95 protein-coding genes, 1 tRNA gene and 5 pseudogenes (2 of these 101 running past the window's edge) are annotated in these 115,343 nt (G+C 61.9%); 55 read left to right on the top strand and 46 right to left on the bottom strand.

Annotation, left to right across the window (positions count from 1 at the left end):
- The 4 genes in view from RWJ89_RS26135 to RWJ89_RS26120 are tightly spaced (at most 9 nt apart) and all read right to left on the bottom strand, a layout consistent with a single transcriptional unit that may run on beyond the window.
- Nucleotides 1-1,751 carry the 5' portion of a phosphoketolase family protein gene (locus RWJ89_RS26135; RefSeq protein WP_316031681.1) on the bottom strand. Its footprint begins 634 nt before the window's first position, so the window shows 1,751 of its 2,385 coding nt (coding positions 1-1,751); its start codon is at nucleotides 1,749-1,751; its stop codon lies beyond the left edge, outside the window.
- Nucleotides 1,752-1,760: 9 nt separating this feature from the next.
- Complete coding sequence (locus tag RWJ89_RS26130; RefSeq protein WP_316031680.1) at nucleotides 1,761-2,933, bottom strand: acetate/propionate family kinase; 1,173 nt, start codon at nucleotides 2,931-2,933, stop codon at nucleotides 1,761-1,763.
- Nucleotides 2,926-3,279 carry a hypothetical protein gene (locus tag RWJ89_RS26125; RefSeq protein ID WP_316031679.1) on the bottom strand — a complete coding sequence of 118 codons (354 nt, stop codon included), beginning with the start codon at nucleotides 3,277-3,279 and terminating at the stop codon, nucleotides 2,926-2,928. Before RWJ89_RS26125 ends, RWJ89_RS26130 begins: the two co-directional genes overlap by 8 nt.
- Nucleotides 3,260-4,894 carry an MBL fold metallo-hydrolase gene (locus RWJ89_RS26120; protein WP_168283132.1) on the bottom strand — a complete coding sequence of 545 codons (1,635 nt, stop codon included), beginning with the start codon at nucleotides 4,892-4,894 and terminating at the stop codon, nucleotides 3,260-3,262. The genes RWJ89_RS26125 and RWJ89_RS26120 overlap by 20 nt, the downstream gene beginning before the upstream one ends.
- 141 nt (nucleotides 4,895-5,035) lie before the next feature.
- Here RWJ89_RS26120 and RWJ89_RS26115 point away from each other — a divergent pair, with 141 nt between their 5' ends.
- Nucleotides 5,036-5,284 (top strand): BON domain-containing protein, encoded by a 249-nt coding sequence (locus tag RWJ89_RS26115; protein ID WP_312887281.1) that lies wholly within the window; start codon nucleotides 5,036-5,038, stop codon nucleotides 5,282-5,284.
- Between the two features lie 250 nt (nucleotides 5,285-5,534).
- Here RWJ89_RS26115 and RWJ89_RS26110 read toward each other — a convergent pair whose 3' ends face one another.
- The gene (locus tag RWJ89_RS26110) at nucleotides 5,535-5,801 is read right to left on the bottom strand and encodes a hypothetical protein (RefSeq protein WP_410056116.1); all 267 of its coding nucleotides are present in this window, start codon (nucleotides 5,799-5,801) and stop codon (nucleotides 5,535-5,537) included.
- Nucleotides 5,798-6,544 (bottom strand): DUF2092 domain-containing protein, encoded by a 747-nt coding sequence (locus RWJ89_RS26105; protein ID WP_168283131.1) that lies wholly within the window; start codon nucleotides 6,542-6,544, stop codon nucleotides 5,798-5,800. Before RWJ89_RS26105 ends, RWJ89_RS26110 begins: the two co-directional genes overlap by 4 nt.
- Before the next feature lie 15 nt (nucleotides 6,545-6,559).
- Here RWJ89_RS26105 and RWJ89_RS26100 point away from each other — a divergent pair.
- The 3 genes and pseudogenes from RWJ89_RS26100 to RWJ89_RS26090 all read left to right on the top strand — a co-directional run.
- Nucleotides 6,560-7,015: pseudogene (locus RWJ89_RS26100) on the top strand (DUF3604 domain-containing protein); the annotation flags it as partial.
- Entirely contained in the window at nucleotides 7,012-7,941 is a 930-nt protein-coding gene (locus tag RWJ89_RS26095; RefSeq protein ID WP_316029341.1) for a peptidylprolyl isomerase, read from the top strand. The pseudogene RWJ89_RS26100 and the gene RWJ89_RS26095, both read left to right, overlap by 4 nt.
- The gene (locus tag RWJ89_RS26090) at nucleotides 7,938-8,933 is read left to right on the top strand and encodes a HupE/UreJ family protein (protein WP_221999732.1); all 996 of its coding nucleotides are present in this window, start codon (nucleotides 7,938-7,940) and stop codon (nucleotides 8,931-8,933) included. The genes RWJ89_RS26095 and RWJ89_RS26090 overlap by 4 nt, the downstream gene beginning before the upstream one ends.
- A 217-nt stretch (nucleotides 8,934-9,150) precedes the next feature.
- Here RWJ89_RS26090 and RWJ89_RS26085 read toward each other — a convergent pair.
- A pseudogene (locus tag RWJ89_RS26085) lies at nucleotides 9,151-9,516 on the bottom strand (alcohol dehydrogenase); the annotation flags it as partial.
- A gap of 124 nt (nucleotides 9,517-9,640) precedes the next feature.
- Here RWJ89_RS26085 and RWJ89_RS26080 point away from each other — a divergent pair.
- Together RWJ89_RS26080 and RWJ89_RS26075 are read left to right on the top strand one after the other, a co-directional pair.
- Complete coding sequence (locus tag RWJ89_RS26080) at nucleotides 9,641-9,934, top strand: hypothetical protein (RefSeq protein ID WP_131664379.1); 294 nt, start codon at nucleotides 9,641-9,643, stop codon at nucleotides 9,932-9,934.
- A 75-nt stretch (nucleotides 9,935-10,009) separates the two neighbouring features.
- Complete coding sequence (locus RWJ89_RS26075; protein ID WP_245503881.1) at nucleotides 10,010-10,153, top strand: hypothetical protein; 144 nt, start codon at nucleotides 10,010-10,012, stop codon at nucleotides 10,151-10,153.
- Nucleotides 10,154-10,163: 10 nt separating this feature from the next.
- Here RWJ89_RS26075 and RWJ89_RS26070 read toward each other — a convergent pair whose 3' ends face one another.
- Nucleotides 10,164-10,535 carry a hypothetical protein gene (locus tag RWJ89_RS26070; protein WP_131664380.1) on the bottom strand — a complete coding sequence of 124 codons (372 nt, stop codon included), beginning with the start codon at nucleotides 10,533-10,535 and terminating at the stop codon, nucleotides 10,164-10,166.
- Between the two features lie 46 nt (nucleotides 10,536-10,581).
- Nucleotides 10,582-11,039, bottom strand: a pseudogene (locus RWJ89_RS26065) (pyridoxamine 5'-phosphate oxidase family protein).
- Nucleotides 11,040-11,167: 128 nt separating this feature from the next.
- Between RWJ89_RS26065 and RWJ89_RS26060 the strand changes: the two are divergent.
- Nucleotides 11,168-11,989, top strand: coding sequence for a universal stress protein (locus tag RWJ89_RS26060; protein WP_221999733.1), 822 nt, complete (start codon nucleotides 11,168-11,170; stop codon nucleotides 11,987-11,989).
- Here RWJ89_RS26060 and RWJ89_RS26055 read toward each other — a convergent pair.
- On the bottom strand, nucleotides 11,986-13,848 hold the full coding sequence (locus RWJ89_RS26055; protein ID WP_316031678.1) for a heavy metal translocating P-type ATPase: 1,863 nt from the start codon (nucleotides 13,846-13,848) through the stop codon (nucleotides 11,986-11,988). The two genes, RWJ89_RS26060 and RWJ89_RS26055, sit on opposite strands and share 4 nt — an antisense overlap.
- Before the next feature lie 28 nt (nucleotides 13,849-13,876).
- Nucleotides 13,877-14,200: a TraR/DksA family transcriptional regulator gene (locus RWJ89_RS26050; RefSeq protein WP_316031677.1), complete on the bottom strand. Its 324-nt coding sequence runs from the start codon at nucleotides 14,198-14,200 to the stop codon at nucleotides 13,877-13,879.
- A 238-nt stretch (nucleotides 14,201-14,438) separates the two neighbouring features.
- On the opposite strand from RWJ89_RS26050, the gene RWJ89_RS26045 reads away from it, so the two are divergent.
- Both RWJ89_RS26045 and RWJ89_RS26040 read left to right on the top strand, forming a co-directional pair.
- On the top strand, nucleotides 14,439-17,120 hold the full coding sequence (locus tag RWJ89_RS26045) for a cation-translocating P-type ATPase (protein WP_316029354.1): 2,682 nt from the start codon (nucleotides 14,439-14,441) through the stop codon (nucleotides 17,118-17,120).
- Between the two features lie 66 nt (nucleotides 17,121-17,186).
- The gene (locus tag RWJ89_RS26040; protein WP_316031676.1) at nucleotides 17,187-18,020 is read left to right on the top strand and encodes a universal stress protein; all 834 of its coding nucleotides are present in this window, start codon (nucleotides 17,187-17,189) and stop codon (nucleotides 18,018-18,020) included.
- Nucleotides 18,021-18,209: 189 nt separating this feature from the next.
- Here RWJ89_RS26040 and RWJ89_RS26035 read toward each other — a convergent pair whose 3' ends face one another.
- On the bottom strand, nucleotides 18,210-18,419 hold the full coding sequence (locus RWJ89_RS26035; protein WP_131664385.1) for a hypothetical protein: 210 nt from the start codon (nucleotides 18,417-18,419) through the stop codon (nucleotides 18,210-18,212).
- 194 nt (nucleotides 18,420-18,613) lie between these two features.
- A complete protein-coding gene (locus RWJ89_RS26030) occupies nucleotides 18,614-18,844 on the bottom strand; it encodes a hypothetical protein (RefSeq protein ID WP_316031675.1) in 231 nt (76 codons plus the stop codon).
- 125 nt (nucleotides 18,845-18,969) lie between these two features.
- Between RWJ89_RS26030 and RWJ89_RS26025 the strand changes: the two genes are divergently transcribed.
- Entirely contained in the window at nucleotides 18,970-19,323 is a 354-nt protein-coding gene (locus RWJ89_RS26025; protein WP_131664387.1) for a YbaN family protein, read from the top strand.
- Nucleotides 19,324-20,405: 1,082 nt separating this feature from the next.
- Here RWJ89_RS26025 and RWJ89_RS26020 read toward each other — a convergent pair.
- Nucleotides 20,406-20,621 carry a hypothetical protein gene (locus RWJ89_RS26020; RefSeq protein WP_131664388.1) on the bottom strand — a complete coding sequence of 72 codons (216 nt, stop codon included), beginning with the start codon at nucleotides 20,619-20,621 and terminating at the stop codon, nucleotides 20,406-20,408.
- A 116-nt stretch (nucleotides 20,622-20,737) separates the two neighbouring features.
- On the opposite strand from RWJ89_RS26020, the gene RWJ89_RS26015 reads away from it, so the two are divergent.
- A complete protein-coding gene (locus RWJ89_RS26015; protein WP_316031674.1) occupies nucleotides 20,738-21,298 on the top strand; it encodes a threonine transporter RhtB in 561 nt (186 codons plus the stop codon).
- Between the two features lie 299 nt (nucleotides 21,299-21,597).
- Here RWJ89_RS26015 and RWJ89_RS26010 read toward each other — a convergent pair whose 3' ends face one another.
- Nucleotides 21,598-23,442 (bottom strand): DUF882 domain-containing protein, encoded by a 1,845-nt coding sequence (locus RWJ89_RS26010; RefSeq protein WP_221999737.1) that lies wholly within the window; start codon nucleotides 23,440-23,442, stop codon nucleotides 21,598-21,600.
- A 178-nt stretch (nucleotides 23,443-23,620) separates the two neighbouring features.
- Nucleotides 23,621-25,168 carry a sigma-54-dependent transcriptional regulator gene (locus RWJ89_RS26005; protein ID WP_316031673.1) on the bottom strand — a complete coding sequence of 516 codons (1,548 nt, stop codon included), beginning with the start codon at nucleotides 25,166-25,168 and terminating at the stop codon, nucleotides 23,621-23,623.
- Nucleotides 25,169-25,478: 310 nt separating this feature from the next.
- On the opposite strand from RWJ89_RS26005, the gene RWJ89_RS26000 reads away from it, so the two are divergent.
- The 12 genes and pseudogenes from RWJ89_RS26000 to RWJ89_RS25940 all read left to right on the top strand — a co-directional run bounded on the left by RWJ89_RS26000 (nucleotide 25,479) and on the right by RWJ89_RS25940 (nucleotide 37,673).
- Nucleotides 25,479-27,332 carry a M3 family oligoendopeptidase gene (locus tag RWJ89_RS26000; RefSeq protein WP_316031672.1) on the top strand — a complete coding sequence of 618 codons (1,854 nt, stop codon included), beginning with the start codon at nucleotides 25,479-25,481 and terminating at the stop codon, nucleotides 27,330-27,332.
- A 356-nt stretch (nucleotides 27,333-27,688) separates the two neighbouring features.
- Entirely contained in the window at nucleotides 27,689-28,843 is a 1,155-nt protein-coding gene (locus RWJ89_RS25990) for an aminodeoxychorismate synthase component I (protein ID WP_316031671.1), read from the top strand.
- Nucleotides 28,840-29,469, top strand: coding sequence for an aminotransferase class IV family protein (locus RWJ89_RS25985; protein WP_316031670.1), 630 nt, complete (start codon nucleotides 28,840-28,842; stop codon nucleotides 29,467-29,469). The genes RWJ89_RS25990 and RWJ89_RS25985 overlap by 4 nt, the downstream gene beginning before the upstream one ends.
- 2 nt (nucleotides 29,470-29,471) lie before the next feature.
- Nucleotides 29,472-29,756 (top strand): YciI family protein, encoded by a 285-nt coding sequence (locus tag RWJ89_RS25980; RefSeq protein WP_316031669.1) that lies wholly within the window; start codon nucleotides 29,472-29,474, stop codon nucleotides 29,754-29,756.
- A gap of 17 nt (nucleotides 29,757-29,773) precedes the next feature.
- Entirely contained in the window at nucleotides 29,774-30,139 is a 366-nt protein-coding gene (locus RWJ89_RS25975) for a nuclear transport factor 2 family protein (protein WP_011653484.1), read from the top strand.
- A gap of 196 nt (nucleotides 30,140-30,335) precedes the next feature.
- Nucleotides 30,336-31,787: a homospermidine synthase gene (locus RWJ89_RS25970; protein WP_094087431.1), complete on the top strand. Its 1,452-nt coding sequence runs from the start codon at nucleotides 30,336-30,338 to the stop codon at nucleotides 31,785-31,787.
- Between the two features lie 171 nt (nucleotides 31,788-31,958).
- On the top strand, nucleotides 31,959-32,327 hold the full coding sequence (omp10, locus tag RWJ89_RS25965; RefSeq protein WP_017962069.1) for an outer membrane lipoprotein Omp10: 369 nt from the start codon (nucleotides 31,959-31,961) through the stop codon (nucleotides 32,325-32,327).
- A gap of 27 nt (nucleotides 32,328-32,354) precedes the next feature.
- Nucleotides 32,355-32,674 (top strand): annotated as a pseudogene (locus tag RWJ89_RS25960) (hypothetical protein).
- A 174-nt stretch (nucleotides 32,675-32,848) separates the two neighbouring features.
- On the top strand, nucleotides 32,849-34,831 hold the full coding sequence (locus RWJ89_RS25955; RefSeq protein WP_168322427.1) for a bifunctional metallophosphatase/5'-nucleotidase: 1,983 nt from the start codon (nucleotides 32,849-32,851) through the stop codon (nucleotides 34,829-34,831).
- 124 nt (nucleotides 34,832-34,955) lie between these two features.
- Nucleotides 34,956-35,990, top strand: a complete 1,035-nt coding sequence (gene hemH, locus RWJ89_RS25950) for a ferrochelatase (protein ID WP_316031668.1) — start codon at nucleotides 34,956-34,958, stop codon at nucleotides 35,988-35,990.
- A gap of 183 nt (nucleotides 35,991-36,173) precedes the next feature.
- The gene (locus tag RWJ89_RS25945) at nucleotides 36,174-37,214 is read left to right on the top strand and encodes an SPFH domain-containing protein (RefSeq protein WP_221946889.1); all 1,041 of its coding nucleotides are present in this window, start codon (nucleotides 36,174-36,176) and stop codon (nucleotides 37,212-37,214) included.
- Nucleotides 37,215-37,217: 3 nt separating this feature from the next.
- Nucleotides 37,218-37,673, top strand: a complete 456-nt coding sequence (locus RWJ89_RS25940) for an NfeD family protein (protein WP_003542867.1) — start codon at nucleotides 37,218-37,220, stop codon at nucleotides 37,671-37,673.
- A 14-nt stretch (nucleotides 37,674-37,687) separates the two neighbouring features.
- On the opposite strand, the gene RWJ89_RS25935 is transcribed toward RWJ89_RS25940, so the two are convergent.
- Nucleotides 37,688-38,683, bottom strand: a complete 996-nt coding sequence (locus tag RWJ89_RS25935) for a KpsF/GutQ family sugar-phosphate isomerase (protein ID WP_316031667.1) — start codon at nucleotides 38,681-38,683, stop codon at nucleotides 37,688-37,690.
- A gap of 176 nt (nucleotides 38,684-38,859) precedes the next feature.
- On the opposite strand from RWJ89_RS25935, the gene RWJ89_RS25930 reads away from it, so the two are divergent.
- Entirely contained in the window at nucleotides 38,860-40,401 is a 1,542-nt protein-coding gene (locus RWJ89_RS25930; RefSeq protein WP_316031666.1) for an outer membrane beta-barrel protein, read from the top strand.
- 69 nt (nucleotides 40,402-40,470) lie between these two features.
- Here the strand turns inward: RWJ89_RS25930 and galU are convergent, their stop codons facing one another.
- Nucleotides 40,471-41,358: a UTP--glucose-1-phosphate uridylyltransferase GalU gene (gene galU / locus RWJ89_RS25925; protein ID WP_003542870.1), complete on the bottom strand. Its 888-nt coding sequence runs from the start codon at nucleotides 41,356-41,358 to the stop codon at nucleotides 40,471-40,473.
- 204 nt (nucleotides 41,359-41,562) lie between these two features.
- Here galU and RWJ89_RS25920 point away from each other — a divergent pair, with 204 nt between their 5' ends.
- On the top strand, nucleotides 41,563-42,786 hold the full coding sequence (locus tag RWJ89_RS25920) for a lytic murein transglycosylase (RefSeq protein ID WP_221946886.1): 1,224 nt from the start codon (nucleotides 41,563-41,565) through the stop codon (nucleotides 42,784-42,786).
- Between the two features lie 92 nt (nucleotides 42,787-42,878).
- Complete coding sequence (locus RWJ89_RS25915) at nucleotides 42,879-44,117, top strand: SGNH/GDSL hydrolase family protein (protein ID WP_316031688.1); 1,239 nt, start codon at nucleotides 42,879-42,881, stop codon at nucleotides 44,115-44,117.
- A gap of 129 nt (nucleotides 44,118-44,246) precedes the next feature.
- Here the strand turns inward: RWJ89_RS25915 and RWJ89_RS25910 are convergent, their stop codons facing one another.
- Nucleotides 44,247-45,701 carry a glutamate synthase subunit beta gene (locus RWJ89_RS25910; protein ID WP_168322422.1) on the bottom strand — a complete coding sequence of 485 codons (1,455 nt, stop codon included), beginning with the start codon at nucleotides 45,699-45,701 and terminating at the stop codon, nucleotides 44,247-44,249.
- 226 nt (nucleotides 45,702-45,927) lie between these two features.
- Complete coding sequence (gene gltB / locus RWJ89_RS25905) at nucleotides 45,928-50,652, bottom strand: glutamate synthase large subunit (protein WP_316031665.1); 4,725 nt, start codon at nucleotides 50,650-50,652, stop codon at nucleotides 45,928-45,930.
- A gap of 539 nt (nucleotides 50,653-51,191) precedes the next feature.
- Between gltB and RWJ89_RS25900 the strand changes: the two genes are divergently transcribed.
- Nucleotides 51,192-52,244, top strand: a complete 1,053-nt coding sequence (locus RWJ89_RS25900) for a threonine aldolase family protein (RefSeq protein ID WP_316031664.1) — start codon at nucleotides 51,192-51,194, stop codon at nucleotides 52,242-52,244.
- Nucleotides 52,245-52,300: 56 nt separating this feature from the next.
- On the opposite strand, the gene RWJ89_RS25895 is transcribed toward RWJ89_RS25900, so the two are convergent.
- Nucleotides 52,301-53,155 (bottom strand): LysR substrate-binding domain-containing protein, encoded by an 855-nt coding sequence (locus RWJ89_RS25895; protein ID WP_316031663.1) that lies wholly within the window; start codon nucleotides 53,153-53,155, stop codon nucleotides 52,301-52,303.
- A 45-nt stretch (nucleotides 53,156-53,200) separates the two neighbouring features.
- Between RWJ89_RS25895 and RWJ89_RS25890 the strand changes: the two are divergent.
- Nucleotides 53,201-54,249, top strand: a pseudogene (locus tag RWJ89_RS25890) (bile acid:sodium symporter family protein).
- Between the two features lie 61 nt (nucleotides 54,250-54,310).
- Here RWJ89_RS25890 and RWJ89_RS25885 read toward each other — a convergent pair.
- Nucleotides 54,311-54,781 carry an Hsp20 family protein gene (locus tag RWJ89_RS25885; protein WP_003542878.1) on the bottom strand — a complete coding sequence of 157 codons (471 nt, stop codon included), beginning with the start codon at nucleotides 54,779-54,781 and terminating at the stop codon, nucleotides 54,311-54,313.
- Nucleotides 54,782-55,183: 402 nt separating this feature from the next.
- Between RWJ89_RS25885 and RWJ89_RS25880 the strand changes: the two genes are divergently transcribed.
- Complete coding sequence (locus RWJ89_RS25880) at nucleotides 55,184-56,158, top strand: alpha/beta fold hydrolase (protein WP_131664407.1); 975 nt, start codon at nucleotides 55,184-55,186, stop codon at nucleotides 56,156-56,158.
- An 87-nt stretch (nucleotides 56,159-56,245) separates the two neighbouring features.
- Here the strand turns inward: RWJ89_RS25880 and hisN are convergent, their stop codons facing one another.
- Complete coding sequence (gene hisN, locus RWJ89_RS25875; RefSeq protein ID WP_221946881.1) at nucleotides 56,246-57,019, bottom strand: histidinol-phosphatase; 774 nt, start codon at nucleotides 57,017-57,019, stop codon at nucleotides 56,246-56,248.
- A 271-nt stretch (nucleotides 57,020-57,290) separates the two neighbouring features.
- Complete coding sequence (locus tag RWJ89_RS25870; RefSeq protein ID WP_221999750.1) at nucleotides 57,291-58,172, bottom strand: N-formylglutamate amidohydrolase; 882 nt, start codon at nucleotides 58,170-58,172, stop codon at nucleotides 57,291-57,293.
- Nucleotides 58,173-58,358: 186 nt separating this feature from the next.
- Between RWJ89_RS25870 and cpdR1 the strand changes: the two genes are divergently transcribed.
- From cpdR1 to RWJ89_RS25850, 4 genes are all read left to right on the top strand, one after another.
- A complete protein-coding gene (gene cpdR1 / locus RWJ89_RS25865; protein ID WP_003542883.1) occupies nucleotides 58,359-58,721 on the top strand; it encodes a response regulator CpdR1 in 363 nt (120 codons plus the stop codon).
- A gap of 83 nt (nucleotides 58,722-58,804) precedes the next feature.
- Nucleotides 58,805-58,879: transfer RNA gene (locus RWJ89_RS25860), tRNA-Val, on the top strand.
- Between the two features lie 166 nt (nucleotides 58,880-59,045).
- Nucleotides 59,046-59,240, top strand: coding sequence for a hypothetical protein (locus RWJ89_RS25855; RefSeq protein ID WP_316031661.1), 195 nt, complete (start codon nucleotides 59,046-59,048; stop codon nucleotides 59,238-59,240).
- A gap of 621 nt (nucleotides 59,241-59,861) precedes the next feature.
- Nucleotides 59,862-60,356 (top strand): hypothetical protein, encoded by a 495-nt coding sequence (locus RWJ89_RS25850; RefSeq protein ID WP_316031660.1) that lies wholly within the window; start codon nucleotides 59,862-59,864, stop codon nucleotides 60,354-60,356.
- A 6-nt stretch (nucleotides 60,357-60,362) separates the two neighbouring features.
- Here the strand turns inward: RWJ89_RS25850 and RWJ89_RS25845 are convergent, their stop codons facing one another.
- Nucleotides 60,363-61,076 (bottom strand): hypothetical protein, encoded by a 714-nt coding sequence (locus RWJ89_RS25845; protein WP_316031659.1) that lies wholly within the window; start codon nucleotides 61,074-61,076, stop codon nucleotides 60,363-60,365.
- Nucleotides 61,077-61,308: 232 nt separating this feature from the next.
- Here RWJ89_RS25845 and RWJ89_RS25840 point away from each other — a divergent pair, with 232 nt between their 5' ends.
- Nucleotides 61,309-61,821 carry an MgtC/SapB family protein gene (locus RWJ89_RS25840; RefSeq protein ID WP_168256379.1) on the top strand — a complete coding sequence of 171 codons (513 nt, stop codon included), beginning with the start codon at nucleotides 61,309-61,311 and terminating at the stop codon, nucleotides 61,819-61,821.
- Nucleotides 61,822-61,877: 56 nt separating this feature from the next.
- Here RWJ89_RS25840 and RWJ89_RS25835 read toward each other — a convergent pair whose 3' ends face one another.
- Nucleotides 61,878-62,066, bottom strand: a complete 189-nt coding sequence (locus tag RWJ89_RS25835) for a hypothetical protein (RefSeq protein WP_163882589.1) — start codon at nucleotides 62,064-62,066, stop codon at nucleotides 61,878-61,880.
- Nucleotides 62,067-62,123: 57 nt separating this feature from the next.
- Nucleotides 62,124-62,354, bottom strand: coding sequence for a hypothetical protein (locus tag RWJ89_RS25830; RefSeq protein WP_017962093.1), 231 nt, complete (start codon nucleotides 62,352-62,354; stop codon nucleotides 62,124-62,126).
- A gap of 353 nt (nucleotides 62,355-62,707) precedes the next feature.
- On the opposite strand from RWJ89_RS25830, the gene RWJ89_RS25825 reads away from it, so the two are divergent.
- The gene (locus RWJ89_RS25825) at nucleotides 62,708-63,799 is read left to right on the top strand and encodes a DUF475 domain-containing protein (RefSeq protein ID WP_221946878.1); all 1,092 of its coding nucleotides are present in this window, start codon (nucleotides 62,708-62,710) and stop codon (nucleotides 63,797-63,799) included.
- Nucleotides 63,800-63,898: 99 nt separating this feature from the next.
- On the opposite strand, the gene RWJ89_RS25820 is transcribed toward RWJ89_RS25825, so the two are convergent.
- From RWJ89_RS25820 to RWJ89_RS25795, 6 genes are all read right to left on the bottom strand, one after another.
- Complete coding sequence (locus RWJ89_RS25820; RefSeq protein WP_316031658.1) at nucleotides 63,899-64,069, bottom strand: hypothetical protein; 171 nt, start codon at nucleotides 64,067-64,069, stop codon at nucleotides 63,899-63,901.
- A gap of 261 nt (nucleotides 64,070-64,330) precedes the next feature.
- The gene (locus tag RWJ89_RS25815; RefSeq protein WP_027667767.1) at nucleotides 64,331-65,848 is read right to left on the bottom strand and encodes a tripartite tricarboxylate transporter permease; all 1,518 of its coding nucleotides are present in this window, start codon (nucleotides 65,846-65,848) and stop codon (nucleotides 64,331-64,333) included.
- An 88-nt stretch (nucleotides 65,849-65,936) separates the two neighbouring features.
- Nucleotides 65,937-66,428: a tripartite tricarboxylate transporter TctB family protein gene (locus tag RWJ89_RS25810; protein ID WP_168283102.1), complete on the bottom strand. Its 492-nt coding sequence runs from the start codon at nucleotides 66,426-66,428 to the stop codon at nucleotides 65,937-65,939.
- Nucleotides 66,425-67,369: a Bug family tripartite tricarboxylate transporter substrate binding protein gene (locus tag RWJ89_RS25805; protein WP_168283101.1), complete on the bottom strand. Its 945-nt coding sequence runs from the start codon at nucleotides 67,367-67,369 to the stop codon at nucleotides 66,425-66,427. The genes RWJ89_RS25810 and RWJ89_RS25805 overlap by 4 nt, the downstream gene beginning before the upstream one ends.
- Nucleotides 67,370-67,733: 364 nt before the next feature.
- Complete coding sequence (locus RWJ89_RS25800) at nucleotides 67,734-68,780, bottom strand: ABC transporter substrate-binding protein (RefSeq protein WP_132612326.1); 1,047 nt, start codon at nucleotides 68,778-68,780, stop codon at nucleotides 67,734-67,736.
- 63 nt (nucleotides 68,781-68,843) lie between these two features.
- On the bottom strand, nucleotides 68,844-69,713 hold the full coding sequence (locus tag RWJ89_RS25795) for an ornithine carbamoyltransferase (protein ID WP_316031657.1): 870 nt from the start codon (nucleotides 69,711-69,713) through the stop codon (nucleotides 68,844-68,846).
- A 433-nt stretch (nucleotides 69,714-70,146) separates the two neighbouring features.
- Between RWJ89_RS25795 and RWJ89_RS25790 the strand changes: the two genes are divergently transcribed.
- From RWJ89_RS25790 to RWJ89_RS25725, 14 genes are all read left to right on the top strand, one after another.
- Complete coding sequence (locus RWJ89_RS25790) at nucleotides 70,147-72,015, top strand: adenylate/guanylate cyclase domain-containing protein (protein WP_020051634.1); 1,869 nt, start codon at nucleotides 70,147-70,149, stop codon at nucleotides 72,013-72,015.
- Nucleotides 72,016-72,210: 195 nt separating this feature from the next.
- Entirely contained in the window at nucleotides 72,211-72,888 is a 678-nt protein-coding gene (locus RWJ89_RS25785) for a response regulator (protein ID WP_003542898.1), read from the top strand.
- The gene (locus RWJ89_RS25780; protein WP_168283098.1) at nucleotides 72,885-74,267 is read left to right on the top strand and encodes a sensor histidine kinase; all 1,383 of its coding nucleotides are present in this window, start codon (nucleotides 72,885-72,887) and stop codon (nucleotides 74,265-74,267) included. Before RWJ89_RS25785 ends, RWJ89_RS25780 begins: the two co-directional genes overlap by 4 nt.
- A gap of 103 nt (nucleotides 74,268-74,370) precedes the next feature.
- Nucleotides 74,371-77,697, top strand: a complete 3,327-nt coding sequence (locus RWJ89_RS25775; protein WP_221999756.1) for a transglutaminase family protein — start codon at nucleotides 74,371-74,373, stop codon at nucleotides 77,695-77,697.
- Between the two features lie 27 nt (nucleotides 77,698-77,724).
- A complete protein-coding gene (locus tag RWJ89_RS25770; protein WP_168271026.1) occupies nucleotides 77,725-80,142 on the top strand; it encodes a circularly permuted type 2 ATP-grasp protein in 2,418 nt (805 codons plus the stop codon).
- A complete protein-coding gene (locus RWJ89_RS25765) occupies nucleotides 80,139-81,026 on the top strand; it encodes a transglutaminase family protein (RefSeq protein WP_168283095.1) in 888 nt (295 codons plus the stop codon). The genes RWJ89_RS25770 and RWJ89_RS25765 overlap by 4 nt, the downstream gene beginning before the upstream one ends.
- Before the next feature lie 114 nt (nucleotides 81,027-81,140).
- Complete coding sequence (locus tag RWJ89_RS25760) at nucleotides 81,141-82,340, top strand: vWA domain-containing protein (protein ID WP_221999757.1); 1,200 nt, start codon at nucleotides 81,141-81,143, stop codon at nucleotides 82,338-82,340.
- A 276-nt stretch (nucleotides 82,341-82,616) separates the two neighbouring features.
- Nucleotides 82,617-85,079 carry a glycogen/starch/alpha-glucan phosphorylase gene (locus tag RWJ89_RS25755; RefSeq protein WP_020051640.1) on the top strand — a complete coding sequence of 821 codons (2,463 nt, stop codon included), beginning with the start codon at nucleotides 82,617-82,619 and terminating at the stop codon, nucleotides 85,077-85,079.
- The gene (gene glgB, locus RWJ89_RS25750) at nucleotides 85,076-87,283 is read left to right on the top strand and encodes a 1,4-alpha-glucan branching protein GlgB (protein ID WP_168256384.1); all 2,208 of its coding nucleotides are present in this window, start codon (nucleotides 85,076-85,078) and stop codon (nucleotides 87,281-87,283) included. Before RWJ89_RS25755 ends, glgB begins: the two co-directional genes overlap by 4 nt.
- A 19-nt stretch (nucleotides 87,284-87,302) precedes the next feature.
- Entirely contained in the window at nucleotides 87,303-88,565 is a 1,263-nt protein-coding gene (gene glgC, locus RWJ89_RS25745) for a glucose-1-phosphate adenylyltransferase (RefSeq protein ID WP_027667781.1), read from the top strand.
- Between the two features lie 3 nt (nucleotides 88,566-88,568).
- Nucleotides 88,569-90,011 carry a glycogen synthase GlgA gene (gene glgA / locus RWJ89_RS25740; RefSeq protein ID WP_077979489.1) on the top strand — a complete coding sequence of 481 codons (1,443 nt, stop codon included), beginning with the start codon at nucleotides 88,569-88,571 and terminating at the stop codon, nucleotides 90,009-90,011.
- A 6-nt stretch (nucleotides 90,012-90,017) separates the two neighbouring features.
- Complete coding sequence (locus RWJ89_RS25735; protein WP_221999761.1) at nucleotides 90,018-91,649, top strand: alpha-D-glucose phosphate-specific phosphoglucomutase; 1,632 nt, start codon at nucleotides 90,018-90,020, stop codon at nucleotides 91,647-91,649.
- A 13-nt stretch (nucleotides 91,650-91,662) separates the two neighbouring features.
- Nucleotides 91,663-93,639, top strand: coding sequence for a glycogen debranching protein GlgX (gene glgX, locus RWJ89_RS25730; RefSeq protein ID WP_221999762.1), 1,977 nt, complete (start codon nucleotides 91,663-91,665; stop codon nucleotides 93,637-93,639).
- A gap of 90 nt (nucleotides 93,640-93,729) precedes the next feature.
- The gene (locus tag RWJ89_RS25725; RefSeq protein ID WP_027667785.1) at nucleotides 93,730-94,218 is read left to right on the top strand and encodes a MaoC family dehydratase; all 489 of its coding nucleotides are present in this window, start codon (nucleotides 93,730-93,732) and stop codon (nucleotides 94,216-94,218) included.
- 15 nt (nucleotides 94,219-94,233) lie between these two features.
- Here RWJ89_RS25725 and RWJ89_RS25720 read toward each other — a convergent pair whose 3' ends face one another.
- The 6 genes from RWJ89_RS25720 to RWJ89_RS25695 are packed head-to-tail and all read right to left on the bottom strand — an operon-like array spanning nucleotide 94,234 to nucleotide 100,215.
- Nucleotides 94,234-94,632, bottom strand: coding sequence for a VOC family protein (locus RWJ89_RS25720; RefSeq protein ID WP_316031656.1), 399 nt, complete (start codon nucleotides 94,630-94,632; stop codon nucleotides 94,234-94,236).
- Between the two features lie 43 nt (nucleotides 94,633-94,675).
- Nucleotides 94,676-95,224, bottom strand: a complete 549-nt coding sequence (locus RWJ89_RS25715; RefSeq protein ID WP_077979485.1) for a sarcosine oxidase subunit gamma — start codon at nucleotides 95,222-95,224, stop codon at nucleotides 94,676-94,678.
- Nucleotides 95,217-98,210: a sarcosine oxidase subunit alpha gene (locus RWJ89_RS25710; RefSeq protein ID WP_132612346.1), complete on the bottom strand. Its 2,994-nt coding sequence runs from the start codon at nucleotides 98,208-98,210 to the stop codon at nucleotides 95,217-95,219. The genes RWJ89_RS25715 and RWJ89_RS25710 overlap by 8 nt, the downstream gene beginning before the upstream one ends.
- Nucleotides 98,207-98,548 (bottom strand): sarcosine oxidase subunit delta, encoded by a 342-nt coding sequence (locus RWJ89_RS25705; protein ID WP_017962117.1) that lies wholly within the window; start codon nucleotides 98,546-98,548, stop codon nucleotides 98,207-98,209. Before RWJ89_RS25705 ends, RWJ89_RS25710 begins: the two co-directional genes overlap by 4 nt.
- Nucleotides 98,549-98,560: 12 nt before the next feature.
- Nucleotides 98,561-98,962 (bottom strand): hypothetical protein, encoded by a 402-nt coding sequence (locus tag RWJ89_RS25700; protein WP_017962118.1) that lies wholly within the window; start codon nucleotides 98,960-98,962, stop codon nucleotides 98,561-98,563.
- Nucleotides 98,962-100,215 carry a sarcosine oxidase subunit beta family protein gene (locus tag RWJ89_RS25695; protein ID WP_017962119.1) on the bottom strand — a complete coding sequence of 418 codons (1,254 nt, stop codon included), beginning with the start codon at nucleotides 100,213-100,215 and terminating at the stop codon, nucleotides 98,962-98,964. Before RWJ89_RS25695 ends, RWJ89_RS25700 begins: the two co-directional genes overlap by 1 nt.
- 253 nt (nucleotides 100,216-100,468) lie before the next feature.
- Between RWJ89_RS25695 and RWJ89_RS25690 the strand changes: the two genes are divergently transcribed.
- Nucleotides 100,469-101,491, top strand: a complete 1,023-nt coding sequence (locus RWJ89_RS25690) for a FecR family protein (protein WP_017962120.1) — start codon at nucleotides 100,469-100,471, stop codon at nucleotides 101,489-101,491.
- A 6-nt stretch (nucleotides 101,492-101,497) separates the two neighbouring features.
- On the opposite strand, the gene RWJ89_RS25685 is transcribed toward RWJ89_RS25690, so the two are convergent.
- The gene (locus RWJ89_RS25685; RefSeq protein ID WP_168258652.1) at nucleotides 101,498-103,669 is read right to left on the bottom strand and encodes a CHASE2 domain-containing protein; all 2,172 of its coding nucleotides are present in this window, start codon (nucleotides 103,667-103,669) and stop codon (nucleotides 101,498-101,500) included.
- Between the two features lie 357 nt (nucleotides 103,670-104,026).
- On the opposite strand from RWJ89_RS25685, the gene RWJ89_RS25680 reads away from it, so the two are divergent.
- The 5 genes from RWJ89_RS25680 (at nucleotide 104,027) to RWJ89_RS25660 (ending at nucleotide 109,513) form a co-directional block, all read left to right on the top strand.
- Complete coding sequence (locus tag RWJ89_RS25680; RefSeq protein ID WP_246621628.1) at nucleotides 104,027-105,556, top strand: adenylate/guanylate cyclase domain-containing protein; 1,530 nt, start codon at nucleotides 104,027-104,029, stop codon at nucleotides 105,554-105,556.
- Between the two features lie 176 nt (nucleotides 105,557-105,732).
- A complete protein-coding gene (gene rpsU / locus RWJ89_RS25675) occupies nucleotides 105,733-105,948 on the top strand; it encodes a 30S ribosomal protein S21 (RefSeq protein WP_003542939.1) in 216 nt (71 codons plus the stop codon).
- A gap of 135 nt (nucleotides 105,949-106,083) precedes the next feature.
- Nucleotides 106,084-106,953, top strand: coding sequence for a tetratricopeptide repeat protein (locus tag RWJ89_RS25670; protein ID WP_168271041.1), 870 nt, complete (start codon nucleotides 106,084-106,086; stop codon nucleotides 106,951-106,953).
- A gap of 310 nt (nucleotides 106,954-107,263) precedes the next feature.
- Entirely contained in the window at nucleotides 107,264-108,916 is a 1,653-nt protein-coding gene (locus tag RWJ89_RS25665) for a sensor histidine kinase (RefSeq protein ID WP_131629316.1), read from the top strand.
- A gap of 114 nt (nucleotides 108,917-109,030) precedes the next feature.
- Complete coding sequence (locus RWJ89_RS25660) at nucleotides 109,031-109,513, top strand: DUF992 domain-containing protein (RefSeq protein ID WP_131644626.1); 483 nt, start codon at nucleotides 109,031-109,033, stop codon at nucleotides 109,511-109,513.
- Nucleotides 109,514-109,595: 82 nt separating this feature from the next.
- Here RWJ89_RS25660 and RWJ89_RS25655 read toward each other — a convergent pair whose 3' ends face one another.
- The 6 genes from RWJ89_RS25655 to RWJ89_RS25630 form a co-directional block, all read right to left on the bottom strand.
- Complete coding sequence (locus tag RWJ89_RS25655; protein WP_017962127.1) at nucleotides 109,596-110,990, bottom strand: NAD(P)(+) transhydrogenase (Re/Si-specific) subunit beta; 1,395 nt, start codon at nucleotides 110,988-110,990, stop codon at nucleotides 109,596-109,598.
- A gap of 7 nt (nucleotides 110,991-110,997) precedes the next feature.
- Nucleotides 110,998-111,396 (bottom strand): proton-translocating transhydrogenase family protein, encoded by a 399-nt coding sequence (locus RWJ89_RS25650; protein WP_003542949.1) that lies wholly within the window; start codon nucleotides 111,394-111,396, stop codon nucleotides 110,998-111,000.
- Nucleotides 111,396-112,544, bottom strand: a complete 1,149-nt coding sequence (locus RWJ89_RS25645; RefSeq protein ID WP_131641701.1) for a Re/Si-specific NAD(P)(+) transhydrogenase subunit alpha — start codon at nucleotides 112,542-112,544, stop codon at nucleotides 111,396-111,398. The genes RWJ89_RS25650 and RWJ89_RS25645 overlap by 1 nt, the downstream gene beginning before the upstream one ends.
- Before the next feature lie 155 nt (nucleotides 112,545-112,699).
- Nucleotides 112,700-112,924 (bottom strand): aa3-type cytochrome c oxidase subunit IV, encoded by a 225-nt coding sequence (locus RWJ89_RS25640; RefSeq protein ID WP_017962129.1) that lies wholly within the window; start codon nucleotides 112,922-112,924, stop codon nucleotides 112,700-112,702.
- A gap of 266 nt (nucleotides 112,925-113,190) precedes the next feature.
- Entirely contained in the window at nucleotides 113,191-113,943 is a 753-nt protein-coding gene (locus RWJ89_RS25635; RefSeq protein ID WP_017962130.1) for an N-acyl amino acid synthase FeeM domain-containing protein, read from the bottom strand.
- A gap of 147 nt (nucleotides 113,944-114,090) precedes the next feature.
- On the bottom strand, nucleotides 114,091-115,343 hold the 3' portion of the coding sequence (locus tag RWJ89_RS25630) for a putative bifunctional diguanylate cyclase/phosphodiesterase (RefSeq protein WP_072640546.1). Its footprint extends 1,051 nt past the window's final position; 1,253 of the gene's 2,304 nt are visible here — the last part of the coding sequence; its start codon lies beyond the right edge, outside the window; the stop codon is at nucleotides 114,091-114,093.

Below are 115,343 nucleotides of genomic sequence, written 5' to 3'. Positions count from 1 at the left end.
ATCACATTGATACGGTCGTAAGTCCTCAGGCAGTGATCGCCGACCCACAGGAGCGTGTTGGCGTCTGGCGGTAGATAGATGCGGACGACGTCTGCCTTCTTGTTGGCGACCAGATCGACGAAGCCGGGGTCCTGATGCGAGAAGCCGTTGTGGTCCTGTCGCCAGACATGCGACGTCAGGAGGTAGTTCAGCGACGACACCGGCTCCCGCCAATCCAATCCGCGCGAAACCTTGAGCCACTTGGCATGCTGGTTGAACATCGAGTCGATGATGTGGATGAAGGCCTCGTAGCATGAGAAAAGGCCGTGGCGGCCGGTAAGGAGATATCCCTCCAGCCAGCCCTGGCAGAGATGTTCGCTGAGAACCTCCATGACCCGTCCGTCTCTGCCAAGATGGACGTCGTACTCTTCGATCTCTTGCATCCAGACACGGTCCGTCTGCTCGAAGACGGCACCCAGCCGGTTCGACTCGGTCTCGTCCGGCCCGAAGATCCGGAAGTTTTTGGCCTCGGCATTGAGCCGCATGACGTCCCGCAGATACCGTCCTAAAATCTCTGTCGACTGGACCTGGGAAGCGCCACGAACGTCGATCGCGACCGCGTGGTCGCGAATGTTTGGTAGCTGCAGCTCCCGGCGCATCCGTCCACCGTTTGCATACGGCGTCGCTCCCATACGCTTCTCGCCACTCGGCGCCAGTGCCCGCAGTTCCGGCCGGAGACGGCCGTCGGCGTCAAACAAGTCCTCTGGGCGGTAGCTCCGCATCCATTCCTCCAGAATCTGTCGGTGCGCCTCGTCGCCCCTGCAGTTTGCGACAGGCACCTGGTGGGCGCGCCAGAAACCCTCCACTTTCTTGCCGTCGACCTCCTTCGGCCCGGTCCACCCCTTAGGGCTGCGAAGCACGATCATCGGCCACCGCGGCACGCCGGCCGCTGGCGACCCGTTCCTCGCCGACGCCTGCAGGGATTCGATGATGTCGAAGGCCCGGTCGAATGCGGCCGCCATCTGCCGGTGCATGTCCGCCGGCTCGTGGCCCTCGACGAAGATCGGCTCATATCCATATCCCACGAACAGGCTGCGGAGATCCTCATCGCTTGTCCGCGAAAGGATCGTCGGATTGGCGATCTTATAGCCATTGAGATGCAGGATCGGCAGCACCGCGCCGTCGCGGGCAGGATTGAGAAACTTCGTCGAATGCCAGGCAGCCGCAAGCGGGCCAGTCTCCGCTTCGCCGTCGCCGACCACGCAGGCTACCACAAGGCCCGGGTTGTCGAACGCGGCGCCGAAGGCGTGGACCAGCGCATATCCGAGTTCGCCGCCTTCGTGGATCGAACCGGGGGTCTCCGGGGCGACGTGGCTGGGTATCCCTCCGGGAAAGGAAAACTGCCTGAACAGCTTGCGCATGCCGTCGGCGTCCTGCGAGATGTCCGGATAGACCTCGCTATATGTGCCTTCGAGGTAGGTGTTCGCGACCATTCCCGGTCCGCCGTGACCAGGCCCGCAGACATAAAGGACATCCCCGTCACGAGCCTTGATGACGCGGTTGAGATGGGCGTAGATGAAGTTGAGGCCGGGCGTCGTTCCCCAATGTCCGAGAAGCCGGGGTTTGATATGTTCCGGCCGAAGCGGCTCGCGCAGAAGCGGATTGTCCATGAGGTAGATCTGGCCGATGGACAGATAGTTGGCGGCCCGCCAGTAGCGGTCGATGAGATCGAGCTCGCGCTCGGTGGGGTGTGGGCTTCTACGTTCAGACATGTTGTATCCTCAAAGCTTGTGGCGGCTGATAACTTCGATCGCTTCGTCGGCGATCACCTGTTCCTCGTCGGTCGGAATGACGAGGGCGACGATTTCGCTTTCCCTCGCGCTGATCACGGTCGCGTTCATCTTGTTAGCAGGCTCGCTCAACGAGAGACCCAGCCAACCCAGATGGTGGGCGACGCCACCCCGTATCTCCGGCTGATGCTCGCCTATGCCGGCAGTAAAGACGATGGCGTCGACCCCGCCAAGAGAGACGGCAAGCCTTCCGATCTCGCCGGCGATCCTGAAGCAGAAGAGGTCGAGGGCTTCCCTGGATGCCGGATGGAAGTCCTCCAGCAGGACGCGGACGTCGCCGCTTTTCCCGGAGACGCCGAACAGCCCGCAACGGTGATAGAGGAAATCCTCGAGACGATCCGCGTCGTGGAATTTATTGCGCAGAAGGTGGACGACGGCGCCCGGATCGAGCGAGCCCGGCCGGGTCGACATCGGAACTCCGTCCAGCGGCGAGAAGCCCATGCTGGCGTCTATGCTCACGCCGTCGACCATTCCGCAAAGGCTCGCGCCGCTTCCAAGATGCGCACAGATGATACGGCCGGCGGCCAGGTCTGGATCGTGTTTCCTAAGCTCGCCGGCGACGTACTTATAGGAAAGTCCGTGGAAGCCGTATCTGCGAATCCCGGCATCGTGCAGCTCTCTTGGAATGGCGAGCCGTGCGGCAAGACTACTCTGCGACGAATGGAACGCGGTATCGAAGGACGCCGTCTGCGGTATGTCCGGATATGCGCTCCGCACTGCGCGGACGATCGCAAGCGCCGGAGGGAGGTGCACCGGCGCGAGATGCGTCAGATCCTCCATTCTGAGGACGACCTCGGGCTCCAGCAGAACGGGGCCATCGAAGACCCGTCCGCCGTGGACGATGCGATGGCCGGCCACCACGGGGTCGAACCCTCTGCGGACGATGCAATCGACGACCTGCGAAACCAGCCGCGCGTCGATCGCTCTGCTGGACGGAAGCTCGACAGCCTCGTCACCGCCAGAAAATCGGAAGGTGAACCTCGGCTGCTCCCCGAGCGTGGCAATGCCGCCACCCAGCCGGAGCGCCCGACCGTCCTTCAGCCTGAAGACGCCGACCTTGAGACTGGAGGACCCGGCGTTGAAAGTGACGGCAACCCTATCCATGGCCCAAAACTCTGGAGCGTGCAGTCCCAGCAGGCTTCGCAGCCACCTTCGTTGCAGCCTGCCTGGCTGCCTCCTTGCTTGCCTCTTCGAAGAACTCGCATGCGTACTCGAGGACGGACGTCTCGTCTTCCGACGACAGACCGAACGGCGCGCACTGCTCCTTCATGGCCCGCAGGACCTTCTTCTTTAATGCGGCGACCGCAAAGGCATTCTTGGAAGCGAGAACCTCCCGCAGGCAGGTTATAGCGACCACTTCCAGGACGATAAGCTTGCCTTGCACCTCTCCTTGGGTCGGTATGGCGAAGCGTTCTCCGCCGCGCTTGCAGTCACGATCCATGATTAACATTGGCGTCTCTCCTCCCTTCGACCGCCGGAACATCGTCCGGGTCCAGTGCGCGTCGCAGCCTGCGTAGCACGACCGCTCGGCCCTTCTCGTCGGCGACGGATTTCAGACGATCGGACAGGTCCAGAACGAACCGCTGATAGTCGTTGTTCCAATCAGGCCTGCCGGGCACGACCGACTTGAGACGTGCGTGCGTCCTGTCTTCGATGAGGCGTGCACCCGCCGGTGAAAGCTCGTAGGCTTCGTCCAGCGACGAGCAGACGACCTTTGCGGAAACCGGCTTCGGGAGCCGAGCGGACATCGCTTCACGAGCGCTCTCCTCTCCATGGACGAGGAAGATTGCCTTGCGGATCGGTTCCCGCTCGGCAATCCACGCATCCAGTTCGCTTGCATCCGCATGTCCGCTATAGGCGTCGAGCGTGGCCATCCTGGCACCGACGTGAATCTCCTCGCCCTGGATGCGGACGTCGGTCGCGCCCTCCTGCAGGATGCGGCCGAGCGTCCCCGCCGCCTGGAAGCCGACGAACAACACGGTGCACTCCCGCCGCCAGAGCCAGTTCTTCAGGCGGTGGCGGATCCGCCCCGCCTCGCACATTCCGCTTGCCGCGATGACGATGTGAAAGCCCCGGACGAGATCGAGCGCCTTCGACTGCTCGGCGGTCTCGGTGAAACGGACGTTCGGCGCGTTGAGCGCGCGAAGGAACGCCTTGCCGTGACTGAGGTCGGCCACATGCTTCTTGAATGCCTCGGTCGCTCGCGACGCGAGCGGCGAGTCTATCATGATGGGGCACCGCGGCACCTCTCCTTCGTCCATGAGGGCGACGAGATCGGTCAGCACCTCCTGCGTCCTCTCTACGGCGAAGGAGGGAATGAGAAGAACTCCGCCGGTGCTGCTCGAGCTCGCCACCACTTCGCGCAGCCGGTCCCGTCGATCGTTCAGTGCGTACTCTTCCCGTTCTCGGTCTCCGTATGTGCTTTCGCAGATGAGGTAATCGATCCCGGAAGGCGCCCGAGGGAGATTTTCGAACAATTTGTTGCTCGCGCCGACGTCGCCGGAGAACAAAATTCTTGTCGCCCCGTCCGCGCCGGGCACCTCGACTTCGATCGATGCGGAACCCATCAGGTGTCCAGCATTCCAGTAACGGAACCTTACGCCGCCAACAGTCTCCCGCCACTCGCCGTACTCGACAGCAATGAACTGCGGCAGCATGCTGCGGGCGTCGTCGGCAGTATAGATGGGCTCCACCGTCTCTCGCGCCCGTCTGCGATTCCTTCGATTGAGCTGTCGGACCTCCGACTCCTGGATGTGACCCGAATCCTGCAGCATGATCGTGCATAGGTCGATCGTTGCTGCTGTTGCAAAGATTGGCCCGCCATATCCCGCCTTCGCGAGCTTCGGAAGCAGGCCGGAGTGGTCGATGTGCGCGTGTGTGAGCAGCACCGCGTCGATCCGCGCTGGCTCGAACGGAAAGGGCTTGTAGTTGAGCTCCTTCTCTGACTTCGATCCCTGAAATATTCCGCAGTCGATCAAAATGCGTGTGCCACCGGCCTCTAAAAGGAAACATGATCCGGTGACCGAGCCCGCGGCACCGTAGAAGTGAAGGATCGGATTGGCCATGACAACTCCTATCTGTTGTCAGGGACTTTAAGGCACCCCGGACGACCGCACGTTGACGAAGGTCAAAGACATGTTCGGCGCTCGCCTGACGTTCAGTTCCAGAAAGCTGCCGCCGAGCATGCCGTCAGGAAGCTCGGTGGCGTGGTCGGCATCCTCAATCTGCTGACGATACGGCCGTGCCCGACGGTGCCGGACGTCCGCCGTCGGATTGAAGAAGCGCTGAAACGGAGCGCCGAAGTCGACGCCGGCGGCATCTCGGTGAAGGTTCAGGACGACAAGGTCGTTCTCGAAGGCGGCGTGTGCGCCTGGCACGAGCGCGGCGTCGCCGAACGGACGGCCTGGTCTGTTCCAGGCGTGACCGCCGTCGAGAACCACATCCGCATCAACTGAAAAAGAGGGAGCGGTCGCCCCTCCCTCTCTCCGCGCCCACCGCACGCCACCCCCTCGGCGTAGCGGAGGGTTGACCGTCAGGCTGCCTTGACCGTGATCTTCTTGTCGTTCTTCTGCCGCTCGGGCGTCTTCGGCAGCTTGCGGACGGCTTCCGGCCGCTCAGCTTGTCGTGGAAGTTGCGACAAGCCGCATGAAGGTTGATGGCCTCTTCGCGCGCGAGCAGTTCCTGTTCTATCAGCGTCACAGGCCTTCACGGACATCTATAATAGACCCGCCCGTAGGCATCGACGACCTGAACGCAGCCCGAAGCATAGACCGCGCCGGCTGTAGCTCCCACAGCAACGGCCCGGCGCGTCGTCCGCCGCGCCACTCCGGCGTAGCTCACTGGCGTTAACGGGCGGCCGACGCGAGCCTGGGCTTCAGAAATAAATGAACCAACGCCGCCGGTAAGACCGTCGCCCACCAGGAGCATTGTGGTGATACCTGCCCAAGCGATAAGTTTTTTGCGGCTGGTCATTCGCTGGCTCCTTCTGGAATGTCATCGATGTGGGGCATCGCCTTCGCATCCACCCGCTTGCTGTCGCTCGGCGGCGCGAATGAGAAATCATCCTTCACCTCTCCGCTCCAGGAATTGATGATCAGCGTATATTGCGGCGCGGCGGCCACGGCCTTGGAGGTGATCACGTATTTGCAGGGAATTGGTTCCGCCCCCGTGCGCACCCACAACTGCCAGTCCGTATCCGCGTTGCGAAAGGCCAGGTGCTCACACTCCACGCCACCAATCACGCCTGTGCCGATATGCTTGGCATCGACAACGCCGGCATTGAGCGCATCGTAGACGTTCGACAACAGCAGGTCAGCACCAGGCAACGCGTGCCCATCCGATTCAAGCTTTACAATAAGTTCATCGATCGTCCCAGGAGCGTCGATCTGGGCGAATGATTTGGCGTCTTTCGAATGAATGGTCACCTGCTTACCGTCGAAAATCATTTCGACGTCGGCGAACCCGCCGGTGCGGGCTGCATGTACTTTGTTCGGGCGACTGACGGCAACCTGACCTGAGCTCGCGAACTGAATCTTCTGCAGATCAGGTGTCACAACTTCAATATCTGTATTGAAGGTTGCGGAGAAGGTCTGCTGTTTGGTCAAGTAATCCGACATGGATTTGAGAATGGCGCGAGCATCATCCTCCGCATGCGCAATCGGCGCAAAGGCTGCCAAGGCGAGTATCGCCACGGCGCAGGGACGTCCAATTTTCATGTTTCCTCCCTCGGATTGGGCGGCGACCTGACCGCAGCGCCGGAGGGCAAGGCACCGTCGTTCCTCGTCGCCGCGCTGCGAGACCCGATCGGAGCCAATCTCGACCGCTATCAGATAATCAAGGGCTGGCTCGACGACAAAGGCGAGACGCATGAGCAAATATACGACGTCGCTTGGGGCGGGGACCGCAAACCGGGCGCCGACGGCAAGGTGCCATCGGTCGGCAGCACCGTCGACATCGAGAACGCGAACTGGACCAACACGATCGGTGCGCCGGAACTGATCGCCGTGTGGAAGGACCCCGGCTTCGATCCGAAGCAGAAGGCCTTTTACTACGGATGCGTCATCGAGATACCAACGCCGCGGTGGACCGCCTATGATGCCAAACGGTTCGGCAACAAGCCGCTCGAGGGTACGCGGATGACCGTCAGCGAACGCGCCTATACCTCGCCGATCTGGTACACGCCGTGATAACGGTGCCGGCGGTTGAATCGTCCGCTGCACCGTCGGGGCCGTCATCCGGTGAACGCGTGAGCACGATCTTGTTGAAACGCGTGTTGATGGAACCACTGGTCCACTTCATGGCTCTGGCGCTGCTGATCTTCGCAGGCTACGGGCTCTTGGGCCCTGATACGGACGACAAGCCGGACACCATCGTCGTCACGACGCCGAAGATCGAGCAGATGGCGACCGTGTTCACAAAGACCTGGCAGCGCCCGCCGACAGCCGAGGAATTGAAGGGTCTGATCGACGATCATGTGAAGGAAGAAATTCTGGTACGCCAGGCGCTGGAGCTTGGGCTCGACAGGGACGACACTGTCGTTCGTCGCCGCTTGCGCCAGAAGATGGAATTCCTGAACGCGGCCGACGCCGAAACGCTGACAGCGACCGATGCGGAGCTCGATGCCTATCTGAAAGCCAATGCAGCCACGTTCGAGATCGATCCGATGCTGGCCTTCCAGCAGGTGTTCCTCAACCCTCAGCGGCGCGGCGACACGATCGCACAGGACGCGGCTTCCGTCCTCGAAGCGCTGCTGACCAACCCGGCCACGGACCGCGCCCTTTTTGGCGACCCCACGCTGCTTCCGCCCGACCTGCCGCTTTCGAGCAAGACATCGATCGGTCAAACCTTCGGCGCCGAATTCGTGGAAGAACTCGACAAGGCCCCGCTGGGCCAGTGGACGGGTCCCGTCGCCAGCGGTTACGGGTTGCATCTGATCCGGGTGTCTGAGCGCCTGCCCGGCCGAGTGCCGGCGCTCGACGTGGTGCGCGACGTCGTTGCGCGAGAGTGGACGAACGCCAAGCGCAAGGAACTTGAAGACCAGCGATTCGCCGAACTGCTCAAGCGCTATGTGGTGAGCATCGAAAGCCCGGCTGGTGCGGAAACCGGCCCATGACGCGGCTTGGCGCCCTGCTGGCAGTGCTCATCCCGGTGTTCCTGGCCACGTCCGGCATGGCCCATGAGATCAGGCCGGCCTATCTCGACATGCGCGAAACCGCGCCGCACGAGTTCGCCGTCGTCTGGAAGGTGCCGGCGCAGGGCGACATGCGTCTCGGCCTCTATGCAAGTCTGCCGAAGCCGTGCATCGAGAAAGCCGAACCGGTGAGGTTGATCGTGAACGGAGCTTATCTGGAGCGAAGGACCGTCGCCTGTGCAGGGGGATTGAGGGGCGGCGAGATCGGCATCAACGGCCTCAAGTCGACCATGACCGAAGCGCTCGTCCGCATTGAATACACGAACGGCGATACGGAGGTTGTGCGCCTCATGCCGGACGCGCCCTCTTTCACCGCAGCAGGCGCACAGACCAGCCTCGAGGTCGCTCAGACCTATTTTCTGCTGGGCGTCGACCACATACTCTCGGGCCTCGATCACCTGCTCGTCGTGCTTGCGCTCATGCTACTAATTCGAGGCCGCTGGATGCTGGTCAAGACGATCACTGCCTTTACGATCGCCCACAGCATCACGCTGGCTGGAGCGTCGCTCGGATATTTCAGCCTGCCGCAGAAACCGGTGGAAGCGACGATCGCCCTCAGCATCGCATTTGTCGCAAACGAACTGATCAAGACGAAGCCGGGCGAAAGGCGGCTCTCCGAGAGCTATCCCTGGGTCGTGGCCTTCGCGTTCGGGCTGCTGCACGGCTTCGGGTTCGCCGGCGCCCTGAAGGAAATCGGCTTGCCGCAATCCGATGTGCCGCTGAGCCTCCTGACATTCAACCTGGGTGTCGAAGCTGGACAGTTGATCTTGGTTGCCATGGCGCTGGTTCTGGTTAGGGCGGCAAACGCGCTGATCGCGATGCCACCCGCGCCGGCGCGCCAGATCGGCGCCTACATGATCGGCACGGCCGCGATGTTGTGGCTCATTCCCCGCATCGCCAGCTTGGCGGCGTGAGCGGCGAGATCCACTGAAGGTCTGCTTCTCGCTCTGTTCGCGACAAACGGAGCTAGAAGTAGAAGGTGCGCCTTGGTCAAGCCGTGCCGTCAGGCAGGTCAGATGGCTTCAACGCATCGACAACGGCGCTTGGGCGAGCAGGCGCCGGACGTTTGACGGAGAAGCTTCCGTTTTGCCCCGAACGATCCGCTTTGATCCTCGTCGACGAGGACGGCGGCTATGGCACGATGATCGCTGCGCCGCTGATGCGGCCTGCGCGCAGGTCGCCGAGGGCCTCGTTTGCATGTTCAAGCGCGTAGACCCTTGTGACGCATCTGACCCCTACCGCCTTCGCGATCGAGAAGAATTCCGGCCCGTCGTTCCACGTCAGGTTCGCCACCGAGACCACCCGCCGCTCACCCCAGAGCAGGCGGTAGGGCATGCTCGGGATGTCTGACATGTGGATGCCGCCGCAGACCACCGTTCCGCCCTTCCGCACCACGTCGAGCGCCATCGGCACGAGCTCGCCGGCCGGCGCGAAGATGATGGCGGCGTCGAGCGGCACCGGCGGCCTTTCACCGGAGAACCCGGCCCAGGCGGCGCCACCGCCTTCCTGCTCGACTTGATTCCGGTCAAACATCCGGATTGATGCTCGTCAAAGACGGAATGCCGTAGGTCCGATAACCTCCCTGGACACAGCGCCACGACCTCATCCAAAGGAGACGGACATGCGCGAACAGACCTGTAAGACAGCAACGACCGCAGCCACATCGGTTCCGCCGGTCGAGCGAACCTCCGCCGACCTGGTTCTCGAACGTCGGGACGAGGATCGTTGGGAGGTGACGGCGGCGACGCCGCGAGGCCAGGCGTGGGCGAGAGATCATTTCTGCTGCGCGCTTCGGCAATCCTTCAGTGGCACCATGTGTCTCGACATCATGAGTGCCGATCGGCTGCTCAAGGAAGCCCATGTCGATGGACTGACCACCGAGTTCGTCAGCCTGTCTGGAAAGGACATATACTGACACGTTCTACTGACATGTTTTACCGACATGTTCGCCACAATTGTCTGCGCCATCGGCCGAGGATCCCGGCAACGCATGCTCCAGCTCGTCGAAACGGCCCGCGCGCAGCTCGCGCCCAACGGAAGCCTCCACCTCGTTCACGCGGTAGAGGGCCTCCCTTCGTCGGCCTCGCCGGACGATTGGGCGGTCGAGGTGATGGCCGCCGCCGAGACCCGGTAAGCCGCGCGCTTCACACGACCCTCTTCGCCTCAGCCTCCCTGACCTGACTGGCGGCGACGTCACGATACAGTTCGGCGGCGTGCGACAACAGTCGTGATCCGGTCTCGCAAAGCCTCGACACCTCCGTAGGATATTCCTCCAGCTCGGTTTCGACGAAGTCCGAAAGAACCTCGACCGCATCGCCGTTTTCGATACTGCAGGCAAGTCGAGTCAGAAATTCAAAGCATCGAAGCCCTCGCCGAGCGGCGGACGCCGTCAAATCCGTGGTGATCGTGGCCGACGCGACGAAGATCTGCTCTTGAATCAGAGCCCCCGGGCGAAAAACCAGCGCGAGGTTGGACGTGAAAGTGGCGCGTGGATAGAGGCTGGTGAGATATGGCATGTGGTGCTCCGTTTATGGGATAAGGGTTCAGGGCGAGCATCGACTCTCATTCCGTCCTGACGGCGCTCCGTCCTGATACGGCGGTGACGGCAATGCCGTAGAAGACGTGCGGAGAGCCTTCGAGCACCGGGGGTTCCTGCAGCGTCATGGCGCCGATCTCCCACCAGTCAGGATTCTTTTGAAGAAGTGACCAGGCATGCAACCTCTCGCTTCGCCGCGCGTCGCTGTCCGGAAACTCCTCGAACCGCCCTTCGACGACGACGCTCGCCCAGCCGCCGACGGCGGGACGCTGCTCGACGTAAAGCAGACCCTGTCGTTCCCCCGCATCCAGTCGAGCTTCTTGCCGGGCATGGTGAAGCTATAGGCAACGCCGCTGGAAAATGCGAAATAGATCGCCGCCACGTAAGGCTGGCCATTCTTGCAGCAGGCGAGATGACCGAAGTGCGCGCTCTCAAGAATGCGGTAGCACTGGTCCGGGGTCAGTTCCGTCAGCTTCATCGTCATGGTCACGCACTCCGCTCGTATCGAAGGCACGATCATAAGAGTTTTCTGAGTACCCGGCCTTGATCAAGCGCAATGCAAACTTCTCCGCAGGATGCATCATGACCACTGTTTAACCTCAGGAGGCCAGCATGAAGCCGCAGTTCCATCTTCCGTTGTCGACCTATCCCGATGCGAGCTCCTTCACCATAATCGACAACGCAATCGACCTCGCTCGCCAGAACGACGCCGATCTCGTCGCGAGCATCCCGGAAGTCCGGATCCCCCAGATCCATCAGCCCTTCCCCACATTTATCGATGTCGACACATGGCGGGGACAAGCAGAGCGGTATAGCCGGGACAGCGGTGCTTCGCTGCGGGAACACGTCACCGACGCTGTCTCGGAAACTGGCTTCGAGGTGCGAATCCACGGATTCGAGGTCACGGAACCGTTCGTCTATGAACGCTTTTCGGAAATTGCCAGGTGCCACGACCTGTCTATTGTCGAGGCCTCGGAACTCTCCCGCCAGCTTTCCGGGACGCTGCTGTTCGGGAGCGGCCGTCCACTCGTCCTATTTCCTGCCACCAGCGTCTGCTCTCATGTGAACACGATCGCCGTTGCCTGGGACGGCAGCGCCACCGCGGCACGTGCCCTTTCCTGCGCCCGCATCTTTATCGAGCGTGCGACCAAGGTGCAGGTCATCTCGATCACCGACGACAAGGAAATCGACGAGGCGAACCGCGCGCTGCTGATCTCTTGTCTGAAACACGCGGGATTGGAAGTGGAAGACGTATCGATCCAGGCAGGCGGCGAGACCGCGACCGCCGCCATCCAATCGGCCGCGCTGGAACGAAAGGCGGACCTCCTGATTGCGGGCGGATTTGGCCATTCGCGGCTTCGTGAATTCATCCTCGGCGGCGTCACTCGGGAACTGCTCGTCAAAGCCGAGCTGCCGGTGCTTCTTGCCCATTAGAGGGCGCGAAGGGCGTTGAGAATGACCGCCACGTCGATGGCCTCCTGAAGCAATGCGCCGCCGACTGGCGGAAGGTAGCCCGCTCCCGCGAACCCCATCGCGAGGAGCGAGAGACCTATGCCGGCATAGATGCTCTGAAGCGCGATCTTGCGTGAACGACGCGCGATGCCGATCGCCGTTGTTATCCTGGTGAGGTCGTCCCGGACGAGCACGATATCCGCAGCCTCCGCGGCCGCGGCAAGGTTCTCGACGCCGACCGCGACTCCGACGTCGGCTGCCGCCAGCGCTGGCGCGTCGTTCACGCCGTCGCCGACCATCAGCACCCTTCCGTGGACGCGTTCCTTTTCGATGACTGCGACTTTGTCTGCGGGAGCGAGCCTCGCCGAGACGTCGTCCAAGCCCAGCGAGCGAGCTAGGGCTGTCGCGATCGGCAGCTCGTCGCCGGAAGCCAGGACTATTCGAGTGATCCCTACTGCTCTGAGCTGGGTGACGAGTTGGACAGCGTCTTTGCGAAGCCGGTCTTCGAGCGTGATCGTGCCAGCCGGCGTGCCGTCAAACAGTACCTTCACGCGCATCGCGCTGCTTGAACCGTTCGATCCCGAGCGCAGCGCCTCTCCGAAATAGGTGTCTCCTCCGACGCCGACACGCACGCCATCGACTATTCCGGAGATTCCGGATCCCGCGGTCTCGGTCACCTGCGATGGACGGCTCAGTACCAACCCACGTCTATGCGCCTCGTCCACCAGCGCGCGTCCGACCACATGGCCCGACGCCTGGTCCAGCGAGGCGGCCAGCCGCAGGATCCTGTCGGGATGCTCCGGGCCCTCGATGTGACCGACTTCCGGCTGCCCCGCGGTGAGCGTCCCCGTCTTGTCGAACACCGCTACGGTGGCCTGGGCGAGTGCCTCGAGGGGCCCCGCGCCCTTCACCAGAACGCCCTCCTTGGCGGCCTTTGAAGTGCCGGCCGCAAGTGCGACGGGTACGGCCAATATCAACGGACAGGGCGTGGCGACAACCAGCACGGCTACGATCCTTGACAGGTCTCCGGACATGAATGCCGAGACTCCTGCGATCGCTACCGTCGCGAACAGGAACCACACCGAGAACCGGTCGGCCAGGCGCATCAGCTTCGCCTTGGAGCGCCTCGATGCTTCCATGAGCCTGACTATACCGGCATAGGTGCTGTCCTCGGCGCGGCTTAAAACGCGGATCTCGATCGCATCGCCCTCGTTCGTAGCGCCGCTCGAAATCTTGCCACCCCTGGCGATGCGCACTGGGAAAGGCTCTCCGGTCAGCACCGCCTGGTCGATCGTCGCGGCTTCGCCGACGAGCGCCCCGTCGGCCGGTACGACGTCGCCCTTGCGTATCAGGAGCACGTCGCCGACTGCGACCTTCTTGATCGGAATTTCTTCGAAACCGGCTCCGGCAAGCCGCAGGGCCGTCCGCGGAACTTGCGCCAGCAAAGCCGACATCCCCTCATCGGCGCGACGATGTGCGTATGCCTCCAGAAACTGACCGCCGGAATACATGAGACCGACGATCGCTCCGGCAAGATATTCGCCGAACCACAAGGAGGATCCCATGGCCAGGGCCGCGATCAGATCCAGGCCGTATTCCTGCTTCCGCAGCTTCTTGGCGATCTCAATGCAAAGAGACAGCAGAATCAGGCTGGTGCAGCCTACAAGGATTAAACGATATCCAAGCCCGTGACCCGCGAGATAGAGGGCGAGTGCGGCTGAAAGAGCAAGGAGCGACGACAGCACCAGAAGGCCCGACCGGGAGCCCGCCGTCCTCAGTCGCGACACCCCGTCCTGAGGCCACGTCCACCTATCAGCCCACCAAGCCGCCGCTGTAGCCACCTCTCACCCTCCCATCAATCCGGAAGCCTCAGCGAAACGATTTTGCGCAATCGATGCAGAACGGCGTATAGGGAACCGCAGTCAGCCGCTCCTTGCCGATCGGATGGTGGCATTTGGCGCATTGTCCGTATGTGCCGTCGTTCAGCCTGCCGATCGCCGCGTCGATGGCCGCGATCTGGTCACGCCTCTCGGCTTGCATCTCGCGAAGAACTTCGTCGTTCTCAACCTGGGTCGCGCGCTCCTCGCTGTCCTTCTCGAGCGCGACGCAGAGATCCGCATCGATCGCTTCGAGACGACGGACAAGGTCATCCTTCATCGTCTGCAACACCGTCTGTACCGAGCTTTTATTCATTGTAGTCGCCTTTCAATCTTGCCCGATCAATCTCAGTCCACACGCGATGCCGTCAGAATACCGATCCAAACGCACCGCCATCAAAACGCAGTGGCCGCATATGCCGCTGCCCACAAATCGTCTGCAGCATATCTCAATGCGATCGGAGCTCCTTGATCCCGGTCAATGCCGCCTGCGCGGGCGCACATAGGCTGTCGAGCGAGCTTTCAATGAAATCGTTGCGACAAGCCCGGAGCCCATCATGAATCTCACGGCGCAGACACCCGCCCCGACAACGCCAGCCGTGATCGGACTGACGAGCGTCGAGGCCGAGGAACGCCTTGCCGAGCTCGGACCAAACACGCTGCCCGAGCCTCAGCCTCCATCGCCGCTGAAGGTCTTCCTCGTTCAATTTCGCAACCCCATCATCTACATCCTTTTGCTGGCGTCAGCGCTCTCGTTTGCAACCGGCAGGATCGAAGACGCCCTGTTCATCTTCGTCGTGCTTCTGATCAATGCCGCCATCGGCACCTACCAGGAGTATTCTGCGGATCGAGCGGCAGCCGCCCTTCGCAAGCTTGAGCAGCCGTTGACCAGGGTCATCCGGGACGGCGCGGCTTGCAGGATCGAGGCCAAGAGGCTGGTCGTCGGCGATCTCGTTCTTCTGGAATCCGGCGACAGAATCCCTGCCGATCTGACGCTTGTCGATGCAAGTGACCTCCGGTGCGACGAGTCGCTTCTGACCGGCGAGTCGATGCCTGTCGCCAAAGGGCGCACCGTCGAAGGATCGTCGGATGAAACCCGCAGTTCCATGCTGCTGCTCGCGGGTTCCCTGGTGACGCGCGGCCGAGCCAAAGGCGTCGTGACCGCTACGGGTACCGCGACCATGCTTGGCGGCATCGCCGCCGAGTTGGGAAGAGCTAGTTCGTCGCAGCCCCCGCTTGTCGCCCGTCTGGCGAAATTCACGAACGCGCTCGCTCTTTTCGTAGGATTGGCAGCATTGGTGCTGGTCGTCGCGGGCTTCATGCGAGGCCTCCCTCTGCACGATCTGGTCATGATGTCCGTAGGTCTGGCGGTGAGCGCTGTTCCTGAAGGGCTTCCGATCGCCATCTCCATCGCGCTTGCCGTCAGCATGCGGCGGATGGCCGCCCGCAACGTCATCGTCCGAAGCATGCCGGCCGTTGAGGCCCTGGGTTCGACCACGATGATCGCCACGGACAAGACGGGTACCTTGACCAGCAACGTGCAGACGGTGACCGAAATTCGCCTGCCGGACGGCACGGACATCGCCCTCGACGTGCATGCCGATCTCGACAGGTGCGAGATCAGGGCGAGCTGCCTGGACAGCGACCTGGTCCGCGAGAGGGCGCGCAGGCTGCTACGCGCGGCACTGCTTGCAAACGAAGGAAGCCTCGTTCGCCGGGACGATCTCTGGCTCGCTGCCGGCGATACGGTCGACGTGGCACTTCTTGCAGCAGGGCGAAAGGCGGGGCTGGGACAGGAAGAGCTGAACGACCGATACCCGTTGGCGGCAAGAATCGCCTACGAGCCCGAGCACAAATACGCGGCATCCTTCCACCACGGCAGCGATCGGATCCATGTCTTCGTCAAGGGGGCGTCGGAGGTGCTCATCGAGATGGCGGATCGGATGGACGTCGCGGGCAGCGCTGTCGAGATCGACCGCGCTTCGCTTTTGGCGCAGAAGGAAGAAATGGCCGCTCGGGGGCTCAGGGTGCTCGCGTTCGCCGAAGGGGAAGTCGGCGCGACGCTCGACGGAAGCCTCGGACACGGTCACCTTGTCGATCTCGTGTTCCTGGGGCTGGCCGGACTGCAGGACCCGGTTCGACCGGAAGTGCGGCAGGCTATGAAAGACTGCCGCGCGGCCGGCGTGGACGTCGTGATGGTGACCGGGGACGACCCGCGGACTGCTGCCGCGATTGCCAGAGATGCCGGCCTGGGTTTTCTTGCCAGCCAGGTCGTTTCGGGCCACGACATTGATGAAGCTGCGCGAGCGGGCGACCAACGGCTGGACGAGATTACGAGAGAGGCCCGCATCTACGCTCGCGTGCAGCCGGCGCAGAAATCTGCGATCGTCGCATCCCTGATCCGCAATGGCCACATCGTCGCCGTCACCGGAGACGGCGTGAACGACGGTCCGGCGTTGAAGAAGGCGCATGTCGGGGTCGCAATGGGGCTCAGAGGAACCGAGGTGGCGAAGGAAAGCGCCGATCTCGTCATCACGGACGACAACTTTGCATCCATCGTCGCGGGGATCGCAGAAGGCCGGGCAGCCTATCGCAACATCCGCAAGGTGGTGCTGATGTCGGTGGCAACGGGCGCCGCCGAGGTCCTGCTCTTCATGCTCGCGCTGCCATTCGGCCTGCCCATGCCGCTCCTCCCTGTTCAGCTCTTATGGCTCAATCTCGTGACAAACGGCATCCAGGACGTCGCCCTTGCAGGGGGAAGGCCGGAAGGAGACGAGCTGGCGGGGCCGCCACGTTCTCCGCTCGAGCCTCTCCTCGACCGGCTGATGATCCGTCGCGTCGTTCAATCGACGCTTGTCATCGGCGCGGGTGCCTTCCTGGCCTTTCAGTGGATGCTCGCGCACGGGTATGGCGTTCCCGAAGCCCGCAACATAACGCTTCTGATCTTCGTGATGTTCGAGAACGTCCAGACGCTGGCAAGCTCCTCCGAGAAAAGATCGATATTCTCCGTCGACATCCTCCGAAACCGGTTCCTACTCCTTAGCGTGCTCGCCGCCCAGACGATCCACATCTCGGCGATGTACGTGCCGTGGCTCAGCAGAACGCTCGGCCTTTCGCCCATCACGCCTCTCGAATGGGGCCTCAGCATGCTTGTGGCGAGCTCCCTCGTTTTCGCGACCGAAGCCGACAAGCTCGTCTGCCGGCGATGGCGCGGTCGTTCACCCCGTGTTGCTTGATGAAGATCAAAGACTTCGTCACGGGCGTCGATATCCTTACGCTATTCAACAAGAGAGGTGATCGAAATGCCCATTCGCACGGTATTGAGCATCCTGAGTTCCAAATATTTCGACGAAGACCTGAAGGCCGCCGCCGAGTTTTGCGGAGCCTCAGGAGCACATCTCAGCGCGGTCGTGATCTGCATGGGAGCGTCGCCAATGATGGGAGAATACAACTCCCTCTCGACCGTCTGGCTGGAAGAACGCCAGCGCGAAATCGAGGAACTCGTCAAAAAAGCCGAAGAGATCAAGGCATACCTGTCGCGCACCGACCTGTCCTACGACGTGCAGGACGTCTATACGGAATATGCTTTTGCGCAGGAGGACATTGCAGAACGGACGCTCTATGCCGACGTCGTTCTCGTCGGCCGCCAAGCGTGCAAGGATGAGGAACTCCAGAAGCGGGTCATGAATGGCGCTCTGTTCCAGACGCCGACGCCGGTCATCATCAACCGCGGACGGCGGCCGCTCTCTTCCACTTCCAAATCGATCGTACTGGCATGGGATTCGAGCGACGAGGCGTCGCGTGCCGCAAGGCAGGCCCTCGACCTGCTGAAGACGGCCGACTGCGTCTACGTGACGATGATCGACCCGGTCTCACGAGAGCGGGTGAATGGAGAGGAGCCGGGCGCCGACATCGCGAGCTTCCTCTCCCGGCACGGGGTCAAGGTTCAGGTGGATCGCGTGGCCAGCGGCGGAAACACGGCCGACGAGATCCTGAGGCAGCATGCGACGGACGTGAATGCCGATCTGATCGTCATGGGTGCGTACAATCACCCTCGTTGGCAGCAGACGCTCTTCGGAGGCGTGACGCGCAACATGATCGAGCAAAGCAGCATGCCAATATTCATGGCCCACTGAAGGGATGAACCCGGCGGCACACGTGCGTCCCGCCGGGCCGCTCAGGGCGACGCTGTTTTCGAGCGTGGTCAGCGAAATAGGCGACCGCCGGCGTATCCGCCGCAGAGGAGCGACGTCAACTCTTTCACGCGGCGTCCGCCGTCGCACGCGCAGTCTCGAAAAATCTGGCGAGCACCGCCTCTTCGGGCGTCAGAAACGTGTTCTTTGGAGCAGACCAGCCTTGTCGACGGCCGCCTTCACTGCCGACACTACTTCCTGATCGAGCCGCTCGACAAGCAGCGCGGGATCGACTTCATCTGAAGTCAGCGCGCCCTTCTGTATCTGCGCTTTCGTGGTGGCGACGCCGGGCTCTCGTGGCGCTGCGCTCTGTAGATCGTCCGTTGAGATGCGGTATTGCAAGCCGCCTCGGCATCCAGCCGGCCTGTTTTTCCTTGCCCGCGCCAGCCAGTCCGAACATCACTAATCTCATCAACGCAGTCCTTTGATGCAGATCGTTCTTTGGCTTTTCGTGGCCGCGAGGCGGCGCTTCATCAAGCCCTAGTGCAAGCGCGACCGTTCCAGCTTCCACGCGGTGACGTCGCTGGCACAGACGCTTAACCGAGAGTGGGGGAACCTTCGCCACTCAGGATTTTCGACGTCGCTATTTCGCAGATCGCGCCGAGGCTCTGCTGAAGCCGGGTCTCGTCGGCCCGAGGCGGGTTGGCCATCTCGCAGAGCGCGGCGCGATCGACTACAATCACACGATGGGCGCCTGCATGTTCCATCACCACGACGCCCGCCTCGCCGGATGATTTCAGAAACGCGGTAACGAACCTCGGCAGCATCGCACTCTCCATGTCGTGCAGTTGATGGAGAGCATGTTAGACGTCTGCGCAAATCCGTCTTTGAGGGATGTCAAAGAACCGAACGCTCTCCAAGTCTATAGTCGTTGAAAATCTTGGAGATGAAGATGCGTACCCTGATGATGACGATCGCCTGGGCCTCGGTCGCCGCTGCAATCGTCGGCATTTTCCTGCCTCTGCTTCCGACGACGCCATTTCTGCTGCTGTCGGCGGGAATATTCGCCCGCACCTCGCCAAGGTTCGAGTCCTGGCTTCTGGATCATCCATGGCTCGGCGCTTCGGTAAGGGCATGGCGCGAGCGCGGGGCAATCAGATCAAGGGCGAAGGCTATGGCGGCGCTGACCATCGGGGCCAGCTTCCTGCTGCTCGTCTGGCTTGATCCCGGCCCCTTGCCACTCGCAGTCGTCGCTATGATCCTCAGCGCCTGTGTCGCATTCATCGTCACCCGTCCGTCGGCGTGAGCTCTCTTGAAGAACCTCAACAAAGAACCGTGTCAATACAAAAGAAATCAAGACCATTCGTCGAGATCAAAAAAATCCCGGCGACGGAGGCTGCAGTGCGTCTCGACCCTTCCGTCGTCACCGCGTCAATTGGCGACCGTCCGCAAGTGCAGCTGTTGATCGTGACGCCGGACGTTGACGCAAGTCAATGAGCTGTGTGACCTCAGGCGGGCAAATAGCGCTGACACCCGCGTCGAAGGTAAGGAGACACGAGATGATGCCAGTGGTCGTTCATGCTGCTCTTGACGAACGCGAGCGGTCGGGAAGAATTGAATTCCGTCGTGACGGGCGAGCGGGTATGGTAATCGTCTCACGGCGAGCGCTTTTGACAGTCGCGTCACCCCCGAGGGCCACGGAGACCAGGCTCATTCAATACGCGGCCATCTTCTGCGAAATCGCAGTCGCCCGCTCCAGGATCATCGACGGCAACCGGGACATCTTTCTGGTTACGGCGAACGATGTCATGAACTGGGTCCGGGGTTGGCGGCATGCGGAGTCGGTTATGTTGCACCGACACCCAGCCAAAGCGGCGACGCCGAAAGCACAAGTCTTTTCGCCACGTCTCGTTTGGGACGCAGGCAAAGCGGTGTAGAGGCTGTTGCTACCTGCATTGAAAGCGTCCGCGGGCCTGCTGCTTGCAGAGGCCTCGAAGCGAACCATCGTCGCAACGTCTTCTGTTGGCGAGGATGAGCTTCAACAGCTCCCATTCCGTTACGGCGGTTCGTTTAAACCACGGTTCCGTCGCGATTTCTTCATGAATTCGGCCAACTAGAACAGCTTCATCCGGTTCCAGATTGAGCACTGAAATTGTCCTTTCGGTATTTATCGGTGAAACTGCAGCCCGGTGTGAACCTCGTGGATGCACGACAGCTCCTTAGTCGATGTGAGCCGTCGTTGCGTGGAAATGGGTGGCCCGTCCTCTCCTGTCAGGGCGGGCCAGCGCTCGGACTTGCCATGGTCATAGGGGGACTCGCCCGAGGTAGCCGATCATCGCTCCCTCGACGGATGGACGTCTTTGATGCAGGTCAACCACGCGTAAGCTTTCAATCGTCATTCTGGAAAAGAGCCGTCGCCAGGTAGCCCCCGCCGATCGTGCTCGCGAAAAGGTAGATGAACAGGCCCTGCGCCAGCCATCGCTCCGAAACGGGCGAGGGAAACATTTCCGAGAGACCATTGATCCACACAATGGCGCCCGCGATGCCGCCTATCGCGAATCCGATGGCGAGACGAGTGAGCATGAAAGAGATCAGCGGCGGCATTCGAACCTCCATCCCGATCCGGGGAAACGAGCTCGAAGACAAGCGGTTCCGAACATGATCTGAATCAATTACACGCTCCGAGGAGAGTGCGAGGTAGCGGCACGAAGGAGACAACCGTGGAACATCTTGCGTTCGCTTCCGTATCATTCGCCTTGCTCGTGCTTCCCGGACCCACGAATGCTATGCTCGCTCTCTCAGCCACTGAGCTGCGCACGGTCCGCGCACCTCTTCGTGTCGGAACGGTCGTCATGGGATATCTTGCAACCATCGTCGGCGTCGCCAATATCGCCGGCCCGCTTCTCCAGGATCACGTGGCGGTCGAGCGGATCATCAAGCTGGCCTCCGCTTTCTGGGTGCTTTATCTGGGGTTCCGCCTTTGGGCCCCCGTGCAGTCTTCGGAAAAGTCTCTGATCGGAAACGTTCGCCTGCTGGTTACCACGCTGCTTAATCCAAAAGGCGTTGTTCTTGGCCTGACGATGATCCAGCCGTCCCAGAACTTGTCGCCCTCTGCAGCGATCGCAACGATTGCCGCCGTCGTGACCGTGACGTCCTCCCTATGGCTTCTCGCCGGTCGCCTTCTCCTCGCTGGCAGTCGTCGAACCGCTGTTGCTCGCAAAGGCGGTTCTGCAATCCTGTGGCTCTTCTCCGCCCTGTTGGCCAGCAGCGCCCTATCCTGAGGACCGACGGGATGCGGGCTCCGCAGGTTTCAATCTCTCACTAGAAGCAAGTTGCGTTATGTCAATGATCGCTTTTTAAAGGCATGCTAATGTCGCCGTCATCGGTCGCAAGGAATACCATGATCGGAGATGATGGAGGACTTGCGGACTACCTGTCCGCACTCGCAAATGCGCAATTATGCAGCAGCTGCGACCAGATGCCGATTGTTGGGTGACCTTAAATCTCAGGGCGGATCGAAATAAAAAGAAAAACCGCCGGATCGCTCCGGCGGTTTTCGACTTTTCCTCGATTGGCAGGCTCAGTTCGTGTTGAACTTGCGCACTTCCATGAAGTTCACAGCCGTGCCGCTGAAGCGGGCCGGGTCGACCGAAGCGGTCTTGACGTTGAAGCCCTCGGCATAGACGGCGATCGGCTGGGCACGCATCGTCTGGCTGACGAACCGCGGCGCCTTGACCTGCTTGGAGGCCATTTCGAGGCGGGCATTGGTGAGCGCCCACTGCGAGATCATCTTTTCCGTCAGCTTCGGTTCGGTGCGCACCGTTGTACGGCTGGCACCCGCTGCGGCGGCTTCCTTATGCGTCGGGCGACCACCCTTGGCAGGAAGCCCCTGCGCCACGGCGCTTTCGACAGCCGGTTCGTCGAAGCCGTCGCCAAAGCTTGCCGATTTGGTCATCGGCGCCAATGCGGCGAGTTCGAGCGGCGGCTTTGCGGCAGGCGCCTTTTGCGTCATCGCGGCTTTGATCGCCTGCTCGACCGTCTGCGGCGGCGCATTCGACGCGACCTGGCTTTCCTCTTCGTTTCGCTGCTGGTCGAGCGCATCGGCAAGGGCAGGAGACAGCGCGTCCTGATCGGCTTCGTCGGCCTCTGCTTCCGGATCGGCATCGGCCGCGGCAAGAAGGTTCTCGGCAACCGCGGGGCGTTCGATCGGCGTCGGAACCGGCAGCGCATTCGCGCCCGTCAGCATGGGATCGGCCAATGCAACCTCGGCATCGCCAGGCGCGCGGCGCTGGCCGAGAAGCGAGGGAACCGGAATGCTGTAGGCGCTGAGATCGGCGAATTGCTGCGGCTGGGCCTGATCGGCCGGAAGGGCCGCCGCAAGAGCCTGTTGTGCGGCATTACCCGAAGGCGGGGCGACGAGCGCGCTCGCCACTTCGCTGCCCGTCGGCTGGTTGCTGAATGCCGGGCGAACCTGCGGCACCGGCGCGTTCAGATCGGCGACTTCGGTCTGCTGCGGCTCGGCAGGAGCGGGCTCGGCCTTCGGCGGCGTCGCCTTGGCGACGGCGACAGGCGTGGAATCGTCCGACTCGTCTTCCTGCTCGTCCGCTCCGCCGCCAAAGAGCGCGGCAAACAGCGTCTTGTGCTTCGGCGCCGATTCGGAAGCGCTGGCGATCTGGATCTGCGGGCCGCTGCCGCGGCGCTTATAGTCGGCCATCGCTTGCTGGTAGCCCGGCAATGGCTTGCCATCGGCCGGAATATGGATGGTGTTGCCGTTGGGGAAAAGCCTGACGAGTTCGTCGCGGCTCATGCGCGGCCAGGCGCGAACGCCGCCGACATCCATATGCACGAAGGGCGAGCCCGATTTCGGATAGAAGCCGACGCCGCCGACCTGCATCTTCATGCCGATGGCGCGCAGCGTCGCCAGTTTGACGTCGGGAATGAAGAAATCCATCGCCTTGCCGAGCATATGCTGGCTCTTTTCGGCGACGCCGGATTTGCGCGAGCGGCCACGCAGCATCTCGTTGGTCCCCGGCGAACGGAAACCGCAGACGACGTTGATGTAATCCCTCGAACCGCTCTGGCGATAGACTTCCCAGATCAGGTCGAACAGGCGCGGGTCCATCTTCGTCGGCTGGTTCTTGCGCCAGTCGCGCAGGAAGCGGTTCAGCTGCTCCAGACCCTTGGGGTCGAACTTGCCGTTCCGCTTGTAGGTGATGACGGCTTTTTCGCCGGTATGAATGAAATAAAGCTTGAGGCTGCGGGTGTCGCCCGCTGCCTGCGAAGGCGTACCAACGAATACCGGTGAGGAAACCGCGAGCGCAAGAAGGGCGGCCGCTACCGTCCTTATTGCCTTTCCGCAAATGTCGGCGCACAAAGAACGCCAGCTCAAGCGCGAAGGCTTGGAATTTCCATTCAGATTCGGCAACTCGATCCCCGTCAGACAGACAATGTCCCGTACTGTCTCAGATGACTGTCAAATGCGGTCACACGATGGCAAAAATGCCACACATGATCAACCTTTTCTTTACATAGTGAACGCGCCACTAACAAGTGGTTTATGACTAGTAACAAAACGTGGTTGCCTTAATCTTAATGAAAAGCGCTTAAGCCGCATCTTTCTGGGGATTGTCAGGATCTATGCCGTAGTCCTTGAGCTTGCGATAAAGTGTGGATCGGCCGATGCCGAGCTTGCGCGCCACTTGACTCATCTGCCCGCGGTAGAATTTGAGCGCGAATCGGATGAGCTCCTCCTCGACATCGGCAAGCCTACGCACGTCTCCGGCAGGATTGACGCTGGCGATGGCGTTTTCCGGGGCCTCGGACAGCCGGTGGTGGTGCATCTCGCCTGAGATCGACGCCCTGAAGTCCTCGCCATAGCCGCTGTCGGGATCGAGGCCGGTATTGTCGGCAACGAGCGCCAGGTGATCCACCACGTCATATTCCGGAAGCTGGGCGGCGATCTGCGGGAAATCCGCTTCGGTCAACTCCGGCCCTTCGGCCAAGACGACCGCGCGGAAGATCGCGTTTTCGAGCTGGCGGATGTTGCCCGGCCAGTCATAGGCCGTCAGCAAAGCCAGCGTGCCGGCATTCACCGTCATGCGGCGGCCGTTCTTCTGCTCGCTGGAGAAGCGGTCAGCAAAGACGCGCACCAGATGCGGAATGTCTTCCTTACGTTTGCGCAGCGCCGGAATGGTGATCGGGAAGACGTTGAGGCGATAATAGAGATCCTCGCGGAAATGGCCGTTCTTGACCTCCTCGATCAGATCCTTGTTGGTTGCCGAGATCAGTCGGACATTGACCTTGTGCGCGGTGCGCGCACCGACGGTCTCGATCTCGCCCTGCTGCACGGCACGCAGAAGCTTCACCTGCACCTCAAGCGGCAGGTCACCGATCTCGTCGAGAAAGATGGTGCCGCCATCGGCTTCCATGAATTTGCCGATATGGCGCTCGGTCGCGCCGGTAAACGCGCCCTTCTCGTGACCGAAGAGAATGCTTTCGACCAGATTATGCGGGATCGCCCCGCAATTGACCGTGACGAAGGGCTTGTTCGAGCGGTCGCCGCCGGACTGGATGGCGCGCGCCACCAGCTCCTTGCCGACGCCGGATTCGCCTTCGAGCACGACGGGAATGTTGGACTGAGCCGCCCGCTGGGCGAGATCGATGACACGGAGCATCGCCGGGCTTGCCGAGACGATGTCGTCGAAACCGACCGAGCCTGAGCGCGACCGGCGTCCGGCCCGCGCCTTCACTTCGCGCTGGTCGAGCTTCATCGCGTTCGAGATGGAAGTGGCGATGCGTTCGGGCGAGACCGGCTTGACGACGAAATCGAAGGCGCCGGCGCGCATCGCCTGCACCACCGTTTCGATGCCGCCCTGCCCCGTCTGCACGATGACGGGGATCTGCGTGCCGAATTCGTGAAGCGCATCGAGGAATTCGAGGCCGGTCATCTCCGGCATCATCAAGTCGAGCACGATGACGTTGAAAAGGCCGCTGTCGCGTTTGACCATTTCCAGGCCGATGCGGCCGTTTTCCGCCTGGTGCACGACATGGCCGTGACGCTCGATTGCGTTCTTGAGCAGGCGGCGCTGCACGGGGTCGTCTTCGACCACGAGGATCTGCCCTGCTCCCTTGAGCTCATTGTAACCGGTCATTGTCGCCTCACTTCATGCGAAACCATAAAGCGCACTCTGACAGCAAGGCTTGAACATCCAGTTTTGAGAAACAATTGCATTTTAACGATTGCCACGCGTCGTTTTCGTGCCGAAGCGAGGCCTTTCATGCGCCGAAATCCCCTTGATGCCGGGCCTTCCCGCGCTTACAGCGCCGCCGTCTTTTCAGACGCGCAAAGGACGCTGTAACACTTTGAACCTACGCATCGTGCTTTCCGAAAATCGATTCCGATTTTCGGGCCGATGCGGTAGACAATCAGACCTGTTATGAAAGTGGAGAGGAATTGCGCCCATGAAAATCAAGCTCCCGCATGCCGGCCTTCTTTTATCGGCAGCAGCGCCAGCCGGAGCCGCCGACCCGGCGCTCGGCGAGCTGCCGGTCTGGAAGCTGCAGGATCTTTATCCCTCCGCCACCTCCACCGCCTTCGTCGCCGACATGGAAAAGGCCGGCAAGGCAGCGATCGCCTTTGAAGAAAAGTGGAAGGGCACACTCACTGAGGCGGCGGCGAAGACCGGCGCTGAGGGCATCGGCGCGGCGCTGAAGGAATATGAGGCGCTAGACGACATCATCGGCCGTCTCGGCTCCTTCGCCGGCCTCACTTATTTCTCCGACACCACCAATCCGACAAACGGCAAGCTCTACGGCGACGTACAGACCAAGATCACCGAATTTTCCGGCCATCTCCTGTTCTTTGCGCTGGAACTGAACCGCATCGACGACGCGGTGCTCGACGCCTGCATGGCGAATGATCCCGCCGCCGGACATTATCGCCCTTGGCTGCTCGACCTCCGGAAGGACAAGCCCTATCAGCTCGACGACAAGCTGGAACAGCTATTCCTCGAGAAGTCGATGACATCGGCCGCCGCCTTCAACCGCCTCTTCGACGAAACCATGGCGGAACTTCGCTACGACATCGATGGCGAGAAAGTGCCGCTCGAAGTCGCGCTGAACAAGCTGCAGGAAAAGGATCCGGAAGTGCGCCGCAAGGCAGCCATGGCGCTCGCCGAAACCTTCAAGGCGAATATCCGCACCTTCACGCTGATCACCAACACGCTTGCCAAGGATAAGGAGATCGCCGACCGCTGGCGCGGCTTCGAAGACATCGCCGACAGCCGCCACCTGGCAAACCGCGTCGAGCGCGAGGTCGTCGATGCGCTGGCCGCAGCCGTCCGCGAAGCCTATCCCCGCCTTTCGCATCGCTATTACAAGATGAAGGCGAAATGGCTCGGCATGGAGCAGATGAATTTCTGGGACCGCAACGCGCCGCTTCCGGAAACCTCCACCGCCATCATCTCCTGGCCGGAGGCGAAGGACACGGTGCTTTCGGCCTATGGCAATTTTGCCCCCGAAATGGCTAATATCGCCAGGCGGTTCTTCGACGAACAGTGGATCGATGCTCCGGTTCGTGCCGGCAAGGCGCCCGGCGCCTTCGCCCATCCGACGGTTCCCTCCGCCCATCCCTATGTGCTCGTCAATTATATGGGCAAGCCGCGCGATGTGATGACCCTTGCCCATGAACTCGGGCACGGCGTGCATCAGGTTCTCGCCGGCGCACAAGGGGCGCTGATGTGCCAGACGCCGCTGACGCTTGCCGAAACCGCTTCCGTCTTCGGCGAGATGCTGACCTTCCGCGCCCTTCTGCAAAAGACCACCGATACGCGCGAACGTAAGGCGATGCTCGCCCAGAAGGTCGAGGACATGATCAACACGGTCGTGCGCCAGATCGCCTTCTACGAATTCGAGCGCAAGCTGCACACCGCCCGCAAGGCCGGCGAACTCACAGCTGACGACATCGGGGAGCTCTGGCTCTCCGTCCAGTCGGAGAGCCTTGGGCCGGCGATCAGCATTTCCGAGGGATACGAGACCTATTGGGCCTACATCCCACACTTCATCCACTCGCCCTTCTATGTCTACGCCTATGCCTTCGGCGATTGCCTGGTGAATTCGCTCTATGCCGTCTACCAGAAGGCCGAGAAGGGCTTCCAGGAGAAGTATTTCGAACTGCTGAGGGCCGGCGGCACCAAGCATCACTCGGAACTGCTGAAGCCTTTCGGCCTCGACGCCACCGATCCGTCGTTCTGGAGCCAGGGCCTGGCGATGATCGAAGGGCTGATCGACGAACTGGAAGCGTTGGATAGGGGCTGACGCCCCGGCCATGACTTGAAAGAACGAACGCTATGATGGGACCGTTGTTACGCTTGATACATTGACCGCATTCTGCAATGTCCACGAGGACCCATGACGGCAGCCCACTCTCCCTCATTCTTGTGCTCGTCACAGGAATCCAGCGCGCCCAAGTCCTTGGGCGCCGGAGACTGTTTATCTGTCGGACATGAGTCATTCACCGCGCCGACGCGAGGTGGCTGGATTCCTGTGACGAGCACAGGAATGAGGGAGGTGGGTGTTACTGCGGTCTCGGCCTACCGCAGCAAAACCACGAGTTTCGCATCGCCCGGCATCGCAGACGCGACCGTCGGATAACCAAGCAATATGCCGCAACCATGTCTGACCCCTACATTCTCTTCCGCGACGACACATCAGGACAGGTGATGCTTTTCGCCGAGCCGGCAGAGATCATCGTTGCCAGGACGCGCGCCGAGTTCTTTACAGGCCTTGCCCGGATGGAGCAGGCCAAGGCCGCAGGCAAATGGCTTGCCGGCTACATGACCTATGAGGCCGGATACCTCTTCGAGGAAAAGCTTGCCCCCTTCGCCGGGGAACATCGCGAAACCCCGCTCATCTGTTTCGGCGTGTTCGACACTCCGCAGGCCGATACGCATCCGCTTGCCCAACCAAAACAGCGCCTCGAAAACGAGGAATTCCTCACCGCTCCGAAAGCTGCCTGGAATTTCCCCATATATAAAGAGCGCTTCGACCGTCTCCACCAGCACCTGCGGCTTGGCGACGCCTATCAGGCAAACCTCACCATGCCGGTCGAGGCTCGCTGGAACGGCGATCCCCGCGCCGCCTTCTGGTCGCTGATCGAACGCCAGCCGGTCAAATACGGCGCGCTGGTCGATCTCGGCGGCCCGATCATCCTTTCGCGTTCGCCCGAACTTTTCTTCCGCACCGACGAAAAGGGCTGGATCGAGACCCATCCGATGAAAGGCACGGCAAAACGCGGCGCTACCGCCGCCGAGGATGCCGAAATCATCGAAGCCATGCGCCGCGATATCAAGACGCAGGCGGAAAACCGCATGATCGTCGATCTCCTGCGCAACGATATCTCCCGCATCACCGAAGTCGGCACGCTCGACGTCCCGAAGCTCTTCGACATCGAGACCTATCCAACCGTCCACCAGATGGTGAGCCATGTCCAGGCAAGGCTCCGCCCCGATCTTTCGATCCGCGACATCTTCTCCGCGCTCTTTCCCTGCGGTTCGATCACCGGCGCGCCGAAGATGCGGGCAATGGAAATCCTCCATGCGCTCGAGGATGTCCCGCGCGACGCCTATTGCGGCGCGATCGGCATGATCTCGCCCACCGGCGCCATGCGTTTTTCCGTCGCCATCCGCACGATCACGCTTTTTAACGGCGGTAGGGCCGTCTTCAATGTCGGCGGCGGCATCGTCTTCGATTCGACCGCCGAGGCCGAATATGAGGAATGCCTGCTCAAGGCCCGCTTCGCTGTCGGCGACCAATGGATTGCGCGATGATCGATTTTTCGCTGATCGAGACGCTGCGCTGGCAGCCCGGCGAGGGCTTCATCCGGCTGCGGCTGCATCTCGCCCGGCTTTCCCGCTCCGCCCGTCGCCTTGGCTTCCCGCAACCGATCGAGGCGGCGGCCAAGCTCGACGAAGCCGTTGCAGGTGCTGCCGGTCCGCGGCGCATCCGCCTGACCTTCGACGCGCAAGGCCACATCGAAGTGACGAGCGCCGCTTTCGTGCCGCTCGCGCCCGATACCATCTGGACCGTCCGCCTCGCCGAGACCCGCCTGAATTCCGCCGACAGGCTGCTGCGCGTCAAGACCACGCGCCGTGCCGTCTACGAGGCTGCACGCGCCGAATATAGGCCTGATGAGGCCGATGAGGTCATGCTTTTGAACGAACGTGGCGAAGTCTGCGAGGGCACCATCACCTCGATCTTCCTGGACGACGGAACCGGCATCCTGCGCACCCCGCCGATTTCCTGCGGCCTGCTCGCCGGCGTGCTGCGCACCGAACTCATCTGCCGGCGACAGGCCCGCGTCGGCCGTATCACGCTTGCCGATCTCGATGCCGGCACGCTTTATATCGGCAATTCGCTGCGCGGTCTTATCCTCGCAAACCTCGTCAGGAGCTGACCATGTTCATTCTCTCGCTCACCTATGTGAAACCCAACGATGAAGCCGACAGGCACATGGAGCCGCACATGGCCTGGGTGAAGGAGGGTTATGCCAAGGGCTGGTTCCTCGCCTCAGGCCGTAAGGTACCGCGCACCGGCGGCGTCATCCTCGCAATCGGCGATCGCACCGCAATCGAGACCTATGTCGCCGCCGATCCCTTCATCATCCATGGCGTTGCCGAATACGATATCGCCGAGCTTGCCGTAACGACTGCGGTCGAAGGACTGGAAATCCTGAAGCGCTGAATTAGCAGGAGCCGATCATGGATGATCTCGCAGCCCATCTGAAAGAGCTCGAAGAAAAACTCTTCGACCCGTCCGTTCGCGCCTCGCGGGAGATGCTGACGACGCTGCTCTCGCGCGATTTCCGTGAAATCGGCAGTTCCGGACGGCTCTATACCTTCGACGTCATTGTGCCCAGTCTTTTGGCCGAACAACGGACGGGAACGTCCCGCGGCGAGCATTTCGAAACCCAAAGACTTGCGGAGCACATCGCGCTCGTCACCTACCGCGCCATTTACACAGACACCGACGGAAGCGAAAGGCGGACGCTGCGCAGTTCCATCTGGCGGCTGGAAGAGGATGGGCACTGGCGCATGCTCTTCCACCAGGGCACCGTCATCGGTTAATCCAATCCATCGGGCTGCCGATCCCCAGGATGGCTTCGCCGGCCTCTATCGCCGCTCGATATTTGGCCTTTCCCCCTCAACGCTCTTTATTGTGACGCCGTTTTATGGTTAGAGCCGGTCACCTCGCACTCTCTGCGGCAATTTCAAAACAATTCTTCGGGCTGAACGCCTTCGTCCTCTTCCACAGGAGAAAAGAATGACGGAACAGAACTATCCGGTATATGCCGAAATTACCGGTCCGATCGTGATGATCGGCTTTGGCTCCATTGGTCGCGGCACCCTGCCTCTGATCGAGCGCCATTTCAAATTCGACAAGAGCCGGATGGTCGTCATCGACCCTCGTGAAGAACCCTCCGACATGGAGATCCTGAAGAAGCACGGCGTTCGCCACATCAAGGAATATGTCACCAAGGACAATTACAAGGAACTGCTGAAGCCGCTGCTGACGGAAGGCGAGGGCCAGGGTTTCTGCGTCAACCTTTCGGTCGACACCTCCTCGCTCGACATCATCAAGCTCTGCCGCAAGCTCGACGTTCCCTATATCGACACCGTCGTCGAGCCTTGGCTCGGCTTCTATTTCGACAAGAGCATGAGCAATGCCGACCGCACCAACTATGCGCTACGCGAAACCATGCGCAAGGAAAAGGCGAAGAATCCGGGCGGCGCCACCGCCGTCTCCACATGCGGCGCCAATCCCGGCATGGTCTCCTGGTTCGTCAAGCAGGCGCTCGTCAACCTCGCCAACGACATCGGCCTCAAGTTCGAGGAACCGGACCAGCACGATCGCGAAGGCTGGGCAAAGCTGATGAAGAAGCTCGGCGTCAAGGGCGTCCACATCGCCGAGCGCGACACCCAGCGCACCAAGCACCCGAAGCCGCTCAACGTCTTCTGGAACACCTGGTCCGTCGAAGGCTTCATCTCTGAAGGCCTGCAGCCGGCCGAACTCGGCTGGGGCACACATGAAGAATGGATGCCGAAGAACGCCAAGAAGCACAAGAAGGGCAACAAGGCGGCAATCTACCTGGAACAGCCGGGCGCCAACACCCGCGTGCGCACCTGGTGCCCGACGCCTGGTCCGCAATATGGCTTCCTCGTCACCCACAACGAGTCGATCTCGATCGCCGACTTTTTCACGGTCCGCGACAAGGACGGCGAAGTGACCTTCCGCCCCACCTGCCACTATGCCTACCACCCGGCCAACGACGCCGTTCTCTCGCTGCATGAGATGTTCGGCAATGGCGGCACGCCGCAGCCGGTCCATCACGTTCTCGACGAGGACGAGCTGGAGGACGGCATCGACGAACTCGGCGTCCTGCTCTACGGCCATGAGAAGAATGCCTATTGGTATGGCTCACGCCTGTCGCTGGAAGAAACCCGCCGCATCGCGCCCTACCAGAACGCCACCGGCCTGCAGGTCACATCCGCCGTCCTCGCCGGCATGGTCTGGGCGCTGGAAAACCCGAATGCCGGCATCGTCGAAGCCGACGAGATCGATTACAAGCGCTGCCTCGAAGTGCAGATGCCTTATCTCGGCCCGGTCGAAGGCCACTACACCGACTGGACCCCGCTCGACGGCCGTCCGGGCCTCTTCCCGGAGGATATCGACACCAAGGATCCGTGGCAGTTCAGGAACATTCTCGTTCGCTGAGATCGCCTGCACGGCTTTGACAATGCCCGCCGCAAGGCGGGCATTTTTGTAACGCCGGCTGTATAATTGCTGCCCGCCACCCCTCCAAGGCTTGCCTTCGTGCCGGGCGCGCGCCATGTTTTGCCCGAACTTGGCGGCTGTCCGCCGCGCCGATTCGCCGGGAGAAGCCTTATGAAAATCAGAACTGGTCTTGTTCTTGTCGGTGCAGCGGCCGCTCTTGCCGCCTGCGTTTCATCGGAGCCGCGTCGTTTGCCGGTTGCAACCTCGCCCGCCGCCACCGGTGTCGAAGGCAACTGGAGCGATCCGAACGGCATCGTTTCCACCTTCCAGGGCGGTAGTTTCACCACCCGCACGACCGACAGCAACCAGCTTCTTGCCTCGGGCACCTATATCAACACCTCACCGACCCTGGTGGAGATCAACATGACCTCGCTGGTGCGCAAGACCCAGTCCAAGGTCAATTGCGCGCTCGTCAACCCGAGCCAGCTCAATTGCACCTCCGATTCCGGCGCACAGTTCACGCTTTCCCGCCGCGGCTGAAAGATGCGGCGATAGGCCAGGCATACCATGCGTGCCTTCGCGTCTTATCTCGTCCTGCTGCTCGCCATGCCGCTTGCGGCACTTGCGGTCGTTTCGCCGGCCAATGAATATCGCGCCCAGGGCATCGCCGCTCACGATTGCGACGATCCGCTGCAGGTACTGATGTCAGCCGTGCTAGCAGTCCTGATCTATGGTGCAGGCGCGCTCCTTGCCTATGGGCCGGCCGGCGCTTTCATCGCCTCGTTTCCCTTCTCTGCTTGATCAGCGCGCTCGCCACGGTTCCGAATATTGCGGAGGCCGTGCACGAACTCTATCGAAACACCGCCGACGGCGAATGCCTGGGATAGGAACCCGGCTTTTTTACCCTGTCCCCTTGGAAACCGTCCCGCCTGGCCCAGCTTTCTCTTGCGGTCGTGCATCGTCTGATGGAACATCCGCAGGCCGGGAAACCGCCCCGGCGCATAATGAAAGGGATCGGCGAGGGATCAGGGGGATCTTTCGCCTCAATCAGGAGAACAGGGATGACGAAGTCTTTCAGCTTCGGTCTTTTGACCGCGTCCATGCTGGCGCTGAGCACGGGCGCCGCCTTTGCGGATTACGAACTCAATATTCTTCATATCAACGATTTCCATTCGCGCATCGAATCGATCAACAAGTTCGACTCCACCTGCTCGGCCGAAGAGGAAGGCAAGAAGGAATGCTTCGGGGGTGCTGCCCGCCTGAAGATCGCGATCGATCAGCGCCGCCAGGCGCTATCCGGCAAGAACGTCCTCCTCTTGAATGCCGGCGACAATTTCCAGGGCTCGCTCTTCTACACGACCTACAAGGGAGCAGCCGAAGCCGAGTTCCTGAACCTGATGAAATTCGACGCCATGACCGTCGGCAATCATGAATTCGACGACAGCGAGGACGGGCTTGCTACCTTCCTCGACAAGGTGCAGTTCCCTGTCGTGACGGCGAACGTCAAGGCGACGACCGCCTCCAAGCTCGGCGACCGCATCAAGCCGTCGCTGGTGCTCGATGTCGCCGGCCAGAAGATCGGTATCGTCGGCGCCGTCACCAATGATACGGCAGAGCTTTCCTCCCCCGGCCCGAACGTTACGATTGAAGATGACGTTCAGACCATCACAGCGGCCGTTCAGAATCTGAAGGGCCAGGGTGTCAACAAGATCATCGCGCTCACCCATGTCGGTTACCCCCGCGATCTCGCCCTGATCGCCAAGATCCCGGATGTCGACATCGTCGTCGGCGGCCATTCCCACAGCCTGCTCTCGAATACCGATCCGAAGGCTGAAGGCCCCTACCCGACGATGGTCGACAATCCCGGCGGCTACAAGGTGCCGGTCGTCCAGGCTGCCTCCTACAGCAAGTATCTCGGCGATCTCGTCGTCAATTTCGACGATAGCGGCGTGGTCAAGGATGCCAAGGGCGATCCGATCCTGATCGATTCCACCTTCACGCCCGATCCTGCCGTCATTGCCCGCATTGCCGAACTGGCAAAGCCGATCGAGGAACTGCGCAAGAAGGTGATCGGCTCTTCCGAAAGCCCGATCGAAGGCGACCGCAAGGTCTGCCGCGTCAAGGAATGCTCGATGGGCAATCTGGTGGCCGACGCCATACTCGACCGCACCAAGAACCAGGGCGTCACCATCGCCGTTCAGAACGGCGGCGGCCTGCGTGCTTCAATCGACGGCGGCGAGGTCACCCAGGGCGAGGTCATCACCGTCCTGCCTTTTCAGAACACGCTCGCTACGTTTGAGACGACTGGCGCAGATGTCGTCAAAGCGCTGGAAAACGGCGTCAGCCAGATCGACCAGGGTGCCGGGCGGTTCCCGCAGGTCGCCGGGCTGAAATTCTCCTTCGACCAGTCGAAGCCTGTCGGCAGCCGCGTCAGCGATGTCCAGGTGAAGGAAGGCGACAATTTCGCTCCGATCGACCCTGCCAAGACCTACAAAGTCGCCACCAACAACTTCATGCGGGCCGGCGGCGATGGCTATTCGATCTTTAAGGAAGGCAAGAACGCCTATGATTACGGTCCGGACCTTGCCGACGTGACCGCCGAATATGTCGCCGCGCATTCGCCCTACAAGCCCTATACGGATGGCCGCGTCACCGAACTGGCGCAGGCAGCGCCTGCTCCCTCCGCTTCCGAGCCGGCGCCTGCCGCACCGGCTGCTCCTGCTCCATCCACCGAGCCGGCTCCCGCACCCGCTGCACCGGCCCCAGCAGCACCGGCCCCCGCGCCGGCGGCACCTGCAGAACCGGCTCCTGCTGCACCAGCACCAGCAGCACCCGCACCCACGGCGGAACCGGCACCGGCAGCCTCCACACCTGCCGCGACGACGCCTTCGACGCACGTCATCGCCGCGGGCGACACCTTCTGGGATCTCGCCGTGACCTTCTATGGCGACGGCACGCTGTGGCGGAAGCTTTCGGATGCCAATGGCAAGCCGAACCCGCGTCACCTGACGGTCGGCAAGGAGATCGAGGTCCCCGCCAAGTAAGACGATTTGTCTCGATGCCACTGGCCGGTCCGGGGTTTCCCGGGCCGGCTTTTCTTTCTATAGGGTGAACCACGGTCTCCAGGCTGCGTATGAGCCGATGGGACAAAAGAGCGTTGGGGCCAGAATGACAGCAGATATCTCACTCCGCCCAGCCGACCATCCGACCGTCAAATTTGGTAAGGTCGGTGTGCTGCTGGTCAATCTCGGCACGCCTGACGGCACCGATTATACCTCGATGCGCCGCTACCTCAGGGAATTCCTGACCGATCGCCGCGTCATCGAATGGTCGCCCTGGAAATGGTATCCGATCCTCTTCGGCATCGTGCTCAACACCCGCCCGCAGAAGGTCGGCAAGGCCTATGAGCTGATCTGGAACAAAGAGAGGAACGAAAGTTATCTGCGCACCTACACCCGCAATCAGTCGGAACTGATGGCTGAGCGGCTGCAGGATCTTGATAACGTCAAGGTCGATTGGGCGATGCGCTACGGCACACCGTCGATCGCCTCGCGCATCGACGCGTTGAAAGAAGAAGGCTGCGACCGTATCGTGCTCTTCCCGCTCTATCCGCAATATGCGGCGGCGACGACCGCCACCGTCAACGACAAGGCCTTCCAGAAGCTGCTCTCGATGCGCTGGCAGCCGGCGCTGCGCACCGTTCCCGATTACCACGACGACGAGACCTATATCGAGGCGCTCGCCACGTCCGTCGAAAGGCATCTTTCGACCCTCGACTGGAAGCCCGAGATGCTGCTGGCCTCCTTCCACGGCATACCGATGTCCTATTTCAAGCAGGGCGATCCCTATTACTGTCAATGCCAGAAGACCGGCCGGCTGCTGCGCGAGCGGCTCAGGCTCACCAAAGAAAACTTCATGGTCACCTTCCAGTCCCGCTTCGGGCCGGAGGAATGGCTGCAGCCCTATACCGACAAGACCGTGGAGAAGCTTGCCAGGGACGGCGTCAAGCGCATCGCCGTCATCAATCCCGGCTTCGTCTCCGACTGTCTCGAGACGCTGGAGGAGATCGCCGAACAGGCCGCCCATTCCTTCCACGAGAATGGCGGCGAGAAGTTCGCGCATATTCCCTGCCTAAACGACGGCGAGGACGGCATGAAAGTGCTGGAAAAGGTCGTCCGCCGCGAATTGCAGGGCTGGGTCTGAGAAACTTTTTCAGCAAGCGGCGCCGCGCGGATAGCTGGCGAAGGCCCGAATAACTCAACCGAGATGAAACCTCCCTCTCATGCGGATGTGTGGCATCCGTGTGGCATTTCTTCCTCGCAAAGAACATGCTACCCCACCACATCAGTTGGGCAGGCGCGCACGCGCCGATAGGAGGAATTCTTCATGCTGTTCGGCGGCTTCGACATCGTCGTGATCGTGCTGGTCATCTTCGTCATCCTGGTGCTCTTTGCCGGGATCAAGACCGTGCCGCAGGGCTACCGCTATACGATCGAGCGCTTCGGACGTTATACCCGCACGCTGGAGCCGGGCCTCAACCTCATCACCCCTTTCATCGAGCGCGTCGGCGCCAAGTTGAACGTGATGGAGCAGGTGCTGAACGTGCCGACCCAGGAAGTAATCACCAAGGATAATGCCTCGGTTTCGGCCGATGCCGTTTCCTTCTATCAGGTGCTGAACGCCGCCCAGGCTGCCTATCAGGTCTCCAACCTCGAAAACGCCATCCTCAATCTCACCATGACCAACATCCGCTCGGTCATGGGTTCGATGGATCTGGATGAACTGCTCTCCAACCGCGATGCGATCAACGACCGGTTGCTGCGCGTCGTCGACGAGGCCGTGCATCCCTGGGGCATCAAGGTCACCCGCGTCGAAATCAAGGATATCCAACCGCCGCGTGACCTCGTCGATGCGATGGCCCGTCAGATGAAGGCCGAGCGCGAGAAACGCGCCCAGGTGCTGGAAGCCGAAGGCTCGCGCAATGCGCAAATCCTCAGAGCCGAAGGCGCCAAGCAATCCGCCATTCTCCAAGCCGAAGGCCAGCGCGAAGCCGCCTTCCGCAATGCTGAAGCCCGCGAACGCCTGGCCGAGGCCGAAGCCAAGGCGACGAAGATGGTCTCTGAAGCGATTGCCGCCGGCGACATTCAGGCGATCAACTATTTCGTCGCCCAGAAATACACCGAGGCGCTCACCTCGATCGGTTCGGCGCCCAATTCCAAGGTCGTGATGATGCCGATGGAAGCCTCTTCCATCCTGAGCTCGCTCGCTGGTATCGGCGCCATTGCCCGCGAGGTCTTCGGCGATGCCGGCAACAGCCCGTCGACGCCGCTGCCGGTACCGCCGCGTCCGCGCCCCACACCGGCGCGCTCGACGCCTCCGATCAATCCGTCGACCCCCAATCCTTTCAATCCCGAGCAGGAGCGCTAAGCCATGCTGGCGAAGATCGTCGCCGAACTCGGTCCGTGGAGCTGGTGGGTCGCGGGCCTCGTGCTGCTCGCCGCGGAAATGATCGTTCCCGGCTTCTTCCTGGTCTGGATCGGCCTTGCCGCCTTGATCGTCGGCGCGCTGTCGCTGCTCTTCTGGGACAGCGCCTTCTGGGTCTGGGAGTTACAGGCGATCCTTTTTGCGCTTCTCGCCGTTGCCACGACCTTCGCCGGCCGCCGGCTGACGCTGCGCAACGCCACAACCGACGAGCCCTTCCTCAATCAGCGCGGCGCCAGCCTCGTCGGCCGCACAGCGACGCTGCACGAACCGATCCGTGAGGGCCGCGGCCGAATCCGACTCGACGATACGCTATGGCAGGTGATGGGACCTGACCTGCCCGTGGGAACGCAGGTGAAGGTGGTTTCGAGCAACGGCCGCGACCTGACGGTGGAACCCGTCTGATCAAACGAGCCTGATCAGGCGACGCCGATCCGCAGCAGGTCGTGGAAATGCACCAGCCCGACCGGCCGGCGGTCGTCGTCGATGACGATCAGCGCGCCGATGTGATGCTGGTTGAGCAGCGCCAGGGCGGCGGTCGCCAGCACTGTCGGCCTCACCGTCTTCGGCGTCCGCGTCATGATGTCGTCGACGGCAAGTTCAGAGAGATTGCGCGTCAGGTTGCGCGCCATGTCGCCTTCGGTGACGATGCCGCAGAGCCGCCCATCCTCATCAAGCACGCCGACGCAGCCGAAGTGCTTGCGCGACAGCACCGTGATCGCCTCCGGCATCGGTGTACCCTTGGCAACGAGCGGCAGCCGCTCGCCGGTGTGCATGACGTCGGCGACATGCATCAGGCTCGCGCCCAGCCTGCCGCCGGGGTGGAAGACGTGGAAATCCGTGGCGGTAAAGCCGCGCGCCTCCAAAAGCGCCACCGCCAGCGCGTCGCCGATTGCAAGCTGCATCAGCGTCGAGGTCGTCGGCGCCAGCCCATTGGGGCAGGCCTCCTGTTCGTTCGGCATCAGAAGGACAATATCGGCGGCAGCCGCGAGCGAGGAACCTTCGCTGCAGGTGATCGCGATCAGCGGAATGGAGAAGCGCCGCGTGAAGGAAATGATGCTCTTGAGCTCGGCGCTCTCGCCGCCTTTGGAAATCGCCAGCACGACGTCGTCGCGCGCGATCATCCCGAGATCGCCGTGATTGGCCTCCGCCGCATGTACGAAAAAGGCGGGCGTCCCGGTTGACGCGAATGTCGCCGCGAGCTTGGCGCCGATATGCCCGCTCTTGCCGACGCCGGTGACGATAACGCGGCCGGAGATGTCGCCGATGACTTCGACGGCCCGTGTGAAAGGACCGGCCAATCCATTGTCAAAAGCCTGTTCGAGCGCTTCAAGACCGCGTCTTTCGGTCTCTATCGTGCGTTTTGCCGATTCGAGCACGCTGTTTTCAACGAGGTTGATCGCTCTTCTGTTCATGAAATTGCGTTAGACCTTTTCACTTTCCAAGTCCACCCCACACGATTTCCGACCCGCACTCTTTCCGATCCCCCACTCTTTCCGAATTGTGAACAGCGCCCGCCGCCGGCAACGAATGGTTAACCACAAGGCTTTACCTTTGGGTAAGAACCGAAAGCATGTCAGGCGCGAATTGCATGGGCCAGCCAAAACAGACGAGCAGTGTGACGCCGCTCCGCGCCATGAGCTGTGCCGTCTCTTTTGCCGTGCTCGGTGGCCTGTTTCTCAGCCAGCCGGCAGCCTTCGCGCAGTCCGCCTCGCCGCAGCCGGCAAACAGCCGCTCCGCCGCCTCTCAGGATAACCGCGCCGCCAACAATGCCGCATCCGCCGCCGGTTTCGATGACGAGACCGGCGATACCGCCACGCCTGCGGCAAACGGCACGGCTGCGAATGCGGAGGATGCCCAGCAGCGGCCCGCCATACCGGATGCGCAAGCCGGCGACGACATTACCGGTTCCATCCTCGACGAAGAGATACGCCGGCTGAACACCCGTGAAGCGTCGGTCGACGAGGCGCTGCCGCGCCGCAGGGCTGCCGAAAGCGCCTCGACGGCAGAAACGCCGGGAATTCCGATCGGCACTTTTGTGCTCCGCCCGAGCGTCACCCAGAGCATCAACACCGAGACCACCAAGGACGGCAATACCAGGCAGCGGCGCGCCTTTCTCGAAACGGATGCGGCAGCGACACTGACTTCCGACTGGGGTCGGCACCAGCTGACCGTTACCTCGGAAGGCGCCTGGCAGAGGAATATCAGCGGCGAGGGCGAGGAGCAGCCTTCCTTTAAAGTCAACGGCGATCTCAGGCTGGATCTTCCCGACGATACGACCGCGCGCCTGACCGCTGGCTATAATTTCTACCGTGAGGATACGGACGATCCCGACGCCATCGCCGACGCCGCACAGCAGTCGGACGTGCAGGAATTTTCGGCCGGCGCCTCCGTCCAACGCGATTTTGGCATCCTGCGCGGCACGACGGCACTTGCGCTGACACGCTCGATCTATTCGGACGCTAAACTTTCGAACGGCACGACCGTCTCCCTCAGCGACCGCAATCAGACGACGGGCACGTTGCGTGGCCGTGTCGGCTACGAACTGTCCCCCGCGCTCATCCCCTTCATCGAGGCCAACATCGGCCGCACGGTCTATGACGAAACGCAAGATTCCGCCGGTTACGAGCGTTCCGGCCATAGCTATGGCGCCAAGGCAGGCGTCGAGGTCGATCTCGGCGAAAAGCTGAAGGGTGAAGTCGGTGTCGGCTACGAGATGGCGGATTTCGAAGACAGCCGCCTGTCCTCGATCGATACCGCCACGCTTGATGCGAGCCTGCTCTGGTCGCCGATCCGCGGCACCGATGTCAATCTCGACCTGCAGACAAGCATCCAGCCCTCGACCACGGCAGGCGAAAGCGGCTACGTCTCGCACGCGCTGACGACGACAGTCACCCACCAGCTGCGCGACAACCTGGTCGGGACGATGATCGGCGGGGTCATATGGCGCGATTATCCCACGGACAGCACCATCAACGACGAGCTCGTCTATACCGCCGCGACCGGCCTGACCTGGAACATCAACCGCTATCTCGATCTCACCAGCACGCTCGGCTACGAGCTGACGACGCGCAAGGAAGGCACCGATTCGCAGCAATGGCGCGCCGGCGTCGGTCTCAAGCTGAAACGCTAAGAATGTCGGAAAATAGAGCGCCGCGCATCCGTTAGGACACGCGGCGCTCTATCGCGTTGAATCTACGACTTATTTCAGGCCGGCCAGCAGTTCCCTGAAGCCGCCTTCGACGGAGGGGCGGATATCGGCGCGTTCGAGGGCGAAGGCGACGTTCGCCAGGATGAAGCCGTCCTTGGCGCCGCAGTCGTAAGTCGCGCCGCGGAAGTGGTAACCGGCGAAATCCTGTTCCTTCAGCAGCTTCAGCATGCCGTCGGTGAGCTGGATCTCGTTTCCGGCGCCGCGCTCCTGGGTTTCGAGGATCTTGAAGATCTCAGGCTGCAGGATATAGCGGCCGTTGATGAAGAAGTTGGACGGTGCTGTTCCCTTGGCGGGCTTTTCCACCATGCCGGTGATGCGGAAGCCGTCGCCGATCGCCTCGCCGACGCCGACGATGCCGTATTTATGCGCCTGGTCCGGCGCGCATTCCTCGACGGCGATGATATTGCCGCCGCTCTGGGCATAGAGGTCGATCATGCCCTTCATGCAGCCCTTGTCGCCCTTCATGATCATATCGGGCAGCAGCAGTGCGAAGGGTTCGTCGCCGACGATCTCGCGGGCGCACCATACGGCGTGGCCGAGGCCGAGAGGCTCCTGCTGGCGAGTGAAGCTCACCGTGCCGGCCTTCGGCAATTGCTGGGCGAGAAGGGTAATCTCCGCCTTCTTGGCGCGTTCGCGCAGCGTCTGTTCCAGCTCGAAATGGATGTCGAAATAATCTTCGATGACGTGCTTGTTGCGTCCGGTGACGAAGACGAGATGTTCGATCCCGGCTTCGATCGCCTCATCGACGACATATTGAATGATTGGCTTGTCGACGACGGTCAACATTTCCTTCGGAACAGCCTTTGTCGCCGGCAGGAATCGCGTTCCCAACCCGGCAACCGGAAATACTGCTTTACGAACTTTGTTGTGTTGAGCCACACCCGGCCTCCTGCTTCGATCATATCGCTTTGGAAATAGAGCTTTTTAGCTTTAACTAGTATAGAATTGCTACTGTTTTGCAAATGGTGACCGCAGCGGGCCGCCATGGTAAAGAATTTGTTGACTCCGTTCCTGTAGTCTCGGGTGTGGGCGGACGTGATGCCCCGCTGCACCAGAAACTAAAGATGACGGATACGACTGTCGATGACCCAGAATCACAAAAACTCCCTTCGTGGTCTTGCTCTCGCCCTCGTTGTCGCCGTCCAGGTGACACTGGTCCCCGACAACGCGCAAGCTGATTCCCGCTTCCAGAAATGGATCGCGGATTTTTACCAGACTGCCGCTCAGAGTGGCATCAGTAAGGCAACCTATCAAAAGGCCTTTTCCGGGGTGAGCGAGCCCGATCCGACCGTGCTCGAAAAGGCGACCTACCAGCCGGAATTCACCTCGAAGATTTGGGACTATGTCGATAGTCGCGTCAATCCCTATACGGTCAAGATCGGCCGCGAGATGGCCGCCAAGCACGCAAGAACGCTCGCTGCGATCGAGCAGCGCTTCGGCGTCGACAAGACCATACTGCTGGCCATCTGGTCGATGGAATCGAATTACGGCGCGGTCCTCGACAAGGACGACCGGCTGCACTACGTGCCGCGCGCCCTGGCAACGCTTGCCTATGCCGATCCGAGCCGTGCCAAATTCGCCAAGAAACAGCTGGTCGCCGCGCTGAAGATCCTGCAGAACGGCGATGTGCCGGCACGCGAGATGACCGGCTCCTGGGCCGGCGCCATGGGCCACACCCAGTTCATTCCGACAAGCTACCTGCTTTATGCCATCGATGCCGACGGCAACGGCCATCGCGATATCTGGAACTCGATCCCCGACGCGCTGGCGACCTCGGCCAATCTCCTGATGAAGAACGGCTGGGATACCGGCAAGACCTGGGGCTACGAGGTCGTCGTTCCCGCTGCAGTCGCCAAGCAGGCCGGCAAGACCCATACATTGGCCCAATGGGCAGCCCTCGGCCTGACACGCCCGAACGGCAAGGCCTTCCGCGAGAGCGCTACCAAAGCCGTGTTGAAAATGCCGGCCGGGCCCAGTGGCCCGGGCTTCCTGATGACCGCCAACTTCTTCACCATCAAGAACTACAATGCCTCGGATAGCTACGCGCTTGCCGTCGGCCTGCTGGCCGACCAGATCGCCGGCTACGGCGGCATGCAGCAGCGCTGGCCGCGCCCGAACGGCGCACTCGACATCACTGAGAAATTCGAGTTGCAGACGCGTCTCAAGACGCTCGGCTATTACAGTGGCGAGGTCGACGGCAATTTCGGCTCAGGTTCGAAGGCGGCGATATCAGCCGTGCAGTCGCGCATCGGCATGCAGCCCGACGGCGAGCCCTCCTTGCCGCTTCTGAACGCGCTGCGCCGCTAGAACACGACACCGAAAAGTAAGCGCTGATTGGAAGCGGCGGAACCGTGACCTACATAAAGCGGGAGTGGACGCTGGCCTGCCCTGCGTGCAAGATGCCGGCAGATGCGGAACTGCCTATGACGAAGAAAACTGATCGGACCCGTAAAATCCGTTGGCTCGTGCTCGCCTTGGCGGCGGCTTCGCTATGCCTTGGCGTCTCTGCGCCCGTGCATGTCGCCGAAGCCCAGGAGCAGCGCTATCAGCGTAGGTCGATCTTCGATTTCTTCCTTGGCCGGCGCTATCTCGACGACGGCCCGCAAGCCCCTGACGTTCAGCAGCCGAGACGCCAGCAGCGCAAACGCCCGCCGGCGCAGAAAGCCATCGTCAATACCCGTACTGCACCGCCGGTCCGCGCTCCCGTTGAGGAGGAGCCGGCCGTCCAGAAGCTTGGCGACGCCCGAAAGATCCTGATCGTCGGCGATTTCCTGGCCAGCGGCCTCGGCGACGGCCTCACCGCCGCCTTCGAGACCTCGCCGGGTGTCGTCGTCGAAGCCCGCGGCAACGTCTCATCGGGTCTTGTCCGCGACGATTATTACGACTGGCCGGAACAGCTGCCGAAGATGATCGACGAGCTGAAGCCGGCAATGGTCGTCGTCATGATCGGCGCCAACGATCGCCAGCAGATGGTGACCGACACCGCCAAGGAAAAATTCCGCACCGATGGCTGGTTCAGCGAATACCGCCGCCGCGTGCTTTCCTTCGGCAAGGAGGTCACCGACCGCAAGATCCCGCTGCTCTGGGTCGGTCTTCCCGCCTTCGAATCCGATCAGATGAGGGCCGATGCCGTCCAGATGAACCAGCTCTACCGCAACCAGGTCGAAAGCATCGGTGGTGAATTCGTCGATATCTGGGATGGTTTCGTCGACGAAAACGGCAACTTCATCGTCACCGGTTCGGATGTGAACGGCCAGCAGGTGCGCCTGCGCACCTCCGATGGCATCAACCTGACCCAAGCCGGCCGACGCAAGCTCGCCTTCTATGTGGAAAAACCGGCGCGGCGTCTTCTCGGTACGCAGGCAAGTCCCGATCTGGTCCGCCTCGACTCCAGCAATCTGCCCGGCCTCGGCCTTCCCGCCAATCCGGTCGAACATACCGTGCCGATCAGCCTCTCCGATCCCAATCTCGACGGCGGTGGCGAGCTGCTCGGCGCCAGGCCGCCGCCTGTGGCTTTGACGCGGTCGCCGCGCGACCTCCTCGTCGAGCAGGGCGAAATGACGGCGGCGCCTCCCGGCCGCGTCGATGATTACCGCCTGCCGGTGGCAAAAGCGCCGGCCGAAGTCTCGGTCAAGTGAAAAGACCGCGCGAGGCTGCTCGCCGCTTCGAGGACGTCGCTCCCGCGTCCTGTCAAACACACGGCGCTATAAAAAACTCCGCCAGAGGGGCGGAGTTCATGTCTTCGGAAAAGTATCGGCGGCAGACGGTCAGTTCGGCAGGACGGTCGAGCCCATCAATTCCTCGTCGATGGCGCGCGCCGCCTGGCGGCCTTCACGGATCGCCCAGACCACCAGCGATTGACCGCGGCGCACGTCGCCGGCCGTCCAGAACTTGTCGACCGAAGTCTTGTAGTCGCGGTCGTTGGCGACAACGTTGGTCGAACCGCGCTTGTCGGTGTTGAGCGTCAGCTTGCCCTCGAGCTCCTTCAGTACGCTGCCGGTGAACGGCCCGCGGAAGCCGATGGCGATGAAGGCGAGATCGGCCCGGATGACGAATTCCGTGCCTGGAACCGGCCGCCGGCGTTCGTCGACCTCGCAGCACTTGACGCCGGTCAGCACACCGTCTTCGCCGACGAATTCAAGTGTCGCCACCTGAAATTCGCGCACAACACCCTCGGCCTGTGAGGAGGAGGTTCGCATCTTCGTCGCCCAGAAGGGCCAGACGGCAAGCTTGTCTTCCTTCTCCGGCGGCTGCGGCCGGATGTCGAGCTGGGTGACCTTGACGGCTCCCTGGCGGAACGCCGTGCCGACGCAGTCCGAAGCCGTATCGCCGCCGCCGACGACGACGATATGTTTGGCGCCGGCAAGGATCGGGTCCGACGGCCAGCCGACGCTGTCGATGTTCTCGCGCCCGACGCGGCGGTTCTGCTGCACGAGATAGGGCATCGCATCATGCACGCCCGCAAGGTCGGTGCCCGGAATGCCCGCCTCGCGCGGCGTCTCGGAGCCGCCGCAGTAAAGCACGGCGTCGTGATCGGCGAGCAGCTGCTCGACTTTGACGTCGACGCCGACATTGACGCCGCAATGGAAGGTGACGCCCTCGCCCTTCATCTGCTCGACGCGGCGGTCGATGAAGTTCTTCTCCATTTTGAAATCGGGAATGCCGTAACGCAGCAGTCCGCCCGGCTTGGTCTCGCGCTCATAGAGATGCACTTCGTGACCGGCGCGGCCGAGCTGCTGGGCGGCCGCCATGCCGGCAGGCCCGGAGCCGATGACGGCGACCTTCTTGCCGGTATGGACCGTGGCCGGCTGCGGCCGGATGAAGCCGAGCTCATAGGCCTTGTCGGCAATCGCCTGTTCGACCGTCTTGATGGCAACAGGTGCATCTTCGAGGTTCAGCGTGCAGGCTTCCTCGCAGGGTGCGGGGCAGACGCGGCCGGTGAACTCGGGGAAATTGTTAGTCGAATGCAGGTTCTGAATCGCCGCTTCCCAGTTATTGTTGTAAACGAGGTCGTTCCAATCGGGAATCTGGTTGTGAACAGGGCAGCCGGTCGGGCCGTGGCAATAGGGGATGCCACAATCCATGCAGCGCGCGGCCTGTTTCTGCACTTCCGGGTCCGACATCGGGATCGTGAACTCGCGGAAATGACGGATACGATCCGACGCCGGCTGGTACTTCGCCACCTGCCGGTCGATTTCCAGAAACCCTGTTACCTTACCCATATCTTCGTCCCTTACCCTCATGACCGCCTCACCGCAGCCAATCTGTCTATCGTCAGTCCCGGTACCCGGGGCAAGTTGCTTGTCTTGACCGTCATTGGACCATATCCCCTGAAAGACATCCGGGCGATCTGGACAGCTTTCGCCGTCGGTATGATCGTCACGGGTCATCGAGATATTTTCGTCATCCGTCACCTGCAGTCGTCAGGTGACGGATGTCCGGTGCAATTCATTCCGCGGCGATACCCATCCGGCTGCGCTCCATTTCCTCGAGCGCACGCCGGTATTCGACCGGCATGACCTTGCGGAATTTCGGGCGGTAATCGGCCCAGTTGTCGAGGATCTCAGTGGCGCGCGCCGAGCCCGTATAATGCAGATGGTTGGAGATCAGCTGGTAAAGGCGCTCCTCGTCATGGCGCGTCATGTCGCCGGAGACGTCGACGCGCCCCTTGTGCATGAGATCACCGCCGTGATGATGCAGCTTCTCCAGCATATCATCCTCCTCGGGCACCGGCTCAAGCTCCACCATTGCCATGTTGCAGCGGCTGGCGAAATCACCGGTTTCATCGAGCACGTAGGCGACACCGCCGGACATGCCGGCCGCGAAGTTGCGGCCCGTGGCGCCGAGCACGACGACGACGCCGCCGGTCATATATTCGCAGCCATGGTCGCCGACACCCTCGACGATGGCAATCGCGCCCGAATTGCGCACGGCGAAACGTTCGCCCGCCACACCACGGAAGTAGCATTCGCCCTCCGTCGCACCATAAAGCACGGTGTTGCCGACGATGATCGAGTCCTCGGCCACGATCCTCGAATTCTCCGGCGGCCGGATGATGATCTTGCCGCCCGAAAGGCCCTTGCCGACATAGTCGTTACCGTCGCCGATCAGGTTGAAGGTGACGCCGCGCGCCAGGAAGGCGCCGAAGCTCTGCCCCGCCGTGCCGCGAAGCGTCACATTGATCGTGTCTTCCTTCAGCCCGCGATGGCGGAAGCGCTTGGCGACCTCGCCGGAAAGCATCGCTCCCACCGAACGGTCGACGTTCTTGATGCCGACCTCGAAGGCGACGGGCGTCTTGGCCGTCAGTGCCGGCTGAGCCTGCTCGATCAGCACGCGGTCGAGAATGTCGTCGATCGGGTGCTTCTGCCGGCTCGTCCAGAAGGTCTCTTCCTTGGGAGCGTCGACCTTGTGGAAGATGCGGCTGAAGTCGAGGCCCTTCGCCTTCCAGTGGTTCAGCATCTCGTCCTTCTCCAGCAGCTCCGAAGCGCCGATGATCTCGTCGAGCCGGGTGAAGCCCAGTGAGGCGAGGATTTCGCGCACTTCGTTGGCGACGAAGAAGAAGTAGTTGATGACGTGCTCCGGCGCGCCCTTGAAGCGCTTGCGCAGCACCGGATCCTGAGTCGCCACGCCCACCGGACAGGTGTTGAGATGGCACTTGCGCATCATGATGCAGCCGGCGGCAATCAGCGGCGCGGTGGCAAAGCCGAACTCGTCGGCTCCAAGCAGCGCTCCGATGATAACGTCGCGGCCGGTCTTCAGGCCGCCATCCACCTGCAGGGCGACGCGCGAACGCAATCCGTTCAGCACCAGCGTCTGCTGGGTCTCGGCAAGGCCGATTTCCCAGGGGCTGCCGGCATGTTTGAGCGAGGTCAGCGGCGACGCACCCGTGCCGCCGTCGAAGCCGGCGACCGTAATATGGTCCGCGCGCGCCTTGGCGACGCCGGCAGCGACCGTGCCAACGCCGACTTCCGAGACCAGCTTGACCGAAACATCGGCAGTCGGGTTGACGTTCTTCAGATCGTAGATCAGCTGCGCCAGATCTTCGATCGAATAGATGTCGTGGTGCGGCGGTGGCGAGATCAAGCCGACGCCCGGTGTCGAGTGGCGGGTCTTGGCAACCGTCGCGTCAACCTTGTGACCCGGCAGCTGGCCGCCTTCGCCAGGCTTGGCGCCCTGCGCCACCTTGATCTGCAACACGTCGGCATTGACGAGATATTCGGTGGTCACCCCGAAGCGGCCCGAGGCGATCTGCTTGATCGCCGAACGTTCCGGGTTCATCGAACCATTGGCCAGCGGTATATAACGGTCGGATTCTTCGCCGCCCTCGCCGGTGTTCGACTTGCCGCCGATCCGGTTCATGGCGATCGCCAGCGTCGTATGCGCCTCCCTGGAAATCGAGCCGAAGGACATCGCCCCCGTCGAGAAACGCTTGACGATATCGGCCGCCGGCTCGACCTCGTCGATCGATACCGGCTTGCGGCCGAGCGCCTCGGCGCTCTTCATCTTGAAGAGCCCGCGGATCGTGTTCATGCGCAGCGCCGAATTGTTCACCATATCGGCGAATTCGCGGTAGCGGTCTTCGGCATTGCCGCGCACGGCATGCTGAAGGGCGGCAACCGCATCCGGCGTCCAGGCATGGCTTTCGCCGCGCATGCGGTAGGCATATTCGCCGCCGATGTCGAGTGTCGTGGCAAGAAGCGGATCCGTGCCGAAGGCCGCGTTATGGCGGGCGACGGTTTCTGCGGCGATCGCCTCGAGGCCGACGCCTTCGATCATCGTCGCGGTTCCGAAGAAATACTTGTCGATCAGTTCCGACTGCAGGCCAATCGCATCGAAGATCTGCGCGCCGCAATAGGACTGGTAGGTCGAGATGCCCATCTTCGACATGACCTTGAGGATGCCTTTGCCGACCGCCTTGATGTAGCGGTAGACGATTTCGGAAGCATCCACTTCCTTCGGGAATTCGCCCTTGGCATGCATGTCGAGCAGCGTGTCGAAGGCGAGATAGGGGTTGATCGCCTCGGCGCCATAGCCGGCGAGCAAGCAGAAATGATGGACTTCGCGCGGCTCTCCGGTCTCGACGACGAGACCGACCGAGGTGCGCAGCCCCTTGCGGATCAGGTGATGGTGCACGGCTGCCGTCGCCAGCAGTGCCGGAATGGCGATCCGGTCCGGCCCGATCTGGCGGTCGGAGAGCACGATGATGTTGTAGCCGCCCTTGACGGCCGCTTCCGCGCGCTCGCAGAGCCGGTCGAGCATCTCGGGCATGCCTTCGGCGCCACGCTCGATATCATAGGTGAAATCGAGCGTCTTGGTGTCGAAACGGTCTTCCGTATGGCCGATCGAGCGGATCTTCTCGAGATCGCCATTGGTTAGGATCGGCTGACGAACCTCGAGCCGCTTGGCGTTCGCCGCCCCCTCATGATCGAGAATGTTCGGCCGCGGCCCGATGAAGGAAACCAGGCTCATGACCAGTTCCTCGCGGATCGGGTCGATCGGCGGATTGGTCACCTGCGCGAAGTTCTGCTTGAAATAGGTGTAGAGCAGCTTCGGCTTTTCCGACATCGCCGAGATCGGCGTATCCGTGCCCATCGAGCCGATCGCTTCCTGACCCGTCGTCGCCATCGGCGACATCAGGATGCGTGTATCCTCGAGCGTGTAGCCGAAAGCCTGCTGGCGGTCGAGCAGCGACACGTCACGGCGCAGTGCCCGCGGCTCCACCGGCTTCAGGTCTTCGAGGATGAGCTGGGTGCGGTTGAGCCAGCTGCGATAGGGATGGGCTGTCGCAAGCTGCGACTTCACCTCGTCGTCGGAGATGATGCGGCCTTCTTCCATATCGATCAGCAGCATCTTGCCCGGCTGCAGGCGCCACTTCTGGATGATCTTTTCCTCCGGAACCGGCAGCACGCCGGCTTCGGACGCCATGATGACGCGGTCGTCATCGGTGACGAGGTAGCGCGCCGGCCGCAGTCCGTTGCGGTCGAGCGTCGCGCCGATCTGCTTGCCGTCGGTGAAGGCGACAGCAGCCGGCCCGTCCCAGGGCTCCATCAGTGCCGCATGATATTCGTAGAAAGCCTTGCGTTCGGCCGCCATCGACTGGTTGCCGGCCCAGGCTTCCGGGATCAGCATCATTACCGCATGCGCCAGCGAATAACCGCCGCGCACCAGGAATTCGAGCGCATTGTCGAAACAGGCCGTGTCCGACTGCCCCTCGTAGGAGATCGGCCAGAGCTTGGAGATGTCCTCGCCGAACAGCGGCGAGGAGACCGACGCCTGGCGCGCCGCCATCCAGTTGACGTTGCCGCGCAGCGTATTGATCTCGCCGTTATGGGCGACCATGCGGTAAGGATGCGCAAGCTTCCACGACGGGAAGGTGTTGGTCGAGAAGCGCTGGTGCACCAGGGCGACCGCGCTTTCGAAACGCGGATCCGACAGGTCCTTGTAATAGACGCCGACCTGATAGGCCAGGAACATGCCCTTGTAGACCACCGTCGTCGACGACAGCGACACCGGATAGAAATTGCTCTCCTCGCCGTCGAACTCGTCATAGATACGGTTGGAGATCACCTTGCGCAGCGTGAACAGCCGGCGCTCGAACTCGTCGTTGTTTTCGGCATCCTCGCCGGCGCCGATGAAGACCTGCACATGATGCGGCTCGGTTGCAGCAATAGCCGGCGCCTTGGAGAGCGAGGAATTGTCGACGGGCACGTCGCGAAAGCCGATGAAGACCTGACCTTCCTCGGTGATGACGTCCTTGATCACTTTCTTGAAGTGCTCGATCTGCTTTTCATCGCGCGGCATGAAGATATGGCCGACGCCATATTCGCCGACCGGCGGCAGGGTGATACCCTGCTCGGCCATCTCCTCGCGGAAGAAACGGTCGGGGATCTGCACCAGGATGCCGGCGCCGTCACCCATCAGCGGATCGGCGCCGACGGCACCGCGATGCGTCAGGTTCTCGAGGATGAACAGGCCATCCTTGACGATCTGGTGCGACTTATCACCCTTCATATGGGCGACGAAGCCGACGCCGCAGGCATCATGTTCGTTGCGCGGATCGTAGAGGCCTTGTTTCTTCGGCAGGCCGGAGACGGATTTGGACATATTGGCCGTCGCGCGCAGCTCTGCAGCAGCAAACCGGTCAACTTCCATGGATGGCGTCTTCGTCATCATCTTTCCTCCTGTCGAAGCCCGCGGGGCCGCGGGCGGCTTTTCGTCCCGCGCCGCAACCCGAAGATAGGTTCGGCGCATGACAGCGCTGTTGCATTGTGAAGATCGGCCGCAGACATCTGCTTTGAAGGAAAGCAAACCGTCGCGTTCCGCGCCTGCCATTCGCCTCCGCGCGCCGCCCCTTGAGGCTTGACACTCGGAAGAACTATAGCGTGAAAGCCGGTCTGTTCCAGGGCTTTCGGCGCCTCTTCGGTCATAAAGGCCAAAATAGGACAGCAACACTGTCCTAATTCATCAGTTCTATGCCAGAAAGCATTCGGCTCCGCAAGAGCGCCCCGGCAAAAAACGTCAATTTGCGACGGAAGATTGCCTGTGCAGCGGCGATGACGAAAGAAAATTACGTCAAGCAGTACTATTTTGTTTATTGATTGCGTAGTTCAATTTCTGTGATGTGTCGCGGGCGACAACCTTGATCCTGTGAAGCTTTGGCGTAATGTCCGCTGCGGACTTTGCCAACCCCTTCCTTTCCCACGGTTTCCCCCATGTTCTTTGCTTCCGATAACTGGGCCGGCGCCCACAAATCCATTGCCGAACGTCTGCTGACGGAATCGAGCGGCTTTGCCGCGGCCTATGGCGCCGGCGATCTCGACAGGAAGGTCGAGGCCCGTTTTTCCGAGATCTTCGAGCGTGAGGTTTCGATCTTCTTCGTCGCCACCGGCACGGCCGCCAACTCCCTGTCGCTGGCAAGCGTCCAGCGGCCCGGCGGCATCACCTTCTGCCATTCGGGGGCCCATGTGATCGAGGATGAATGCGGTGCGCCGGAATTTTTCTCCGGCTCCGCCCGCCTCGTTGCCGTTGACGGCGAAGCCGGCAAGATCGATCCGGCAAAGCTTTCGGCGAAGATCGCAAGCTTTCCCGAGGACGCCGTCCATCACGGCCGCGCCAGCGCGGTGACCATCACCCAGGCGACCGAGATCGGCACCGTCTATTCCCTGCCGGAGATCGGCGAGATCGCCGCCATATCAAGGAAGCGCAATCTGCCGCTCCACATGGACGGCGCCCGCTTCGCCAACGCGCTGGTGGCGCTCGGCGCCAGCCCGGCCGAAATGACATGGAAACGCGGCGTCGACATGCTGTCCTTCGGCGGCACCAAGAATGGCTGCTGGTGTGCCGAAGCGATCGTCTTCTTCAATCCGGATCAGGCCCGGGAAATGCCCTTCATCCGCAAGCGCGCCGCCCAGCTCTTCTCCAAGTCGCGTTTCATCGCCGCCCAGTTCGACGCCTATTTCGAAGATGGCCTCTGGCTCGATCTCGCCCGCCATTCGAACGGCATGGCCGACAGGCTGCGCGCCGGCATCGGCACGAGCAACTCCGCCCGCCTCGCCTGGCCGACCGCGTCCAACGAAGTCTTTGCCGTCGTCAACAAGAGTGCTGCAAAAACTGCCGAGGAAAAGGGCGCGAAATTTTACGAATGGCCAGTCCCGGCAGCAGCGCCCGAACTCGTTTCCGAAAGCGAAACCCTGATCCGCCTCGTCACCAGCTTCGCGACGACGGAAGCGGATGTCGATGGGTTCCTGAAATGCCTGGCCGCCTGATCGCCTGCCGGAAAGACCTGCCGACCCGGCAGGCCTTTCGATGACGGGCAAGGATTTCACGCCGACCTCAGCCCCCTCACCTTTTGCAGAATATCCTCCGACAGTGCTGAAACCAGCGCCTGATCCGCTCCCTTGCGCGGCACCAGCACGAATTCCACATCCTCCAGCGCCGGAAGCTTTCCCGCAGCGATCTCCTTCAGGCCCGACGGCGCCATGCTGCGCGGCTGCACCAGCACGCCCATCCCGGCCCGCGCCGCTGCCGTTAGCCCGCTCAGGCTGCCGCAGGTACAGACGATCCGCCACGGCACTCTGTTCCGTCCGAGTGCTTCGAGCGCGATTGCGCGCGTGACGCTCGGCGGCGGAAAGGCGATCAGCGGCAGAGGACCGGAAGCGAGCACACGCTCGGGATCGCGCGCCAGCCAGACGAGCGGCTCGCGATAGACGAGTTTTCCGCGCGCATCTCCTAGCCGGCGCTTGGCGAGCACCAGATCGATCTCACCATTGTCCTGCATCTCGTAAAGAACGCCGGACAGCGCCACTGTCAGTTCGAGGTCTACCGAAGGGTGCGAACGAACGAAATCCTCGAGCACCGCCGGCAGCTGGCTGGTGACGAAATCCTCCGACACGCCGAGCCGCAGACTGCCGCGCAGGCTGTTGTTCTTAAACAGCGACTGTACCTGCCCCTCGATCGAAAGCATGGCGCGCGCATGCGACAGCAGCGCCTCGCCATCGCCGGTCAGCATCACCTTATGCGTGTCGCGTGCCAGCAGCCTGCGCCCGAGTGCTGCCTCCAGTCGCTGAATGTGCTGGCTGACTGTCGACTGCCCGAGGCCCAGCCTTTCTGCGGCGAGCGTGAAACTGCCCATCTGTTCGACGGCGACGAAACTGCGCAATTGCGAAAGGTCCAACATGATCCAGCTTCTCGATAACTGTTATTCCTTGCATCCTGGATCATAATGGACGACAGAACAATGACTGTTTTATCAAGCGCGAGACCGCCATGCGCCGCTTTCTGCCCGATACATTCACCATCCTGCTCGTCTGCACCGTCATCCTCGCCTCGTTGCTGCCGGCAAGCGGTACCTTCGCGGATTATTTCGGCATCGCCACCGACCTTGCCATCGCTCTGCTGTTTTTCCTGCATGGCGCCCGCCTGTCGCGCGACGTGGTCTTATCAGGCCTGCTGCATTGGCGCCTGCATATTGCCATCCTGCTGACGACCTTCGGCATCTTCCCGCTGCTCGGCATGACGCTCGGGCTGATCCCCGACACGATCCTGCCGCAGCCGCTTTATCTCGGCATCCTCTTCCTCTGCGTGCTGCCGTCGACGGTGCAGTCGTCGATCGCCTTTACCTCGATGGCGGGCGGCAACGTGCCCGCCGCTATCTGCTCGGCCTCGGCATCCAACATCTTCGGCATGTTCCTGACGCCGCTGCTCGTCGGCCTGCTGTTTTCCGTCGGCGGCCATGGCGGCTTCTCCTTCGACGCATTAGAGCAGATCCTGCTGCAGCTGCTTGCCCCCTTCATCATCGGCCAGATCCTGCAGCCCTGGATCGGCGACTGGATTCGCGCCAAGAAGAAGATCCTGATGCCTGTCGACCGCGGCTCGATCCTGATGGTCGTCTATCTCGCCTTCAGCACGGCTGTCGTCGAGGGCCTGTGGCACACCTTCTCGATCGCCGATATCGCCGTCGTCATCGTCGCCGACATGGTTCTGCTGGCAATTGTTCTGGTGCTGACGATGTTCGGCAGCCGGTGGCTGAGCTTCAACAAGGCCGATCAGATCACCATCACCTTCTGCGGCTCGAAGAAGAGCCTCGCAAGCGGCGTGCCGATGGCGAACGTCATCTTCGCCGGCCAGTCGATCGGCGCGATCGTGCTGCCGCTGATGCTGTTCCATCAGATCCAGCTGATGGTCTGCGCCGTCATCGCACAGAAATACGCCGCCGCCGCGGCCCGCCGCGCAACGGACAAGGAAATCGACGAGGCAACCAGCCCGGCCTGAGCCCAAATAAAAAACGGCGCCCCATAGGAGCGCCGTCCGTTTTACCCGTAAGGGGGATCAATCAGCCGTTGATGATCTGCGCTTCGATGGCCTTCGGAGCCTCGACCGGTTCTGCGGCAATCGCGATCTTGCGGGGCTTCATGGCCTCGGGAATATTGCGCAGAAGATCGATGTGCAGCAGGCCGTTCTTCAGCGAAGCGGCGGTCACCTCGACATGATCGGCAAGTTGGAAGCGGCGCTCGAAGGCGCGCTTGGCAATGCCTCGGTAGAGGAATTCGCCGCTTTCGGCAGGTTCCTCGTTCTTTTCACCCTTCACGGACAGCACATGGGCATGGGCTTCGATCGAAAGTTCGGTCTCGTCGAAACCGGCAACGGCCATGGTGATGCGATAGGTGTTTTCACCGGTGCGCTCGATATTATAGGGCGGATAGGTTTGCGCCTGCTCCGGCTGGGCAAGGCTGTCGAGCATGGTGAAAAGCCGGTCGAAACCGACGGTCGAACGATAAAGGGGAGAGAAGTCTACGTGACGCATGATGTCCTCCTGTGGAAGCGACGTGTTGCGATGAAATGCCCCTGAGACCCCATCATTGGCGGCCTTGGGACGGTTGCGCAGGCCCTGTTCGGCACCCGCAGAAAGGAAATGGTGATGGGATTCGAGGAGTTCAAGACCTTTTGCAATCGCCTTGATCGGCCCGTGAACCCCGCATGAACGACCGGTTCGGAGCACGTTCAGGCGCATTCGCCTAGGACTTAGGCGTCGGGTGAATCTGGTCCCGATGGCTGGAGTGCATCGTCCCTTCTTCTTCAGCCTCAACTCCGGCCGGCCGCGAGCACCCTCATGCTCCTGCCGGCCCTTTTCCCCACCGCTTTCCAAGCCGGATGCCATGCGCTATCCCTGATGCGAAGCAGTCAGCAGCGGCGCATTGGCAAAGTCATGGATCAGGTTCTCTATTCGACGCCCGATAATCCCGCCCCGGAAAACCGCACGGAGGGGTTCTTCGAAACCCATGACGGCCAGCAGCTGCGTTACGCCGTCTTCCGCTCGAGCGGCCAGATTGCCAAGGGCACCGTCGTCATCCTGCACGGCCGCAACGAATACATCGAGAAATATTTCGAAACGATCCGCGACCTGACGGCCAAGGGTCTCTGGGTCGCGACCTTCGACCTGCGCGGCCAGGGCGGTTCATCAAGGCTCATGAAGCGCCGCAACCACGGCCACATCCGCCGCTTTGCCGATTACGAGCGTGATCTCGATACCTTCCTGGAAAAGGTGGTGCTGCCGGATACCCGCCTGCCCTTCTATCTGCTCGCCCATTCCACAGGCGGCCTGATCGCACTCTCGGCCGCGCCCTATCTCACCACCCGTATCGATCGTATGGTGCTGTCGGCGCCCTTCATCGGCCTGACCGGCCAGTCGGCGTCGCCCCGCGTCATCCGCGCTCTCGCCGGCACGCTGACCGCCGTCGGCCTCGGCTTCCTGCCGCTCACCTCGAAACTGAAGGAGCCGAACTTCAGCGACAATCCGCTAACCTCGGACGAACACCGCTTCGAGCGCAATGTTGCAATGATGAAGGCCTTTCCGGAATTGACGCTCGGACCGCCGACGGCCCGCTGGCTGATCGAGGCTTTCCGCACGATGGACCGGGTCACCTCACCCTACCATCTCTTCTCGATCACCATCCCGACCATCGTCATCGCCCCGACGCGTGACGGTGTCGTGCCCTACACGGCGCAGGAGCGGCTCTCGCGTTACTTCCGCGCCGGCCAGCTGGTGCCGATCAACGGTGCTCGTCACGAGATCTTCCAGGAGCGCGATATCTATCGCGCTGCCGCCCTTGCCGCCTTCCACGCCTTTATTCCCGGCAGCGATGCCGAAGAAAACCAGGACGTCGCCGCCCTCGGTACGTGAACCGGATCGGCTTTGCCGACCGGGGGATCAGCGTTGCCGACCGGGGGATCGGCGCTGCTGACCAAGGATCAGCACGGCTGATCGGGATCAGCGCTGCAGGATGGCGATTGCCTGTTCGTAAACTGCCCGGCTGCCGGCGGCGATGATCGAGCCGCCGTTTTCCGGCCGTCCGCCGTCCCAGGTGGTGATGATGCCGCCCGCCCCCTCGATGACGGGAATGATGCCGCCGACGTCATAAGGCTTCAGGCTGTTTTCGACGACCAGATCGATATGGCCGGCGGCAAGCAGCGCATAGGCATAGCAGTCGCAGCCGTAGCGGAACAGCCGCACCTGGCCTTCGATCTCGCGGTATTTCTCCATCTCCTCGCCGGCAAAGAGATGCGGCGAGGTGGTGAACAGGATAGCATTCGAAAGCGTGTCGCACTGGCGCGTCGCCAGCCGTCGCTCGCCCTCCGGCCCGATATAGATCGAGCCGTTCTGGTCGGCGAAATAGCGCTCGCCGGTAAAGGGTTGCTCGATCATGCCCATGATCGCCCGGCCCGCTTTCTGCAGGCCGATCAGCGTTCCCCACACCGGCACGCCGGAGATGAAGGCGCGGGTGCCGTCGATCGGATCAATCACCCAGACATATTCGCGGTCGAGCCCGATATCGCCATGTTCCTCGCCGAGAATGCCGTGGTCGGGGAAATTCTCTTCGATCAGCGCCCGGATGGCGAGTTCGGCCGCCCGGTCGCCCTCCGTCACCGGATCGAAACCGGAAGAAAGCTTGTTCGTGACATCGAGGCCGGAGCGGAAACGCGGCAGCGTTTCGGCGCGGGCAGCCTCCGCCAGGCGATTGAAGAACGAACGGTCAGGAAACATGTTGGATCCGTTTGGCTGGCGGGAGTGGCGCTTTTCATAGCGAAAAGCAACGGAAATGCAAACGCAGCAGGCAAATTGAGTTTAGTTGCACAAAGATATCGCAGCGCAATAAATTGCTTGACATTTGTGCAATGCAATAGTACCGTCTTCATACAGTCTTCTGACTGTAAATACCCTCCTTGGGTGTTTCCTCCCTAGACTTAGCCGCGCTCACAAGCGCGGTTTTTTTTGGCCGGGGAAGGCCACACGTCAGCAAAATCGAAAAACGGATCTATTCGGCGGCCAGCGCCCGGTCGCCGGCGAATTTCTCGACATAGTCCGCCATCTGCTGCATGAAGTCCGCGACGGCATCGGCCACCGCGGCGAAATCGTCGCGTTTCTCCAGCGTCAGCTCATCGACATAGATCGCCCGGTTCACCTCAATCTGCAGCGCGTGCAGGCCGCGCGAGGGCCGGCCGTAATGTTCGGTGATGAAGCCGCCGGCATAGGGCTTGTTGCGGATCGCCGCAAAACCCATCTCCTCGAGGATGGCGATGGCCGCGCGCGAAAGTTCGGCCGAAGCGCTGGTGCCGTAGCGATCGCCGATGATGAAATCGGGCCGCGCAGTGCTGCCGGCGACGCGCACATTGCCGGGCATCGAGTGGCAGTCAATCAGCACGCCGAAGCCGAACTGCACATGCGTTCGCGCGATCAGCCGGCGGAGCGCCGCATGATAGGGCTTGTAGACCGCTTCAACCCGGTCGAGCCCCTCCTGCACCGGCAGGCGCCGCGCATAGATCTCCATGTTCTCGGCGACGATGCGCGGAATGGTGCCGAGCCCGCCGGCGACCCTGAGCGAATTGACGTTGGCATAGGGCGGCAGCAACCCGTCGAACATCCGCGGATCGAGTTCGTAGGGTTCGCGATTGACGTCGAGATAGGCGCGCGGGAAGTTGGCCGCCAAAAGCGGCGCACCGAGTGCGACCGCCGAGCCGAAGAGCTCGTCGACATAGTGATCCTCGGAACGGCGGATGGCGATGCCCTCCAGCCTGGACTGAGCCATAAATTCCGGTGGATAAATACGGCCGCTATGGGGGGAGTTGTAGACGAAGGGAATGGTCTGCGACACGGGCTCATGGACCTCAAAAAGCTCGTATTCGCGTATTTCCGGCACTTTCGGCCCTCTTTACCATGTCAAGAACTGACTGCTTCGCGTATGTTGCCAGTTGCCCGGCCGCAAGTCCATACTATGTAGAAGGGATGGCGGTCACGCACAGGCAATTCACCGGTTGTTTACCGGAGCGAGACTAGTGTAAACGGCTGGCAGCCACCAAAAACCTATGGATCGCGGTCTGGATTGATGACTCAGAAGATACTTCTCGCCGAAGACGACAACGACATGCGCCGCTTCCTGGTGAAAGCGCTCGAAAAGGCCGGCTACAAGGTCCTTTCTTATGACAATGGCGCTAGCGCCTATGACCGGCTGCGCGAGGAGCCGTTTTCCCTGCTGCTGACCGATATCGTCATGCCCGAGATGGACGGCATCGAGCTGGCGCGCCGCGCCACCGAACTCGACCCCGACCTGAAGGTGATGTTCATCACCGGTTTTGCCGCGGTGGCGCTGAACCCTGATTCGAAGGCGCCGAAGGATGCAAAGGTCCTTTCCAAGCCTTTCCACCTGCGCGACCTCGTCGACGAGGTCAACAAGATGCTTGCCGCGTAAGGCCTGCGGGCGGCGCGTCACAAAACTGAAAAAAGCCTATTGACGGCTCCGAAGGTTTTGTGATCTATGCGCCGCCATCGGATGGGCGTGTAGCTCAGCGGGAGAGCACTACGTTGACATCGTAGGGGTCACAGGTTCAATCCCTGTCACGCCCACCATCCGATCCCCCTGACATCGTTGACAAATCCCCGCCTTGGGGATTTTCTCTTTCCTGAGCCTGGCACGCGTTCCAGATCCAGCACCTTGCGGAGCGAGGGCTCGCATATGATGGGCCGGATTCACTTGGCTGTGGGATAGCCCCACACGTCGCAAATTGAGGGAGGTATGACGCAAAGGACGCGGACACGTAAGGCGATATCGATAATCCTCGGCGTCGCCCTGGTTGGGGCTGGCCTCCTCGGTTTCGGTTATATGCAGTTTCATGTCGTCGAACCCGTCAGCATCAAGCTTTGGCTGATTCCGATCACGATCCTCGCGGCTGGAGCAGCGATCCTCTGGGAGGATTTCAAAAATCCCTAGCGAGACGATCTCTCTTTCCGTTCGACGCCCGAGCGGCCGCCGGCAAGCTGGTGAAAAGGGCAGATAGAGCAATTCCAGCAAAACTGCGTGCCAGATCTTCGTCGCTTCGCGTCGAGGCGACGTATCGTCAAACACCAATCAGCGCCAATTAGAACCTGTGGCCCGACATCGGCATGCCCCCGGCAAACCCTGCCGGCTAGAACAGGATGTCATCCGAAAACCGTTCGCACTTTTCGGCATCATGCTCTGGACCGGCAGCTACAAATTCCTGATCTGACTGACCTCCGATCGGGAAAGAATGGGCCTGGACCTCCCTGCCTGGGCCCATTCCCCTTGACCAGACGTGCGTCCAAGACGGCACCTCGATGAGTGTGTTGCCACTGTCGTGTCACATCGGTTCGTTGCCGATGTCCGGCAGCCTATGTCATTACCGGACCTTGTAACCAGCAAGCTCAACCAACTTTTTACTGATCTGCCGCCGATCGCCGAGCCAGCCCCGCGGCCGATAAAATTTTTGCGCCTCAGCAACAACGGCGCCAAATTCGGACACAGAGCCATGCCATGGCGAACCGAGGGTGAGGTAATGATTCGCCTCGCCACGACATGGGGTTTGAGATCGAAATGAAGTTATCCGCGCTTGCCGCTGCCGCCCTTTTTTCCGCCGTCCTCGCCTTGCCGGCCTCTGCCGCGCCGCCCGCGCCCGCCGAAACCTTTCCTGGTGCGCCCGGCGTCATTACGCTTTCCGGCAAATGCGCCAAGCTGGTCGTCGCCAAATTCGACGCCACCAAGGGCTGCAAGAACGAGCTTGCCAGCGTCACGCTGGCCAATGGCGTGGTGACCTTCATCTTCACCTCGGATGGCAAGGCGCTGGGCTTTCAGGGCGACGGCAGCGGCATCAAGCCTGCCTCCAACGGCAATGCCCGCCTGCCGCTCAGCCTCGTCACCACGGGTGTCGGCAACAAGATGACCGGAGAGGTCAAGGTCGCCGGCTTCTGCACCTTCGGCAATCCCTATGCCGGCAAGCCGATCGCGATCGAATGCACCGCCGAAAGCAAGGACTCCTCCTTCACCGGCAGCTTCCGCACTGGCGGCAAGCTGATGAAGAAGGGTAAGTAGCCGCCCTCAGGCGCACCAGGCGCTGCCGGCGGCCCCTGGCTTGCGTGCCAGGCCCTCATTGATCAGCTGCGCGCCGAAAGAGCGCCCGTCGCGCGAGACGACGCGCGGCGCGCCAGAGGGTTCGGCCTTACCCGCCGCATTCATGGTGAAGGGCCCGGCGTTCAGAAGCGCCAGCAGCCGCGACTTGGCGGCAAAGGCCACCCGGCGCTCGCCGTCACAGCGCGCCTGATCGACGACAGGGCTTGCCATGTCGGCAATCACGATCTTCTCGCCCTTGTACCAGAAGACGCCGCCGTCGCCGACGCAATTGATATGGGCGCCCTGCCCGCAATAGCCGAAGGCGACTGTCCCGGTTTGCGAAACGGCAGTTGGGCCCGGCGACGGCACTGCCTTTATCGGCTGGATCATCGGCGTCGGGATCGCGGCCGGCGGCAGCGGCTGCGGCACTGGGACTTTCGGCGTGGGTGCGGCAAGCGCCACCTGTTTCGGCGGCGCGTCCTTCTTGACGACAGGCCTCGGCTCCGCCGTGTCCCGTGTGATCGGCGTCGATTGCCTTGCAAGCATCGGCTGGATGCTCTTCCAATGGTCGTGGGCGACGATGCCGCCGATCGCGGCAATGCCGATCACCGCCCAGGGCAGCAATCCGCCACCGCTGCTGCGCGCTTTGCTCTTTCCTCTCGCCGGCGCCTTGCGGCGGCCGCGTGTCGTTGTCTTGGCCATCTGTCCGATTCCCGTGAGGCCGGGATTATCGCTGCCCAATCCTTTCCGAAAGGTTGGCGCGGCGACAGGATGATGCCTGGTTCGTCGAACTTTCAATCCAATGACATGAACGCGCCGGTGCGCACCGGAGAGACCAACGGGCCCATCGAAACGCACGAGGGGAAAAAGCTGAACAAATTCCGGACTCAGACGTTAGCCAGCGAAAAATTTCATCTGTTCTGGGGAAAAATCCATGGATCTCATTATCGCCGACATAATACCGGCGTCGCGTATCCACTATCCCGTCATCTTCGCCCGCCTCTTCGGCGCCATCGTCTTCGGCGGGCTGATCGGCTTCGAGCGTGAAGCGCGCGACCGCCCGGCAGGCTTCCGCACCCATATTCTGATCAGTCTTGCCGCTGCTCTCTTCGCCATCATCTCGATCGAGGCAGTGCACATGCCGGGTTTTACCGATGACGATCAGGTGCGCATCGATCCGCTGCGCGTCATCGAAGCCGTCACCGCCGGCGTTGCCTTCCTTGCCGCCGGCATGATCGTCTTTGCAAGGGGTCGGGTGCACGGGCTGACGACGGGCGCTGGTATGTGGCTCTCCGGCGCGATCGGCCTCGCCATGGGCTTCGGCTATTGGCCGATCGCCTTTTTCACAACGCTCGCCGCCATCTGCGTGCTCTTCGCCTTCGGCAAGCTCGAAAAATGGTTCGGTTATAATTCCGGACCGCGTGTCGATCGCGATGAACACAAATAGAAAAACAAAGCGCCCGGCATCACGCCGGGCGCTCGTGTCACGTGTGCTTCAGTTGGTCATTCGGCTGTTGGTCGTTCAGCGCGTGTGGCCGAAGGATCGCTTTTACCAACCAATGCCGTGCCGCCGACGGAGAGCGGCTTCTGGCGTTTGCCGATATTGATGCGTTCGTCCGCCGCCTCGCGTATGGCCTGCCATTCATTTTCGTGCCGGATGAAGATCTCGCGGGGCACAAAGTTGATCGTCATATGTTTCTCACCCTGTTTCAAATCTACCGTTCGCGCAGGAGGCTTCCGGAATACCCGTTATTTCTTGGTGCCTGCATTGCCCTTGATGTCGGGGCCGCCCTTGGAAAGATCGGCGCCGGTAACATGGGCCGGCACGTGAATGTCGTGGTAGATGCCGGGCGTCAGTGTCAGGTCGACATGATGCGGCGGCAGCACCTGTGCCTTCTGCATGCGGTTCGGCTTCGCCCGCTTCATGCGGTCGGACGCCTCCGTGCGTTTATCGGGAAGATGGGTCGAAGTGTGCATCATCGGCCTCCTTTTTTAAGCTCAACCAGGGGCTAACGGGCGGGCGTCGGGATGGTTCCAAAAAAATCACCCAATCCCGGTGCGACGACCGGCCTTGACTGGCCCGCGAAGTTCATTACCTAGAGCCTATCCCGCAGCCTTCCAGACATCGGCTGACGGGGAACTTTGGTGCCGGGCCCCTCTGGCGAGAGTTTTTACGGCGCTCTCGTGATGTCGGTACCGCCTGCAGCTTAGCCGGCGGATTTTTCATCGATGAACAAGCTCACCATGCCTGACCCGCGTGCCCGTTGTGGCGTGCCGCGTTTTTCCCATACATCGACCCTCTTCAACACGATTTGCGGCCGCGAGGTGCGGCCATGAATCAACCCGTGACCCATAACTCTTCGCTCAGCTATTTCCGCTGGGCTTTCATCGTCACTGCTCTCGGCCTCGTTCTCGGCGCGGTGCTCGGCTGGCAGACGACCGGTACGATCGGCGGCATGGCGACCGTCTTCTTCATCTGCACGGTGCTTGCGGTGCTGGAGATCTCGCTCTCCTTCGATAATGCCATCGTCAACGCCAACAAGCTGAAGGAGATGACTCCGGTCTGGCAGCAGCGCTTCCTCACCTGGGGCATCATCATCGCCGTCTTCGGCATGCGCATCGTCTTCCCGCTGGCAATCGTCGCCATCGCGGCACAGATTGGTCCCTGGGATGCTCTGGTGCTTGCCGCACGCGAGCCGGCCGAATATGCCCGCATCATGAACGATGCGCATCTGCCGATCGCGGCCTTCGGCGGCACCTTCCTGATGATGGTCGGCCTCAGCTATTTCTTCGACCACGAGAAGAAAATCCATTGGCTTCGCGGCCTGGAGAAGGTGATGGCGCGCTCGGCCACCATCAGGGGCATCGAGATCGCCTTCGTGCTGGCACTGATGCTTGTGTTCTCCTGGTTGATCGGCGGCGAGGAAGCCAGTGTCTTCGTCCATTGCGCCATCTACGGCCTGCTCACCTTCCTCGCGGTCGAGGTTGTCGGTGAGCTGCTCGATGCGTCGCAGCAGACGATGAGTGCTGCCGCCAAGGGCGGCCTCGGCGCCTTCATCTATCTGGAGGTGCTGGATGCGAGCTTTTCCTTCGACGGCGTCATCGGCGCCTTCGCGCTGACGCAGAACCTCTTCGTCATCGCGATCGGCCTCGGCATCGGCGCCATGTACGTGCGCTCGATGACGATCATGCTTGTGGAGAAGGGAACGCTTGCCGAATACCGCTATCTCGAGCATGGCGCCTTCTACGCCATCCTGATCCTCTCGGTGATCATGTATGCGCAGACCCTGGTCCATATCCCCGAGGTTATCACCGGCCTCGGCGGCGCGGCCTTGATCGGCCTGTCCCTCTGGTCGTCCATCCGCCACAACAGGCGCGAAAGGGTGGAGGATCATGGCCCCCGGCAGGAGGAACTTCACGCCTGACGATGCAGGAAGCCGCAGTGTGTGAAGCCCTTGCAGCCAAAAATAAAGCCCGCGACCATCCGGTTGCGGGCTAATTCATTCATGCATGACTTGAAGGTGTTAACGGGAGACCTGACCGAAGGAGGCCGGGTCGATACCGAGTGTGGTAAGGTCATTGGCGCGCGGGCGGCGACCGGCTTCGACAGCAGCGCTGACGGCGTTTGCAGCACCAAGAACGGCGAATGCGCGGCCAACGAAGCCAGTACGGACTGAATTGCGAAGTGCGGACATTGTCCTTTTCCTCTTGCTCTATGATTGACCACTCATAGATGGCATCGCGCATAGACCTCCACAATGCTCAGAAAATCACCTCAGCCATGCAAAAACAGGAGGCCGGCGCATGTCTCCATGGCCGACCTCGAGGCAGGGGTGGATGGTCTTTTTGTTCTTAGAGTGCCGTGCGTCCTTTCGGACGCACAAAGGACGCTCTAACACTTTGAAATCTGCGCATCGTGCTTTCCGAAAATCGGAACCGATTTTCGGGGCGATGCGCTAGTCTTCGTTTGCCGCCAGTTGCGAGAGCACCTGGCCCCTGCCGCGCAGCCGCAGGATCAGCGGGATGAGGAAGGCGGCCGCTGCAACGATGAGCAGGCCTGCCGCGATCGGCGACATCACCAGCGTCGTGACGTCGCCCTGGCTGATTGCCAGCGCCCGGCGCAGCTGCTGTTCGGCAAGCGGCCCGAGGATCAGGCCGACGACGGCAGGCGCGATCGGATAGCCGAAAAGCCGCATCACATAACCGAGCAGACCGAAGGCGAGCAGCATGCCGAGCTCGAACACCGACGGATTGGCGCCGATCGTCCCGAGTGTCGCAAACAGCAGGATGCCGGCATAGAGCCATGGCTTCGGAACGGTCAGCAGTCGCACCCAGAGCCCGATCATCGGCAGGTTCAGCACCAAGAGCATCGCATTGGCAATGAGCAGGCTGGCGATCAACCCCCAGACGAGCTGCGGATTGGTGGCAAACAGTAGCGGCCCCGGCTGCAGCCCGTATTGCTGGAAGCCGGCAAGCATGATCGCCGCCGTCGCCGTCGTCGGCAGGCCGAGCGTCAGAAGCGGCACCAGCGTGCCGGCGGCCGATGCGTTGTTCGCCGCCTCGGGACCGGCCACGCCTTCGATCGCGCCATGGCCGAACTCTTCCGGGTTTTTCGCCAGCCGCTTTTCGGTCGCATAGGAGAGGAAGGTGCCGATTTCGGCGCCGCCCGCGGGCATTGCGCCAATCGGGAAACCGATCAGCGTGCCGCGCAGCCAGGGTTTCCACGAACGTGACCAGTCCTGCGCATTCATCCAGAGCGAACCCTTGACCGCCTCGACCTTCTCCGCGATCCGGTTGCCCTGCGCGGCGATATAAAGCGTCTCGCCGATCGCAAACATCGCCACCGCCAGCGTCGTCACCTCGACGCCGTCGAGCAGGTCGGGAATGCCGAAGGTAAGCCTGGCCTGCCCCGTCTGCTGGTCGATACCGACCATGGCGAGCGCAAAGCCGATGAACAGCGAGGTCAGACCCCTCAATGCCGAATCGCCGAAGGCCGAGGAGACGGTGACGAAGGCGAGCACCATCAGCGCGAAATACTCGCGCGGCCCGAAGACCAGCGCCAGCTTGACGATGTAAGGCGCGATGAAGGCAAGCCCGAGCGTGGCGATCAGGCCAGCGACGAAGGAGCCGATCGCCGCTGTCGCCAGCGCCGGTCCGCCGCGCCCGGCGCGCGCCATCTTGTTGCCCTCGAGCGCGGTGACGATCGAAGCGCTTTCACCCGGCGTGTTGAGCAGGATCGAGGTCGTCGAGCCGCCATACATGCCGCCGTAATAGATGCCGGCGAACATGATCAGCGAGCCGCCGGGATCAAGCTTGTAGGTGACGGGCAGCAGCAGCGCCACGGTGAGAGCCGGGCCGATGCCGGGAAGCACGCCGACGGCGGTGCCGAGCGTCACGCCGACCAGCGCATAAACCAGGTTCATCGGCTGCATCGCAACCAGGATGCCCTGCCATAGGAATTCGAATGTGCTCATCTTGGTGTCCCAAGCGGCATTCCCGGCCGTGCGTTTGGCAACCGGGCGCCGCGCAAAATCAAAAGAGCTGACAGCGCGTCCCGCGCGGTCAGAAGAACAGATGTTCGAGCGGGCCGGCCGGCAGCGTCAGTTGCAGCAGCTGCGAGAAGATCGCCCAGACGACGAAGCTTAGGACGATACCAAGCGGCAGCGAGATCCAGAGCTTGCGTTTGCCGAAGCCGCGTGCCGTCAGCGCGAAGAGGATGCCTGTTGCGATCGAGAAGCCGGCGACGCGCAGGAGCAGCATCTGGCCCGCAAGACCGGCGACGATCCAGATGACGGGTGCGACTTCCTGCCGGTCACGCTCCGGAAAATCGCCGCGCCAGGCTTCGAAGGCGGTCCAGATCCCGAGACAGAAGAGGCCAAATGCCACCATTTGAGGCGCTGTCGCCGGACCGATGCGGTCGTACTGCGCGATCGTTTTCAGATGCGACGCGTCCCAGGCCATCACGCCGGCGACGGCGAAGAGGAAAACGGCAATAATGAACGCCGCCCAATCAGGGCGGCGCTCGGTTGCCGAGGAGGTGTTATCCTCGCTCATTGAACAAGTCCGATGTCTTTGAGAATGCTCTCAGTGGCCGAGATATCCTTTTCGAGCTGCGCCTTGAAGGCGTCGCCGGATAGATAGGTGTCGGCCCAGCCCTTGGTCTTCAGCGTTTCCTGCCAGGTGGCGGAGCTGTGCAGCTTCTCGAAATCGGCGGTGACGCTTGCAACCTGCTCTGCCGACAGGCCGGGGGCAGCGGCGACCATGCGCCAGTTCTGTATGGTGACGTCGGTGCCGGCTTCCTTCAGCGTCGGGGCATCGACGCCGTCAATACGCTTTTCGCTGGAGACGGCGAGAAGGCGGAGCGTGCCTGACTTCACCTGCGATTCGAACTCGCTGTAGCTCGAGACGCCGGCCGTGACCTGGCCGCCGAGAATTGCGGCGAGCGCTTCACCGCCGCCGGAGAAGGCGACATAGTTGATCTTGGTCGGATCGACGCCGGAAGCCTTGGCGATCAGGCCGACGGTGATATGGTCGGTGCCGCCGGCCGAACCGCCACCCCAGGAAACCGAACCCGGATCCTTCTTCAGCGCCGCAACGAGATCAGCCATGGTCTTGATCTCGGATGCAGCTGGAACGACGACGGCCTCGTATTCGCCGGTCAGGCGGGCGATCGGCGTAACGTCCTTGAGCGTCACCGGCGACTTGTTGGTGAGGATCGCGCCGACCATGACATAGCCGCCGACGATCAGCGAATTCGGGTTACCGGCAGCCTGGCTGCTGAATTGCGCAAGGCCGATGGTGCCGCCGGCGCCTGGGACGTTCTGGACCTGCACGTTGCCGGAGATCTTCTCCTGCTGCAGAGCGGTCTGCAGCGAACGGGCCGTCTGGTCCCAGCCGCCACCGGGAGCGGCCGGAGCGATGATGGTGTAATCGGCCGCATAGACCGGCAGCGCGATGGTCGCTGCAAGAAGGGTTGCGATGAACGTATGCTTCACGATGTGTCCTCCGTCGGCGGCTGAGCAAACCGCCTGTTGTTCTCTGGGAATCGGGAGGAATGGCCGGTCAGCGGACGCAAGCGTCCTGAATGACGAGCGGAATACCCTCCCAAGGCTTCAGCTCTCCGCCTCCACGGAGAAGAAGTAGCCAAAGCGACCACAACAACCTGTCATTTAGCTGACATCGGCGAGATATCCAGAAGGAGACGACACTTTTTTGCCGTAATTGGCAGGTGCCGATCTAAATCCCGGCTCTTCATTGCCAATGGCGAGTGTATTGCCGCCGCCGAAGTACGGCTGCGAGCCTCATCCGACGAGAGGTAAAGCTCTGTAAAGAGGGTGATCAGGCTGAAAGCTGACGCCTTCACTGCGTCCGCAGAACTTCGTTCCAGTGCGCGATCAGCCGCGCCCGTTTCACCTGGTCGAGATAGACCATCAGCCCGGGGCTGACCGGCACCGGCCGCAGTTGGGCGCCGAGCAGTTCCTGCAGCGTATTGGCGGTATTCTCCCCCGCGACCTCGGGGCTGACGGCCGGGATCTGCAGCTCCCGCGCCATGATCGTCTGCCCTTCCCTCGACATGAAGAAGGTGAGGTAACGCCGACCGAGCTCTGGCTCGGCGGCGGCCTGCGGCACCAGCCCGATCCGCGACATCACCACGGTATAATCCTTCGGCAGCACGATGCCGACATCGGGATAGCGCGAGGCCCAGTCGGCCGCATAGGAACCCAGAATATTGTAGCCGAGGACGAAGCGCCCGTCGGCAACGCGTTCGAGGATCGCCGAACTCGTCGAATAAAGCTTGACGCCGGCAGCCCCCATAGCCCCGATCACCGACCAGATGTCGCCGAACTGCTCCTGGTCGCGCGCCATGAAAAGAAAGCCGACGCCGGAACGCTCGATGTCATAGGTACCGATCCGCCCGTAGACCTCGTTGCCCTTGCGCTTCAGATAGTCGACGAATTCAGCCCGCGAACTCGGCACCGGCTCATGCGCAAAGCTCGGCTTGTGATAGACGAATACCGCCGGCTCGAAGGTCAGCGCATAGGCGGTGTTGCGCCAGTTTGCCCATTTCGGCCATGCAGCACTCATCGGCAGGTTGCTGACCTGTGCATATCCGTCGTTGGAAAGCTTCACCTGCAGGTCCATCGCCGAGGAAAAGGCGAAATCCGCCGTCTTCTTGCCGGCATCCGTCTCTCTGACGATCCGGTCGTAGATGTCGCCGGTCAGCATGTCCTCATATTTGACTGCGATATCGGGATTGGCGTCCTGGAAACCGCGGATCATCGGTTGCGCCAGCGGCTCGTCGAGCGAGGAATAAACCGTCAGCACCGGCGCATCGGCATTGCCCGACTTCGCCGGATAGAAGACCGGATCGGCGAGCGCAAAACCCGGCCAGAACGCCAGCAGCAAGATGAAAACTCTCCTCATCAAGCAACAATGCCTGAGCGCGCCGGGAGGAGCAAGGGCGCCGGACTAGGCAGCGACCCACTCCATCAACGCATTCTGCGCGTGTAGCAGAAAGGCCTTGGCGGCGTGACTTTGGCAGAGCGGATGCTCCATCGCCGCGGCCGTTACCTCCTGGCCGCGCGAAACCGGCGGGCACGGCAGGAAGATCGCATCCTCCCGCAAACGGTCGAGGAGATCGGTATCGATCCGGTGGCCGGCGAGCGCCTCCCCAGCGGCGTCACTCGGCCATGAATCGGTGATGATAACGTCGGCATCCGATAACTCGCCCATATCGGTGCTCACGCGGAAGCGTCCATTGAGCAGCGCGGCGTCGCTGATGTGCCAGCGTTCGGGATAGACCTGCACCACCTTAATCGGCAATGCGATCGATGCTTCGGCCCAGGAGCGAAGGATATTTGCGTCCGCCGCCACGCCAACGACCTTCAACCCGTCGATGGAACCGCGCCGGCTGTTGATATAGGCAAGATCGCCGAGCGTCTCGCAAGGGTGGTTAGAGCGTGTGCGCGCATTGATGACAGGCAGCAGCGAGGCTGCCGCCACCGCCTTCAATGTCGCAAACTCCCTGGTGCGGATCACCAGCATGTCGAACCAGTTGCCAAGATAACCCGACAGATCGCCGGTTTCCTCCTTGGCATTGAAGCCGATCGGCACATGCACGCAGATACCGCCCATCGCCTGGATGCCGAGATCGAAGGCGGTGGTATTGCGCCAGCCGCCATCATCGACGATCAGCGCGACGCGTTTGCCCGCAAGGCTCTGCGGCATCGTACGCTCATCCCAGGCTTTGGCAAGTACACCGGCGCGACCGATGACCGACCGAAGTCCGACTTCCGGAATGTCATGAAACTCCAGAAAATTCCGGGCCGAACCTGTCATCCAAAATCTCCGTCAGGTATGAAACGTCGCCAAAATAACTTTCGTTGGCCTCACGGCAATCGCCGAAGCAACCGCGAATCACATTCGATACCGCGATTGGATATCCTCGCGATTCGTCTTCCAAGCCATGCTGCTGGGTCCGGCGCAAGCTTAAATCAATCGGCGATCGGTTTTATGATACCGATCCAGAAAGTATCTACGAAAGCAAAACACTCCGTTTTCTCGGATGTGAATTGTCCTTTCATCACAAAGGATTATGGGCTGACGCCGCCCTTCACCCATTTAGAGTATTGATGAAGATCGGCGACGTTATATGGTCGCGCTGCCGCGCAAGAATGTCGAGACCGCCCGAATTTATTATTCGGGGGACGACTCTACGCGACAAAAACTCTATAAAAAGCTAGACTAAACTGTGAAGATCCATGGAGGGGTCATGGAACGACGACTGAGCGCTATTCTTGCTGCAGACGTCGTCGGCTACAGCCGACTGATGGGCATTGATGAATCCGGGACGTTGCAGGCGCTGAACCGCCATCGCTGCGAGCTGGTCGACATTCGTATTTCAGACTATAAGGGCCGGATCGTCAAACTCACCGGCGACGGCATCCTTGCCGAATTCCAGAGCGTGGTGAACGCGGTCGCCTGCGCCGCCGAGATCCAGCGCAGCATGGCCGCCCGCAACGAGAACGTGCCCAAGGACGAGCGCGTCGAATTCCGCATCGGCATCAATCTCGGCGACGTTGTGGTCGAGAACGGCGACATATTCGGAGATGGGGTCAATCTCGCCGCCAGGCTTGAGCGTATCGCAGCGCCCGGCGGCATCGCCGTGTCGGCCTCGGTACGCGACCAGGTCGGCTCGCGCCTCAATCTCGGCTTCGAATTTATCGGCGAGCATATGCTGAAGAACATCCGGCAGCCAGTTCAGGTCTATACCGTCAGCTTGGCGCCGCCTTCCTCCGCGAGATTGGTGGCGCAAAACCGCAATACCTGCTTCATCGCGGTGCTGCCCTTCACCAATATGAGCGGCGATGCCGACCAGGATTATTTCTCCGACGGCATCACCGAAGACATCATCACCGATCTCTCCAAGATCTCCAGCCTGCACGTCGTGCCGCGCAACACCATCTTCACCTACAAGGGCATATCGGTGAAGGTGAAGCGGCTCGCTCAGGAGCTTGGCGTGCGCTACGTGCTCGAGGGAAGTGTGCGCATCGTCGGCAACCGCGTGCGCATTTCCGGCCAGCTGATCGACACCGCCAATGGCGACCATCTCTGGGCCGAGCGTTACGACCGCGACATGACCGACATCTTCGCCATCCAGGACGAGATCACCCATGCGATTGTCGGCCAGTTGAAAGTGCGTCTACTGCCGGAAGAGAAGAAGGCGATCGCCAACGAGCCGACCGCCAATGCCGAGGCCTATACCTATTATCTCAGGGGCCGCCAGCTCTCCCACACCTGGACCAAATCCTATCTCCAGCTCGCAAGGCGCATGTTCTGCAAGGCGGTCGAGCTCGATCCGGATTATGCCCGCGCCTATGCCGGCATCGCCGATTGCGACGCGGCGATCCGCGATTGGGCACCTGACGACGTGCCGCTGAGGCGCATCCTCGATATGAGCGCCCGCGCCCTGGCGCTTGATCCCGACCTCCCGGAGGCCCACGCCTCCCATGGTCTCGCTTTGCATCAGAGCGGCTACGACGATAGGGCGGCGGCGGCGTTCGAACGTGCCCTGGCGCTCGACCCGAACCTCTTCGAAGCAAACTTCCACTATGCCCGGTTCTTCTTCATGCGCGGCAACTTCGCCGAATCCGTGCAATATTTCACCCGCGCCGCCGCAATCCGCTCTGATGATTACGTATCGCCGATCCACCTGATGTCCGCCTACCGCTCGCTCGGCCGGGTGCTGGATACGGAAAACTGGGCGCGCCTCGGCCTGCTGCGCGCCGAACGGGCCTTGAACGTCAACCCGGAAAATTCAGGCCCCGCCCATCGCGGCGCGCTGGCGCTTGCCCATCTCGGCGACGCGGCAAGGGCACGCGACTGGGCGGCCCGTGCGATCGCCATCGATCCGGACGACATCGTCGCGCAGTATAATCTCGCCTGCGTCTACTCCGTCCTCGGCGACGTCGATCAGGCGATCGATCTGCTGGAGAAGCTGCTGCCGAACAGCTCCGTCTACCATATCAAATGGTTCGACAATGATTCCGATCTCGACAACATCCGCGACGACCCCCGCTTCCGGAAGCTGCTCGCCGCCGCAATGATGCAGCGCGAGCGGATCGAAAGGACCGGGAGCTGAGGTCGAACCTTTCCCGGCCGTTCACCGGCGCATCGGCCCGAAAATCGGAATCGATTTTTGGAAAGCACGCGTAGATTCAAAGCGTTACAGCGTCCTTTGCGCATCTGAAGGACGCGCGGCGCTGTAAGCTTGAAAATCGCTGTGACATCCCTGCTTCATCTCTGTAATCTCCCTTGAAAAACAGGGGGAACATCCGTGCGCATCCTGCTCACCGAAGACAATATCGCACTGGCCGACGGCCTGTCGGCGATCTTGCGCGGCACGGGCCATGCCGTCGATGTCGTCCATGACGGGGCGTCTGCCAATGCGGTCATCGCAGCGGAAAATTTCGATCTGGTGATCCTCGACCTCAACCTGCCAGAGATGGACGGTCTCGACGTGCTGCGCGCCATGCGCGCCCGGCAGAACCAGGCCGCCGTCCTCATCCTGACCGCGCGCGGCACGCCGGAAGAGCGGGTGAAGGGGCTCGATCTCGGCGCCGACGATTATCTGATCAAGCCCTTCGATATCGCCGAATTCGAGGCCCGCGTGCGCGTGCTGCTGCGCCGCCAAGCCGGACTGCGCTCGGCGACCGTCGGTTTCGGCGGCATCTCCTTCGATCTCAATTCCCGCACCTTTTCATCAGGCGCCACGCCGCTCGATATTCCCGCCCGCGAGCTCGGCCTGCTCGAAATCCTCTTCATGCGGGCCGGCAAGGTCGTCGCCAAGGAGGCGATCATTCAATCGCTGACGGCCTTCGACGACGACATTTCCGCAAATGCCATCGAGCAATATGTCAGCCGCCTGCGTAAGCGCCTGTCGCCGCACGGCCTGACCGTCAAGACCGCCCGCGGCATCGGTTATTATCTCGACAAGCTGCCCGAGGCCTCATGAAAGCCGCCTATTCCCTCAGGCGCCGGCTGCTCTTCTGGCTGCTCGTCTCCACCGCCGTCATCGGCACGCTGGCACTTGCCGATACCTATCGCGAGGCGGTCCAGACCTCCAATATCGTCTCCGACCGCGTGCTCGCCGGTTCCGCGCTGGCGATCGCCGAGCGCGTCGTCGTCGCCGAGGACGGCACGCTGCAGGTCGATATCCCCTATGTCGCATTGGAGATGCTGACCTCGGCCGCGCAGGATCGCGTCTTCTACCGCGTCGACGGCCCGCCGGGCCAATTCATCACCGGCTACCAGTCCCTGCCGGTCCTCGAGAAGACGCCGGGCGATGCCGCCGCCTTCGCCGACGATAGCTTCCGCGGCGAACCGATCCGCATCGCCACACTCGAACGCTCGGCCTCGACGGGCATCCGCTCGGTGCCCTTCGTGGTGACGGTCGCCGAAACCACCATCGCCCGCCGACAGCTGGCGCAGGCGATCCTCGTCCGCTCCGCACTCCGTCTCGCCTTCATGATCGCCGGCGCGGCCGTTATCGTCTGGATCTCGGTCACGGTGGCTCTGCGCCCGCTCTACAAGCTCGGCGACGCCATCGGCGAACGCAGCCCCGATGACCTGCATCCGATCAAGCAGACCGTGCCGAGCGAGGTCGAGCCGCTGGTCGACACGGTGAATTCCTTCATGGTCCGTCTGCAATCGGCGCTCGATGCGCTCCGCCATTTCACCGGCAATGCCAGCCATCAGCTGCGCACGCCGCTGGCGATCATCCGCACCCAGCTTGCCCTTTCCGCCCGTGCCGGCTCGCTTGATGAGGCGCAGGCGGCAGCACTGAAGGGCGACCAGGCTGTTGCGCATGCCGAGCGCATCCTCGCCCAACTTCTCCTGATGGCCAAGATCGACGCCGCCACCGCCAAGGAGGCGCTCACCGCCTCCGCCATCGATCTCGCCGCCATCGCCCAGGAAATCACCGGCGAGCAGATCCCGACGGCCGCCGTCGCCGGCATCGATCTCGGCTTCGAGGGCGAGAGCCCGGCGATGGTCCGCGCCGAGCCGCTGTTGATCGGCGAAATGCTGCGCAACCTTGCCGGCAATGCCATCGCCTATGCCGGCAACGGAGCTGAGGTCACCGTCCGTATCATCGCCGCGTCAGAGACGATCCGCCTCGAAATCGAGGACAACGGTCCCGGCATCCCGCCCGAGAAGCTGGAGGCGGTGCGCCAGCGCTTTTCGCGAGGCAATGAGTCCAGTGCGCCGGGTGCCGGTCTCGGTCTGCCGATCGTCGAAGAAATCGCCAATCTTTTCAATGCCGCGCTGACGCTGGAGCCGGGCACGGGCGGGAAGGGCCTGAGGGCGGCGGTTACCTTTACCAAGGCAGCGTAAAAGCCGTCGACCTTTCCGCCTTGCTTTCTTTCGCTGCATTGCACACACTGATTTTCGGGAACAGCAAGCCGCACGACGATGCGAGCCGGATAAAAAGAGAAATATGTCGATCAAAGCCAGCATCTATCATCTGACGCATTATACCTATGACAAGCCGATCCGCCTCGGCCCACAGATCATCCGGCTGAAACCTGCCTCGCATTCGAAGACACGGGTGCTCAGCCACTCGCTGAAGGTCACGCCCTCCAACCATTTCGTCAACCTGCAGCAGGATCCATACGGCAATTACCTTGCCCGCTACGTCTTTCCGGACCCGGTGACGGAGTTCAAGATCGAGGTCGATCTCGTCGCCGACATGACGGTCTATAATCCCTTCGACTTCTTCGTCGAGGAAGAGGCTACCAAGTGGCCCTTCGGATACCCTGAAACGATCCAGGAGGATCTGTCGATCTACATGACGCCGGAGCCGGCCGGTCCGCGCCTCAAGGCGCTGCTGCCGACGCTCGACTGGTCGCCCGACCAGCCGACAGTCGATATGATCGTCGGCCTGAATGCCCGTCTGCAGCGGCAGATCGGCTATGTCATCCGCATGGAAACCGGCGTGCAGACGCCGGAGGAGACGCTGGAAAGCGCCAAGGGTTCCTGCCGCGACACCAGCTGGCTGCTCGTCCAGATCCTGCGCCATCTCGGTCTCGCCGCCCGCTTCGTCTCCGGCTACCTCATCCAGCTGACGCCGGACCTGAAGGCGCTTGACGGCCCTTCCGGCACCGAAGTCGATTTCACCGACCTGCATGCCTGGGCTGAGGTCTATCTGCCTGGCGCCGGCTGGGTCGGCCTCGATCCGACGTCCGGCCTGCTGACCGGCGAAAGCCACATCCCGCTTGCCGCCACGCCGCATTATCGCAACGCCGCTCCGATCTCCGGCGGTTATTTTGGCGAGGCCGAAACCGAATTCGCCTTCGACATGAAGGTCTCGCGCGTTGCCGAGCACCCGCGCATCACCAAGCCCTTTTCCGATGAAAGCTGGGAGGAGCTCAACGAACTCGGCGAAAAAGTCGACCGTATCCTCGAAGCCGAGGACGTGCATCTGACGATGGGCGGCGAACCGACCTTCGTTTCGATCGACGATTTCCAGTCCGAGGAATGGAACACCGCCGCGGTCGGCCCGACCAAGCGCGAAAAGGCCGACATCCTGATCCGCAAGTTGCAAGAACGCTTCGCCCCCGGCGGTTTCCTGCATTACGGCCAGGGCAAATGGTATCCGGGCGAAAGCCTCCCGCGCTGGACCTTCTCGCTCTACTGGCGCCGCGACGGCAAGCCGGTCTGGCAGAACCTCGATCTGGTCGCCGCCGAAGGCAAGGATACCGGCGTCAAAGCCGAGGATGCCGAAAAGCTCCTGACGGCAATCGCAAAGGAGCTGGCGATCAAGCCTGACATGGTGCAGCCGGCCTATGAGGATCCGGCCGACTGGATCATCAAGGAAGGCAGCCTTCCCGAAAATGTCGATCCGTCCAATTCGAAGCTGAAGGATCCCGAGGAGCGCAGCCGCATCGCCCGCGTCTTCGCCCGCGGCCTCACGACCCCGACCGGTTACGTCCTTCCGGTTCAGGCATGGAACGCCAAAGCAGCCGAAACACGGGTCTGGGTCAGCGAGAAATGGCGCACCCGCCGCGGCAAGATCTTCCTCGTCCCGGGCGACAGTCCGATTGGATATCGCCTGCCGCTCGGCACGCTGCCCTATGTTCCCCCGGCGCGTTACCCCTATATCCACCCCGCCGATCCGACGATCCCGCGGGGACCGCTGCCTGATGTCTTCGTACCGGTCGGCCGGGCCATGCCGGAAGCCTCCTTCCATGCCGACGAGAGCAATCGCGGCCGGGTCGAACAGACGCTCGGCGAGCTTCGCGGCGCCGTACGCACCGCCATGTCGGTCGAGCCGCGCGACGGCAGGCTCTGCATCTTCATGCCGCCGGTGGAGCGCATCGAGGATTATCTCGAGCTGATCGCAGCCGCCGAAAACGCCGCCGCCGAGCTCAAGCTTCCCGTCCATATCGAAGGTTATCCGCCGCCGCAGGATGAACGCATCAACGTCATCCGCGTCGCCCCGGATCCCGGCGTCATCGAGGTCAATATTCATCCGGCTTCGAACTGGAAGGACTGCGTCGACATCACCACGGCGATCTACGAGGAGGCCCGCGCCACCCGGCTCGGCGCCGACAAGTTCATGATCGACGGCCGTCATACCGGCACCGGCGGCGGCAACCATGTCGTCGTAGGCGCGGCCAATCCGAACAACAGCCCCTTCCTGCGCCGTCCCGACCTCCTGAAAAGCGTGATCCTCCACTGGCAGCGTCACCCCTCGCTCTCCTACCTCTTTTCCGGCATGTTCATCGGCCCGACCAGCCAGGCGCCGCGTATCGACGAGGCTCGTCACGACAGCCTCTACGAGCTGGAGATCGCCATGGCGCAGATCGGAGCCCCCGGCCGTGGTCAGCAACCGCTGCCCTGGCTCGTCGACCGCCTGTTCCGCAATCTTCTGACCGACGTCACCGGCAACACCCACCGCGCCGAGATCTGCATCGACAAGCTGTTCTCGCCCGACGGCCCGACAGGACGGCTCGGCCTCATCGAGTTCCGCGGTTTCGAGATGCCGCCGAACGCGCGCATGTCGCTTGCCCAGCAATTGCTGGTGCGCGCGCTGATCGCCCGTTTCTGGGTCAATCCCGTCGACGGCAAGTTCGTCCGCTGGGGCACGACCCTGCACGACCGTTTCATGCTGCCGCATTTCGTCTGGGCCGACTTCCTCGACGTGCTCGCCGATCTTCGCGAAAACGGCTTCGACGTCAGCCCGGAATGGTTCAAGGCCCAGCTCGAATTCCGCTTCCCCTTCTGCGGCGAGGTCGAATACGAGGGTTCTAAGCTGGAGCTGCGCCAGGCCTTGGAGCCTTGGCACGTCATGGGCGAGGAAGGCGCGCCGGGCGGCACTGCCCGCTACGTCGACAGCTCCGTCGAACGCCTTCAGGTGCGGCTCGAAACCGGCAATGCCTCGCGTTATACCGTCACCTGCAATGGCCGCACCTTGCCGCTGACGCCGACCGGTACATCGGGCGTGTCGGTTGCCGGCGTCCGCTACAAGGCGTGGCAGCCGGCCTCGGGCCTGCACCCCGTCCTGCCGATCAACACACCTTTGACTTTTGACATTTATGATACATGGTCGAAGCGTTCGATCGGCGGCTGCATCTATCATGTTGCTCATCCGGGTGGCCGGACCTATGACACCTTCCCGGTCAACGGTAACGAGGCGGAAGCAAGACGGCTCACCCGGTTCGAGCCGTGGGGGCATACGGCGGGCGGATACATTCCGCGCGTCGAGACGGGTTCGCCGGAATTCCCGCTGACGCTGGATCTGAGGCGGCCCGCCGGGGTTTGAGGCCGAGGGTTTGAGGCTTAAGTTTTGATGGGCAAGAAGCCGGCAGTGGAGCGCAGGGAAGAGGCAGAGGACCGCATCGTCAAGAATGCGGCCTTCGGCTATGCGCCGCTTCCCGATACCGCCGATGAAATGGTCGACAACGACGGCGCCGTCCGCCCCGTCTGGCAGAATTTCCTCTCGCATCTGAGCGCAATGCCGGAAAAGGATCTCGCCGAGCGGTTCGCCCGCGCCGACCGCTATCTTCGTGATGCCGGCGTCTTCTATCGCGCCTATGGCAGCAAGGGCGCCGGCGAGCGAGCCTGGCCGATCTCGCATATCCCGGTGCTGATCGACGAGCGCGAATGGCAGACGCTGTCGGCGGGCCTCGTCCAGCGCGCCGACCTGCTGGAAGCGATCATCGCCGATATCTACGGCGACAACCGGCTGGTAGAGGAAGGGTTCCTGCCGCCGGCACTGATCGCCGCCAATCCCGAATTCCAGCGCCCGCTCGCCGGCATCAAGCCGGCATCCGGCCATTATCTGCATTTCTGCGCCTTCGAAATCGGCCGCGGGCCTGACGGCAACTGGTGGGTGCTCGCCGATAGGACGCAGGCTCCCTCAGGCGCTGGTTTCGCGCTGGAAAGCCGCGTCGCGACGACCCGGGCCTTCTCGGATATCTATGCCGAAACCCCGGTCCATCGCCTTGCCTCCTTCTTTGGCGCCTTCCGGGATGCGCTTCAGGGTATGAAACATTCCGGCGACGACCGTATCGCCGTGCTGACGCCCGGCCCCGCCAACGAGACCTACTACGAGCACGCCTACATCGCCCGCTATCTCGGCTTCATGTTGCTCGAAGGCGAGGACCTGACTGTCGTCAAGGGCCGCGTCATGGTGCGCACCGTTGCCGGCCTGAAGCCGATCGGCGTGCTCTGGCGCCGTCTCGATTCGGCTTTTGCCGACCCGCTGGAGCTCAACCAGAATTCGCATATCGGCACGCCCGGCCTCGTGGAAGCGCTGCGCGCCGAAAGCCTCACCATCGTCAATGCGCTCGGCACCGGCATTCTTGAAACCCGGGCGCTTCTCGCCTTCATGCCGACTATCTGTCACCATCTGCTTGGCGAGGATCTGCAATTGCCCTCGATCGCCACCTGGTGGTGCGGTCAGGAGGAAGAGCGCGAGCATGTGGCGAAGAACATTGAGAAGATGGTGATCGGCCCGGCCTATTCCCGTGCACCCTTCTTCGACGACAACGGCGAGTCCGTGCTCGGCTCGTCGCTGCGTGCGGCCGCCAAGGATTCGATCACCGACTGGCTGAGTTCGGACGGCCCGAAACTTGTCGGCCAGGAGGTCGTCACGCTGTCGACGACGCCCGCCTGGGTAGACGGCAAGCTCGTGCCGCGGCCGATGTCGCTGCGCGTCTTTGCCGCCCGCACGGCAAACGGCTGGCAGATCATGCCCGGCGGTTTTGCCCGCATCGGCTCCGGCGCCGATGTCGCGGCGATCGCCATGCAATCCGGTGGTGCGGCGGCCGATGTCTGGATCGTCAGCGACAAACCGGTCGAGCGCCATACGCTGCTGCCCGCCGAAGGCAGCTTCACCCGCAACATGCCGGGCAGCTTGCCCAGCCGGGCGGCCGACAATCTGTTCTGGCTCGGCCGCTACATCGAGCGCGCCGAAGGGGCGTTGCGCATCCTGCGCGCCTGGCATGCCCGTTTCGCCGAAGCCGCCGACCCGAGCCAGCCGCTGCTCGCCGACGTCTCCGATTATCTTGCCGCCGTCGATATCGATACTGCCAACGCCGTGCCGGAAACGCTGCTGCGCAACATTGACAGCGCGGTCTTTTCGGCCAGCAACATCCGCGATCGCTTCTCGCCGGACGGCTGGCTGGCGCTCAACGATCTCGCCAAGACCGCGCGCCGCTTCCACGTCACCGTCGCTGCCGGTGACGACGCCAGCCACGCGATGACGATCCTCTTACGCAAGCTTGCAGGCTTCGCCGGCCTCATGCATGAAAACATGTACCGCTTCACCGGCTGGCGGTTTCTTTCGCTCGGCCGCTATATCGAACGCGGCCTGCACATGACGCGCCTGCTCGGCCACATGTCGGGCCCGGAAGCGCCTGACGGCGCGCTCGACATGCTGCTGGAGATCGGCGACAGCGTCATGACTCATCGCCGCCGCTATAACGTCAACACCGCGCGGCTGACTGTCACCGACCTCTTGGCGCTCGACCCGCTCAACCCGCGTTCGGTCCTTTTCCAGGTGAACGAGATCCATCACGAGGTTGAACAACTGCCGAATGCCATGATCAACGGTCAGATGTCGCCCTTCTACCGCGAGGCGATGCGCCTCCATTCCGGCCTGGCGGTGATGACGCCGGAGGGCATGGGCGTCGAGGTCTATCAGCGACTGGAACGCGAATTGGAGCAGCTCTCCGATCTGCTCGCCCAGACCTATCTCGGGTGACGGCCGTGCTCTACGATCTCTCCCTCCACATGGGTTACAGCTACGACGCGCCGGCCTCCGGCGCCCGCCACATCATGCGCCTGATGCCGCTGTCGCTGGCCAATCGGCAGCGGCTCATCGCCGGATCGATCACCATTTCGCCCTCGCCGGACGAACAGTCGCATTTCGTCGATTTCTTCCATCATCCCGCCACCTCCTTCCTGCTGCGCGCGCCGCACGAGACGCTCGACATTCGCATGCAGGCCCGCGTGCAGGTGGAAAGCCAGCCGATTGCCGCCGATTTCTCGCCACTGCTTGCCGACCTGCCGGAGGAGCTATCAGGCATGTGGTCGCTGGCGCCGGACTCGCCGCACCATTTCCTCGGCGACAGTCCGCGCCTCACCGAAGCGCGCGAGATCGCCGACTATGCGCGAAGGTGTGCGACGCCTGAGCTGACGGCGATGCAGATCGCCCATGCGCTCTGTGCCCGAATCAACAAGGACTTCACCTACGACCCCGACGCGACGACGGTGGACACGACGCCGCTCGAGGCGTTCAAACTGAAGAGCGGCGTCTGCCAGGATTTCACCCATGTGATGATCCTGGCGCTCCGAAGCCTCGGCATTCCGGCCGGCTATGTCTCCGGTTTCCTGCGCACCATCCCGCCGCCCGGCAAGGAACGGCTGGAAGGCGCGGACGCCATGCATGCCTGGGTCAGGATCTGGTGCGGTGAGACGATCGGCTGGATCGAGCTCGACCCGACCAACAACATCCCTGCCGGCACGGACCACATCGTCGTCGCCTATGGCCGGGACTATTCCGACGTCGTTCCGGTCATCGGCGTCTTGAAAAGCTATGGCGGCCAACGCGCCGTCCAGGCGGTCGACGTGATCCCGCTGAAATAATCCCAAAACTGGAAAAATCCGACGATTCGTTAAAATTGCGTTGACGCCGTAAGGGCCGCGTAAAGAAGCAGCATGCCTAAATCACCTCACAGGGTTTCCAGTTGGGTGAACATGATGAACACCTCCTTTTTGCATCCCTGCCTGCATCGCATGTTCAGCGATCGAGGCGGTAATTTCGGTATCATGACGGCGATCATGATGCCCGTCCTGCTCGGTGCCGCCGGCCTGGCGATCGACTATTCGAACATGGCACTGTCGAAGCGCGAGCTGCAGGAAGCCACCGACTCGGCCGCTCTCGCGGCAGCGACCGCACTCGCCAGCGGGGCGGCTTCGACCACTGCTGACGCCGAGGCCATAGCCAAAGACTTCGTAAGCGGCCAGATGGCCAATCATGTCGACACCGACGCCATCAGCAGCATTAAGGCTGGAACAAGCGTCGACATCGACGTCAGCACGACGGCAACAAGCAAGAGCTATAAGGTTACCGTCGCGACCTCTTATGGAATCGCCGCCACGCCATTCATGAGCGTTCTTGGCTACAAGACGCTGAATATCGGCGCCTCGACTTCGACTTCGAGCGGCACGAGCGATACCAAGACCGCTCTCTCGATGGAACTGGTCCTCGACCAATCGGGTTCGATGGGCGAAAAGACGACTACCTGCGCGACTTATAATGGTAAGAATTGCAAAAGCTACGTCACGAAGATCGACGCGCTCAAAAAGGCTGCCGATGCCCTCTTTGATGCATTGGACACCGCCGATCCGGATCACAGCCTCGTACGCACGGGTGCCTATTCTTACAACAACGGTCTGATTTATAAGGATTGGCAAAAGACCCAGATCAAAAGCATGAGCGGTATGGCCTGGGGTACGGCGACGACTGCAACTTATGTGAGCGGAATTACAGCAAGCGGGGGCACCGACGCCACCGAACCGATGAGACAGGCAACTCTTTCTATTGCCAAAGCCTCGGACAGCTCTGATGTTGAGACTCAAGCGCATGCTACCAAAGGCAACACAATTGTATCTCGGTACATCATCCTGATGACCGACGGCGAAATGACCGGCAACACAGGCGAATGGCAAAGTTCGTTCGACCAGAACGTGCGCAACCAGTGCGACGCGACCAAAACAGCCGGCATCAAGATCTTTACCGTCGCCTTCATGGCACCGGACAGGGGCAAGCAGTTGCTCCAGTACTGCGCTTCGCCGGGCGGAAACTATTATGAAGCCGAAACGATGGAGAAGCTGGTGGCGTCCTTTACCAGCATTGCAAAAGAGGCGACGAAGGCTGTCACACTGCTGACCAACTGAATGCTCAGCCCAAAGTTCAACTTAGAAAAAAGCCGCACCGGAACAAACCGGAGCGGCTTTTCGTTGTGCTCGTTCGGCGCATCAGATCGGGAAAAGCGATTGAAATCAACCCCCTTGACCCGCGTGAATATGAAGGTTTCGCAAATTTTTCGTTTGTCCAAATCCTTTGTTGCAAGTGCTTAGTAACGATGCATAAACTGTCGCTGGTGCAAGCGACAAATTGATTGAATCAGGCATAACATCCTGAAACCAAATTAAAATTGGCGAGACCTGACGATGAACACTGTTTCCAAGCCGATCATCCCCTCCCCCGCCCCTCGCAGTTCAAGGCCGGAAATTCTCGCTGAAGAAATTATCGAACGTTTGACCTACCGCATCGGCAAGGATGCCAAGGTGGCGAAGCCGCATGACTGGCTGACCGCGACCATCCTGGTGGTGCGCGACCGCATCATCGACAAGTGGATGGCTTCCACCCGCGAGGTTTATGCGACTGGCGCCAAGCGCGTCTATTATCTTTCTCTAGAATTCCTGATCGGCCGCCTGATGCGCGACGCCATCTCGAACCTCGGCCTGATGGAGGAGGTGCGCGATGCGCTCGCCTCGCTCGGCGTCGACGTCAACGTCATTGCCGGCCTGGAGCCGGACGCCGCACTCGGCAACGGCGGCCTCGGCCGGCTGGCTGCCTGTTTCATGGAGAGCATGGCGACGGTCGAGGTTCCGGCCTATGGCTACGGCATCCGCTATGTCCACGGCCTCTTCCGCCAGCAGCTGGCAGACGGCTGGCAGGTGGAATTGCCGGAAAACTGGCTCGCCCACGGCAATCCCTGGGAATTCGAGCGCCGCGAAAGCGCCTATGAAATCGGCTTCGGCGGCGCCGTCGAATTCATCACCACCCATGACGACCAGCCGCGCTACGTCTGGAAACCGGCCGAGCGCGTCATCGCCGCCGCCTTCGACACGCCGGCCGTCGGCTGGCGTGGCAAGCGCGTCAACACGCTGCGCCTCTGGTCGGCGCAGCCGATCGATCCGATCCTGCTCGATGCCTTCAACGCCGGCGACCACATCGGGGCGCTGCGCGAAAGCAACAAGGCCGAAAGCTTGACCCGGGTTCTCTATCCTGCCGACGCCACCCCGGCCGGCCAGGAGCTGCGCCTGCGCCAGGAATTCTTCTTCTCGTCGGCCTCGCTGCAGGACATCCTGCGCCGCCATCTGCAGCAATATGACGATTTCACCTCGCTGCCGGACAAGGTGGCGATCCAGCTGAACGACACTCACCCCGCCGTCTCGGTCGCCGAACTCGTGCGCCTGCTCTGTGACGTACACGGGATGGATTTCGACCAGGCCTGGGACATCACCCGCCACACCTTCTCCTACACCAACCACACGCTTCTGCCCGAAGCGCTGGAAAGCTGGGCGGTGCCGCTGTTCGAGCGCCTGCTGCCGCGCCACATGCAGATCATCTATGCGATCAATGCCAAGATCCTGATCGACGCCCGTAAGGGCAAGAACTTCTCCGATGGGGAAATCCGCTCGATCTCGCTGATCGATGAAAGCGGCGACCGCCGTGTGCGCATGGGCAACCTCGCTTTCGTCGGCTCGCATTCGATCAACGGCGTCTCGGCCCTGCACACCGACCTGATGAAGGTCACGGTCTTCGCCGATCTGCACAAGCTCTATCCCGACCGCATCAACAACAAGACCAACGGCATCACGCCGCGCCGCTGGCTGCAGCAGTGCAATCCCGGCCTCACCGGCCTGATCCGCGAGGCGATCGGCGACGAATTCCTCGATGATGCCGAAAAGCTGCGTGCGCTCGACGTGCATTCCTCCGATCCGGCTTTCCAGCAGAAATTCGCAGCGATAAAGCGCGCCAACAAGGTGGCACTCTCCAACCTCGTCGCCAGCCGCATGGGCGTGAAGCTCGATCCCTCGGCGATGTTCGACATCCAGATCAAGCGCATCCACGAATACAAGCGCCAGCTGCTGAATATCATCGAGGCCGTCGCGCTCTATGACCAGATCCGCTCGCATCCGGAGCTCGACTGGGTGCCGCGCGTGAAACTCTTCGCCGGCAAGGCGGCGCCGAGTTACTACAATGCCAAGCTCATCATCAAGCTGATCAACGACGTCTCCCGCACCATCAACAACGACCCGTCGGTACGCGGTCTGCTGAAGATCGTCTTCGTCCCGAACTACAATGTCTCTCTCGCCGAAGTCATGGTTCCGGCCGCCGACCTCTCTGAGCAGATCTCGACCGCCGGCATGGAAGCATCCGGCACCGGCAACATGAAGTTCGGCCTCAATGGCGCGCTGACGATCGGCACGCTCGATGGTGCCAATGTCGAGATGCGCGACAATGTCGGCGAGGACAACATCGTCATCTTCGGCCTCAAGGCCGACGAGGTGTCGAAAGTCCGTAGCGATGGCCACAATCCGCGCGCCATCATCGAGGGATCGCGCGAACTCGCCCAGGCGCTTGCCGCCATCGGCTCCGGCGTCTTCTCGCCCGATGACCGCAACCGCTATACGTCGCTGATCGACGGCATCTATTCGCACGATTGGTTCATGGTCGCGGCCGATTTCGACGCCTACGCCCAGGCCCAGCGCGAGGTCGACCAGATCTGGACCAACCAGTCCGCCTGGTACACCAAGACGATCAACAATACGGCACGGATGGGCTGGTTCTCTTCCGACCGGACGATTAGGCAATATGCAGACGAAATCTGGAGAGCCGGATGAAAACGCCGAAAACCGTCCCTGAAGTAAAACTTTCCTGGGAAATTTCGGCAGATGAAATCACGGCAATCCTCGCCGGCTCGCATTCCAATCCCTTTGCCGTCCTAGGTGTGCACCAGGCCGGCGACGCCTTCGTCGCCCGGTGCTTCATCCCGGGCGCGGAGGAGGTGACCGCCATGACGCTCGACGGCGGCGTCATCGGCGAACTGAAGCAGCTCCATGCCGACGGCGTCTTCGCCGGTCCGGTTTCCCTCACCAAACTCCTGCCGGTGCGTTACCGCGCCCGGCGCGGCGATGCCGAATGGGCTGTCACCGATCCCTACAGCTTCGGTCCGGTGCTCGGACCGATGGACGATTATTTCGCCCGCGAGGGCTCGCACCTGCGCCTGTTCGACAAGATGGGCGCCCACCTCATCAAGCATGACGGCGCCCAGGGCATCCATTTTGCCGTCTGGGCGCCGAACGCGCAGCGCGTCTCGGTCGTCGGTGATTTCAACAACTGGGACGGCCGCCGCCACGTGATGCGCTTCCGTGCCGACAGCGGCATCTGGGAAATCTTTGCCCCTGATGTACCGATCGGCGTTGCCTACAAGTTCGAGATCCGCGGCCAGGACGGCGTATTGCTGCCGCTTAAGGCCGATCCCTTTGCACGACGCAGCGAGCTGCGGCCGAAGACCGCCTCGATCACCGCCGCCGAGCTGGAGCAGGAGTGGGAAGACGAGGCCCATCTGAAGCACTGGCGCGAGACCGACAAGCGCCGCCAGCCAATCTCGATCTACGAGGTGCATGCCGCCTCCTGGCAGCGCCGGCAGGACGGCACGATGCTGTCCTGGGACGAGCTCGCCTCCAGCCTCATCCCCTATTGCGCCGACATGGGCTTCACCCATATCGAATTCCTGCCGATCACCGAGCACCCCTACGATCCCTCCTGGGGTTACCAGACGACCGGCCTCTACGCGCCAACCGCCCGTTTCGGCGAGCCGGAGGGTTTTGCCCGTTTCGTCAACGGCTGCCACAAGGTCGGCATCGGCGTTATCCTTGACTGGGTGCCGGCGCATTTTCCGACCGACGAACACGGCCTCGGCTGGTTCGACGGCACGGCACTCTATGAGCACGAAGACCCGCGCAAGGGCTTCCATCCGGACTGGAGCACGGCGATCTACAATTTCGGCCGCACCGAGGTCGTTTCCTATCTCGTCAACAACGCGCTCTACTGGGCCGAAAAGTTCCACCTCGACGGCCTGCGTGTCGATGCCGTCGCCTCGATGCTCTACCTCGATTATTCGCGCAAGCACGGCGAATGGATCCCGAACGAATATGGCGGCAACGAGAACCTCGAAGCGGTCCGTTTTCTGCAGGATCTCAACATCCGCATCTACGGCAAAAATTCCAACGTCATGACCATCGCCGAGGAATCGACCTCCTGGCCGAAGGTCTCGCAACCCGTCCATGAAGGCGGCCTCGGCTTCGGCTTCAAGTGGAACATGGGCTTCATGCACGACACGCTGAGCTACATGAGCCGCGATCCCATCTATCGCGGGCACCATCACAACGAACTCACCTTCGGCCTGCTCTACGCCTATTCGGAAAATTTCGTCCTGCCGCTCTCGCATGACGAGGTTGTGCACGGAAAAGGCTCGCTGATCGCCAAGATGCCGGGCGACGACTGGCAGAAGTTCGCCAATCTGCGCGCCTACTACGCCTATATGTGGGGCTATCCCGGCAAGAAGCTGCTGTTCATGGGCCAGGAATTCGCCCAGTGGAGCGAGTGGAGCGAAGAGAAGGCACTCGACTGGAACCTGCTTCAATATCGTATGCACGAGGGCATGCGGCGCCTGGTGCGCGACCTCAATTTCACCTATCGCAGCAAGCCGGCACTGCATGAGCGTGACTGCGAGGGCGAAGGTTTCGAATGGCTGGTCGCCGACGACCACCAGAATTCCGTCTTTGCCTGGCTGCGCAAGGCGCCGGGCCAGAAGCCGGTCGCCGTCATCACCAATTTCACCCCTGTCTATCGCGAGAATTACTCGATCCGCCTGCCGTCCGCAGGCCGCTGGCGGGAAATCCTGAACACCGATGCCGACATCTACGGCGGCAGCGGCAAGGGCAATGGCGGGCGCGTGCAGGCCGTCGATGCCGGCGGCAACATCACCTGCTCGATCACCTTGCCGCCCTTGGCGACAATCATGCTTGAACCTGAAAATTAGTGACTGGTGGGAGGAGAAAATGGTAGAAAAGCGCGTTCAGCCACTTGCCCGCGATGCAATGGCTTATGTTCTGGCGGGCGGTAGGGGGAGCCGTCTCAAGGAACTCACCGACCGGCGTGCCAAGCCGGCCGTCTATTTCGGCGGCAAAGCCCGCATCATCGATTTCGCCCTGTCGAACGCCCTGAATTCCGGCATCCGCCGCATTGGTGTCGCGACGCAATACAAGGCGCATTCGCTGATCCGTCACATGCAGCGCGGCTGGAACTTCTTCCGCCCCGAGCGCAACGAGAGCTTCGATATTCTGCCGGCCAGCCAGCGCGTCTCCGAGACGCAATGGTACGAAGGCACGGCCGACGCCGTCTATCAGAACATCGACATCATCCAGGATTACGGCGTCGAATACATGGTCATTCTTGCGGGCGACCACGTCTATAAGATGGACTATGAATGGATGCTGCAGCAGCACGTCGATTCCGGCGCCGACGTCACCATCGGCTGCTTGGAAGTGCCGCGCATGGAAGCGGTCGGCTTCGGCGTCATGCATGTCAACGAGAAGGACGAGATTATCGCCTTCGTCGAGAAACCGGCCGATCCGCCGCCCATTCCCGACAAGCCGGATTTCGCCCTCGCCTCGATGGGCATCTACGTCTTCCACACCAAGTTCCTGCTCGACGCGCTGCGCCGCGACGCCGCCGACCCGGCCTCGAGCCGCGACTTCGGCAAGGACATCATCCCCTATATCGTTAAGAACGGTAAGGCGGTCGCCCACCGCTTCGCCAAGTCCTGCGTCCGTTCCGATTTCGAGCACGAGCCCTACTGGCGCGACGTCGGCACGATCGACGCCTATTGGCAGGCCAATATCGACCTGACGGCGATCGTTCCCGAACTCGACATCTACGACAAGTCCTGGCCGATCTGGACCTATGCAGAGATCACCCCGCCGGCAAAATTCGTCCATGACGACGAGGATCGCCGCGGCTCGGCCACCTCCTCCGTTGTGTCAGGTGACTGCATCATCTCTGGCGCCATGCTCAACAACAGCCTGCTCTTCACCGGCGTCAGGGCCAATTCCTTCTCCAAGATGGAAGGTGCGGTCATTTTGCCGAACGTGAAGATCGGACGGCGCGCGCAGCTCAAGAATGTGGTGATCGACCATGGTGTCGTCATTCCGGAAGGCCTGGTCGTCGGCGAGGATCCCGAGCTCGATGCCAAGCGCTTCCGGCGGACGGAAAGCGGCATCTGCCTGATCACGCAACCGATGATCGACAAGCTGGATATCTGACTTATGAAAGTTCTTTCGGTTTCGTCCGAAGTCTTCCCTTTGATCAAGACAGGGGGTCTGGCCGATGTGTCCGGCGCCCTGCCGATTACTCTGAAAGCCTTCGGGGTCGAGACCAAGACCCTGCTACCCGGCTATCCCGCCGTCATGAAGGTCATTCGCGACCCAGTCGTCAGGCTCGAATTCCCCGACCTGCTCGGTGAGCGGGCGACCGTGCTCGAGGTTGAGCACGAGGGGCTCGATCTGCTCATCCTCGATGCGCCGGCCTATTACGACAGGCCGGGCGGACCCTATCTCGATCCACTCGGCAAGGACTATCCCGACAACTGGCGCCGTTTCGCCGCTCTGTCGCTTGCCGCCTCCGAGATCGCCGCCGGTCTGCTGCCCGGCTGGCGGCCGGATCTCGTCCACACCCACGACTGGCAGGCGGCGCTGACGTCGGTCTATATGCGCTACTACCCGACGCCGGAACTGCCGAGCGTGCTGACCATCCACAACATTGCCTTCCAGGGCCAGTTCGGTTCCGAGATTTTTCCCGGCCTGCGCCTGCCTGCCCATGCCTTCGCCACCGAAAGCATCGAATATTACGGCACTGTCGGCTTCCTCAAGGGCGGCCTGCAGACTGCCCATGCGATCACGACGGTCAGCCCGACCTATGCCGATGAGATCCTGACGTCGGAATTCGGCATGGGGCTCGAGGGCGTCATCGCCAGCCGCATCGACGATCTGCACGGCATCGTCAACGGCATCGACACCGATATCTGGAACCCGGCGACCGATCCGGTCGTCCACACCCATTACGGCCCGACGACGCTGAAGAACCGCGAGGAGAACCGTCGCTCGATCGCCGAATTCTTCCATCTCGACAATGACGACGCCCCGATATTCTGCGTCATCAGCCGTCTTACCTGGCAGAAGGGCATGGATATCGTCGCCAACGTCGCCGATGAGATCGTCGCCATGGGCGGCAAGCTCGTCGTGCTCGGCTCCGGCGAAGCCGCCCTTGAAGGCGCGCTGCTCGCCTCCGCCAGCCGCCATCCCGGCCGCATCGGCGTCTCGATCGGTTATAACGAGCCGATGTCGCACCTGATGCAGGCCGGCTGCGATGCGATCATCATCCCCTCGCGCTTCGAACCCTGCGGCCTGACCCAGCTTTACGGCCTGCGTTACGGCTGCGTGCCGATCGTCGCCCGCACCGGCGGTTTGAACGACACCGTGATCGACGCCAATCACGCCGCACTTGCAGCGAAAGTCGCAACCGGCATACAATTTGCCCCCGTGACCGAAACAGGCATGCTACAGGCAATCCGCCGCGCGATGCATTTTTATCAGGACCGAAAACTCTGGACCCAATTGCAAAAGCAGGGCATGAAATCGGATGTCTCCTGGGAGAAGAGCGCCGAACGCTACGCTGCCCTCTATTCAAGCCTCGTCTCGAAAGGCATGTGACCTAAAATGATCAAGTCCGTCCCCACCACGCCCTATCTGGACCAGAAACCCGGCACGTCGGGCCTGCGCAAGAAGGTTCCGGTCTTCCAGCAGCCGAACTATGCAGAGAACTTCATCCAGTCGATCTTCGATTCGCTGGAAGGCTATCAGGGCAAGTGCCTCGTCATCGGCGGCGACGGACGCTACTACAATCGCGAGGTCATTCAGAAGGCGGTCAAGATGGCCGCGGCCAATGGCTTCGGCAAGGTCATGGTCGGCAAGGGCGGTATCCTGTCGACGCCGGCCGCTTCCCACATCATCCGCAAATACAAGGCTTTTGGCGGTATCATCCTCTCCGCCAGCCACAATCCCGGCGGCCCGACCGAAGACTTCGGCATCAAATACAACATCAACAATGGCGGCCCGGCGCCGGAAAAGATCACCGACGCGATCTATGCGCGCTCCAAGACGATCGACAGCTACAAGATCGCCGATTTCGCCGACGTCAATCTCGACCGCATCGGCAAGGACGAGCTTCCCGGCGGCACGATTCTCTCGGTCATCGACCCGGTCGAGGATTATGCCGCGCTGATGGAAGAGCTGTTCGATTTCGGCGCCATCCGCAATCTGATCAGCCTCGGCTTCCGCATTGCCTTCGATGGGATGAGCGCCGTCACCGGCCCCTATGCCAAGGAAATCTTCGAAAATCGTCTCGGCGCTCCCTCGGGTTCGGTGCGCAATTTCATGCCGCTGCCAGATTTCGGCGGCCATCACCCGGACCCGAACCCGGTGCACTGCAAGGAGCTCTTCGATGAGATGATGGGCGATGACGCGCCCGATTTCGGCGCCGCTTCCGACGGCGACGGCGACCGCAATCTCATTATCGGCCGCGGCATCTTTGTCACGCCTTCCGACAGCCTGGCGATCCTTGCCGCCAACGCCAATCTCGCCCCCGGCTATTCCGGCGGCCTTGCCGGCATCGCCCGTTCGATGCCGACATCGGGTGCTGCCGACCGCGTCGCCGAAAAGCGCGGCATCGGCATGTACGAGACGCCGACCGGCTGGAAGTTCTTCGGCAACCTGCTCGACGCCGGCATGGCGACGATCTGCGGTGAGGAAAGCTCCGGCACCGGCTCCAGTCACGTCCGCGAAAAGGATGGCCTCTGGGCCGTGCTGCTATGGCTGAACATTCTTGCCGTGCGCGGCGAGAGCGTCGCCGATATCGTCACCCAGCACTGGCAGACCTACGGCCGCAATTATTATTCGCGCCATGATTACGAAGGCCTCGACACCGATGCGGCGAACGGCCTGGTGGATAATCTCCGCAGCCAGCTTCCCACCCTGCCCGGCAAGAGCTTCGGCAGCCTGAAGGTGGAGAAGGCGGACGACTTCGCCTACCACGATCCGATCGACAAATCGGTGAGTGACCACCAAGGTGTCCGTGTGCTCTTCGAGGGCGGTTCGCGCGTCGTCTTTCGCCTGTCCGGCACCGGCACGTCTGGCGCAACCTTGCGTGTCTATATCGAGCGCTACGAGCCGGATTCGACTCGCCACAACATCGAAACGCAGGAAGCGCTCGCCGATCTGATCGCCGCCGCCGAAAGCATAGCCAGCATTCGTGAACGCACGGGACGCGATGCGCCAACCGTGATCACCTGATCCGGGGGGAAACATGCGGGGAAGCAGTTCGGCGCAGGCCGGCGCGATCGTCTTCGAGACCGGCGTCGAATTTGCCGTGTGGTCGCATCATGCCGCACAAATCGAACTCTGCCTCTTCGAGGATGACGGCCACAGGGAATTCGCGCGCCTGCCGATGGCGCGCGACAGCAACTACTTCCATCGTCTCTTTGTCGACGGACTGAAGGAGGGCGCGCGCTACGGCTATCGCGCCGACGGTATCTATGCGCCCGATAACGGCCTCTGGTACGATCCTTCCAAACTGCTGATCGATCCCTACGCCAAGGAGATCGACAGGCCGTTCCGCTACGATCCCCGCCTCGGCATCTATGGCGAGGACAGCCAGGTTCTGATGCCGAAGGCGATTGTCACCACGGATACCCGAGCCGCGATCGGCAAGCCGCTGTTCAAGCCGGGCGGCTTTATCTATGAGGTGGCGGTGCGGCCCTTCACCGTTCTTCATCCCGACGTACCGGAGGCTCAACGCGGCACGGTCGCAGCGCTTGCCCATCCCTCCGTCGTCGCGCATTTGAAACGGATCGGTGTCGACGCCGTCGAACTGATGCCGATCACCGCCTGGATCGACGAACGCCATCTGCCACCGCTCGGCCTCACCAACGGCTGGGGCTACAATCCCGTCGCCTTCATGGCGCTCGATCCGCGGCTCGTCCCCGGCGGCATGACGGAGCTGCGCGAGACGGTCGCGGCCCTCCATGCCGAAGGCATTGCCGTCATCCTCGACCTCGTCTTCAATCATACCGGCGAGAGCGACCGTTACGGCGCGACGCTGTCGCTGCGCGGCCTCGACAACGTGCATTATTATCGCCACGCTCAGAATTGCCCGGGCGAACTCGTCAACGACACAGGCACCGGCAACACGCTCGCCTGCGATCATCCTGAAGTTCGCCGCCTCGTCATCGACAGCCTGCGCCATTTCGTGCTCAACGCCGGCGTCGACGGTTTTCGCTTCGATCTCGCCCCGGTGCTCGGCCGCACCGCGACGGGTTTTGAACGCGACGGAACACTGGCCGCGATCCTCTCCGACGATGTGCTTGCCGACCGGATCATGATCGCCGAACCCTGGGATATTGGCCCCGGCGGTTACCAGCTCGGCAATTTCCCGCCGCCCTTCCTTGAATGGAACGACCGGGTTCGCGACGACCTGCGCTGCTACTGGCGCGGCGACGATTGGAAGACCGGCGCGCTGGCAACCGCACTCGCCGGCTCCTCCGACATCTTCTCGCGCAACGACGGCCGGGAAACGCGCAGCGTCAATTTCCTCGCCGCCCATGACGGCTTCACGCTGATCGATCTCGTCTCCTATACCGGAAAGCACAACGACGCCAACGGCGAACACAATCGCGACGGCCATAACGAGAACCATTCCTGGAACAATGGTGTCGAAGGCGAAACCGTCTATCCGACGATCCGCAAGCGCCGCCGGGACGATGTGATGGCGCTGATCTCAACGCTTTTTGCCACCCGCGGCAGCATCATGCTGACGGCGGGCGACGAGGGCGGCCGCAGCCAGCACGGCAACAACAACGCCTATTGCCAGGATAACGAGATCACCTGGCTGGACTGGAAAGCGTTGGACGGGGATCTCATCGCCCACACCGCCTTCGTTGCGGGGCTGCGGCGCCGCTTCACCGTCTTCTCCGAAAGGGACTTCCTGTCAGGAAACGGCGATGTCGAATGGATTTCGCTCTCCGGCGAGCCGATGACCGTTGCCGAATGGGAGACGCCGTCGCTCTCCACCCTCGGCATGCTGCTATCGACCGGTGACCGTTCCGCTCGCGGCAGGCAGACCCGGCTCGGTGTGCTTTTCAACCGCTCGGGAAGCCGCCAATTTTTCACGCTGCCTTCTGAGGGCGAACCGGGCTGGCGCCAGTTGACCCCGGATGGAGCGAAGAAACCCGGTGGCCGCGCAACCGTTGGGCCGCGCTCGATTGCCTTTTTCGTAGAAAATTGATCGCCTCCCCTCGCTTGCGCAAATCCTTGTCGCAATCGTCACAAATGCACGATAAGGCTTTGCCGCAGCGGCTTATTTCACGAGGAATTCATGGTCACGGAAATTTCTCTCTCCGACGTGCGGGGATTGATCGGCATGGAGACGGGCCTTTCGGATTGGGTCACCGTCGACCAGACGATGATCGACGCCTTCGCGTCGGCGACCGACGACCATCAGTTCATCCACGTCGATCCTGAGCGCGCGGCGGCCGAGAGCCCGTTCGGCGGTACCATCGCCCACGGCTTCCTGACCCTGTCTCTGCTGTCGACGATGAACTACAACTGCCTGCCGAAAGTGCGCGAACAGACCCTCGGCATCAATTACGGCTTCGATCGCGTCCGCTTCATGACGCCGGTGAAAAGCGGCGCCCGTGTCCGCGGCCGCTTCCTGCTTTCCGAAGCCCGCTTCCGCGGCGCCGGCATGCTGATGACCACCTATGACGTCACGATCGAGATCGAAAACGAGAAGAAGCCGGCGCTGACGGCAAAATGGATCACCATCATCCAATTCGACCCGAAGGACCGTCCCGAGGACGTCTGAACAAGACTGCTTTTGTTACTCGGCTGAATTGAACACGGCTTCGAGAGCGTGTCCGTCGAGATCCATGACGAACGCAGCATAATAGTGTTCACCGTAATGGGGCCGCAGGCCGGGGCGGCCATTGTCACTGCCGCCATGCGCGATTGCCGCCGCATGAAACCGATCGACCGCCTGCCGATTCGGCGCAGCAAATGCGAGATGAAAGCCGGGACCGGGCGCACGCTGGCCATCCGGGCGATGCTTGATCGCCAGTTTATCTCCGCCGCCGGGAAGGCCGTAGCCGACGGCCTGCCCCGTTTGTCCCGGCCTGATATCGTCCCAGACCCTGACATAACCGAGCGCGACAAGGGCGGCATCGTAAAATGCCGCCGACCGCTCGATGTCGGAAACGCCGAGGGAGGCATGGTGCAGCATTCGCTTACTCCTTGAATGAGCACACGCCCGCGATGGCTGAGACTCAGTGCCCCGCGTCTTCAGCCGCCTCGTTCAGCAGCCCGAAGACATAATCCGAAAACGACCGCCAGCACTCCACTCGGAACGTGTCTTCTTCCGTACGGAAAAGAACGATTTCCGCTTTGCCGAACACCGTGCGCGATGCAGCCCCGACCGGAAAGGAAGAAAGCGACAGATCCTGCGGGCAACCGGCCGAAAGCGTCGCCTCCGAACCCGGTCCCGAGACGATGATCGCGACATTGCGGTGGGAAACGTCGGTGGCCGAATGCAGCGTGCCGGCACCGGAAAGTGTTGCCATCAGATCGGCGCCGGCCTCGTCGATCACCAACCACTCGTCCGGCCCAATCCAGAGCGCCGATCGGGCGCCGGCCCGGCCGGATGTCTTCGGGGCATCCGGCAGCGCCAGGCCGAGAGCAGAGGAAAGTGCTGCAAGCGATTCCGCCGGCGCGCGCAGCGCCACCCGGCTGGCAGTGGGAGCGGTCGTCAGCCGCACCGCTGCGGAGCCGCCGAAACGTCCGGCAAGCGCCGGTTTGCGAATTGCGACATCAGCCATGGATGCGGCCCCCTTCCTTGTCAAAGAATACCAGATCCGTCACTTCGACGGCGATCGTCCGATCCGGCATCGGCACATAGAGCGTTTCGCCCATCCGCGCCCGGCCGCCGGCGACCAGCGCGAAGGCGATCGACCGGCCGCAATTTTCCGACCAATAGGCAGATGTGACATGGCCGAGCATGGTCATTGGCTTCGGCTCGTTCGGGCTCGCGACGATCTGCGCGCCTTCCTCGAGCACCAGCTTCGGGTCCTTGGTGACGAGGCCGACGAGCTGTTTGCGCCCGTCCTTGACGAGATCCGGCCGCTTCAGTCCGCGAATGCCGACGAAATCCGTCTTTTTCTTCGAAACAGCCCAGGAAAGCCCGGCGTCATCGGGCGTCACCGTCCCATCCGTATCCTGCCCGACGATGATGTAGCCTTTCTCGGCGCGAAGAACGTGCATCGTCTCCGTTCCGTAGACGCAGGCGCCGAGCGGCTCGGCATTGGACCAGACCGCTTCGAGTACCGACTGGCCGTAGTCGGCCGGCACATTGATTTCGAAGCCGGTTTCGCCGGTGAAAGAGACGCGGAAGAGCCGCGCCGGCACGCCGCAGACCGTGCACTCGGCAACGCTCATATGCGGGAATGCCTCGTTCGAAAGATCGAGGCCTTCGACCAGCGGCGCGACGATCTCGCGCGCCTTCGGCCCCTGCACGGCGATGACAGCCCATTGTTCGGTTACCGAGGTCAGCCATACCTTCAGATGCGGGAATTCCGTCTGCAGGTAGTCTTCCATGTGATGGAGAACGCGCGGCGCGCCGCCGGTCGTCGTCGTCACATGGAAACGGTCGTCCGCCAGGCGTCCGACAACGCCATCGTCATAAACGAAGCCATCCTCGCGGGTCATGATGCCGTAGCGGGCCTTGCCGGGCTTCAGCGTATCCCAGGCATTGGTGTAGATGAGGTTGAGGAACTCCGCCGCATCCGGCCCCACCACCTCGATCTTGCCGAGCGTCGAGGCGTCGAAGATGCCAGCCGCCTCGCGTGCCGTCCGGCATTCGCGAGCCACCGCCTGGTGCATGCTCTCGCCGGCCTGCGGATAGAACCAGGCGCGCTTCCAGTTGCCGACATCCTCGAAGACCGCGCCATGAGCTTCTTCCCAGCCGTGCAGCGGCGTCTTGCGTGTCGGATCGAACAGCTCTCCGCGCGAATGGCCGACCAGCGTACCATAGGTGACCGGCGTATAGGGCGCACGGAAAGTGGTGAGCCCGACCTGCGGGATTTCCTTGCCGAGCATTTCGGCGGCAATCGCCAGGCCATGCATGTTGGAGAGCTTGCCTTGGTCCGAGGCCATACCGTTGGTCGTGAAGCGCTTGATATGCTCGATCGAATGCATGCCCTCGCGCACGGCAAGGCGAATATCCTTGGCGCAGACGTCGTGCTGGAAATCGATGAAGGCCTTGGCGTTGGTCTTCGGCCCGGCGCCTTCGGCAGCGCCGATCATGCCGCCCGTCCAGTCATAAGCCTGCTCGGCCGAAATTGCGATCTTCTCGCCGCTGCTTCTGCCGGTGGCCTGCGCCATCAGCTCGCCGGCGGCAAGCGATTCCTCGATCGTCCGCTGCAGATCGTCGGTGCCGTTGCAGGCGCCGACCGAGAGGCAGTCCTGCGCATAGGAGCCGGGCAGGAAACGCTGGCTTTCTGCATCGAAGGCCACTTTGCCGCGCGACTGCGAGAACAGATGGACGGACGGCGTCCAGCCGGCCGAAACCAAGAGCGCATCGACTGCAATTTTGCGCGGCGAACTGCCGCCGTTGCGCGCCACCGTCATCGATGAGATGCGCAGCCGCCCCGACGTGTTGACGACCGATTGGCCGGCCAGAACATCGATGCCGAGCGCACGCGCCTCCGCCAGCACTGCCGCTCCCGGCGCCTGCCTGCTATCGACGATGGCGGCAATCGAAACACCCGATCGTTTCAGATCGAAGGCCGCCTCGTAGGCCGAATCATGCGCCGTGTAGATGCCGACCTTGGTCCCGACGGCGACGCCGTAATGATTGAGATACATCCGCCCCGCCGAGGCGAGCATGATGCCCGGCCGGTCGTTGTTCGGAAATACCATGTGCCGCTCGATCGCACCGGTGGCAAGGATCACGCGCTTCGCCCGGACCTGCCAAAGCCGCTCGCGCGGCAGATCGCGGGTAGGTTTGGCGATATGATCGGTGACGCGCTCGGCAAGACCGACGAAATTGTGGTTGTAGTAGCCGAAAGCTGTCGTGCGGACCAGCACCTCGACATTGTCCATCGCCTTCAGCCGCGCCACGGTCTTCTGCGCCCAGCTATTGCCGTCCTCGCCGTCGATCCTGATGCTGGCGCCGTAACGCAATGCGCCGCCCGCTTCCGCCTGCTCGTCGCAAAGGATCACCCGGGCACCGGTCTCGGCCGCAGCCAGCGCCGCCGAAAGCCCGGCCACGCCGGCGCCGACCACCAGCACGTCGCAATGCGCATAGCGGCTGGCATAGTGGTCCGGATCCTCCTCCGTCGGCGCGACGCCGAGGCCGGCGGCGCGGCGGATGAATGGTTCATAGACGTGTTTCCAGGCGGCGCGCGGCCACATGAAGGTCTTGTAGTAGAAACCGGCCGCGAAGAACGGCGACATCAGGTTGTTGACCGCGCCGATGTCGAAGGCAAGCGAGGGCCAGCGGTTCTGCGAGCTGACGATCATGCCGTCGAAGACTTCCTGCACGGTGGCGCGCACGTTCGGCTGTTTGCGCGCCGTATCGCGGGAAACGTCGATAAGCGCATTCGGCTCCTCGGCGCCTGCCGACAGAATGCCCCGGGCCCGGTGATATTTGAACGAACGACCGACAAGATGCACGCCATTGGCGATCAGCGCCGAGGCGACGGTATCGCCTTCGAGCGCTGTATAGCTCTTGCCGTCGAAGCTGAAGCGCGCGGTTCTGGCCGGTGTCAGGCGCCCCTTGCCGGCGATACGGTTCACGCCGCTCATTGCGCCTCTCCTTCCACGGCTTCATATGTTTCGACAGGCCCATGCTGCTGGGCCGCCGTGCCGATCTCAGGCTTCGGCTCACCCGCCTTGTAGGTCACGATGAACTTGTCGGTCACCGTATCGCGCGCCGCATTGAAGAAGCGCCCGCAGCCGTGGATGTGCCGCCAGCGTTCGAAGATCAGCCCCTTCGGATTGTCGCGCAGAAAGAAATAGGCCTCGAATTCCTCGTCCGAGATCGAGGCGATGTCGGCGGGCCGCGCGATATGCGCGTCACCCGCGCCACGGAATTCGAGCTCGGAGCGCTCTTCCTGACAGTAGGGGCAATAGATCAGCAGCATGTGTTACCCGTCTTAGAGTTCCGATCCGGAAACATTGGTTCCAGGAGGTTGATTGCAGAGACGCTTTCCCATCGTCACATAGGGGATGAGGCGCTTGAGAAGCTGTTCGAAATTGTCATAGGGCTCCAGCACACCGGTCATGCCGATGTTCGCAAAGGCCATCTTGGCGATATCGTTGTCGATCACGAAGGCACGTCCCGGCGTTTCGCCGACATCAGGCACGAAATAGACGGCTGGCTGGCGCAGGACCATCGCGCAAAGCAGCGTGCCGCTCTCGGCAACGAAGGGCCATTCGCTTTCGCCGGCAGCCCTGTGGATCTCCTGCAGGCGGAAATCCCCGACGCCGGGAAAGACGTCACCGGCCGGCATTGCCGCGCCGCTGATCCCGATCGTCAGGAAAGCCGCCGTCCACATCAGTGCGCCACCGCCGCCGCCGCCGCTTCGTCGATGAGCCGGCCGCTGCGGAAGCGCTCCAACGTCAGCCCGGCGTTGAATTTGTGCGGCTCGTCGCGAGCAATCAGATGCGCGAAGAGATTGGCCGAGCCCGGCGTCGCCTTGAAGCCGCCGGTACCCCAGCCACAATTGACGTAAAGCCCGGGAACCGGCGTCTTCGACTGGATCGCCGAACGATCCGGCGTATTGTCGACGATGCCGCCCCATTGCCGCATCATCTTGACGCGCCGGAACATCGGGAAGAGCTCGCAGATGGCGTCGAGCGTGTGCGTGATGATCTGCAGCCCGCCGGTCTGGGAATAGGAATTATACTGGTCGGTGCCGGCGCCGATGACGAGCTCTCCCTTGTCGGACTGGGAGATATAGGCATGCACCGTGTTCGACATGACGACACAGGGAAAGATCGGCTTCAGCGGCTCGGAGACCAGCGCCTGTAGAGGGCTCGATTGCAGCGGCACGCGCACACCAGCCATCTGCATGATGGTTGTCGTATGGCCGGCCGCAGAGACGGCGATCTTTTTGGCGCCGATGAAGCCGCGCGAGGTTTCGACCCCGGTTACCCGTCCGTCCGGACCGCGCCGGATGCCGGTCACTTCACAATTCTGGATGATGTGAACCCCGCGGTCTGAGGCCGCCCGCGCATAACCCCAGGCAACCGCGTCGTGCCTGGCCGTGCCGCCGCGCCGCTGCAGTGCCGCCCCGTTGATCGGGTAGCGCGCGCTGGCCGAGATATCGAGCGGCGGACAATAGGCCTTCGCCTGCTCCGGCGTCAGCCATTCATTATCGATGCCGTAGAGCCGGTTGGCATGGATATGCCGTTTGAAGGACTGCTGGTCGTGAATATTGTGCGAGAGCATCATCACGCCGCGCGGCGAATACATCACATTGTAGTTGAGCTCCTGGGAAAGCCCCTCCCAGAGCTTCATCGAATGCTCGTAGATGTGCATGCTCTCTTCGTAGAGATAGTTCGAGCGGATGATGGTGGTGTTGCGCCCGGTATTGCCGCCACCGAGCCAGCCCTTCTCGATCACCGCCACATTGGTAATGCCATGCTCCTTGGCGAGATAGTAGGCAGCACCCAGCCCGTGGCCGCCGCCGCCGATGATGACGACGTCGTATTCGGCGCGCGGCTCAGGCGAATTCCATTGCTTCTCCCAGCCCCTGTGGCCGCGAAGGGCCTCCCGTGCCACGGCAAAAACCGAATATTTCCGCATCCGCCTTCTTCTCCTTCGGGAAAGGGCTTGTTCTCCGCGCTCATACAAATCGCAAATCCAAATGCGGCACAACGGTTCTTTTGCGACGCGCGAGAGCTTTGGTTTCGACACGCTGAAGAGAATGCCGCTTCAGGCGAATGAGGCAAGCGGCAGCGTTTCTGCTTGTCCGTCGACCGGCCGCCTAACCCAAGAGGGTTAGAAGACAAGCAATTACTAAAATGTTAACAATCACATGTTGTGGGGTATGTGTATCATGTGGGGTTGGCGCTCAGTATCAGTCGCGACGCTTTGCATCGCGTTAAACGGCGCATGGCCGGCGCTCGCCGCCGAGCCGGTCGGCCAGGCCGTCGTCGTCAAGACGCAGGTGACGGGACAGAGTGGGCCGATCGAGGTCGACACCCGCGTTCATCGCAACGAACGCATCAAGACGTCGCAATCGGGGCTTGGCCAATTCGTGTTTCGTGACGGCACGAAGCTCGCGGTCGGCTGGGGTTCGTCGGTCGTGATCGACAAATATGTCTTCGATGATTCCCAATCGGTCAAGAAACTGACGATTAGGGCGGCAAAGGGCACATTCCGCTGGGTCAGCGGCAATTCCAACTCCTCGGCCTACCAGATCCTGACTCCCGCCGGCACGATCGGCGTACGTGGCACCGCTTTCGATTTCTACGTCGGCCCGGATGGCACGACCGCCATCGTGTTGCTGAATGGTGCTGCCCGTTTCTGCGGCCCCGGCGGCTGCCGGCAGTTGCAGCAACGCTGCGATTGCGTGGTGGCCAAGCCGAATGGCGATATGTCCGCGGCACGCCGGGTCGACCCCAGCATCCTCGCGACGCTCGGAAATCAGCGCGCCCTACCCTTCCTCTCCGGCAATCAGCGACTTGCGGGCGGCATCGGCATGCTCGGCGGCTGCAATATGGCCTCCGTTGCGCCGGAAAGAAAAGACAGAACGCGGCCTCCACCGGCAGTTGCGCCTGCTCCGCAAAGGCAGGATCCGCCACAGAGACAGGCCGAGCCGCAAAAGGAGCGACCGAACAAGCCCGACAAGCCGCATCATGACAAGCCTCATCATGACAGGCCGCACCACGATAAGCCCCATCATGACAAACCGGACAGGCCCGACAAGCATGATGGCCATGGCCGGCATGACGATGACGGCAAGCCCGGAAATCACGGTTTGGATCATCGGGGGCACGAGCGCCACCATGATAGAGATCGCGATCACGACAACGATCGGAACCACGACAGGGGTCATAATTTCAATCGCGGTCGCTGAGGCCTGTCAGTCTGCGGCGCTTTTTTCGACCTCCTCCGGCACCTCGCGGAAATGATCGGCCCTGCGGTATACGCGCTCGTAGAATTCAGCCAGACCGCCGATCACCTGCACAGCCCTGAGCTTTGCCGTACCGATAAGCTTCCGGCTATTCCTTGAGTGTGATTGCAGGGCCTGCATCAACTGGTTATGGACGACCTTGAGCGAGGCAAATTCCTGAGATGCCGCGACCCGCTCATCGCCGACAACGGCGAGGATCTGTGTGCGGTTGCTCTTCCCCTTTAGCGGGAGCGCGCCGGCCTCGATCAGCGCCATTTCCGGCACTGACCGTGCCGTGCTGTCGGAGATGAGGATATCGAAGCCGACCTCCTTGCAGGAGGACTCGATCCGAGCCGCAACGTTGACGGCATCTCCGACAGCCGAATAGTTGAAGCGGGTCTTGGCGCCCATATTGCCAACGCAGGCAAGGCCAGTATGTATGCCGATACCGATGCTGACCTCCTGATCAGGCCCGAAGCCAAAGGCGTCGCCGGCGTTCAATTCAGCGAGTGTCTCGCGCATGGCAAGCGCTGCGCGAACAGCCTTGGCTTCATGATCCGCTACATCGACGGGCGCATTCCAGAATGCCATGATCGAGTCGCCGATGAACTTGTCGAGCGTGCCCTCATTCGCCACGACATGACGGCTCAACGCATCGAGCAGCGTGTTGAGGAAAGCGACGACATCCGTCGGCGCCAGCCGCTCGCTCATTTCGGTAAAATTCCTGACGTCGACGAACATCATCGTCAACTCGCGATCGTCTCCGCCGAGACGCAACGCATCGCGATTATGCTCGATACGGTGGAGCAGCGACGGGGAAAGATAATGTCCGAAGGCGCGCCGCACCTCGCGTCGCTCTCGATCGATCACCAGGATCTTGAACGAGGTCGCGGCAAAATGGGTGATCGATCCGCTGATGATCGGCGCCAGCGGATCGAAGAGAAGTCCTGCATAAAGAAAGGCGAGCCACGACGCGACAAGCGCCATAGCGGTAATTAGCAAACCGCAGACGAGCGCGACGGCGGGGCTGACGAAAGTCGTCACCACAACGAGCAGGCATCCAAGCACTGCGATGACGAGGATTTCAAGGCCATCCGCCCAGTCGGGCCGAGATAGGAATTGGCCGGAGAGGATCTGCTCCACCGCTTGCGCATGCAGCGAGACACCCGGAACGTTCTCGCCCAGTGCGGTAACGCGGATGTCCTGCAAGCCGGCCGCCGATGTGCCGACGAAGACGATGCTTCCGGCGATGGCGGCTTCGACTTCTGCGGAGGCGCCACCTGACGAAAGCACCTGACGGACGGAGATATACCGCTCGGCCCGGTCGGGAGTGACATAGAGCCAGAGCTCGCCCGCCGCCGTCAGCGGCACGACGAAATCGCCGATCTTAGCCGATGTCATGATACCCGCGTGGTCGGGCGCGCCCGATACCACGTAGGTCGATGCTTCCTGCGCGACGCGCAGCGCCTCGACCGCGAGATTCGGATAGAGCTGTTCCCCATCGGTCAGGAACAGCGGGACCGCTCGCACCACCGGCGAAGGGTTTCCCGGGTTGAGGCTGATGTGGCCGAGGCCCGCCGCGTTGGCCTCCAGTTGCGGTCTGAGCGGCGTCGAAGCGCCGAGACGGGGCGGGGCCGAGATGGGGCTTTCGCCCGTGAATGCGAAGCCCGCTTTTACGGGCGGCCGGTAATTGCCTGCGTTGGAAAGACCGAAGCCCAGCACAACGGGCTTGTCGGCAATCGAACGGGCGAATATTTCGTCATTGTCGGGTAGCTTTTCGGCAAGCGAGGGATCGACCCCGACCACCTCACGGACGACATTGCGCGGCGACAACCGATCCGGCTCGGAGAAGAGAACATCGAAGGCGATGGCCGCGGCACCCATTTCCGAGAGCCGGTCCACCAACAGGGCCAGCCGATCCCGCGGCCACGGCCATTGGCCGAATTCGCTGAGCGAAGTCTCGTCGATGTCGATGACACGAACCGGCATCGGCTCGAAGATCCTGGGAACGAGCCGCTGATACTCATCGAACGTCACGCCGCGGATCAGCTTAAACATCCCGGGATCGCCGGCGCGCAGCATCGTCAGCAGAGTCACGATGATCAGACCGATAACGACACCGATTTGCTGCTCGCGCGTCATGATCTCACCGGCTGTCCCTCCCACGGCCGCTCGAGCGGCCCCGCACTGCCGGCTGACAGGCTACGCCGCTTTCAGCCCGAACGCCATTCGCACCTGCGCTCCAGGCGCTTCTTTTCGGTTTCCCGCCTTTTCTTTCCGTCCACCGGCGCAACAGCATCTTCAAATTCAGCGACGCCGCCAGTTCGGCTAAGTTTTTGCTTGGACGACAAGGGGTCCGATCTTGCCGGGCGAGGAACGAAATGTTCTTGTAACGATCGAAGGGTGAATGCGTTTTAGATGAGATAATGAGAGGCTCCCGTGATTTCGGAAACCGCCGCGCGCCGCAGCGGCTATTGGCTGATTGTCGTCGTTCTGGCAATGCTCGCCGGGCTGCCGCTTGCCGTCTGGCTCGACATCAGCGATCTCTCCGGAAACACGCTCAGGCGCCAGGCGCGCGACATGAGCTCGCTGATATCAAGCATCCGCTCGTATTATTCCGCCAATGTCGTGGGGCGCGTCCTGGCCGCGCACGCCAGCGGCGCAACTACAGGCACGGTTGTCTCCCACAATTACGCCAATATATCAGGCGCCATTCCGCTGCCGGCCACGCTTTCCCTGGAGCTCGGCGACGTCATCAAGGAGCAGCAGGCCAATATCACCTACCGTTTCGTCTCCGACCTGCCGTTCAAGAGCCGCGCATCCCACGACCTCGACGATTTCGAGAGACGAGCGTTGGCCGAGCTGCGCGCCAATCCGCAGCAGACGCTGAACGACCTCACCCGCGTCGGACTGACTGATACCGTGCGGTTCATTACGCCCGTGCTCATGGGGCAAGCCTGTGTTGCATGCCATAACAGCCATCCGGAAAGCCCGAAGACCGACTGGAAGGTCGGCGATGTACGCGGCATTCAGGAAGTGGTCATCAAGCAACCCTATGTAAGCAACGTCTTCGCGTTCAAATATCTGCTCTGCTATTTTCTTTTTGTCGCCATCATCGGCCTCAGCTTCATTCTGCTGCAGCGGCAGCAGGCGCGCGCGATCCATAGCGCCAACCGGGATCTTGAAGCAGCGAACGAATTCCTGGCGAGCGTTTCCCTGAAGATTTCGCGCTATCTCTCGCCGCAGATCTACAAGAGCATCTTCAGCGGACAGAAAGACGTCGTGGTCCACACCGAGCGCAAGCGCCTGACGATCTTCTTCTCCGACATCAAGGACTTCACCGCGACCACCGAGCGCCTGCAGCCGGAAGCCCTGACGGAGATGCTCAACGAATATCTGACCGAGATGTCGAACATTGCCCTGGAGCACGGCGGCACGGTCGACAAGTTCATTGGCGATGCGATGCTGGTCTTCTTCGGCGATCCCGACACCAAGGGGCCGGAGGAGGACGCGAAAGCATGTCTGCGCATGGCCGTCGACATGCAGCGCCGTCTCGGCGAGCTCAAGGACAGATGGCGCAGAAACGGCACCGAAGAGCCTTTCGTCGTCCGCATGGGAATTAACAGCGGTTATTGTAACGTCGGCAATTTCGGCAGCAGCGACCGCATGGACTATACGATCATCGGGGCCGAGGCCAATCTGGCAGCCCGGCTGCAATCGATCGCTGAGGGAGGAGAGATCGTCATCAGCTACGAAACCTATGCGCTGGTGAACGAAATCGTCGACGCTCATCCCTTGCCGCCAATCACGATGAAGGGCATACAGCGCGAGATCGTGCCCTATGGGGTGGATGGGCTGACGCTCGGCGCGGACCACAAGAGCCGCGTTCTGAGCGAGCACCTCTCCGGTCTCGACCTGCATCTGGACATAAGCCGGCTGGAGCCTGCCGATCGCCTGAGGGTCAGGACGGCTCTCAAGGAGGCAATCGCCGCGCTGGATGAGGCCCAGCCGGAGGCGGCCGGATCATGACCGGATCAGGCGAAGCGTGATTTTTCCGCCCGCCTTCCGTATCCATCTGGACTTCCCGTACCCAATCTGCTATCCCGCATCACCAATCGCAAGGCTGCGGCCGCGCGAACGTTATTGTTTTGCCTCTGGCCGCTGCGCCGCCTCCGGCATCAACCAACCAAAGGAACGTGATTCTCGTGCAGGTACTTGTCCGCGATAACAATGTTGATCAGGCTCTCCGCGCTCTCAAGAAGAAGATGCAGCGCGAAGGCATTTTCCGCGAAATGAAGATGCGCGACTACTACGAGAAGCCGTCGCAGAAGCGTGCTCGCGAAAAGGCCGAGGCTGTTCGTCGTGTTCGCAAGCTGGCCCGTAAGCGCGCCCAGCGCGAAGGTCTGGTCGCAGCACGCTGAGCGTTGCCGTCGTTTTTTCGACGTTTTCAGATGCATTGTGGCGGGGGCGATGGGTTCGCCGCCGCCTTTTTTAGTTTGCCGCTGAAGATCGCATATCCGCGCACCGGATATGCCGCATGGGGAAAGCGAGCCCGAATGGCTGTCAACACCTTTAATCCGTCCCGCACTTTGCGCTTGCAGAAAACGGCATTCCTACCCGCTTTGGCGCTGGCGGCAATGTTCGGCCTCGCCGGCTGCGAGACGACCAACACCACGGATGCCGTGATCCGCATCGACAAGGCGCAGGGTTCGGAAGAGAATATCGCGTCGCTGACGGCGGTTATCAACGCCAACCCGAGGGATCCCGAAGGTTACAACGTCCGTGGTTCCGCCTATGGCCGCGCCGGCCAGTTCCGCCCGGCGCTGAACGATTTCAACACGGCATTGCAGATCAATCCACGGTTTTTCCAGGCTTACGCCAACCGCGCTCTCGTCTATCGCAACATGGGCCAGCAGGCTCAGGCGATTGCCGATTACAATGCCGCCCTGCAGATCAATCCAAGCTACGACGTCGCCTATATCGGCCGCGGCAATGTCTATCGCATGGCCGGCCAGGACGATCAGGCTTTCAACGATTTCGACAGAGCGATCCAGCTCGGCACTACCGATGGCCGCGCCTATCACAATCGTGGCCTGATCTACCAGAAGCGCAATCAGCAGGATAAGGCGATCGACGATTTCTCGAAAGCGATCTCGCTCGCGCCGAATTCGGCCGAGCCCTATAATGGCCGCGGCATTTCCTATATCGCGCTGAACGACGACGACAACGCCTTTGCCGATTTCAACCATGCGATCGAGCTTAACGGCAACATCGCCGAATCCTGGGCTAACCAAGCGCTCGTCTATGAACGCCGCGGCGACAAGGCGAAGGCCGCCCGCTCCTATCGTCACGCAATCGGACTCGACCCCAAATACCAGCCAGCCCGCGATGGCCTTGCCCGCGTCGGCGTTGCCCCAGCCGGCTAAGGACTTGAGTTGGGCGGCCCGGAACATCGGGCAGCCGAACGGACTTTCGCCGGTCGCACCGCATTGAAAAGAGAAAGCGGAAAAGCGCCTGTCATCGTCGGCGGCGTGTCATAGTATGTTGCAACCTGCTCTTGCTCCCCCTAACATGGACCGGCTTCGATAGCCTGCTATCGGGCGTTCGAACATGGGTTGAGGGCGGTTTCCGAGAGATGCGGATCTTTGCTTTCCTGGCCGCAAGCGAAAACCGTTGCGGGCCATGCGCATTACAGCGCCGCGCGTCTTTTCAGGCGCATGCCATCTGGCGCAACAGATGAAGATCGTCACCCTGTTCTTTCCCAAGGCTTCGATCGGCACCTACCTCGTCGCCATGGCCGTGGCAATCGCACTGCCGATCTTCGCGTTCGTAGCGCTGCTTCTGCTGCAGCTGGAGGATAACCAGCGTTCGGCGCTGAAGCGCGAGACCGCCCAGGATGCGCTTGCCCTTTCACGCATCATTGACCGCCAGCTTCAGGACATGGCGACGACCCTGCGGCTGCTTTCGAGTTCGCCGGAGCTTGAAAACGGTAATTTCGCCTCCTTCCATGAGCGCACGGAAACGGCCCTCAGAGACAACACGCTTTTCGTCATCGCCGTCGACCGCACCGGCCAGCAGCTGCTCAACACCCGTCGTGCGTTCGGCACGCCGCTCGGCCAGACGGCGAACATGCCAGCTCTCGAGGCGGCCATGGCGTCCGGTCGCATCGAGGCTTCCGACGTCTTTCGCGGCCGGACCAGCGGCGAATGGGTCTATAACGTCACCCTGCCGCGGAAGAATGAGCCGGTCGCAGCCCTTATCATCACGCAGAACGCCCAGGATCTGCGCAAGCTCGTGACCACCGAGGGCCTTGGCCCCGGCTGGTCGGCCGCCGTTATCGATGAGAGCGGCCACGTCGTCGCGGCCACTGGCCCCGCCAATCTCGAACCCGGAACGCCCTTCGATCCGCGCATTTTGCCGGCGCTCACAGTGTCCCGCGGCGTCTTCGAGGACGAGGCGATCCTGCCGCACATGCTCCTCGGTTATGCTCAGATCCCCGGCTGGTCGTGGAAGACGGTGATCTGGGGACCGATCGCCCAGGCTTCGATCCTCAGCACCTGGCGTTTCCTTATCATCGGTGGCGTGGCGCTGGTGCTCGTTGCCGTGCTGGGTGCCTATGCCGTCGCAAGACAGGTGCGCACCACCATTCGCGATATCGCCGACATGGCAAACCGCATGGGCGAAGGCCATATCGTCTCGCCGGTCGAGACCAGCGTCATCGAGGCGAACCAGGTGGCGATTGCCCTTTCGAATGCCTCTTTCGACCGTAGTCAGACCGAGGACCGGCTGCGTTTCGTCATGCATGAACTCGTCCACCGCACGAAGAATCTTCTGACACTTGCCCAGGCAATGATGCGCCAGCTCGCTAAGCAGTCCGACAGCGTCGAGACCTTCCGCGCCGCCGTCGCCGACCGCCTCGAGGGATTGGTGCGTTCGATCGAGCTCCTGACCAGCGAACAATGGGGAGGGGTATCGCTGCGGCGGGTCGTCGACATCCATTTGCACGCCTTCCCGCAATCGCGCGAGCAGATCGACATCAGCGGCGAAGACTTCGTGCTGAAGCCGGATGCCGTGCAGAATCTCGGCCTTGCCTTGCATGAACTCGCCACCAATTCGGTGAAATACGGGGCGCTATCCGTACCGCAGGGCCGTGTCCGCTTCGAATGGCGCGACGTCAGCGAGGAGGACAAGCCGGATGCCCTGCTCCGCTTCACCTGGGAAGAGCGCGGCGGCCCGCCGGTCACCGAGCCATCGCGCTCGGGCTTTGGCACGACCGTTATCAAGGCTCATGCCGCCTCCGCCTTTCGCGGCACGGTTGAGATCGATTTCCGGCCCGAAGGCCTGTTATGGGTGCTGACGGCGCAGCGCGCCACGCTGGAGCGAGAATAGAGCGCCGCGCGTCTCTTCAGACGCGCTAAGGACGCTCTATCACTTTGAATCTGCGTCCCGGAACAATCGCTACCTCCACCCGTTTCGGACAGGTCGTTCCAAAGGAGAAAGACCATGTTCAAGCAAACGATGATCGCAGCCGCGGCGTTGACAGCCGTTGCCTGGGCGAGCCCGGCGGGCGCGGAAAATTATGTCACGCTTGGCCGTCTGGTCTGCGGATCGGATGGCGGTCAGGGTCTGATCGTCACCTCGCAGAAGAACCTTATCTGCACCTATACACCGGCGGCCGGCGGTGCCAAGGCGGTCTATGCCGGCAAAATTGAGAAATTCGGCCTCGATATCGGCCAGACCGGCAAGAGCGTCATGATCTGGCAGGTGCTGGCGAAGACCGGCACGGATATCCCGCAGTTCGCCCTTGCGGGCGAATATTACGGGATCGGCGCCGACGCGAGCATCGGTGCAGGCGCCGGCGCCAAGGTCATCGCCGGCGGCACCGATAAGGCATTCATGCTGCAGCCACTGAACGTCCAGGCTCAGGAAGGCCTGAACCTGGCAATCGGCGTCGAAAAGATGACGCTCGTGCCGGGCGAGACCTGACGAAAGCAGCTATGTCGGCCAAGTCAGACAGCAGTTGCCTGCTTGCATAATCAAACAGCCGCCCGAAGGGCGGCTGCAGCGATCAATGCGCGAGCGCCTTGTTGATATCCTCGGTCATTTTCTTCGCGTCACCGAGCAGCATCATCGTGCCGTCCTTGTAAAACAGCGTATTGTCGATGCCGGCATAACCCGAGCCGAGCGAGCGCTTGACGAAGAGGCAGGTCTTTGCCCGGTCGACGTCGAGGATCGGCATGCCGTAGATCGGCGAGGTCTTGTCGTCGCGCGCCGCCGGATTGGTGACGTCATTGGCGCCGATGACATAGGCGACGTCGGCCTGGGCGAATTCCGAGTTGATGTCCTCAAGCTCGAAAACCTCATCATAGGAAACATTCGCTTCGGCGAGCAACACGTTCATGTGGCCGGGCATACGGCCTGCGACCGGATGGATCGCATATTTCACCTCGACGCCGTTCTTCTTGAGATTATCGGCGAGTTCGCGCAGCGCATGCTGGGCCTGGGCGACCGCCATACCGTATCCCGGCACGATAATGACCTTCGATGCGTTGGCCATCAGATAAGCCGCATCCTCAGCCGAGCCGAGCTTGACCGTCCTGTCTGATGTGTCGGGTCCGCCGGACGCCGTCTCACCGCCGAAACCGCCGAGGATGACGGAAACGAAGGAGCGGTTCATGCCCTTGCACATGATGTAGGAGAGGATCGCGCCGGAGGAACCGACGAGCGCACCCGTGATGATCAGCGCCAGATTGCCGAGCGTGAAGCCGATGCCGGCCGCTGCCCAGCCCGAATAGGAGTTCAGCATCGACACGACCACCGGCATATCCGCCCCGCCGATCGGCACGATCAGCAGAACGCCGAGCGCCAGCGACAGCGCGACGACCGCCCAGAAGTCGAAATGGCTTTCGGTGGCGGCAAGCCCGATGATGAAGAGCACGATCAGCACCAGCAGGCTCGCATTGATCACATGCCGGTAAGGCAGCAGGATCGGCTTGCCGGACATGCGTCCGTCGAGCTTCAGGAACGCGATGATCGAGCCGGTGAAGGTCAACGCCCCGATCGCCACGCCGAGCGCCATCTCGACGCGTGCCTCGGTGTGGATGTGACCGATCTCGCCGATGCCGAAGGAAGCAGGCGTGTAAAGCGCCGAGGCCGCGACCAGCACGGCGGCAAGGCCGACCAGCGAATGGAAACCGGCGACGAGCTGCGGCATCGAGGTCATGGGGATGGTGCGGGCGACATAGGCGCCGACGCTGCCGCCGATGGCAAGGCCAAGAACGATCAGCACGAAGCCGCCGAAGTCAGGCGTCGCCAGCACCAGCGTCGTCAGGATCGCGATCCCCATGCCGATCATGCCGTAGAGATTGCCCTTGCGGCTGGTGGCCGGATGCGACAGGCCGCGTAGCGCCAGGATGAAGAGCACGCCGGAGACGAGGTAGAGGAAAGCTGCGATATTGGTCATCAGTCCCTCACCGGTCCTTCTTGCGGTACATCGAAAGCATCCGCTGCGTGACGAGGAAACCGCCGAAGATGTTGACCGAGACGAGCACGAGGGCGACGAAGCCGAAGCCGGTCGCAAGCCCGCTGGTCGAGATGCCGACCGCCAGAAGCGCGCCGACGACGATGACGGAGGAGATCGCATTGGTGACGGCCATCAGCGGCGTATGCAGCGCCGGCGTCACCGACCACACGACGTAATAGCCGACGAAGATCGACAATACGAAAATCGCGAGCTGGAAGACGAAGGGATCGATCGCCCCGCCGGTCGCAGCACTTGCCGCTTCCGGTGCCTGGGCCGCCGCCGTGATCACGGCGGTCACCGCCTGGTCGAGCTGCTCCAGCGCTCTGTCCATTGCTTCACTGGCCATCAGATGTCTCCCTTCTTCGCGCCGCCGAAGGCGGGATGAACGACGTCGCCGGCATAAGTCAGCATCGTCGCCTTGACGAGTTCGTCGTCGAGGTTGACGACAACGCTCCGGGTTTCCTTGTTGACCATGGTCTCGAGGAAGGTGACGAGGTTCTTGGCATAGAGTGCCGAAGCGCTGGCCGCAACCCGGCCCGGCATGTTGGCGAAACCGATCACCCTGACGCCTTCGACATCGGCGATCTCGCCGGGGACGACGCCCTCGATATTGCCGCCGCGCTCGACCGCGAGGTCGACGGCAACCGCACCTGATTTCATCGAAGCGAGCATGGCGCGCGAAACGAGGCGCGGCGCCGCACGACCGGGGATCAGCGCGGTGGTGATGACGATATCCTGCTTGGCGATGTGTTCGGCAACCAGAGCCGCCTGTTTCCTCTGATAGTCGGCGGACATTTCCTTGGCATAGCCGCCGGTCGTTTCCGCCGCCTTGAACTCCTCGTCCTCGACGGCGATGAACTTGGCGCCGAGCGAGGCGACCTGCTCCTTGGCGGCGGGGCGAACGTCGGTGGCCGAGACCGCAGCACCCAGGCGGCGCGCGGTCGCAATCGCCTGAAGACCGGCGACGCCGGCGCCCATGACGAAGACCTTGGCAGCCGGCACAGTGCCGGCTGCCGTCATCATCATCGGCATGGCGCGGTCATAAACCGCCGCCGCCTCGATGACGGCCTGGTAACCGGCGAGATTGGCCTGGGACGACAGCACGTCCATGGACTGGGCGCGGGTAATGCGCGGCATCAGTTCCATCGCGAAAGCCGAAAGTCCGGCGCTTGCCAGTGCCGCGATCGCTTCGTCATTGCCGTAGGGATCCATGATGGCGACGATCACGGCGCCGCTTTTATAGCCGGAGATTTCCGACCCGCTGGGACGGCGCACCTTCAGCACCACGTCGGCCAAGGCTGCATCTGCAAAACTGCCGATCCTGGCGCCGGCTGCCTCGAACTCCCCGTCCGGAATACGCGAAGCGGCACCGGCGCCGGCTTCGACGACGACGTCGAAGCCGAAACTCTTCATCTTCTTCACGGTCTCGGTGGAGGCGGCGACACGCGTCTCCTCCCCCGTGTTTTCCCTTGCAACGAAAACGATATTGCCCAACTGCCCCCTCCTCCGGGTCAGCCAGACCGCCGCAGGCTTCCCTGCGCGGGCCAAGCACCTCATTCAAAAGCTTCGGAGAAGCTCTCCTCCCCTCAGAGCGCCGTGCGGCCTTTCGGACGCGCAAAGGGGCGCTCTGACCCTCTGAATCTACGCGATCAGCGGAGCAGGAAGATGCCGGCAGCGAGTAGAATGATGAAGACGAAGAGACCGCCGAGAAGGCCGGCGCCGCCGAAGAAACCGGCGGTCATCGCAAGCAGGAGGACGATGAGAAGCATCGAGCCGTATTTCGCGCTGGCGACGAACATGTCGTAGGTCTTTTCATGTTCCTTGTAGTCCATCGGCGCGCCGGTCTCGACCGGTCCGGTATGATGTTCGGCCATAAATATCGTCTCCCTGAAATGCCTCTGCGCTGCTTGATTCCCTAGCCCGAGCGAGGGAAATCCCTTCCTGCAGGAATTACACAATGACAGGCAAAAGCGCAATGCATGAGAATGCCGCGAGCGCGCCTCGCAGCGACCTCATCCGGACGAGAAGACGACCTCAACGATCGGATGAAAGGAGGTTCGGCGACAGATGCGGTTTTCGCCTGTCGTCCACGCCTCATCTGCCCTGACGGCATCGCCTCTCTATCGCGGAGAAAGGGAAATCACAGCGGCAGATCGGTGCCAAGTTCGCCTGGCGGCACGAAACGCGCCGTCGGAATGATGGTGAGCGGCGGTAGCGTGTCGTTCGGAGTGCGCGAAAACATCATACGCTGCTCGCTGGCGCTGGAGATGAAGAAGGGATAGCGCGTCAGCAGCTTGCGTCCGACCTCGATCACATTCGTCGCCATCAGCGTCACGTCAACCCCGTAACTCTCCGCCAGTCGGCCGGGCACGATGGTATCGGCATAGAAGACCCGTTTGTAGAAGGCGGCATGCGGGGGCCGGACGGATTGAATAACGCGGTCAGCTCGGAAATACGCTGCCGCAACGATGGCGGGTCTCAGCGTCAGATAGGGAACCCACGGCAGATCGGCGGTGAGCTCCGGATCGGCCGCGAAACGCGCCGGATCGATCAAGGTCAGCCCGGCGTCCAAAAGCTCATCCATCGCCTCGGGAAAGGCCTCTCCGGACCGGCTGATACGATGCTCCGGCGTCACATAGTGAATTCGGATCGTACTGACCAGTTCACCATAATAATAGAGACCGAAGATATAGGCATGGCTGTCGAAATCGACATCGTCCAATAAACCTTCCGGGGCAAGCGACAGCGCGTCGTGGGCTTTGTAGGCCTTGTAGCGCAGCCGCTCCACGTCCTCCATGTCTTCACTGCTTTCGACCCGGCGATATTCGACGTGATCTAGAATTTCTAGGATTTTCCTGCTAAAATCGCTACGCGTAAAAAGTGTGTCTGACATTCTCTCGATCCGCTCGTTAACGGATCATTAATCATACGCCGCCGATATATAGGCAAGAAAATCTGAAAATTTGGGTTGAATTTAAACTATTAAGGTTAACGGCGCGCAAGATTTTCGGCTGGGGATAACCAGTCACTTGCAGGCGGCTCAGGCGACCTTGTTGCGACGGCGCTGGACGGTGCGGCGGCCGATGCCCTCTTGTAGCAGCGTGATGTTCTGGGAAGGCACCGGCCGCGAGAAGACGTAACCCTGCACGAGATCGGCGCTGCGGTGCTTGTTGAGCAGCGCCAGCTGCTCCTCGGTCTCGACGCCCTCGATGACAATCTTCAGGCCCAATTCGCGGGCGAGATTGACTGTGCCGCGCAAGAGCTTGAGGCGGCGCGCATCCTCGACGATGTTGCGCACGAAGGACCGGTCGATCTTGACGATATCAAGCGGCAGCGTGTCGAGATAGCTGAGGCTGGAGAAACCGGTGCCGAAATCGTCGATGGCAATGGTGATGCCGCGGGACCTGAGCTCCGCCAGGATGGCGCGCACCGCCGCCGGCTCGTCGATCAGGCAGCTCTCGGTGACTTCGAGATGCAGTCGTGCCGCGGCGAGGCCGGAATGGGCAAGCGCCTCGGCAACCACTGAAAGGATGTCGGCATCGCGCAGATCCCGCGCCGAAAGGTTGACCGAAACGGCGATGTGTTCCGGCCAGTTCATGCATTCGCTGCACGCCTTGAACAGCACGAAGCGGGTGATGTCGGAGATGATGCCCATATCTTCGGCGAGCCGGATGAAGACATCGGGGGGGATCGAGCCCCTCTCCGGATGCACCCAGCGGGCCAAGGCCTCGGCACATTCGATCCGCGAGCCGTCGGCCCGGAACATCGGCTGGAAGACGAGATGCAGCGCCTGCGCCGAGACCGCATCGCGCAGATCCGCCTTCAGCTTCTGTTGCTCGATATAGCGGCCGTCCATCTCCCGCTCGAATCCTGAGATGCCGCCCTTGAAGCGCGACTTGCTTTCGAACAGGGCAAGATCCGCCTTGACGCTCCATTCGTCCATCGCGAACGCGTCGCTTTCGAGAATCGCGTAGCCGGCGCTGAGCGAAACGAGAAAAGTCACTTCGTCGACCTCGTAGTTACCCTGGATCGCGGCATGAACGCGGCGGATTTCGCGGTCGAGCGAGACCTGCTCCTTCGCACGCGGGAAGAACAGAATGAACTGATCGCCCATCAGCCGGCCGAGGATGGCATTACCGGAAGCCTGTTTGATGCGGGCGGCGATAGCGCAGAGCAGATGGTCGCCGGTCACATGGCCGCGCATGTCGTTGACATGTTTGAACTCGTCGATATCGAGCACCATGAAGCCGAGCGGCCCGTTCTTTTTCGGATACTTGGCAAAATACTCCTGCA

Source organism: Rhizobium sp. 10PS4, assembly GCF_032464805.1.
Classification (GTDB): Bacteria; Pseudomonadota; Alphaproteobacteria; order Rhizobiales; family Rhizobiaceae; genus Rhizobium; species Rhizobium laguerreae.
This window is presented reverse-complemented; position numbering and strand designations above follow the sequence as displayed.

Coding starts and splice junctions, on each gene's coding strand:
- RWJ89_RS26130 (WP_316031680.1), bottom strand. CDS start 2,933: ATGGATAGGGTTGCCGTCACTTTCAACGCCGGGTCCTCCAGTCTCAAG.
- RWJ89_RS26125 (WP_316031679.1), bottom strand. CDS start 3,279: ATGTTAATCATGGATCGTGACTGCAAGCGCGGCGGAGAACGCTTCGCC.
- RWJ89_RS26120 (WP_168283132.1), bottom strand. CDS start 4,894: ATGGCCAATCCGATCCTTCACTTCTACGGTGCCGCGGGCTCGGTCACC.
- RWJ89_RS26110 (WP_410056116.1), bottom strand. CDS start 5,801: ATGACCAGCCGCAAAAAACTTATCGCTTGGGCAGGTATCACCACAATG.
- RWJ89_RS26105 (WP_168283131.1), bottom strand. CDS start 6,544: ATGAAAATTGGACGTCCCTGCGCCGTGGCGATACTCGCCTTGGCAGCC.
- RWJ89_RS26090 (WP_221999732.1), top strand. CDS start 7,938: ATGACGCGGCTTGGCGCCCTGCTGGCAGTGCTCATCCCGGTGTTCCTG.
- RWJ89_RS26080 (WP_131664379.1), top strand. CDS start 9,641: ATGCGCGAACAGACCTGTAAGACAGCAACGACCGCAGCCACATCGGTT.
- RWJ89_RS26075 (WP_245503881.1), top strand. CDS start 10,010: ATGCTCCAGCTCGTCGAAACGGCCCGCGCGCAGCTCGCGCCCAACGGA.
- RWJ89_RS26070 (WP_131664380.1), bottom strand. CDS start 10,535: ATGCCATATCTCACCAGCCTCTATCCACGCGCCACTTTCACGTCCAAC.
- RWJ89_RS26060 (WP_221999733.1), top strand. CDS start 11,168: ATGAAGCCGCAGTTCCATCTTCCGTTGTCGACCTATCCCGATGCGAGC.
- RWJ89_RS26050 (WP_316031677.1), bottom strand. CDS start 14,200: ATGAATAAAAGCTCGGTACAGACGGTGTTGCAGACGATGAAGGATGAC.
- RWJ89_RS26040 (WP_316031676.1), top strand. CDS start 17,187: ATGCCCATTCGCACGGTATTGAGCATCCTGAGTTCCAAATATTTCGAC.
- RWJ89_RS26030 (WP_316031675.1), bottom strand. CDS start 18,844: ATGCTGCCGAGGTTCGTTACCGCGTTTCTGAAATCATCCGGCGAGGCG.
- RWJ89_RS26025 (WP_131664387.1), top strand. CDS start 18,970: ATGCGTACCCTGATGATGACGATCGCCTGGGCCTCGGTCGCCGCTGCA.
- RWJ89_RS26020 (WP_131664388.1), bottom strand. CDS start 20,621: ATGCCGCCGCTGATCTCTTTCATGCTCACTCGTCTCGCCATCGGATTC.
- RWJ89_RS26005 (WP_316031673.1), bottom strand. CDS start 25,168: ATGACCGGTTACAATGAGCTCAAGGGAGCAGGGCAGATCCTCGTGGTC.
- RWJ89_RS26000 (WP_316031672.1), top strand. CDS start 25,479: ATGAAAATCAAGCTCCCGCATGCCGGCCTTCTTTTATCGGCAGCAGCG.
- RWJ89_RS25990 (WP_316031671.1), top strand. CDS start 27,689: ATGTCTGACCCCTACATTCTCTTCCGCGACGACACATCAGGACAGGTG.
- RWJ89_RS25985 (WP_316031670.1), top strand. CDS start 28,840: ATGATCGATTTTTCGCTGATCGAGACGCTGCGCTGGCAGCCCGGCGAG.
- RWJ89_RS25980 (WP_316031669.1), top strand. CDS start 29,472: ATGTTCATTCTCTCGCTCACCTATGTGAAACCCAACGATGAAGCCGAC.
- RWJ89_RS25975 (WP_011653484.1), top strand. CDS start 29,774: ATGGATGATCTCGCAGCCCATCTGAAAGAGCTCGAAGAAAAACTCTTC.
- RWJ89_RS25970 (WP_094087431.1), top strand. CDS start 30,336: ATGACGGAACAGAACTATCCGGTATATGCCGAAATTACCGGTCCGATC.
- omp10 (WP_017962069.1), top strand. CDS start 31,959: ATGAAAATCAGAACTGGTCTTGTTCTTGTCGGTGCAGCGGCCGCTCTT.
- RWJ89_RS25955 (WP_168322427.1), top strand. CDS start 32,849: ATGACGAAGTCTTTCAGCTTCGGTCTTTTGACCGCGTCCATGCTGGCG.
- hemH (WP_316031668.1), top strand. CDS start 34,956: ATGACAGCAGATATCTCACTCCGCCCAGCCGACCATCCGACCGTCAAA.
- RWJ89_RS25945 (WP_221946889.1), top strand. CDS start 36,174: ATGCTGTTCGGCGGCTTCGACATCGTCGTGATCGTGCTGGTCATCTTC.
- RWJ89_RS25940 (WP_003542867.1), top strand. CDS start 37,218: ATGCTGGCGAAGATCGTCGCCGAACTCGGTCCGTGGAGCTGGTGGGTC.
- RWJ89_RS25935 (WP_316031667.1), bottom strand. CDS start 38,683: ATGAACAGAAGAGCGATCAACCTCGTTGAAAACAGCGTGCTCGAATCG.
- RWJ89_RS25930 (WP_316031666.1), top strand. CDS start 38,860: ATGGGCCAGCCAAAACAGACGAGCAGTGTGACGCCGCTCCGCGCCATG.
- RWJ89_RS25920 (WP_221946886.1), top strand. CDS start 41,563: ATGACCCAGAATCACAAAAACTCCCTTCGTGGTCTTGCTCTCGCCCTC.
- RWJ89_RS25915 (WP_316031688.1), top strand. CDS start 42,879: ATGCCGGCAGATGCGGAACTGCCTATGACGAAGAAAACTGATCGGACC.
- RWJ89_RS25910 (WP_168322422.1), bottom strand. CDS start 45,701: ATGGGTAAGGTAACAGGGTTTCTGGAAATCGACCGGCAGGTGGCGAAG.
- gltB (WP_316031665.1), bottom strand. CDS start 50,652: ATGATGACGAAGACGCCATCCATGGAAGTTGACCGGTTTGCTGCTGCA.
- RWJ89_RS25900 (WP_316031664.1), top strand. CDS start 51,192: ATGTTCTTTGCTTCCGATAACTGGGCCGGCGCCCACAAATCCATTGCC.
- RWJ89_RS25895 (WP_316031663.1), bottom strand. CDS start 53,155: ATGTTGGACCTTTCGCAATTGCGCAGTTTCGTCGCCGTCGAACAGATG.
- RWJ89_RS25885 (WP_003542878.1), bottom strand. CDS start 54,781: ATGCGTCACGTAGACTTCTCTCCCCTTTATCGTTCGACCGTCGGTTTC.
- RWJ89_RS25880 (WP_131664407.1), top strand. CDS start 55,184: ATGGATCAGGTTCTCTATTCGACGCCCGATAATCCCGCCCCGGAAAAC.
- hisN (WP_221946881.1), bottom strand. CDS start 57,019: ATGTTTCCTGACCGTTCGTTCTTCAATCGCCTGGCGGAGGCTGCCCGC.
- cpdR1 (WP_003542883.1), top strand. CDS start 58,359: ATGACTCAGAAGATACTTCTCGCCGAAGACGACAACGACATGCGCCGC.
- RWJ89_RS25855 (WP_316031661.1), top strand. CDS start 59,046: ATGACGCAAAGGACGCGGACACGTAAGGCGATATCGATAATCCTCGGC.
- RWJ89_RS25850 (WP_316031660.1), top strand. CDS start 59,862: ATGAAGTTATCCGCGCTTGCCGCTGCCGCCCTTTTTTCCGCCGTCCTC.
- RWJ89_RS25845 (WP_316031659.1), bottom strand. CDS start 61,076: ATGGCCAAGACAACGACACGCGGCCGCCGCAAGGCGCCGGCGAGAGGA.
- RWJ89_RS25840 (WP_168256379.1), top strand. CDS start 61,309: ATGGATCTCATTATCGCCGACATAATACCGGCGTCGCGTATCCACTAT.
- RWJ89_RS25835 (WP_163882589.1), bottom strand. CDS start 62,066: ATGACGATCAACTTTGTGCCCCGCGAGATCTTCATCCGGCACGAAAAT.
- RWJ89_RS25830 (WP_017962093.1), bottom strand. CDS start 62,354: ATGATGCACACTTCGACCCATCTTCCCGATAAACGCACGGAGGCGTCC.
- RWJ89_RS25825 (WP_221946878.1), top strand. CDS start 62,708: ATGAATCAACCCGTGACCCATAACTCTTCGCTCAGCTATTTCCGCTGG.
- RWJ89_RS25820 (WP_316031658.1), bottom strand. CDS start 64,069: ATGTCCGCACTTCGCAATTCAGTCCGTACTGGCTTCGTTGGCCGCGCA.
- RWJ89_RS25815 (WP_027667767.1), bottom strand. CDS start 65,848: ATGAGCACATTCGAATTCCTATGGCAGGGCATCCTGGTTGCGATGCAG.
- RWJ89_RS25810 (WP_168283102.1), bottom strand. CDS start 66,428: ATGAGCGAGGATAACACCTCCTCGGCAACCGAGCGCCGCCCTGATTGG.
- RWJ89_RS25795 (WP_316031657.1), bottom strand. CDS start 69,713: ATGACAGGTTCGGCCCGGAATTTTCTGGAGTTTCATGACATTCCGGAA.
- RWJ89_RS25790 (WP_020051634.1), top strand. CDS start 70,147: ATGGAACGACGACTGAGCGCTATTCTTGCTGCAGACGTCGTCGGCTAC.
- RWJ89_RS25780 (WP_168283098.1), top strand. CDS start 72,885: ATGAAAGCCGCCTATTCCCTCAGGCGCCGGCTGCTCTTCTGGCTGCTC.
- RWJ89_RS25775 (WP_221999756.1), top strand. CDS start 74,371: ATGTCGATCAAAGCCAGCATCTATCATCTGACGCATTATACCTATGAC.
- RWJ89_RS25770 (WP_168271026.1), top strand. CDS start 77,725: ATGGGCAAGAAGCCGGCAGTGGAGCGCAGGGAAGAGGCAGAGGACCGC.
- RWJ89_RS25760 (WP_221999757.1), top strand. CDS start 81,141: ATGAACACCTCCTTTTTGCATCCCTGCCTGCATCGCATGTTCAGCGAT.
- RWJ89_RS25755 (WP_020051640.1), top strand. CDS start 82,617: ATGAACACTGTTTCCAAGCCGATCATCCCCTCCCCCGCCCCTCGCAGT.
- glgB (WP_168256384.1), top strand. CDS start 85,076: ATGAAAACGCCGAAAACCGTCCCTGAAGTAAAACTTTCCTGGGAAATT.
- glgC (WP_027667781.1), top strand. CDS start 87,303: ATGGTAGAAAAGCGCGTTCAGCCACTTGCCCGCGATGCAATGGCTTAT.
- glgA (WP_077979489.1), top strand. CDS start 88,569: ATGAAAGTTCTTTCGGTTTCGTCCGAAGTCTTCCCTTTGATCAAGACA.
- RWJ89_RS25735 (WP_221999761.1), top strand. CDS start 90,018: ATGATCAAGTCCGTCCCCACCACGCCCTATCTGGACCAGAAACCCGGC.
- glgX (WP_221999762.1), top strand. CDS start 91,663: ATGCGGGGAAGCAGTTCGGCGCAGGCCGGCGCGATCGTCTTCGAGACC.
- RWJ89_RS25725 (WP_027667785.1), top strand. CDS start 93,730: ATGGTCACGGAAATTTCTCTCTCCGACGTGCGGGGATTGATCGGCATG.
- RWJ89_RS25720 (WP_316031656.1), bottom strand. CDS start 94,632: ATGCTGCACCATGCCTCCCTCGGCGTTTCCGACATCGAGCGGTCGGCG.
- RWJ89_RS25715 (WP_077979485.1), bottom strand. CDS start 95,224: ATGGCTGATGTCGCAATTCGCAAACCGGCGCTTGCCGGACGTTTCGGC.
- RWJ89_RS25710 (WP_132612346.1), bottom strand. CDS start 98,210: ATGAGCGGCGTGAACCGTATCGCCGGCAAGGGGCGCCTGACACCGGCC.
- RWJ89_RS25705 (WP_017962117.1), bottom strand. CDS start 98,548: ATGCTGCTGATCTATTGCCCCTACTGTCAGGAAGAGCGCTCCGAGCTC.
- RWJ89_RS25700 (WP_017962118.1), bottom strand. CDS start 98,962: ATGTGGACGGCGGCTTTCCTGACGATCGGGATCAGCGGCGCGGCAATG.
- RWJ89_RS25695 (WP_017962119.1), bottom strand. CDS start 100,215: ATGCGGAAATATTCGGTTTTTGCCGTGGCACGGGAGGCCCTTCGCGGC.
- RWJ89_RS25690 (WP_017962120.1), top strand. CDS start 100,469: ATGTGGGGTTGGCGCTCAGTATCAGTCGCGACGCTTTGCATCGCGTTA.
- RWJ89_RS25685 (WP_168258652.1), bottom strand. CDS start 103,669: ATGACGCGCGAGCAGCAAATCGGTGTCGTTATCGGTCTGATCATCGTG.
- RWJ89_RS25680 (WP_246621628.1), top strand. CDS start 104,027: ATGCTCGCCGGGCTGCCGCTTGCCGTCTGGCTCGACATCAGCGATCTC.
- RWJ89_RS25670 (WP_168271041.1), top strand. CDS start 106,084: ATGGCTGTCAACACCTTTAATCCGTCCCGCACTTTGCGCTTGCAGAAA.
- RWJ89_RS25665 (WP_131629316.1), top strand. CDS start 107,264: ATGAAGATCGTCACCCTGTTCTTTCCCAAGGCTTCGATCGGCACCTAC.
- RWJ89_RS25660 (WP_131644626.1), top strand. CDS start 109,031: ATGTTCAAGCAAACGATGATCGCAGCCGCGGCGTTGACAGCCGTTGCC.
- RWJ89_RS25655 (WP_017962127.1), bottom strand. CDS start 110,990: ATGACCAATATCGCAGCTTTCCTCTACCTCGTCTCCGGCGTGCTCTTC.
- RWJ89_RS25650 (WP_003542949.1), bottom strand. CDS start 111,396: ATGGCCAGTGAAGCAATGGACAGAGCGCTGGAGCAGCTCGACCAGGCG.
- RWJ89_RS25640 (WP_017962129.1), bottom strand. CDS start 112,924: ATGGCCGAACATCATACCGGACCGGTCGAGACCGGCGCGCCGATGGAC.
- RWJ89_RS25635 (WP_017962130.1), bottom strand. CDS start 113,943: ATGTCAGACACACTTTTTACGCGTAGCGATTTTAGCAGGAAAATCCTA.